At 27.6% G+C, this 103,856-nt stretch carries 103 protein-coding genes, 1 tRNA gene and 1 other annotated feature; of the genes, 51 read left to right on the top strand and 53 right to left on the bottom strand.

What is annotated here, in order from left to right:
* Positions 1 to 148: 148 nt before the first annotated feature.
* A tRNA-Cys gene (locus ABUA17_RS05605) sits at positions 149 to 220 on the bottom strand.
* 123 nt (positions 221 to 343) lie between these two features.
* Positions 344 to 1,045, bottom strand: coding sequence for a DUF6873 family GME fold protein (locus ABUA17_RS05600; protein ID WP_042401293.1), 702 nt, complete (start codon positions 1,043 to 1,045; stop codon positions 344 to 346).
* 143 nt (positions 1,046 to 1,188) lie between these two features.
* Between ABUA17_RS05600 and ytxC the strand changes: the two genes are divergently transcribed.
* From ytxC to pheT, 6 genes are all read left to right on the top strand, one after another.
* Entirely contained in the window at positions 1,189 to 2,079 is an 891-nt protein-coding gene (ytxC, locus tag ABUA17_RS05595) for a putative sporulation protein YtxC (protein ID WP_042401296.1), read from the top strand.
* Between the two features lie 344 nt (positions 2,080 to 2,423).
* Complete coding sequence (locus ABUA17_RS05590) at positions 2,424 to 3,770, top strand: TrkH family potassium uptake protein (protein WP_042401299.1); 1,347 nt, start codon at positions 2,424 to 2,426, stop codon at positions 3,768 to 3,770.
* A gap of 10 nt (positions 3,771 to 3,780) precedes the next feature.
* Positions 3,781 to 4,452 (top strand): potassium channel family protein, encoded by a 672-nt coding sequence (locus tag ABUA17_RS05585; RefSeq protein WP_042401302.1) that lies wholly within the window; start codon positions 3,781 to 3,783, stop codon positions 4,450 to 4,452.
* 11 nt (positions 4,453 to 4,463) lie between these two features.
* Entirely contained in the window at positions 4,464 to 5,246 is a 783-nt protein-coding gene (locus ABUA17_RS05580) for a TrmH family RNA methyltransferase (RefSeq protein ID WP_042401306.1), read from the top strand.
* Positions 5,247 to 5,306: 60 nt separating this feature from the next.
* Positions 5,307 to 5,527: a binding site (T-box leader), on the top strand.
* Between the two features lie 126 nt (positions 5,528 to 5,653).
* Positions 5,654 to 6,673, top strand: a complete 1,020-nt coding sequence (gene pheS / locus ABUA17_RS05575; RefSeq protein WP_042401310.1) for a phenylalanine--tRNA ligase subunit alpha — start codon at positions 5,654 to 5,656, stop codon at positions 6,671 to 6,673.
* A 17-nt stretch (positions 6,674 to 6,690) separates the two neighbouring features.
* Entirely contained in the window at positions 6,691 to 9,069 is a 2,379-nt protein-coding gene (gene pheT / locus ABUA17_RS05570; RefSeq protein ID WP_042401314.1) for a phenylalanine--tRNA ligase subunit beta, read from the top strand.
* 40 nt (positions 9,070 to 9,109) lie between these two features.
* Here pheT and ABUA17_RS05565 read toward each other — a convergent pair whose 3' ends face one another.
* A complete protein-coding gene (locus tag ABUA17_RS05565) occupies positions 9,110 to 9,994 on the bottom strand; it encodes a DUF2156 domain-containing protein (protein ID WP_349817869.1) in 885 nt (294 codons plus the stop codon).
* Between the two features lie 167 nt (positions 9,995 to 10,161).
* On the opposite strand from ABUA17_RS05565, the gene ABUA17_RS05560 reads away from it, so the two are divergent.
* The 24 genes from ABUA17_RS05560 to ABUA17_RS05445 all read left to right on the top strand — a co-directional run bounded on the left by ABUA17_RS05560 (position 10,162) and on the right by ABUA17_RS05445 (position 34,467).
* Entirely contained in the window at positions 10,162 to 10,647 is a 486-nt protein-coding gene (locus ABUA17_RS05560) for a hypothetical protein (RefSeq protein ID WP_042401318.1), read from the top strand.
* Positions 10,648 to 10,814: 167 nt separating this feature from the next.
* Positions 10,815 to 11,372 (top strand): glycerol-3-phosphate responsive antiterminator, encoded by a 558-nt coding sequence (locus ABUA17_RS05555; protein ID WP_042401321.1) that lies wholly within the window; start codon positions 10,815 to 10,817, stop codon positions 11,370 to 11,372.
* A 25-nt stretch (positions 11,373 to 11,397) separates the two neighbouring features.
* A complete protein-coding gene (gene glpK, locus ABUA17_RS05550; RefSeq protein ID WP_042401323.1) occupies positions 11,398 to 12,891 on the top strand; it encodes a glycerol kinase GlpK in 1,494 nt (497 codons plus the stop codon).
* A gap of 208 nt (positions 12,892 to 13,099) precedes the next feature.
* Positions 13,100 to 14,527, top strand: a complete 1,428-nt coding sequence (locus ABUA17_RS05545) for an NAD(P)/FAD-dependent oxidoreductase (RefSeq protein WP_349817868.1) — start codon at positions 13,100 to 13,102, stop codon at positions 14,525 to 14,527.
* 11 nt (positions 14,528 to 14,538) lie between these two features.
* Positions 14,539 to 15,792, top strand: a complete 1,254-nt coding sequence (locus ABUA17_RS05540; protein WP_055290682.1) for an NAD(P)/FAD-dependent oxidoreductase — start codon at positions 14,539 to 14,541, stop codon at positions 15,790 to 15,792.
* 1 nt (position 15,793) lies between these two features.
* Positions 15,794 to 16,153, top strand: coding sequence for a DUF1667 domain-containing protein (locus tag ABUA17_RS05535; RefSeq protein ID WP_042401334.1), 360 nt, complete (start codon positions 15,794 to 15,796; stop codon positions 16,151 to 16,153).
* 135 nt (positions 16,154 to 16,288) lie between these two features.
* The gene (locus tag ABUA17_RS05530; protein ID WP_042401338.1) at positions 16,289 to 16,933 is read left to right on the top strand and encodes a pentapeptide repeat-containing protein; all 645 of its coding nucleotides are present in this window, start codon (positions 16,289 to 16,291) and stop codon (positions 16,931 to 16,933) included.
* A gap of 234 nt (positions 16,934 to 17,167) precedes the next feature.
* Positions 17,168 to 18,214, top strand: coding sequence for a calcium/proton exchanger (cax, locus tag ABUA17_RS05525; RefSeq protein WP_042401340.1), 1,047 nt, complete (start codon positions 17,168 to 17,170; stop codon positions 18,212 to 18,214).
* A gap of 412 nt (positions 18,215 to 18,626) precedes the next feature.
* Positions 18,627 to 19,790 carry a class I SAM-dependent methyltransferase gene (locus ABUA17_RS05520; RefSeq protein ID WP_055277533.1) on the top strand — a complete coding sequence of 388 codons (1,164 nt, stop codon included), beginning with the start codon at positions 18,627 to 18,629 and terminating at the stop codon, positions 19,788 to 19,790.
* Between the two features lie 215 nt (positions 19,791 to 20,005).
* Positions 20,006 to 21,430, top strand: a complete 1,425-nt coding sequence (gene cls / locus ABUA17_RS05515) for a cardiolipin synthase (protein WP_316320707.1) — start codon at positions 20,006 to 20,008, stop codon at positions 21,428 to 21,430.
* 133 nt (positions 21,431 to 21,563) lie between these two features.
* The gene (locus tag ABUA17_RS05510) at positions 21,564 to 22,949 is read left to right on the top strand and encodes a L,D-transpeptidase family protein (RefSeq protein ID WP_042398617.1); all 1,386 of its coding nucleotides are present in this window, start codon (positions 21,564 to 21,566) and stop codon (positions 22,947 to 22,949) included.
* Positions 22,950 to 23,082: 133 nt separating this feature from the next.
* Complete coding sequence (locus ABUA17_RS05505) at positions 23,083 to 23,235, top strand: hypothetical protein (RefSeq protein WP_156327482.1); 153 nt, start codon at positions 23,083 to 23,085, stop codon at positions 23,233 to 23,235.
* Between the two features lie 7 nt (positions 23,236 to 23,242).
* Entirely contained in the window at positions 23,243 to 23,542 is a 300-nt protein-coding gene (locus tag ABUA17_RS05500) for a hypothetical protein (RefSeq protein WP_042398620.1), read from the top strand.
* Between the two features lie 94 nt (positions 23,543 to 23,636).
* A complete protein-coding gene (locus ABUA17_RS05495; RefSeq protein WP_055277673.1) occupies positions 23,637 to 24,473 on the top strand; it encodes a deoxyribonuclease IV in 837 nt (278 codons plus the stop codon).
* A gap of 125 nt (positions 24,474 to 24,598) precedes the next feature.
* A complete protein-coding gene (locus ABUA17_RS05490) occupies positions 24,599 to 25,099 on the top strand; it encodes a hypothetical protein (RefSeq protein WP_042398624.1) in 501 nt (166 codons plus the stop codon).
* Positions 25,100 to 25,194: 95 nt separating this feature from the next.
* Positions 25,195 to 27,486, top strand: coding sequence for a xanthine dehydrogenase molybdenum-binding subunit XdhA (gene xdhA, locus ABUA17_RS05485; protein ID WP_195951308.1), 2,292 nt, complete (start codon positions 25,195 to 25,197; stop codon positions 27,484 to 27,486).
* Between the two features lie 11 nt (positions 27,487 to 27,497).
* Complete coding sequence (gene xdhB / locus ABUA17_RS05480; RefSeq protein ID WP_042398631.1) at positions 27,498 to 28,379, top strand: xanthine dehydrogenase subunit XdhB; 882 nt, start codon at positions 27,498 to 27,500, stop codon at positions 28,377 to 28,379.
* A gap of 7 nt (positions 28,380 to 28,386) precedes the next feature.
* Positions 28,387 to 28,851: a xanthine dehydrogenase subunit XdhC gene (gene xdhC, locus ABUA17_RS05475; protein WP_172676183.1), complete on the top strand. Its 465-nt coding sequence runs from the start codon at positions 28,387 to 28,389 to the stop codon at positions 28,849 to 28,851.
* 22 nt (positions 28,852 to 28,873) lie between these two features.
* Entirely contained in the window at positions 28,874 to 30,154 is a 1,281-nt protein-coding gene (guaD, locus tag ABUA17_RS05470) for a guanine deaminase (protein ID WP_042398636.1), read from the top strand.
* 59 nt (positions 30,155 to 30,213) lie between these two features.
* Complete coding sequence (locus ABUA17_RS05465) at positions 30,214 to 31,065, top strand: FAD binding domain-containing protein (RefSeq protein WP_055277677.1); 852 nt, start codon at positions 30,214 to 30,216, stop codon at positions 31,063 to 31,065.
* Positions 31,052 to 31,531, top strand: a complete 480-nt coding sequence (locus ABUA17_RS05460; RefSeq protein WP_042398647.1) for a (2Fe-2S)-binding protein — start codon at positions 31,052 to 31,054, stop codon at positions 31,529 to 31,531. The genes ABUA17_RS05465 and ABUA17_RS05460 overlap by 14 nt, the downstream gene beginning before the upstream one ends.
* A gap of 19 nt (positions 31,532 to 31,550) precedes the next feature.
* A complete protein-coding gene (locus ABUA17_RS05455) occupies positions 31,551 to 32,795 on the top strand; it encodes a xanthine dehydrogenase family protein molybdopterin-binding subunit (protein ID WP_195951309.1) in 1,245 nt (414 codons plus the stop codon).
* Positions 32,796 to 32,807: 12 nt separating this feature from the next.
* The gene (locus tag ABUA17_RS05450; RefSeq protein WP_055277681.1) at positions 32,808 to 33,737 is read left to right on the top strand and encodes a xanthine dehydrogenase family protein molybdopterin-binding subunit; all 930 of its coding nucleotides are present in this window, start codon (positions 32,808 to 32,810) and stop codon (positions 33,735 to 33,737) included.
* A 28-nt stretch (positions 33,738 to 33,765) separates the two neighbouring features.
* Entirely contained in the window at positions 33,766 to 34,467 is a 702-nt protein-coding gene (locus ABUA17_RS05445) for a DUF6062 family protein (RefSeq protein ID WP_042398654.1), read from the top strand.
* 294 nt (positions 34,468 to 34,761) lie between these two features.
* Here ABUA17_RS05445 and ABUA17_RS05440 read toward each other — a convergent pair whose 3' ends face one another.
* Positions 34,762 to 35,583, bottom strand: a complete 822-nt coding sequence (locus tag ABUA17_RS05440) for a tyrosine-type recombinase/integrase (RefSeq protein ID WP_055277683.1) — start codon at positions 35,581 to 35,583, stop codon at positions 34,762 to 34,764.
* Positions 35,584 to 35,883: 300 nt separating this feature from the next.
* On the opposite strand from ABUA17_RS05440, the gene ABUA17_RS05435 reads away from it, so the two are divergent.
* Positions 35,884 to 36,867 (top strand): coiled-coil domain-containing protein, encoded by a 984-nt coding sequence (locus ABUA17_RS05435; RefSeq protein ID WP_042398658.1) that lies wholly within the window; start codon positions 35,884 to 35,886, stop codon positions 36,865 to 36,867.
* A 56-nt stretch (positions 36,868 to 36,923) separates the two neighbouring features.
* Here the strand turns inward: ABUA17_RS05435 and ABUA17_RS05430 are convergent, their stop codons facing one another.
* Entirely contained in the window at positions 36,924 to 37,349 is a 426-nt protein-coding gene (locus ABUA17_RS05430; RefSeq protein ID WP_042398662.1) for a hypothetical protein, read from the bottom strand.
* Between the two features lie 142 nt (positions 37,350 to 37,491).
* Here ABUA17_RS05430 and ABUA17_RS05425 point away from each other — a divergent pair, with 142 nt between their 5' ends.
* On the top strand, positions 37,492 to 38,118 hold the full coding sequence (locus ABUA17_RS05425) for a hypothetical protein (RefSeq protein WP_042398664.1): 627 nt from the start codon (positions 37,492 to 37,494) through the stop codon (positions 38,116 to 38,118).
* A 19-nt stretch (positions 38,119 to 38,137) separates the two neighbouring features.
* Here the strand turns inward: ABUA17_RS05425 and ABUA17_RS05420 are convergent, their stop codons facing one another.
* A complete protein-coding gene (locus ABUA17_RS05420; RefSeq protein ID WP_042398666.1) occupies positions 38,138 to 38,527 on the bottom strand; it encodes a PadR family transcriptional regulator in 390 nt (129 codons plus the stop codon).
* A gap of 219 nt (positions 38,528 to 38,746) precedes the next feature.
* Here ABUA17_RS05420 and ABUA17_RS05415 point away from each other — a divergent pair, with 219 nt between their 5' ends.
* The 10 genes from ABUA17_RS05415 (at position 38,747) to ABUA17_RS05370 (ending at position 48,937) form a co-directional block, all read left to right on the top strand.
* Positions 38,747 to 38,983 (top strand): ground-like protein, encoded by a 237-nt coding sequence (locus ABUA17_RS05415; RefSeq protein WP_082423847.1) that lies wholly within the window; start codon positions 38,747 to 38,749, stop codon positions 38,981 to 38,983.
* A gap of 120 nt (positions 38,984 to 39,103) precedes the next feature.
* Positions 39,104 to 39,784: a hypothetical protein gene (locus ABUA17_RS05410; protein WP_042398673.1), complete on the top strand. Its 681-nt coding sequence runs from the start codon at positions 39,104 to 39,106 to the stop codon at positions 39,782 to 39,784.
* 25 nt (positions 39,785 to 39,809) lie between these two features.
* Positions 39,810 to 40,595 carry a ClpP family protease gene (locus ABUA17_RS05405; protein WP_078061327.1) on the top strand — a complete coding sequence of 262 codons (786 nt, stop codon included), beginning with the start codon at positions 39,810 to 39,812 and terminating at the stop codon, positions 40,593 to 40,595.
* A gap of 128 nt (positions 40,596 to 40,723) precedes the next feature.
* Entirely contained in the window at positions 40,724 to 43,117 is a 2,394-nt protein-coding gene (locus ABUA17_RS05400; RefSeq protein WP_042398676.1) for an FtsK/SpoIIIE family DNA translocase, read from the top strand.
* A 75-nt stretch (positions 43,118 to 43,192) separates the two neighbouring features.
* On the top strand, positions 43,193 to 44,530 hold the full coding sequence (rimO, locus tag ABUA17_RS05395) for a 30S ribosomal protein S12 methylthiotransferase RimO (RefSeq protein WP_042398678.1): 1,338 nt from the start codon (positions 43,193 to 43,195) through the stop codon (positions 44,528 to 44,530).
* Entirely contained in the window at positions 44,514 to 45,101 is a 588-nt protein-coding gene (gene pgsA / locus ABUA17_RS05390; RefSeq protein WP_042398680.1) for a CDP-diacylglycerol--glycerol-3-phosphate 3-phosphatidyltransferase, read from the top strand. Before rimO ends, pgsA begins: the two co-directional genes overlap by 17 nt.
* Before the next feature lie 171 nt (positions 45,102 to 45,272).
* Positions 45,273 to 46,316 carry a recombinase RecA gene (recA, locus tag ABUA17_RS05385; RefSeq protein ID WP_042398682.1) on the top strand — a complete coding sequence of 348 codons (1,044 nt, stop codon included), beginning with the start codon at positions 45,273 to 45,275 and terminating at the stop codon, positions 46,314 to 46,316.
* 263 nt (positions 46,317 to 46,579) lie between these two features.
* Positions 46,580 to 48,121 carry a ribonuclease Y gene (gene rny, locus ABUA17_RS05380; protein ID WP_042398684.1) on the top strand — a complete coding sequence of 514 codons (1,542 nt, stop codon included), beginning with the start codon at positions 46,580 to 46,582 and terminating at the stop codon, positions 48,119 to 48,121.
* 186 nt (positions 48,122 to 48,307) lie between these two features.
* The gene (locus ABUA17_RS05375; protein WP_042398685.1) at positions 48,308 to 48,568 is read left to right on the top strand and encodes a stage V sporulation protein S; all 261 of its coding nucleotides are present in this window, start codon (positions 48,308 to 48,310) and stop codon (positions 48,566 to 48,568) included.
* Positions 48,569 to 48,676: 108 nt separating this feature from the next.
* Complete coding sequence (locus ABUA17_RS05370; RefSeq protein ID WP_042398687.1) at positions 48,677 to 48,937, top strand: HPr family phosphocarrier protein; 261 nt, start codon at positions 48,677 to 48,679, stop codon at positions 48,935 to 48,937.
* Positions 48,938 to 48,990: 53 nt separating this feature from the next.
* Here ABUA17_RS05370 and ABUA17_RS05365 read toward each other — a convergent pair whose 3' ends face one another.
* A complete protein-coding gene (locus tag ABUA17_RS05365; RefSeq protein WP_042398690.1) occupies positions 48,991 to 49,215 on the bottom strand; it encodes a DUF378 domain-containing protein in 225 nt (74 codons plus the stop codon).
* Positions 49,216 to 49,350: 135 nt separating this feature from the next.
* On the opposite strand from ABUA17_RS05365, the gene purB reads away from it, so the two are divergent.
* The 6 genes from purB (at position 49,351) to ABUA17_RS05335 (ending at position 57,322) form a co-directional block, all read left to right on the top strand.
* Positions 49,351 to 50,781 (top strand): adenylosuccinate lyase, encoded by a 1,431-nt coding sequence (purB, locus tag ABUA17_RS05360; protein ID WP_042398693.1) that lies wholly within the window; start codon positions 49,351 to 49,353, stop codon positions 50,779 to 50,781.
* A 160-nt stretch (positions 50,782 to 50,941) separates the two neighbouring features.
* Complete coding sequence (locus ABUA17_RS05355; protein ID WP_042398696.1) at positions 50,942 to 52,786, top strand: hypothetical protein; 1,845 nt, start codon at positions 50,942 to 50,944, stop codon at positions 52,784 to 52,786.
* A 100-nt stretch (positions 52,787 to 52,886) separates the two neighbouring features.
* Complete coding sequence (locus ABUA17_RS05350) at positions 52,887 to 54,815, top strand: ABC transporter ATP-binding protein (protein WP_195948526.1); 1,929 nt, start codon at positions 52,887 to 52,889, stop codon at positions 54,813 to 54,815.
* A gap of 85 nt (positions 54,816 to 54,900) precedes the next feature.
* The gene (locus ABUA17_RS05345; RefSeq protein WP_042398701.1) at positions 54,901 to 55,509 is read left to right on the top strand and encodes an acetate uptake transporter; all 609 of its coding nucleotides are present in this window, start codon (positions 54,901 to 54,903) and stop codon (positions 55,507 to 55,509) included.
* Between the two features lie 116 nt (positions 55,510 to 55,625).
* Positions 55,626 to 55,814: a hypothetical protein gene (locus ABUA17_RS05340; protein WP_042398705.1), complete on the top strand. Its 189-nt coding sequence runs from the start codon at positions 55,626 to 55,628 to the stop codon at positions 55,812 to 55,814.
* Positions 55,815 to 56,224: 410 nt separating this feature from the next.
* Entirely contained in the window at positions 56,225 to 57,322 is a 1,098-nt protein-coding gene (locus ABUA17_RS05335; RefSeq protein WP_349818102.1) for a tyrosine recombinase XerC, read from the top strand.
* 116 nt (positions 57,323 to 57,438) lie between these two features.
* Here the strand turns inward: ABUA17_RS05335 and ABUA17_RS05330 are convergent, their stop codons facing one another.
* A complete protein-coding gene (locus tag ABUA17_RS05330) occupies positions 57,439 to 57,837 on the bottom strand; it encodes a hypothetical protein (protein WP_042398708.1) in 399 nt (132 codons plus the stop codon).
* A gap of 139 nt (positions 57,838 to 57,976) precedes the next feature.
* Between ABUA17_RS05330 and lexA the strand changes: the two genes are divergently transcribed.
* Together lexA and ABUA17_RS05320 are read left to right on the top strand one after the other, a co-directional pair.
* Positions 57,977 to 58,585 (top strand): transcriptional repressor LexA, encoded by a 609-nt coding sequence (gene lexA / locus ABUA17_RS05325; RefSeq protein ID WP_221697556.1) that lies wholly within the window; start codon positions 57,977 to 57,979, stop codon positions 58,583 to 58,585.
* Positions 58,586 to 58,650: 65 nt separating this feature from the next.
* On the top strand, positions 58,651 to 59,772 hold the full coding sequence (locus ABUA17_RS05320; protein ID WP_042398714.1) for a DUF3267 domain-containing protein: 1,122 nt from the start codon (positions 58,651 to 58,653) through the stop codon (positions 59,770 to 59,772).
* Between the two features lie 38 nt (positions 59,773 to 59,810).
* Here ABUA17_RS05320 and ABUA17_RS05315 read toward each other — a convergent pair whose 3' ends face one another.
* From ABUA17_RS05315 to ABUA17_RS05255, 13 genes are all read right to left on the bottom strand, one after another.
* A complete protein-coding gene (locus ABUA17_RS05315; RefSeq protein ID WP_394805648.1) occupies positions 59,811 to 61,064 on the bottom strand; it encodes a methionine gamma-lyase family protein in 1,254 nt (417 codons plus the stop codon).
* A 141-nt stretch (positions 61,065 to 61,205) separates the two neighbouring features.
* Positions 61,206 to 61,442, bottom strand: a complete 237-nt coding sequence (gene hfq, locus ABUA17_RS05310; protein WP_042398720.1) for an RNA chaperone Hfq — start codon at positions 61,440 to 61,442, stop codon at positions 61,206 to 61,208.
* 24 nt (positions 61,443 to 61,466) lie between these two features.
* The gene (gene miaA / locus ABUA17_RS05305; RefSeq protein ID WP_042398723.1) at positions 61,467 to 62,396 is read right to left on the bottom strand and encodes a tRNA (adenosine(37)-N6)-dimethylallyltransferase MiaA; all 930 of its coding nucleotides are present in this window, start codon (positions 62,394 to 62,396) and stop codon (positions 61,467 to 61,469) included.
* A gap of 13 nt (positions 62,397 to 62,409) precedes the next feature.
* On the bottom strand, positions 62,410 to 64,428 hold the full coding sequence (gene mutL, locus ABUA17_RS05300) for a DNA mismatch repair endonuclease MutL (RefSeq protein ID WP_195951313.1): 2,019 nt from the start codon (positions 64,426 to 64,428) through the stop codon (positions 62,410 to 62,412).
* Positions 64,429 to 64,438: 10 nt separating this feature from the next.
* Entirely contained in the window at positions 64,439 to 67,165 is a 2,727-nt protein-coding gene (mutS, locus tag ABUA17_RS05295) for a DNA mismatch repair protein MutS (RefSeq protein ID WP_055290698.1), read from the bottom strand.
* A 258-nt stretch (positions 67,166 to 67,423) separates the two neighbouring features.
* A complete protein-coding gene (locus tag ABUA17_RS05290; protein WP_349818103.1) occupies positions 67,424 to 69,784 on the bottom strand; it encodes a hypothetical protein in 2,361 nt (786 codons plus the stop codon).
* Complete coding sequence (locus ABUA17_RS05285) at positions 69,777 to 70,049, bottom strand: hypothetical protein (RefSeq protein ID WP_195951315.1); 273 nt, start codon at positions 70,047 to 70,049, stop codon at positions 69,777 to 69,779. Before ABUA17_RS05285 ends, ABUA17_RS05290 begins: the two co-directional genes overlap by 8 nt.
* A gap of 9 nt (positions 70,050 to 70,058) precedes the next feature.
* Entirely contained in the window at positions 70,059 to 70,421 is a 363-nt protein-coding gene (locus ABUA17_RS05280) for a hypothetical protein (protein ID WP_195951316.1), read from the bottom strand.
* A 366-nt stretch (positions 70,422 to 70,787) separates the two neighbouring features.
* Positions 70,788 to 70,997: a hypothetical protein gene (locus ABUA17_RS05275; RefSeq protein WP_055290706.1), complete on the bottom strand. Its 210-nt coding sequence runs from the start codon at positions 70,995 to 70,997 to the stop codon at positions 70,788 to 70,790.
* 10 nt (positions 70,998 to 71,007) lie between these two features.
* Positions 71,008 to 71,217 carry a circadian clock-controlled protein gene (locus ABUA17_RS05270; RefSeq protein WP_349818104.1) on the bottom strand — a complete coding sequence of 70 codons (210 nt, stop codon included), beginning with the start codon at positions 71,215 to 71,217 and terminating at the stop codon, positions 71,008 to 71,010.
* Between the two features lie 6 nt (positions 71,218 to 71,223).
* Positions 71,224 to 72,105: a ParM/StbA family protein gene (locus tag ABUA17_RS05265; protein ID WP_349818105.1), complete on the bottom strand. Its 882-nt coding sequence runs from the start codon at positions 72,103 to 72,105 to the stop codon at positions 71,224 to 71,226.
* Between the two features lie 135 nt (positions 72,106 to 72,240).
* Complete coding sequence (locus ABUA17_RS05260) at positions 72,241 to 72,438, bottom strand: helix-turn-helix transcriptional regulator (RefSeq protein ID WP_055290712.1); 198 nt, start codon at positions 72,436 to 72,438, stop codon at positions 72,241 to 72,243.
* A gap of 190 nt (positions 72,439 to 72,628) precedes the next feature.
* A complete protein-coding gene (locus ABUA17_RS05255; protein ID WP_349818106.1) occupies positions 72,629 to 74,044 on the bottom strand; it encodes a ComEC/Rec2 family competence protein in 1,416 nt (471 codons plus the stop codon).
* 507 nt (positions 74,045 to 74,551) lie between these two features.
* Between ABUA17_RS05255 and ABUA17_RS05250 the strand changes: the two genes are divergently transcribed.
* Positions 74,552 to 74,986: a hypothetical protein gene (locus ABUA17_RS05250; RefSeq protein WP_349818107.1), complete on the top strand. Its 435-nt coding sequence runs from the start codon at positions 74,552 to 74,554 to the stop codon at positions 74,984 to 74,986.
* 502 nt (positions 74,987 to 75,488) lie between these two features.
* Here ABUA17_RS05250 and ABUA17_RS05245 read toward each other — a convergent pair.
* The 32 genes from ABUA17_RS05245 to ABUA17_RS05090 form a co-directional block, all read right to left on the bottom strand.
* A complete protein-coding gene (locus ABUA17_RS05245; RefSeq protein ID WP_195952733.1) occupies positions 75,489 to 76,595 on the bottom strand; it encodes an IS4 family transposase in 1,107 nt (368 codons plus the stop codon).
* Positions 76,596 to 76,780: 185 nt separating this feature from the next.
* On the bottom strand, positions 76,781 to 77,869 hold the full coding sequence (locus ABUA17_RS05240; protein ID WP_195952294.1) for a DUF3800 domain-containing protein: 1,089 nt from the start codon (positions 77,867 to 77,869) through the stop codon (positions 76,781 to 76,783).
* Positions 77,870 to 78,370: 501 nt separating this feature from the next.
* On the bottom strand, positions 78,371 to 79,444 hold the full coding sequence (locus tag ABUA17_RS05235; RefSeq protein WP_207745237.1) for a DUF8426 domain-containing protein: 1,074 nt from the start codon (positions 79,442 to 79,444) through the stop codon (positions 78,371 to 78,373).
* A gap of 479 nt (positions 79,445 to 79,923) precedes the next feature.
* Positions 79,924 to 80,802, bottom strand: a complete 879-nt coding sequence (locus ABUA17_RS05230; protein WP_349819607.1) for an N-acetylmuramoyl-L-alanine amidase — start codon at positions 80,800 to 80,802, stop codon at positions 79,924 to 79,926.
* A gap of 49 nt (positions 80,803 to 80,851) precedes the next feature.
* Positions 80,852 to 81,277, bottom strand: a complete 426-nt coding sequence (locus tag ABUA17_RS05225) for a phage holin family protein (protein WP_154821411.1) — start codon at positions 81,275 to 81,277, stop codon at positions 80,852 to 80,854.
* Positions 81,278 to 81,609: 332 nt separating this feature from the next.
* Complete coding sequence (locus ABUA17_RS05220; RefSeq protein ID WP_349818112.1) at positions 81,610 to 83,721, bottom strand: SGNH/GDSL hydrolase family protein; 2,112 nt, start codon at positions 83,719 to 83,721, stop codon at positions 81,610 to 81,612.
* 2 nt (positions 83,722 to 83,723) lie between these two features.
* Positions 83,724 to 83,948: a hypothetical protein gene (locus ABUA17_RS05215; protein ID WP_195952298.1), complete on the bottom strand. Its 225-nt coding sequence runs from the start codon at positions 83,946 to 83,948 to the stop codon at positions 83,724 to 83,726.
* Positions 83,949 to 83,962: 14 nt separating this feature from the next.
* Positions 83,963 to 85,339 carry a hypothetical protein gene (locus tag ABUA17_RS05210; RefSeq protein ID WP_195951709.1) on the bottom strand — a complete coding sequence of 459 codons (1,377 nt, stop codon included), beginning with the start codon at positions 85,337 to 85,339 and terminating at the stop codon, positions 83,963 to 83,965.
* A gap of 280 nt (positions 85,340 to 85,619) precedes the next feature.
* Positions 85,620 to 86,528 carry an HNH endonuclease gene (locus ABUA17_RS05205; RefSeq protein ID WP_195951708.1) on the bottom strand — a complete coding sequence of 303 codons (909 nt, stop codon included), beginning with the start codon at positions 86,526 to 86,528 and terminating at the stop codon, positions 85,620 to 85,622.
* A 121-nt stretch (positions 86,529 to 86,649) separates the two neighbouring features.
* Positions 86,650 to 87,951: a phage tail spike protein gene (locus tag ABUA17_RS05200; protein WP_195951707.1), complete on the bottom strand. Its 1,302-nt coding sequence runs from the start codon at positions 87,949 to 87,951 to the stop codon at positions 86,650 to 86,652.
* Positions 87,948 to 88,646 carry a phage tail protein gene (locus ABUA17_RS05195; protein ID WP_323731172.1) on the bottom strand — a complete coding sequence of 233 codons (699 nt, stop codon included), beginning with the start codon at positions 88,644 to 88,646 and terminating at the stop codon, positions 87,948 to 87,950. Before ABUA17_RS05195 ends, ABUA17_RS05200 begins: the two co-directional genes overlap by 4 nt.
* A 9-nt stretch (positions 88,647 to 88,655) precedes the next feature.
* On the bottom strand, positions 88,656 to 91,994 hold the full coding sequence (locus ABUA17_RS05190; RefSeq protein ID WP_349818113.1) for a phage tail tape measure protein: 3,339 nt from the start codon (positions 91,992 to 91,994) through the stop codon (positions 88,656 to 88,658).
* A gap of 69 nt (positions 91,995 to 92,063) precedes the next feature.
* Positions 92,064 to 92,483 (bottom strand): hypothetical protein, encoded by a 420-nt coding sequence (locus tag ABUA17_RS05185; RefSeq protein WP_195951704.1) that lies wholly within the window; start codon positions 92,481 to 92,483, stop codon positions 92,064 to 92,066.
* A 60-nt stretch (positions 92,484 to 92,543) separates the two neighbouring features.
* Complete coding sequence (locus tag ABUA17_RS05180) at positions 92,544 to 92,708, bottom strand: hypothetical protein (RefSeq protein WP_349824093.1); 165 nt, start codon at positions 92,706 to 92,708, stop codon at positions 92,544 to 92,546.
* A gap of 70 nt (positions 92,709 to 92,778) precedes the next feature.
* Positions 92,779 to 93,207 carry an esterase gene (locus ABUA17_RS05175; RefSeq protein WP_195951702.1) on the bottom strand — a complete coding sequence of 143 codons (429 nt, stop codon included), beginning with the start codon at positions 93,205 to 93,207 and terminating at the stop codon, positions 92,779 to 92,781.
* 15 nt (positions 93,208 to 93,222) lie between these two features.
* Positions 93,223 to 93,789, bottom strand: coding sequence for a hypothetical protein (locus ABUA17_RS05170; protein ID WP_195951701.1), 567 nt, complete (start codon positions 93,787 to 93,789; stop codon positions 93,223 to 93,225).
* Between the two features lie 13 nt (positions 93,790 to 93,802).
* The gene (locus tag ABUA17_RS05165; protein ID WP_195951700.1) at positions 93,803 to 94,141 is read right to left on the bottom strand and encodes a hypothetical protein; all 339 of its coding nucleotides are present in this window, start codon (positions 94,139 to 94,141) and stop codon (positions 93,803 to 93,805) included.
* The gene (locus tag ABUA17_RS05160) at positions 94,138 to 94,479 is read right to left on the bottom strand and encodes a hypothetical protein (RefSeq protein WP_195951699.1); all 342 of its coding nucleotides are present in this window, start codon (positions 94,477 to 94,479) and stop codon (positions 94,138 to 94,140) included. The genes ABUA17_RS05165 and ABUA17_RS05160 overlap by 4 nt, the downstream gene beginning before the upstream one ends.
* Positions 94,480 to 94,481: 2 nt before the next feature.
* Positions 94,482 to 94,934 carry a hypothetical protein gene (locus ABUA17_RS05155; protein WP_195951698.1) on the bottom strand — a complete coding sequence of 151 codons (453 nt, stop codon included), beginning with the start codon at positions 94,932 to 94,934 and terminating at the stop codon, positions 94,482 to 94,484.
* Between the two features lies 1 nt (position 94,935).
* Positions 94,936 to 95,238: a hypothetical protein gene (locus ABUA17_RS05150; protein ID WP_195951697.1), complete on the bottom strand. Its 303-nt coding sequence runs from the start codon at positions 95,236 to 95,238 to the stop codon at positions 94,936 to 94,938.
* Between the two features lie 41 nt (positions 95,239 to 95,279).
* Entirely contained in the window at positions 95,280 to 96,317 is a 1,038-nt protein-coding gene (locus tag ABUA17_RS05145) for a major capsid protein (protein WP_195951696.1), read from the bottom strand.
* Positions 96,318 to 96,329: 12 nt separating this feature from the next.
* Positions 96,330 to 96,692: a hypothetical protein gene (locus ABUA17_RS05140; protein WP_195951695.1), complete on the bottom strand. Its 363-nt coding sequence runs from the start codon at positions 96,690 to 96,692 to the stop codon at positions 96,330 to 96,332.
* 17 nt (positions 96,693 to 96,709) lie between these two features.
* The gene (locus tag ABUA17_RS05135; RefSeq protein WP_195952304.1) at positions 96,710 to 97,270 is read right to left on the bottom strand and encodes a phage scaffolding protein; all 561 of its coding nucleotides are present in this window, start codon (positions 97,268 to 97,270) and stop codon (positions 96,710 to 96,712) included.
* A gap of 189 nt (positions 97,271 to 97,459) precedes the next feature.
* Positions 97,460 to 97,738: a hypothetical protein gene (locus ABUA17_RS05130; RefSeq protein ID WP_195951693.1), complete on the bottom strand. Its 279-nt coding sequence runs from the start codon at positions 97,736 to 97,738 to the stop codon at positions 97,460 to 97,462.
* Positions 97,739 to 97,741: 3 nt separating this feature from the next.
* Positions 97,742 to 97,996: a crAss001_48 related protein gene (locus ABUA17_RS05125; protein WP_195951692.1), complete on the bottom strand. Its 255-nt coding sequence runs from the start codon at positions 97,994 to 97,996 to the stop codon at positions 97,742 to 97,744.
* Positions 97,997 to 98,034: 38 nt separating this feature from the next.
* Positions 98,035 to 98,160 (bottom strand): hypothetical protein, encoded by a 126-nt coding sequence (locus ABUA17_RS05120; protein ID WP_279325355.1) that lies wholly within the window; start codon positions 98,158 to 98,160, stop codon positions 98,035 to 98,037.
* A 3-nt stretch (positions 98,161 to 98,163) separates the two neighbouring features.
* Entirely contained in the window at positions 98,164 to 98,463 is a 300-nt protein-coding gene (locus tag ABUA17_RS05115; RefSeq protein WP_195951691.1) for a hypothetical protein, read from the bottom strand.
* A gap of 2 nt (positions 98,464 to 98,465) precedes the next feature.
* On the bottom strand, positions 98,466 to 99,425 hold the full coding sequence (locus ABUA17_RS05110) for a hypothetical protein (RefSeq protein WP_195951690.1): 960 nt from the start codon (positions 99,423 to 99,425) through the stop codon (positions 98,466 to 98,468).
* Positions 99,425 to 100,978 (bottom strand): phage portal protein, encoded by a 1,554-nt coding sequence (locus tag ABUA17_RS05105; RefSeq protein ID WP_195951689.1) that lies wholly within the window; start codon positions 100,976 to 100,978, stop codon positions 99,425 to 99,427. The genes ABUA17_RS05110 and ABUA17_RS05105 overlap by 1 nt, the downstream gene beginning before the upstream one ends.
* The gene (locus ABUA17_RS05100; protein WP_195952306.1) at positions 100,978 to 102,333 is read right to left on the bottom strand and encodes a PBSX family phage terminase large subunit; all 1,356 of its coding nucleotides are present in this window, start codon (positions 102,331 to 102,333) and stop codon (positions 100,978 to 100,980) included. The genes ABUA17_RS05105 and ABUA17_RS05100 overlap by 1 nt, the downstream gene beginning before the upstream one ends.
* Positions 102,317 to 103,249 carry a terminase small subunit gene (locus ABUA17_RS05095; RefSeq protein ID WP_349818114.1) on the bottom strand — a complete coding sequence of 311 codons (933 nt, stop codon included), beginning with the start codon at positions 103,247 to 103,249 and terminating at the stop codon, positions 102,317 to 102,319. Before ABUA17_RS05095 ends, ABUA17_RS05100 begins: the two co-directional genes overlap by 17 nt.
* 139 nt (positions 103,250 to 103,388) lie before the next feature.
* Entirely contained in the window at positions 103,389 to 103,616 is a 228-nt protein-coding gene (locus tag ABUA17_RS05090; RefSeq protein ID WP_349818115.1) for a hypothetical protein, read from the bottom strand.
* Between the last annotated feature and the right edge of the window lie 240 nt (positions 103,617 to 103,856).

Below are 103,856 nucleotides of genomic sequence, written 5' to 3'. Positions count from 1 at the left end.
TAATTTATTGTACAAAAAAAGACTCTATATAGATAGATACTCTTTTTTTGAGTGTCTACTATATAGGGTCCATTTTATTTAATACTTGGTTTTATTTTTTTAATTAAAGAGTTATAGCTTATGGTTATTTATGATTATATAGTTAAAAAGGCGCCACCCAGATTTGAACTGGGGAATAAAGGTTTTGCAGACCTCTGCCTTACCACTTGGCTATAGCGCCAAATTACTTATAATTAAATATATGCAAATTTATATAAAATATTCATAAAATAAAATTAATTAGCATTTATAAAATATAAATAATAATCAACAATTTAATGATACAGACGTATTATATAAGAGATTATAAAACTAATAAACTTCCCCTATCGAAAAGTTTACTATTTCTTAGATATAATGGCTTTATATCATATTTATATAGAAACTCTTTAACCATCGTTCCAAAAGCATAGTGTTCTAATGAGCCAAAGAAGGCCATGCAATCATCTGAAATCATACCTCCAACACCACCGATAAATCCATAGTTTAACCCAGGAAGTTCAATATCTCCAAATGGAATCAGCAATACATCAAAGTTTTCTTTAACTAAAGCTTTATGTATTCCAGCATCATTAGTTATGATGGCATCTTCCCTTATAGGCAATATGGAGCATTTAGAATATCCTTGTTTAATATTTATATGCTTTTTGTTCTTACAATAGTTTAAGAGTTCTTTATCGCTGTACTTTAAGTTATGAATTAAATAATTTTCAGTAATATAGGCATTTAGCAATACGTTATTTGGATATTTTTCATGTAACGAAGAAAAGCTATTTATGTATTTAATACCTTTTTCATCTAATAATTTTTTAAAGTCATTATTAATATCTTTATTTATAATTATGGTCTTATTTTTTTTGCTTAAAATATTTAATTGTATATCAACATGACCGTCAATAGCTGAATAAAGATTATTAGCACGAGGAACTTTAATTACATCATAATTCATATTTTTTAGTGAATTAATTTCATCTAATGAGGTTCTATAATCAACAAAACTTATCATTATTTTTCTCCTTGATATAAATGTATTTATTATAAGATATAAAATATTCATAAAAAAATCAATATTTTATAATAAGTGTACACTCAACTTAGTATATAGAAAAAAATTTAATACATACTAATATTAAGAAAGGAGTGAAATCCATGCTTGTGATGAAGATAGTGCATAATGATGAAATAGATTTAGTCCACGAATTACAAGAGTTAAGAGAAATACTAAAAAAGAAAAATATAACTATAGGTCTTGTGGAAAGTGGAGAGGGAAGTTCGCATTTGATAAAAGTTATGTGCAATGAAGAGTGTTATAATGAGAAAATAAAAAGAATGATATATTTATATATAAGTAATATTTTATATAATATAGTAATTGAAAAATATAGAGAAAAAGAACTTTTTAATTTTTTGACAGAAACCTATTTCTTCTTAAAGCAAGAAGAAATATTAGAAGTTGAAGAAATGATTATGAAGGTTTTGAGAAGCGAAGAAAATTTAAAAGATGAAAAAATGATTTTCTGTATTAGCAAAATAAATTCAATAATTGAAAAGATTAAAACTTGTCTTGAAGAAAATGAAGAAATTAACATTAAAGGATTTATTACATTTAGAATGAAAGAATTGAGAGAGGATATAGAAGAAATTATAGACAAAGTAGTTGAGGAGTACATGGTAGAAAAGGAATATAAAGAGTTTGTAAAATTATTAAAATACTTTGTCGATATACAGGAAAGTAAAATAGAAAAAATCAACATTTATATCCACGAAGGTGGAGGATATGAATTAAAAGATGGATATGGTAATGACATTTTTAATGAATTTATGAAAGAATTATCAGAGTGCAAAATTGATACTGAAGCTAAAATAGAAGATATTATTATTAGTGGTTTAATAACTAATGCACCAAAGCAAGTAATTATACATCATAAAGAAAATTGCTTAAATGCAGAATTTATAGAAACAATAGTAAATGTATTCGGTGATAGAGTTTTTTATTGTACAGGATGTACAAATTGTAAAACATCAAAATTAAAAGTATAAAAGTAAAAAGTATAAAATTGAAAATTTAGGGTTGTATTATTTTATAAACAACCCTTTTATCATTTAAAAATAAATTTAATAAAAAAGAAAATATATAGCTTAATAAATTTAATGTTATTTAAATTTATTATTTATTTAACATAAGATAATTTAAGTAATAACTAAATATTTTATAAATACTATAAGCAGATTATTGAGAAAATCTTAAATACTATAAAATTTACCGTGGAATTACTATGAAAAGTTAATTAAAGATGGTAAAATACATGGTGAACTTTTAAATAATAAAAAGAAAAAAATAGAACAAAATAATATTATGATTCTTATCATTAGGAGGTGAAGTAATGAAATGGAATTTTAAAAGTAATATAAAATTAAAAGGAGTGCAAATATTAGCTTTAGGCTTTATAATAGTAATTTTAGTGGGAGCAATTTTACTTACTCTTCCCATTTCTAGTGTTAGCGGAGAAAGTACAGATTTTTTAGATGCATTATTCACTTCAACATCAGCAGTATGTGTTACTGGATTAGTTGTAGTGGATACAGGAAGCTATTGGAGTATGTTTGGACAAACGGTAATTATGATTCTTATAGAGATTGGTGGACTTGGATTCATGTCTTTTACTACTTTAATTGCAATTCTTTTAGGGAAAAAAATTACTTTGAGAGAAAGGCTAATTCTACAAGATGCTATGAATACCTTTAATATTCAAGGACTAGTAAAAATGGTTAGATATGTTTTAGTATTTACTATTTCAGTACAATTCTTTGGTGCATTATTATTATCAACTCAATTTGTACCTCAATTTGGCCCAGGAAAAGGGGTTTTTTATAGTATTTTTCATTCGATTTCAGCTTTTTGTAATGCTGGATTTGATGTTTTGGGAAAAGGAAATAGCTTAATGTCTTTCAATAATAATATAGTAATAATGATGGTTATTTCTATATTAATAATTATAGGTGGATTAGGTTTTACTGTTTGGAGTGAGCTATATACTTGTAAAAGTATAAAACGTGTTTCAATTCATTCAAAAATGGTTATTTTAATGACTACTGTATTAGTTTTAGGTGGAGCAATATTAATGTTTTTATTTGAACATAATAATTCAAACACTATTGCAGATATGTCATTTATTGATAAATTAATGAATTCCTTATTTGCTTCTATTACACCGAGAACAGCTGGATTTAACAGTATTTCTACAGAAGGAATGAGCACAGCTGGACAGTTTTTAACTATAATTTTAATGTTTATTGGTGGTTCGCCTGGTTCTACTGCAGGTGGTGTAAAAACTACTACAATAGGAGTTTTAATTGTAACTGTAATTTCAGTAATAAAAGGAAGAGAAGATTCTGAAGTATTTCAAAGAAGATTTAGTAAAGATTTAGTATATAAAGCATTTACATTATTATTTGTTGCATTTACTTTAGTTATTGTTGTCACTATGCTATTATCATATACAGAAAAAGGTGCAAGCTTTATAGCATTATTTTATGAAACAGTTTCAGCAATGGGAACAGCAGGTTTAACTTTAGGTTTGACACCAGAATTAAGTAGTGTAGGAAGAGTTCTAATAATAATGATGATGTATTTAGGAAGAGTGGGTCCTTTAACAGTTGTATTATCTATAACAAAGAAAAAGGTAAACTCTGGTATTAAATATCCAGAAGGAAAAATTTTAATAGGTTAGGGGAATAAAGATGGCAAATACTAAACAATTTGTAGTTATAGGATTAGGTAGATTTGGAGAATCAGTTGCTAAAACTTTATATTCACTAGGACATGATGTTTTAGCAATTGATATGGATGAAGATTCAGTACAAGAAATATCAGATAGTGTTACACATGCAGTACAAATGGATGCAACTGATGAAAATGCATTAAGAACATTAGGATTAAGAAACTTTGATGTTGCTGTAGTAACTATTGGATCAAATATTCAAGCTAGCGTAATGATTACTTTATTAGTTAAGGAACTGGGTGTAAAATATATAATTGCAAAAGGTCAAAGTGACTTACATGCAAAAGTATTATATAAAATTGGAGCTGATAGAGTAGTATTACCTGAAAAAGATATGGGAGTAAGAGTTGCTCATAACTTAGTATCAGCAAGTATTTTAGATTTTATAGAATTATCTCCAGATTATAGTATTATGGAATTAAGAGTACTAAATGAATGGGATGGTAAAACTTTAAAAGAGTTAAAACTTAGAAGTAGCTATGGAATAAATATTATGGCTATAAAGAAAGGTGAAAATATTGATATTTCACCAAAAGCAGAAGAGGTATTATCATCTGATGATATTATAGTAGCAATAGGATCAGCGGATGATTTAAGCAATTTAGAAGATATGTTAGTAAAGAGAAAATAAGAGGTGTAATGTTGGTAGTTATTGAAAGTAAAGACAATGCATTATTTAAGAATACAAGAAAGTTAAAAGAAAGGAAATATAGAACTAAAGAAAATAAATATATAATAGAGGGATTTAGATTAGTTCAAGAAGCATTTAAAGCTAAATGTAGTATTGAGTATTTAATTGTAAATGAACATGGTAAAGATAAAATAAATGATTATTTACAAGAATATGTGGATAATATTAAGATATATGAATTAAAAAATGAATTATTTACACAATTAGTTTCTACAGAAAATACTCAGGGAATTATAGCAGTAGTAAATATAAATAATTCTATTAAAGATATAAAGGGTGATTTTTATTTATTATGTGATAAGGTTCAAGACCCAGGAAATTTAGGAACTATTATTAGAACAGCGCATGCTGCAGGAGTTAATGCAATAATATTAACAAAAGGGACTGTAGATATATATAACGATAAGACAATAAGATCTACTATGGGTTCGATATTTTATGTACCTATTATTTACGATAATGATTTAAGCTTTTTAAAGAATCTTAAAGATGAAGGTTTTAGTTTAGTGGCAACATCACTAGAAGAATCAAAAAACTTTTTTGATGAAGATTTAAGTGGAAAAGTAATTTTATCAGTTGGAAATGAAGGTAACGGGATAAGTGATGAAATATTTGACTTGGCTGATAAAAAAGTTAAGATTCCAATGCCTGGTGGAGCAGAATCTTTAAATGTAGGAGTTGCAACTTCAATTATTTTATTCGAAAAAGTAAGACAAAAACTTTGTAAAAATTAATTTAAAACTGGGTATTGAAAAAAATCTTGGTTATTTGTATAATAAATTGTAAATAAATATTTAAAGACTGTGAATGAGAAAGTAAATTTGAGAAAGTGTTCAGGGAGAAAAGATCATAGACTGCAAGTCTTTTTACATGGACTCTTATTGAAGTTCCCTCAGGAGTCCTAACTGTGAAGTAATAGTAGTAGTTAGCGGTTGAAGCCGTTATTTAATTAAGATGGATATGAAATTATTTTTCATATCAATTAGGGTGGTAACGCGGATATTCCGTCCCTTTGTGGGGCAGGGTATCCTTTTTTTATGGGAAAATTTATAAAAGTATTTAAGTTTTTATAAATAAATGAAGATATTAAAAATAAATACGCCCATTAAAATTTTATTAAAGTAAGAAGGGAGAACAAACAATGCAAGAAAAATTATTAGCAATTAAAGAAGCTGCTTTTAATGAAATATCTGCTGCTGAAAATAGCGGAGCATTAGAAGAAATAAGAGTTAAATACCTTGGTAAAAAAGGTGAGCTTACTACAATATTAAGAGGTATGGGTTCATTAACACCAGAAGAAAGACCAATAGTTGGTAAATTAGTTAATGAGGCTAAAAGTGAAGTTGAAGCAAAATTAGAAGAGGTTGGAACTGCAATCAAAACTAAAGAAAAAAATGCTAAACTTGCAAGTGAAGTAATTGATATATCTCTTCCAGGGAAGAAGCAAGTTATAGGAAAGAGACATCCTCTTGATTTAACATTAGAAAGAATGAAAGAAATATTTATTTCAATGGGATTCAGTATAGAAGATGGTCCAGAAGTTGAGCTTGATCATTATAATTTTGAAGCTTTAAACATACCAAAGGATCATCCAGCAAGAAGTGAACAAGATACTTTCTATATTAATGATAATATAGTTTTAAGAACTCAAACTTCACCAATTCAAATTAGAACAATGGAAAATCAAGAGCCACCTATAAAGATGATATCTCCAGGGAAGGTATATAGATCAGATGCTGTAGATGCTACACATTCACCAATATTCTACCAAATGGAAGGTTTAGTAATTGATAAGGGAGTTACTTTTGCAGATTTAAAAGGAACTTTAGAGTTATTTGCTAAAAAGATGTTTGGGGATAAGGTTGTAACTAAGTTTAGACCACATCACTTCCCATTTACTGAACCATCAGCTGAAATGGATGCAACTTGTTTCGTTTGTGAAGGAAAAGGATGTAGAGTTTGTAAAGGAAGCGGATGGATTGAAATTTTAGGTTGTGGAATGGTTCACCCTAACGTTTTAAGAAACTGTGGAATTGATCCTGAAGTATATAGTGGATTTGCTTTTGGATTTGGTGTAGATAGAATGGTTATGCTTAAGTATGGAATTGATGATATAAGAGCATTATACGAAAGTGATATGAGATTTTTAAATCAATTTTAATTAGGAGGTAAAGTAATATGAAAGTACCATATAATTGGTTAAAGGACTACGCTGAAGTTAACGTAGATCCACATACATTAGGAGATAAATTAACTCTTTCAGGCTCAGCTTTAGAAGAGGTTATAATACAAGGGGATAACATAAAAAATGTTGTTACAGGTAAAATTACAAAAATAGAAAAGCACCCAGATGCTGATAGATTAAATATTTGTCAAGTTAATATAGGAGCAGATGAGGAAATACAAATAGTTACAGCTGCTACTAATATGAAGGAGCAAGACATAGTACCAGTTGCTCTACATAAGTCAATTTTAGCTGATGGAACTGAAATTAAAAAAGGTAAAATGAGAGGGGTAGTATCTAACGGTATGTTCTGTTCTGAAGAAGAACTTGGAATAGCTGGAGATGAACCGGTTCATGGATTAATGATTTTACCTGCTGATGCTCCATTAGGAATGGATATAAAAGAATACTTAGGGTTAAATAAGGCTATATTAGATTTTGAAATAACTTCTAATAGACCAGATTGCTTAAGTATGATTGGTATGGCAAGAGAAACTGCTGCAACTTTAAGAACATCGTATAAAATGCCAAACTTTAATTATGAAGCTAAATGTTCAGCTAATATTAATGATGAACTAAAAGTAGAAGTTAGAGATGAATTATGTAGAAGATACATGGCTAAAGGTGTAAAAAATGTTAAAGTTGAACCATCACCAGGATGGATGCAAGAAAGACTTTTAGAAGCAGGTGTTAGACCTATAAACAATATAGTTGATATAACTAACTTTGTTATGTTAGAGCTAGGTCAACCAATGCATGCATTTGATGCAAGACAAATAGAAAGTAAAACAATAGTTGTTGAAAGAGCTTTAGACGGAGAAAAGTTTACAACATTAGATGAAATAGAAAGAGAATTAGATTCAAGTATCTTAATGATTAAAGATGGTTCTAAGTCTGTGGCTGTAGCTGGAATAATGGGTGGATTAAATTCAGAAATTCAAGATGATACTACAGAAGTAATATTTGAATCTGCAAACTTTGAAGGAACTAACATAAGAGTTAGCTCTAAAAAGTTAAATTTAAGATCAGAAAGTTCTTCAAGATTTGATAAAGATATAGATCCAAATTTAGCTAAACTTGCAATAGATAGAGCATGTGCATTAATTTGTGAATTAGGCTGTGGTGAAGTTATGGAAGGAACTATTGACGTTTATAATAATGTTAAGGAAGAAGGTTCTATAACTGTAGATTCTAATTGGATAAACAAATTCCTAGGAACAGAAATTTCTAAAGAAGAAATGAAAGAAGCTTTAGATTCTTTAGATTTAAAGACGGAATTAAATGGTGATGATTTAGTAATAACTATTCCAACATTTAGAATAGATATTGCTATAAAAGAAGACATTGCTGAAGAAGTTGCAAGAATTTATGGATATGATAAGATTCCTACAACTATATTTAAAGTTTCAACTGAAAGAGAACCAAAGCATAAAAATGAATTATTAAATGATAAGGTAATTGAAATAATGGTTGGTAGTGGTATCAATCAATCTATTAGTTATTCATTTGTATCTCCTAAGGTATTTGATAAAGTAAATATACCTGCAGATAGTGAATTAAGAAATGTAGTTAAAATCAAGAATCCATTAGGTGAAGATTATAGTGTTATGAGAACAACTACTTTACCTTCAATTATGGAATCTTTAGGAAGAAACTATTCAAGAAACAATGACTATGTAAGATTATTTGAAATTGGAAGAACTTATATTCCAAATGAAGATGAAACTAAATTACCAACTGAAAAGAATATTTTAACTATTGGTATTTATGGTAATTGTGATTATTTAGATCTTAAGGGAATAGTTGAAAATGTAGTTGATGGATTAGGAATAGCTAAGGCTAAATATGTTAGAGAAAGCGAAAACCCAAGCTATCATCCAGGTAAAACAGCTGCACTTATGGCAAGAAATAAAAAAGCAGGTGTATTTGGAGAAGTTCATCCAGATGTAATTGAAAACTATGGAATAGATGTTGATTGTTATGTTGCAGAGCTTGATTTAGATGCTTTATTTGAAGCTTCAAATATGAATAAATCATATAAGGCACTTCCAAAATTCCCAGCAGTTACAAGAGATATAGCTTTATTATGTGATGATTCTATATTAGTTGCTGAAATAGAAGAAACTATAAGAAAAGCTGGTGGAAACTTAGTAGAAAAAGTTCAATTATTCGATATCTATAAGGGAGCACAAATTCCAGAAGGTAAAAAATCAATAGCTTATGCAATTGCATATAGAGATGAAAAGAAAACTTTAGAGGATAAAGATATAGCTAAAGTTCATGATAAAATTCTTAAAGCATTAGAGCATAAATTAGGTGCTGTTTTAAGATAATTATTAAAGTATAAAAAGGAAGCTGAATTTTCAGCTTCCTTTAAATTATTATTAATGATTTTTTTAATAGATATAGAGGATAATATGAAAGTTTTGACTTTCTTAATCCAGGACAACCACAATCTTCTTCCCTATTAATATATTTCGTATTTTTAAAATTCTTATTTATAAATTCTCTGTTTATAAATGCATATATGCCTTTATAATTTATATCACAACGTTCAATGTGGATGATGGCTGTATCATTTAATATTTCACCAATTGAAAATCCAACAAGATTATTATTTACATAAACTGCAATACTTTTTAAATTTAAATAGTTTAGGTTATGAAGTAAATTAGTTATTTCTACTGTTTCACAACGTAATTCTTCACAAAGCTTATATTTGTTTTCATGCCACTTTTCTATTAAAGCTAAACAATCTTGAATGATTTTTTCATCATCTATCGATTTTATAATATAATTATAAGATTTTATAAATGAATTATAGTGATTTTTCTTTTGATGATACTTTTTCCCAGACAAATTTAACAATTCATCAGTTGAATATACATATTCAAAGTTGTCTCTGTTTTGGATTGTTTTGAAAGGAAAACTTGTATATTTTTTTAGGACATTAATAAAATTATCTTCAATATCCCCAAATAGATAAATAGTGTCGGTTGGGCTTAAGCTTTTTAAAGTTAATATTAAGTCTTCTAATTTATTTTTATCATAGCCAATAGGCATCATAAAAAAAGTTCCATCTTCTGTTTCCTTTTTTATTATTAAGCAATCATTTATGATAGAATATTGTGTTTTGCAAAAATCTTTCCATAAATAAAGTGTTACAAAAGAATATTCATAAGATTTATTATCTATTTTGCACAAATATTTCTCAAATAAATCTTTATCTTCTAAATTTATGCTTTTAAAGTTTTTCAATTTACCATCTCCTCTTAATAAGGAAGAAAATAGTATATATATTATTTTATTTTTGTAATTAAAAGATGTGTATGTTAATACTTGATTAACAAAATTTTAGGAATTTAATTTGGCTATAAGAATATAATTCAATGAATAATAAATTTATATAAAGGGTTAGGTAGAAGATGAAGTTACAAAATTTGATTTTAAACTTGTCAAAAGATGATATATTAAAGTTAATATCACTTCAAGATAAAACTATAGTTAAATCATTAGAATTAGGTGATCAAATAAAGATAAGTGGAATTTATAAGTTAATGGGATTAAATGTTGATTTCAATGGAATTATGAGTATTAGCAGTTTTAAAAATAATGTCATATATATTACCATTAATGAATTTAAAATTTCTAATAAAACATCAAGTAATCCATTAGTTAAAGGTTCGATTGCATTACTAACAAAATCTATAAATGATATTGAAGGAATGACTTTAAAAAATAAAGTGCTTACAATTGATATAGAAAAAATAGTACAAGCTTATTGTACAGATACTTATGGAATAAAACTTGATAAATTAGATATAAATACTTTAAATACTAAAAATGGATCATTAGAGTTTGGAATAAATGTTTTAGATTTAAATTTAAAGAATTTGAGCGTACCTAAATAATTAGTAAGATAGGATTATATTTTTTATTAGAATTACTAAATGTTAATGATAATGAGAAATATAATCTTTTTTTATTAACAATAAGGTTTATAATATCTTTATGAATAGTAAAACATATGTTATTATTACCATGTAAACAATTTAATTATAAGGTTAAGGAAAAATTTATGAGAATGAATGAATTATTGAATGAAAATCCTATTATAGCAGCAGTTAAGGATTTTGATTCACTTCAAGAGGCATTAGAATCAAATATAAATATAATATTTATATTATTTGGAGATATATTATCAGTAAGTGAAATAAGTAAAAAAATTAGAGATAAAAATAAAATTGGTATTTTACATATTGATTTAGTTGAAGGACTTTCTAGTAAGGAAGTTTCAATTAAGTTTATAAAAAATAATACTTATTTTAATGGAATAATAAGTACAAAAGCAAATGTAATTAAATCTGCAAAGCTACATGGCTTGATTGCAATTCAAAGGTTTTTTATTTTTGATACAATTTCACTTAATAATAGCAAAAGTCATATTATTTCGGAATGTGATGCTATTGAAATATTACCAGGTGTTATACCAAAGGTAATAAAGAAAATAGAAAATTGTACTAATAAACCTATTGTTGTTGGAGGGCTAATTGATAATAAAGAAGATGTTATATCAGCACTAAGTGCAGGTGCAACAAGTGTATCAAGTAGCAAGAATAGTATTTGGAAAGTTTAATTAAGTAATATAGGAGTGATTAATTATGAAGAAATATATATTGTCATTAGACCAAGGAACTACTAGTTCTAGGGCAATTATATTTGATAGGGAACAAAATATTTATGGAGTTGCACAAAAAGAATTTAATCAAATATATCCAAAAGAAGGATGGGTTGAACATAATCCTATGGAAATATGGTCATCTCAATATTGTGTTCTTCAAGAAGTTTTAGCTAAGACTAATATAGAACCTGAAGAAATAGCGGCTATAGGAATTACAAATCAAAGGGAAACAACTATTGTATGGGATAAAGTAACTGGAGAGCCAATTTATAATGCAATTGTTTGGCAATGTAGGAGAACAGCTGATATATGTGAAGAATTAAAAAAAGAAGGTTTTGATAAATATATTAAAGAAAATACAGGATTATTAATTGATGCCTATTTTTCAGGTACAAAAATAAAATGGATATTAGATAATGTTAAAGATGCAAGAAAGAAAGCTGAATCAGGGAGATTGATTTTTGGTACTGTAGATTCTTGGTTACTTTGGAAGCTTACTAATGGTAAGATTCATGCAACTGATTATACAAATGCATCAAGAACTATGTTATTTAATATTAAGACATTACAGTGGGATAAAAATATTTTAAATAAATTAAATATACCATTATCTATGATGCCAGAAGTTAAAAACTCATCAGAAATTTATGGATACGCCAACTTAGGTGGAAAAGGAAATGTTCAGGTTCCAATAGCTGGGATTGCTGGGGATCAGCAAGCAGCACTTTTTGGGCAAGCAGCATTTAATAAAGGTGATGCAAAAAACACATATGGAACTGGTTGTTTCTTATTAATGAATACAGGTGAGAAATTAATAGAAAGCAAGCATGGATTAATTACAACAATAGCTATAGGATTAAATGGAAAGATACAATATGCATTAGAGGGATCTGTTTTTATGGGTGGTGCAATAATTCAATGGTTAAGAGATGAAATGGAATTAATTACAGATGCAAAGGATTCAGAGTATTTTGCTCAAAAGGTCAAAGATAATGGTGGCGTTTATATTGTTCCAGCTTTTGTAGGGCTAGGTGCACCGTATTGGGATATGTATGCAAGAGGTTCTATTTTTGGATTAACTAGAGGGGCAAATAAAAATCATATTATAAGAGCAGCTTTAGAAGCAATTGCATATCAAGTTAGAGATTTATTAGATGCTATGGAAGAGGACACTGGATATAAAATAAATGTGTTAAAGGTTGATGGAGGTGCTAGTAAAAATAAATTTTTAATGCAATTTCAGTCTGATATATCAAATATTAAGGTTTGTAAGCCGATAATTACAGAAACAACAGCTTTAGGTGCAGCTTATTTAGCTGGACTTGCAGTTGGATATTTTGAAAGTACTGAGGAAATAGCACAAGGATGGTATGCTAGTGAATCGTATAATCCTAAATTAGCTGAAGAAAAAAAAGAAAAATTATATAGTGGATGGAAAAAGTCAGTCAAAAGGTCTATGAATTGGGAAGAGTAATTTGCAAAATATGGTAGTTGTGTTATAATGTATATATATTAAATATGGGTGTATGAGAAATAGAGTCAAGCACAAAAACAGAGGATTAATTTCCTTGTTTTTGGCTTGGCTTTTTTTAGTAGTGTAATAAGAATGAAATATAAAAATGAACTCATATTATAATGTATAAAAATTACTTTTCAAAGTAAAAAAATAAGAGGTGAAGTTTATGTATGATGTTGCAATAATAGGTGCAGGAGTAATTGGTGCATCTATATTTAGAGAATTAACGAAATATAATTTGAATGTCATTGTAATTGAAAAAGAAAATGATGTTTCAATGGGGACATCAAAAGCAAATTCTGCAATTGTTCATGCTGGGTATGATCCCAAAGAAGGAACATTAATGGCTAAGTATAATGTAAAAGGAAATAAAATGTTTGACAAAATTTGCAAAGAATTGCATGTGCCATTTAAGAGAAATGGTTCACTAGTATTAGCTTTTAATAATGATGATTTAATAACAATAAACACCCTCTTCAAAAATGGAGAAAAAAATGGAGTAAAGGGATTAAAAATATTAAATAAAGAAGAAACACTAAAAATGGAACCCAATATTAATAGTGAGGTTAAAGGTGCTTTGTTTGCACCAACTGGTGGAATAATAGGACCATTTGAATATACGATAGCATTAATGGAAAATGCTGTTCAAAATGGTGGTGAAGTTATCTTAAACAGTGAAGTTGTTTCAATAACTAAGAATGGAGTATTTATTATCAAAACTAAAGATAATAAGGAATATAAAAGTAAATATGTTATTAATGCTGCAGGAGTATATGCTGATAAAATTCATAATATGATTTGTAAGGAAAAATTCAAAATTAAACCAAGGAAAGGTGAATATTATGTAATGGATAAGGACGTAGGTAATTTTGTAAATCATACAGTATTTCCTTGTCCATCAAAGTTAGGAAAAGGTATTCTCATAACACCAACTGTTCATGGTAATTTGTTAATTGGACCTAATGCTAGTGATATTAATGATAAGGAATCATTAAAAACTACAAATGAAGGATTAGAAAATATAAGGGAAAGTGCAACACATACATGCTCGAAGTTAGACTTTAGAAAGTGTATAAGAACTTTTGCAGGACTTAGGGCAGTAAGTGATAAAGATGATTTCATTATAGGCGAAGATAAAGAGGTAAGAGGATTTATTGATGTTGCTGGTATAAAATCACCGGGTTTAACTTCAGCACCAGCTATTGCAGAAGATATGATTAACATATTAGCAGATGCAGGATTGAAACTTAATAAAAAAGATAATTTTAATAGAAATAGGGAAATAATAAATTTTATGGAATTATCAGTTGATAAAAAGAAAGAATTAATTCAAAAGGATAGTAGGTATGGAAGAATAATTTGTAGATGCGAAGGTATTACAGAAGGTGAAATTGTAGATGCAATTAACAGATCATTTGGAAGTATTACTTTAGATGGGGTTAAAAGAAGATGTAGACCTGGAATGGGGAGATGTCAGGGTGGTTTTTGTGGACCAAGAGTTCAAGAAATTATAGCTAAAGAGCTAAAGTTAAAAATGGAAGATATATTACTAGAAAAAGATGGTTCAACTATATTATTTGGTAGAACAAAGTAGGGGGATATATAATGTGTTATGATTTGATTGTAATAGGTGGGGGACCTGCAGGATTAGCCTCAGCTTATGAAGCTAAAAAGCAAGGAGTAGAAAAAATATTAATAATAGAAAGAGATAAAGAATTAGGTGGAATTTTAAATCAATGTATTCACAATGGCTTTGGGCTACATACATTTAAAGAAGAATTAACAGGACCTGAATATGCTGAAAGATTTATTGATATGATTAATGCTACAGATATTGAAGTAAAATTAGATACTATGGTTTTAGAAATAGATAATGAAAAAAATGTACATGTTGTAAATACTATTGATGGATATATGATACTTAAGGCTAAATCAATAATATTATCAATGGGATGTAGAGAAAGAACTAGAGGAGCAATTGCAATTCCAGGAGATAGACCATCAGGAGTACTAACAGCAGGGGCTGCTCAAAGGTATATAAACATGGAAGGATATATGCCGGGTAAAGAAGTTTTGATTTTAGGTTCAGGTGATATAGGACTTATAATGGCAAGGAGAATGACATTAGAAGGAGCAAAGGTAAAAGGGGTTATTGAATTAATGCCATATTCTAATGGATTGAATAGAAATATAGTTCAATGTTTAAATGATTATAATATACCATTATATTTGTCACATACTGTAACAGATATCATAGGAAGAGATAGATTGGAAAAAGTTATAATAGCTAAAGTTGATAAAAAAGGAAAAATTATAAAAGGGACTGAAATTGAATTTGATGTAGATACTTTATTATTATCTGTTGGATTAATTCCAGAAAACGAACTTTCTACAAAAGCTGGCATAGATAAAGATATAAGAACAAATGGTTTAATTGTAAGCGAAAGTATGGAAACTTCAATAAGGGGTGTTTTTGCATGTGGTAATGTTCTTCATGTACATGATTTAGTTGATTTTGTTACAGAAGAAGCTAAGAGAGCTGGAAGAAGTGTTGCTAAATATTTAAGAAATGAATTAGATTATTCTAATTATTTGCATGTTAAAAATGGAAAAAGTATAAAATATGTCATTCCTCAAAAGATAAATATTCAAGCAATAGAAGATAATCTTACAATGTTAATGAGAGTAGATAATATTTATCATAATAAAAAGATAGTTGTAAAATGTGATGAAACTGTAATTGCACAATTTAATAGAAAACATTTAGCACCTTCAGAAATGGAAAAAGTAATTATAAGTAAATCAATTATAGAAAAAGTAAAAGGAGATTTAGTAGTTTCTTTAGAGGATGGTGAATAAAATGAATAAAGAATTAATATGTATATGTTGTCCTATGGGATGTCATTTAAGTGTTGATATTGAAAATAAAAAAGTCAATGGAAATACTTGCAAAAGGGGAGAAGTATATGGATTAAATGAGGTTATTAATCCAGTCAGAGTTATTACTTCTACAGTAAAAATTAAAGGAGCAGCTTTTACAGTATTACCAGTAAAAACTAAGAGTGGAATACCAAAGAAATTAAACTTTGAAGTTATGAAGGTAATTAATAGCATTACTGTTAAGGCTCCCATTAAGTGTGGAGATATTATTATAAAAAATATACTAAATACCGGAATTGATTTAGTTGCAACAAGGAGTATGGAAAAAGTAAATAGTTAAATGTAGAATTCACAAATAGAAATAAGAGTTTTTATTTGTGAATTTTTATTAAGTTAGTTAGTAATTATTATATGTTAAATATGTCTAATATAATATATAATAATTATTATGTTGGATAGATGAGGAGAGAATTTTATGCCAAAGTTAATTAAGATACAAAATCCAAAGTTCATAGATGAAGTAGAGGAAATTATAGATTTAAGAGAAGAGTTTATTTATAATGAAAAAATTCAAAATAAGCTTATAGAAAATACTGATATTGAAAGTAAAAATGATGTAGGAATAACTGTAGATAGTTGTATTTTTAATAACATTACTTTTATAGATTGCAGTTTTGAAAGAGTTGATATAATAGATACAGTATTTAAAAATTGTGACTTATCTAATGTTTCATTTGTTGGAGGAAGTATACATAGAACACAGTTCATAAATTGTAAGCTTGTTGGAGCTAGATTTGATGAATGTAATTTAAAAAATGTTTTATTTGAAAATATCTTAGGAAAATACTCTAACTTTTCGTTTAGTAAAATAAATAATGTCAACTTTATAGAAAGTAATATGACAGAAGCTGTATTACAAGATGTTAAATTTGATAAAACAGTATTTGAAAACTGTGATTTAACTAATGGATTTTTTAATAATACATTTTTAGGAAAAATGGACTTAACTACATGTGAGATTTCAGGAATTGATGTAAATATACCTAATGTATATGGAGCAACTGTTACAACAATGCAAGCTTTAGACTTAAGCAGATTATTGGGATTAAATATAAAATAGATTTTAATGTGAATTATATTAAAATACTTTAAAGTAGCTAGTTTAAATTTAAAGCTTTAATTTAATTAAGTTAACTTAGGAAAATTCCTTTTATACGCACTAATTAAAGCTAAGTAAGATACTTCATTATTGAGTTTATGAGATTATTTTTTTAGTATAGTTTATTTTTATAATAATTATTGGAGTAAATGGAGAAAATACAACATATATAGATATGAAGTGGATGTGAAATATATGAAATTTTTAAAATTTATGCTGATATTTATTCCAATTAGCATTATAGGTAAGTTTATGCACTTTTCATCAGCAGTGATGTTTATCTTAGCAGCTCTTTCTATTATTCCTCTAGCTGGATTAATGGGAGAAGGAACAGAGGAAATTTCTTTTTACTCTGGCCCTAAAATAGGAGGATTTTTAAATGCTACCTTTGGTAATGCTACAGAATTAATAATTTCTTTTTTTGCTCTAAAGCAGGGATTATTTGAAGTCGTGAAGTCTTCAATATCTGGATCAATTATAGGAAATATCCTATTAGTATTAGGAGCAAGTATGTTATGTGGAGGAATAAAACATAAAACTCAAAAGTTTAATAAAAATGTAGTTGATGTTACTTCTAGCATGCTTTTGTTTGCAGTTATTGGACTATGTATACCTGCTGTATTTACACATACTTTTTCTAATGATTTATTAAATACAAAGTATGAAGGATTAAGTTTAGCAGTTTCTATTATAATGTTTATATTATATATTTTTAGCTTAATTTTTTCCTTTTTTACTCATAAAGAACTTTATGCAGTTAAATACGAAAATGAAGATGAAAAGGCAAAATGGTCTTTAACAAAAGCAATTGTAATTTTAGTAGTATCAACTATATTTATTGCTATAGAAAGTGAATTTTTAGTAGATGGAGTAGAAGGAATCACAACAAAGCTTGGTTTAAGTGAAACTTTTGTTGGAATAATTTTAATACCAATTATAGGTAATGCAGCTGAGCATACTACAGCAATTTCTATGGCACTAAAAAATAAAATGGATGTGGCAATAGAAATAGCAATAGGTTCAAGTTTGCAAATAATATTATTTGTTGCTCCTATTCTTGTATTTTTAAGTTTATTATTTACACCTATGACTATAATATTTAATCAATTTGAATTAATAGCATTAATTGTAACGGTATTAATAGCTAATAAAGTTGCTGGAGATGGAGAGTCAAATTGGCTAGAAGGAGCTCAATTAGTTGCAGTATACTTAATTATAGCAGCAGGGTTCTTTATATTATAATGTGTATACTGCAATTAAAAATGAAATTATAAAAAAATATTAAACTAAAAATGGAAATGAGCACTTAAATTTCATAGGATTATATATTTAAATGTGAAGAAAATAATATTGTAGTATTTATTAATATTACAAATCATATTTTTATATTGGAGGATAAAACTATGAGTGAAAATCATGATTGCTGTTGTAGTAGTCAACAAGAAAAAGAAAAAAAGGCAAATAACTGTGGATGTAAGCATAGAAAAAGTAATAAGGCTCAAAATATAAAAGAAAATTATTAAAATAAAAAATAGCTAGTATATTTAAAATATATACTGGCTATTTTTCTTTATATAAGTATAAATAGTACTGGTAAAATACTATTATATGAATTAAAATAACTATATATTATACATAATAAGGTGAGATGTAAATGGAAGAATTAAAGAAAACATTAGATGAAGTATTTGAAAAAGAAGTTATAAAAATAGTAATAAGTAATAAAGTGAAAAAGGATGAAAAATATAACAAAGTTAATATAAGTTTAAAAGAGAATAATAAGAATAAATTTTATCAAATAGAGAAATTTACGGATAAACAAGTATTTCATGAAAATATAAAAATTGATGAAATAAATGAAAAAGTATATGAAATAATAGACGGTAAATATAAACAAATGACAGCTTGGTCTAGCAGTGAAACTTTCGATTTAAAGATATCTAAAAAGGGAAAGATATTTTTAGGTAAAAAGAAAAATGATAATTCTAAAATTATTACAAAAGGACATAACAAGGAAAAGAATTATATATTAAAAGAAGGTATGATTATTGAACCACTTATAGATTTAGGGGTATTTACTAAAGAAGGTAAAGTAGTTAATTCTAAGTATGATAAATATAAACAAATTAATAGATTTATTGAAATAATTGATGATGAAATTAAAAAAAATGATTATAAAGAATTAACAATTTTAGATTTTGGATGTGGTAAATCTTATTTAACTTTTGTATTGTATTATTATTTTGTGAAAATTAAAAATATAAATGTTAAGATGATTGGATTAGATTTAAAAGAAGATGTAATTAAAAAATGCAATGAAATAGCTAAGAGATATAATTATGATAACTTACATTTTGAATTAGGAGATATTAACGGATTTAAATATAATAATAAGGTTGATATGGTTATTACTTTACATGCTTGTGATACTGCAACTGATTATGCGTTGTATAATGCAATAAAATGGAATAGTAAAATGATATTTTCAGTTCCATGCTGTCAGCATGAGTTTAATGCACAAATGAAAGCAGAGGAACTTTCAATATTAACTAAATATGGAATAGTTCAAGAAAGAGTTGCCGCATTAATGACAGATAGCGTAAGAGCGAATTTATTAGAGTGCGCCGGGTATAAAACACAGCTTTTAGAATTTATTGATATTGCACATTCTCCTAAAAATATATTAATAAGAGCATCTAAAGCTAATATATCTAAAGAGAAAAAAGAAAAATCATTAGTTGAAGTTCAAAACTTAATGAATACATTTAGTTTTGAACCAACATTATATAATTTATTAAGTAATGATAATTTAATTTAGTTTTTTATGAAAGCAGTAAATGTAGTATAAATTTACTGCTTTTTTCATATTCAAATTACTAAGGTAAGATTGATAAATAGTTTAGGGGGATAGTATGAAAAGTAATAAGAAAAGGGTATTTCATATTATTTATGGGAGAACTTTTATTATAATATTTTTACTTGCGATACAGATTTATATATTAATTAGTGCATTTAATTGGCTAAGCAAAGGATATGCATATATATACAATTTTCAATATTATCACTACTATATTAGTAATTTATATTATGAACAAAAAAGGTAATCCTTATTTTAAACTGGCGTGGATGATACCGATATTAGTTTTTCCTATATTCGGAGCTTTGTTTTATATGTTTGTTGAATTTCAAATAGGTGGTAAATTAATAAATAATAGATTATCGGAGGTTATTGATGAAACACAAAAATTTTTATCACAAGATGAAAATGTTATTAATGAGTTAAAAAGAGAAGATATGCAAGTAGCTAATTTAGCAAGATATATGATTAGTATAGGGAAATATCCTATTTATAATAATACAGTAGTGAAATATTTTCCATTAGGTGAAGATAAATTTAAGGATATGATTATTGAGTTAGAAAAGGCTAAAAAATTTATTTTTATGGAATATTTTATAATTGAAAAAGGGTTTATGTGGAATTCTATATTAGAAATATTAGAGAGAAAGGTTAAAGAAGGTGTAGAGGTAAGGGTAATGTATGATGGTATGTGCTCATTATCCTTATTGCCGTATAATTATCCAAAAAAACTAATCGATAAAGGAATCAAATGCAAGATGTTTTCTCCAGTTAAGCCAGCATTATCTACATCTCAAAATAACAGAGATCATAGAAAAATTCTTGTTATTGATGGGAAGGTTGCTTTTAATGGGGGAATTAATATTGGAGACGAATATATAAATAGATATGAAAGGTTTGGGCATTGGAAAGATGTTGCAGTTAAACTTTCAGGTAATGCAGTAAAAAGTTTCACGTTAATGTTTTTACAAATGTGGGATATTGATGAAAAGAGTCATGATGACTTTTATAAATATATATATGTTGATAATGAAAGTGAAAAAAATAAAGCTGATGGATATATAATGCCTTATGGGGATAGTCCTTTAGATAGTGAAAATGCTGGGGAAAGTGTATATTTAGATATATTAAATACAGCGAAAAAATATGTTCATATAATGGCACCTTATTTAATTATAGATAATGAGATGATGACTGCATTAACATATGCTGCAAAAAGAGGAATTGATATAAAAATTATATTACCTAGTAAACCAGATAAACTATCAGCATTTATGTTGGCTAAAACCTATTATAGTGAATTATTACAGGCTGGGGTAAGGATATATGAATATACTCCTGGATTTGTTCACGCAAAATTATTTTCTAGTGATGATGAAAAAGTTGTTGTAGGAACTATAAACTTAGACTTTAGAAGTTTATATCTTCATTTTGAATGTGCTACTTTTATTTATAAGAATAAAGTAATTAAAAGTATAGAAGAATATTTTATAAAAACTTTAAATAAATGTAAAGAAATAACTATAAAAGAATATAAAGATATTAATGTGATTTTTAAAATTTGTGGAAGAGTTTTAAAACTGATAGCTCCGCTAATGTAAGTATAAAGAAATCATGATACGAGAATACCTCTTCATCATGATTTTTTTTATTTAGTAATATTTGTTTTAAATTACTAAGTAATTACATAATAATAGAATGTACAAGCAATAATATAGGAGAATGTGAGAGCAAATGCAAGATGAAAAGGTTAAGGGGAAAGTTTATTTAGTGTCATTAATTATAGTAATGATTTTAGGTATCTATGTGTTAATGTCAATTTATTTTGATAAACATTATTATTTTGGAACTTATATAAATGGAATTAATGTTTCATGCAAGACTGTTGATGAGGCAAATGATTTATTATTAAAAGAATCTTATAATTATGTTATTAAATTAGAAGAAAGAGATAATATCACGGAATCAATAGAAGGGAGTAATATAAATTTTAAATATGAAGGAAGTAATGAAGCACAGGAGATAAAAGACAGGCAAAATCCAGCACTTTGGTTAATAAATATTTTTTCAAATAATAAATATATAATTAATGAGGTTTATTCTTTTGATAGAGAATTATTATTAGAAGAATTAGAAAAGTTAGGATGTTTTAATAATGAAAATATTATTGAACCATTAGATGCATGTTTCAAATATGAAAATGGAGAATATAAAATTATTAAAGAGGTATATGGTAATAAGGTAAATAAGGAATTGCTTTATGCTTATGTATTAAACTCCATAATATTAGGTGAAAGAAGTATTAATTTAGATGAAATAAATGCATATGAAAATCCTAAGTTTACGTCTACGAGTGAAAAAGTAATCCAAGCTCAAAATGAATTAAATAAATATGTAAATTCAAAAATATACTATATCTTTGATAATGAAATAGAGATTTTAGATGGAAGTATTATTAATACTTGGTTGGATGTAGATTCATCAATGAATATATCTGTTAACGAGGAAGCAGTTAAGGAATATTTAAATGAATTGAGTAAAAAATATGATACATATGGTAAAACACGTAGTTTTAAATCTAGTACTGGAAAAACCATAAATGTAGTAGGTGGTAATTATGGATGGAAGATTAATAAATCAAAAGAAAAAGAGGCTTTAATTGAAAATATAAAAAATGGAGAAGAAATAAAGAAAGAACCTATTTACACACAAACTGCCCTTGGAACAAGGGATGATGATATTGGAAACACTTATGTTGAAATAAATTTAACTACACAAAGTTTATGGTTCTATAAAGATGGCAAGTTAATAGTTCAGGGGGATGTTGTAACTGGTAATGTAAGTAGAGGTAATGGAACACCACAGGGAACTTATATTTTAAATTATAAACAAAAAAATGCAACATTAAAAGGAAGCAATTATAGTTCAGATGTTAAGTACTGGATGCCTTTTAATTGTAATATTGGCATACATGATGCCAGTTGGAGAAGTGATTTTGGTGGAGAAATATATAAAACTTCCGGTAGCCATGGTTGCGTTAATGCTCCTGAATATTTGGCAAAAAAGATTTATGAGAATATTGAAGCTGGTACTCCTATAATTTGCTATAAGGAAGAGTAGTTAGATTTTTATATTATTACTCTTCCTTACCTCTATTTTGATTAATTTAGATATCTATATAATATATTAAGGTAACAAATTTTTGTAATAATATATTATTTACATAATATATTATTACAAAGAGGTGTTTATAATGAATGAAAGAATCGAAACTATTATATTAAGACTTTCTAAGGAAAATGAAAAATTATTAAGGGATAAGGCTATAAAAGATAATATTACTATAGAAGAATATATAAAGAAAATATGTATATATGATCCCTGGTTAGAAAATTATGAGGAGTGAGTAAAAAGTGGATTTTTTTTATGGTAGTATGTTACATAAGTTATTTATTGTATTATATAGCACTTTAATTATATATGGTTTTTATTTGGTTTTAAAAGAAAAAAGTGATATGGAAAAGAGGATAAAAGAAAAAATTAATAAGCAATATAAAACTGAAATTATAGTAGAAGTTGATGAAGAGGAAAAATACATGTTAAAGAATTTAGCTTCTGATTATGGGTATTCTAATATAGAGGAATTTATGGTATCAATTTTAAATAAGGAAATTGATAGAGAAAATTATGATGAAGATGATAATAAATTATAAATGTAATATTATATAATAATTATTATTAGTTGATACTAGAGTAATAATATAGTATATTTATATTAATAATAATTATACTATTGGAGGATTAGAGATGTTAAACATAGGATGCCACTTATCTACAACAAAGGGATTTAAAAATATGGGAAAAGAAGCTTTATCAATAGGAGCTAACACTTTTCAATTCTTTACGCGTAATCCTAGGGGTGGAAAAGCTAAAGATATAGATGAAAAAGATATTAATGGACTTTTAGAAATTATGAAAGAAAATAATTTTGCTAAAATTTTAGCTCATGCACCATATACATTAAATGGTTGTTCTGCTGATGAAAATACTAGAAAATTTGCAACTGAAATGATGGCAGATGATTTAGTAAGAATGGAGTATTTACCACATAATTTATATAACTTCCATCCAGGAAGCCACGTGAAACAAGGAGTGGATACTGGAATAGATTATATAGTTCAAATGCTAAATACAGTACTTAAGCCAGAACAAACAACTACAGTATTATTAGAAACAATGGCTGGTAAAGGTACTGAGATAGGTAGAAGTTTTGAAGAAATTGCTCAAATAATAGAAAGAGTTGAATTAAAGGATCATTTAGGAGTATGTTTAGATACTTGTCATGTTTATGATGCTGGCTATGATATCGTAAATGACTTAGATAATGTTTTAGAAGAGTTTGATAGAATTATTGGTCTTGATAGACTTAAAGCAATACATTTAAATGATAGTAAAAATCCATTTAACAGTCATAAGGATAGGCATGAAAAAATAGGGGAAGGAAGCTTAGGGCTTGAAGGAATAAGTAGAATAATAAATCATCCAAAACTTAAGCATTTACCATTTTTCTTAGAAACACCTAATGAGCTTGATGGATATAAAAATGAAATAGAAGTTTTAAGAAAAGAATATATAGAAGATTAATTTTAATAAGGTATTTCTGAATTTGAAAGTTTAGAAATACCTTATTTTTTATGTTTATAAATAAAGTGTAATTAAAAATAATATATATGTATAAAAGGTCAATAATAATATTGAGGTGATTTTTTATGAATGAAAATAATGTAAAAGAAAGTAAAGCAATAAAAGTACTATTTCAAAAATTATTAAACGAAAATTATGAACAAAAAGAATATAGAGAAGTTTATACAATAGATATATTGCCAAGGACAGTTAATAATTTAAATAAATATACTGATTTTGAGAAAAGTATACTGAATAATAATAGCTATAATATATTAAATAAATTTGTTTTAGCATTAAGTAAATTATATCTATATGATAATAAAATATTTAAGTTATCCCATGATGAGGAAGAAAGTTTATCCTTTGAAGAATATCACAATGATATCAATAGATTTATTGATGATTGTATGTATAATTTATCAATTCCTACTAAAAGAATGGATTTAATATTTAATGAATTAAAAATAGGCCTTGAAATAAGTGATTGGACTATTAAAATAATGGATTTTGGTTGTACTGAATTAAGATTTGTTATGGATATTTTTAAATCAGAAGGATTATTTATAAGAAGACCTTATTTTTAATTTTTGAATATAAGGATTTTTACTAATATTTGATTTATATAATATGAACATATTATATAAATCAAATAATTAAAAAATTTAAGTGAGGTGAAAGAATGTCATATAAGATACTAGGGAAAAGTGTAAATAGAGTTGATGCAATTGCCAAAGTAACAGGAAAAGCAAAATATGCTGAGGATTATTTTGAAAGAGAAATGTTAGTAGGAAAGGTGCTTAGAAGTACTTATGCACATGCTAAGATAAAAAATATATTTATAGATGATGCTTTAAGTTTAGATGGAGTTGAAGCTGTAATAACATATAAGGATTTACCTAACATAAGATTTGCAACTGCAGGTCATCCTTATTCTTTAGATAAAAATCATAGAGATGTTGAAGATAGATTGATGTTAACTAATAAAGCAAGATATGTAGGGGATGCAATTGCAGCTGTAATTGCAAAAGATGAGATAATTGCACAAAAAGCATTAAAGCTTATAAAGGTTGATTATGATATTTTAGATGCTGTATTTAATACAGAAGATGCAATAGCTGAAGGAGCCCCTATTATTCATGAAGATAAACCAAATAATATTATAGCCTCTTCTAAGATAGAAATTGGAGATATAAATGAAGAATTTAAAAATGCTGACTACGTATTTGAAGGTGAATATGAAACTAGTATTGTTCAACATTGCCAATTAGAATGTCAAAATGCATATGCATATGTTGATGAGAATAATAGGATTGTAATAGTAACATCAACTCAAATACCTCATATAGTAAGAAGAATTATAGGACAAGCATTAAATATACCAATAGGAAGAATTAGGGTAATAAAACCTTTCGTTGGTGGAGGATTTGGTAATAAGCAAGATGTTATAATTGAACCACTAACAGCAGCAATGACTTTAGCTGTTAATGGTAGACCTGTAAGACTTTCATTAGATAGGGAAGAAGTTTTTGCATCTACAAGAACAAGACATGCCATGAAGTATAAAATAAGAACTGCTATATCTAAGGACGGAAAATTATTAGCCATTTCTATGAATAATCAGGTAAATAATGGGGCATATGCATCTCATGGGCATTCTATTGCAATGAGTGCAGCAAGTAAATTTAGACCATTATACTCTTTTAAAGCTATTGAAGTGAAACCTACTACAGTATATACCAATTTACCTACAGCAGGAGCAATGAGGGGATATGGTATTCCACAAGTTTGCTTTGCTTTAGAAAGCCATCTAGATGATATTGCAATTAAATTAAATATGGATCCAATAAAGTTTAGAGAAAATAATTTTATAAGTTTAGGATATGAGGATCCATTAAGTGGAATAAAGGTGAGATCATTTGGAGTTAAAGAGTGTATAAAAAAAGGGAAAGACTTAATTAGATGGGATGAAAAAAAGAAAAGGTATAAAAATATTACTGGAAACAAAAGAAGAGGGGTAGGAATGGCATGCTTTAGCTATTTTTCAGGAACGTATCCTGTATCATTAGAAATAGCAGGAGCAAGAATTGTAATGAATCAGGATGGTTCAGTTCAACTGCAAGTTGGTGCAACTGAAATTGGACAAGGAAGTGATACAATTTTTAGTGAGATGGTAGCTGAAGTACTTGGAATAGATATTGAAAAGGTTAATGTTATTTCTATTCAAGATACGGATATTACTCCATTTGATACAGGAGCATATGCATCAAGACAAAGTTTTGTTACAGGGGCAGCTGTAAAAAAGGCTGCAAAAGAAGTTAAAAATAAAGTGCTTGAAATTGCAAGTAGGAAATGTGGATTAAATATAGATGAATTAGACATAAGAGAGGGAATAATAATAGAAAAAAAAATGGGTGATGAAATTTGTTCATTAAGCGATATAGCATTAGAGTCATATTATGATAGAGAATTTGCAAATCCAATTACTACTGATATATCTGAAAATGTAAAAATTAATGCCGTAGCATATGGTGTTACCTTTGCAGAAGTTGAAGTTGATATTGAAACTGGAAAGATAAAGGTACTAGAAATTTATAATGTTCATGATTCAGGAAAAATATTAAATAGGAAAATAGCAGAGGGACAAGTTGAAGGTGGAGTAAGTATGGGGCTTGGTTATGCTTTAAGTGAACAAATGCTATTTAATGAAAAAACAGGACAACCATTAAATAATAATTTATTGGATTATAAACTTCAAACAATTTTAGATACACCTAAAATAGGAGTTGATTTTGTTGAAACTATTGATCCTGCAGGAAGTTTTGGTCAAAAGTCATTAGGAGAAAATCCTACAATTTCACCAGCTCCAGCTATAAGAAATGCAGTTTTAGATGCAACTGGAGTAGCTTTTAATAAAATACCTATGAATCCTCAAAGTGTATTTGAAAAATTTAAAGAAGGTGGATTAATATAGGGGGACAGATTATGTTTGATATTAATGAATTGAAAGAGGCAGAAACATTAGAAGAGGCATTAAAGTTGTTAAATGAAAATAATAACTTCAAAATAATATGTGGTGGTACTGATATATTGATTAAATTGAGACATGGAAAAATGGAAAGTGTAAATTTACTTAGTATACGTAATATTGATTGTTTAAAAGGTATAAAGCTCTTAGAGGATAATACTATTTCAATTGGGGCAGTAACTAATTTTAGTGAGATATTTCGAAATGAAATAATAAATGAAAAAATACCTATATTAAGTGAGGCTGCAGTATCTATGGGTGGACCACAAATAAGAAATATAGCAACTATTGGGGGTAACATATGCAATGGAGCAGTTTCAGCAGATAGCGTACCTGCCCTATTTGCATTAAATGCGTTATTAAAACTTAAAAGTGTTAATGGAGAAAGAATTGTTGAAATTAGAGATTTTTATAATGGTCCAGGTAAGGTGAAAATAGATAAAAATGAAATATTAACAGAAGTACTAATTAAAGAAAAAGAATATATTAATAAGCAAGGTAAATATATTAAATTTACTAATAGAAATGCATTAGATATATCAATGTTAGGTGTAGCTATAGTTTGTGAGGAAAATAAAGGAGAAATAAATGATTTAAGAATTGCTTTAGGAGTTGCAGCACCAATTCCATTGAGGTGTATTAAAGCTGAAGCTTATGGCATAGGTAAAAAATACTCAGAAAGTGTTATTAATAATATTGCAACTATTGCAATGAATGAGTCTAGCCCAAGAAATTCATGGAGAGGATCTAAGGATTATAGATTACATTTAATAAAAACTTTAATTAAGAAAATAATGAAGGAAAATTTTATATATAATGAGGTGAATTTTTGTGAATAATGGTAAAATGAAGAAGATAAGTATAAATGTAAATGGTGAAGACTATAATTTAGAAGTCGATATAAGAGAATCTCTTTTAGATGTATTGAGAAATAAGTTATTTCTAACTGGAGTGAAGAGAGGATGTTCTGTTGGAGAATGTGGTGCTTGTACTGTATTAATAGATAATGTACCTATAGACTCCTGTATTTATTTAGCTGTTTGGGCTGATAAGAAAAATATTGAGACTATAGAAGGTATAGCTAAAAATGGAAGGTTAAGCAATGTTCAACAAGCTTATATTGATGAGGGAGCTATTCAATGTGGTTTTTGTACTCCTGGACTTGTTTTAACAACTACTTCTTTAGTTAGAAGTGGAAAAAATTATACAGATGAAGAAATTAAACGTGAAATTTCAGGTCATTTATGTAGGTGTACAGGGTATCAAAAAATTTTTATGGCAACTAAAAAGTCACTATTACAAAAAAAATGAACAACTGAGAGGAGAATTTATTTTGAAAAACATATATGGGCTGAAGGGTAATTTTGTATATACACAAGACTTTGGAAAATTCAAAATTGAAGAAAATAAAATAATTATAATAGAGAATGGTATCATAAAAGGTATTTACAATGGATTGCCATTTCATTATAAAGATATAAAAGTAATAGATTATAAGGATAAATTAATTATACCTGGATTTGTAGATTTACATTTACATGCACCTCAATTTCCTAATATGGGATTAGGTGTAGATAAAGAATTAATTCCTTGGCTAAATTGCTATACTTTCCCCGAGGAATCAAAGTATAGTGATTTAAAATATGCAGAAAGGGTCTATAGATTACTAATAAAAGAACTATGGAATGTTGGAACTACAAGATGTTGTGTTTTTAGCACTATACATAAAGATAGTACAAAATTATTGTTCGATTTATTTAATGAATCTGGACTTGGTGCATATGTAGGCAAAGTAAATATGGACAGAGAATGTCCAGATGTTCTAATAGAAGATACTATTCAATCATTAAAAGAAACGGAGCTAATAGCTAAAGAGTATATAAATAAATATAGCTTAGTAAAACCAATAATAACGCCAAGATTTGTACCTTCATGTAGTTTTGAAATGCTTAAGGGATTAGGAGAAATTGCTGAAAAATATGATTTACCCGTACAATCTCACTTATGTGAAAATACAAATGAAATTGAATTTGTAAAGACTTTAGAACCAGAATCTAAAAATTATTCTGATGTGTATTATAAAGCAAATCTATTTAGAGAAAATAAAACAATAATGGCTCATTGCATATGGCTTAATGAAAATGAAATAGAGCTATTATCAAAAAGTAAAGTTTTTGTTGCACATTGTCCTACTTCAAATTTAAATTTATCTAGTGGAATTGCACCTATTAGAAAATTAATTGAAAAAGGTATAAATGTAGGACTAGCTTCAGATATATCTGGTGGACATACATTATCAATGCCAGAAGTTATTGTGTCTTCAGCTCAAGTATCTAATTTAAAATGGCTTTATAGTAATAAAACAGATGAAAAACTTTCAACAGCAGAATTATTTTATTTAGCGACAAAGGGTGGAGGAAAATTCTTTGGTAAAGTAGGAAGCTTTGAGGAAGGGTATGAATTTGATGCATTGGTTATTGATGATATGGCATTAAATATTAATAACAATTTATCTTTAGAAGAAAGAGTTCAAAAATTCTTATATAAAGGTAAAGAAAAAAATATAATAGAAAGATATGTACGTGGAAACGTAGTAAAGGAACCAAAAATTTAAAAATTGCTTTTATAAATATTATTTTAAATTTTAAATCACACTAAAGTAGGTGAATAACAATGGAAATTTATAAACCTAAAACTTTAGATGAAGCCAAAATATTATTATTTAATAATGAAAATTCTAAAATATTGGCTGGAGGAACTGATTTAATAATAAGTATAAGAAAAGAATCAGATTTATTAACTAAAATTATAGATATTAGTAAGATTCATGAGTTGTATTTAATAGAAGAAGATGAAAACTTTATTTGCTTAGGCTCTATGATTACATTTGCAGAATTAGAGGAAAACATAAAAGTAAGAAAGTATTTTAATGTTTTATATGAATGTAGTAAACATATGGGTTCACCACAAATTAGAAATGTTGCTACTATAGGTGGTAATGTTATAAATGCAGCACCAGCAGCAGACTCTATTCCATGTTTAATTTCATTAGATAGCGAAATGATTATTGAATCTATAAATGGAACTAGGAAAATTAAAGTGGAAACATATTTTAAAAATTATGAAAAAGAAAAAATAAAATTTGATGAAATATTAACTAAGTTTATAATACCTAAAAAAAATAATTATAGTGGGTATTATAAGTTAGGGAAAAGAAATTCATTAGCAATTGCAAGAATTAATGTTGCTGTAAGCTTGAATATTCAAGATGATATTATTAAAAACATAAGTGTTGCGGTTGGTGCAGCTGGTAGATTTCCTTTTAAAATCACGCAATTAGAAAATTTATTATTAAATAAAAATAAAGCAAATTTATTAGATAATGATGTATTAAATGAACTAGAGAATTCAGTTTATAATAGTATTAAAGGGCGTAGTACTGCTGAGTTTAAAAAGGAAGCAGTTAAAGGTGCATACAAGCATGCTATAAATAATGCATTAGGGATAGAAGGTGTTTTCAATTAAAGTTTCTATTAATGTAAATGGTATAGATTATATAAGAAATATTGATCCATCTCTAAGATTAATTGATTTTATAAGAGATGAATTAAAACTTAAAGGAACAAAAGAAGGGTGTAGCGAAGGTGAATGTGGTGCATGTACAGTAATATTAGATGGAAAAGCAATTAATTCATGTTTAATGTTAGCATCTTCTGCTGATGGTAAGAAGATTATTACTATAGAGGGATTAAGCATGGATGAAATGAATCCAATTCAAGAAGCGTTTATTGAAGTTGGTGCAGTGCAATGTGGTTATTGTACACCAGGAATGATATTAAGTGCAAAAGCATTATTAGATAAAAATCCTAAAGCAACAGAAGAAGAAATTAAAAAGGCTTTAAGTGGGAATTTATGTAGATGTACAGGGTATGTAAAGATAATTAAAGCTGTTCTTTTAGCCGAAGAAAAATTAAATAGAAAGTGTTACTAATGCTTTAGGAGGTTTTAACTTGATTGGAAAAAGTATAATAAGACCTGATGCATATGAAAAAGTATTAGGAAAAGCACTATTTCCAGATGATTTAGAATTACCAGATATGCTTTATGCTGGGGTTAAAAGAAGTACCATAGCATATGGGAAGATAAAGTATATTAATATAGATGAAATTAAAAAACTTAATGGAGTAATTGATGTAATAGATTATTCAAGAATTCCAGGATCAACTAGTCATGGTGTTATATTTAAGGATATACCAATCTTAGTTAAAGACGTAGTTAAAAGAGTTGGAGATTGCATTTTATTAGTAATAGCTAATAATAAGAAAAATTTGAAAGAAGCCTTAGAAAAAGTAAAAATAGAGTATGAAGAATATAAAGGTGTATTTTCTATTGAGGAAGCAATACAAAAAGATGCTCCTGTAATAGGTGAGAAAAATAATATTCTATTTTCTGTAGAAATAAATAAAGGAAATATAGATGAAGGATTTAAAGAAGCTAAATTTATTAGTGTAAATACTTATAAAACTCAAATGACTGAGCATGCTTTTATGCAACCAGAATCTACAATAGCAAACTATAATGCCATAAATAATACTTTGGATTTATATATTGCAACACAATATCCTCATTATGATAGGGAAGAAGTTGCAAGATGTTTAAATATGAAGGAAGAAAATATTAATGTTATTAATATGACTATTGGGGGAGCATTTGGGGCAAGAGAGGATATTAATCCTCAATGTCATGCAGCTATTGCTTCTTATATAACTAAAAGACCAGTTAAAATTAGATATAGTAGAGAAGAATCTACTATATCTCATAGTAAAAGGCATCTGATGAAAATGTACTATAAAACAGCAGTTAAAAGTAATGGAAGGCTATGTGCATTAAAAGCTAGAATTTATGCTGATACTGGAGCTTATGCTTCATGGGGAATTAATGTTATAAGAAAGGCTGCTGTACATGCAACAGGTCCTTATGAAATTCCAAATGTTGATATTAAAGCTTATGCAGTTTATACTAATAATCCTTTTTGTGGAGCAATGAGGGGATTTGGTGCAGCACAAGTGCCAATAGCATATGAATCACAAATGGATATATTGTCAGAAAAACTTAATATAAATCCATTGGTATTTAGAAATATTAATACATTTCAATGTGGAAGTAAAACTGCTACTGGTCAAATTCTTGATAAGAGTGTTGGAATTAAAGAATGTATAAGTAAATTGGCTTCCATAGATAATATTGAATTATAAGAGGGTCGTTATATGAATAAGAAAGGTGTTGGTTACTCAACTATATTTTATGGAACAGGATATGGCAATGGATTTCCTGATGAATCAAGGGCAATTGCCAAAATTGAGGAAAGTGGAATTGTAAAAATTTATGTTGAAGTTTCTGATGTTGGTTCAGGGGGAGAAAGTGTAATGTGGCAAATTGCATCGCAAGCTCTTAATATAAATAAAGATTTAGTAAAAATAATTAATACTAGTACTAATTTAATGATGGATTCAGGAACTGCAGCTGCAAGTCGTCAAACCTATAATACTGGAAATGCCGTTTTAAGTGCATGTAAGAAATTAAGATATAACATTAATAAAGTTATAGATAAAAATCAAAAGATTGAAACAGTTTTAGAGTTAAAATTACTTTTACAAATCATGCTTGAAAAGAATATTGCTATATTAGAGGAGGGGTACTTTAAAGCAAATACCTCTAAAATAAATGAAGATGGTCAAGGTAATCCTTACTGGCCTTATACATTTTGTGCTCAAAGAGTTACTGTAAATGTAGATACTGAAACAGGAAAAATTGATATTTTAGAAATAGTTGCAGTAAATGATGGTGGGAAAATTATTAATCCAACTTTAGCAGAAGGACAAGTTGAAGGAGGATGCTCTATGGGAATTGGATATGCAATTATGGAAGAGGTTAATTTAGATAAAGGAAAAATTAAAAACTCTAATTTTTCAAATTATATTATTCCAACATCAATGGATATGCCAAATATAAAAACATATTTTATTGAAGAGACTGAATCAACAGGTCCTTATGGAGCAAAAGGAATAGGAGAGCCAGTAATGATTCCAACAGCACCGGCTATTTTAAATGCAATTTATGATGCTATTAATATTAGATTTTATGAGCTTCCTGTAACATGTGAAAAAGTATTATTGGAATTGAAGAAGAAAAAATAAATTTTGGAATGTTAAAATGGAGGGTTTTATGGATAAAGGGGAATTAGAGAAACTTAGTATTGAGCATATTAGAATTTACGAAAGTTTTGAGAAAAAAGAAAAGTGTGCATTATGTAGATGCATAGAAGATTTTGAAAATCAAGTTTTAAATGCAATATCTACAGATTTAGTTATGGACTTAGAGTTCTTTCCAAAGTTTGGAGAACAGTATACTTTTTGTGATTATCATATGAGCAAAATGGAAGATATGAGAGATAAATTAGGAATGGCAATAATGCTAAAAAAACTTATTACATTAGAAATAAGAAAAATGGAAAGTGGACAAATTGAGAATAAAGTAAGTAAATTCTTTATAAAGAAAGCTAATGAAAAGAAATGTTTTGTTTGTGAAAAAGTAAATTTAAAGGCTATGAACAGTGACATTGATATTACTTTAGAACTGTGGAAAAATAAAGAAGCATTTAGAGAAAACTTTAGATCACAAGATTTTTTTTGTTTCAAGCATAATAAACTTCTCATTAATTCAGCTAAAGAAAAGTTTAGCAAAAAAGACTATGAAGTATTTAAGCAAGAAATAATTAATGTTCAAATGAAATATTGTAAGGAATTAGAAAGTGACTTAGAGTGGTTTATTAATAAATTTGATTATAGATATGCAAATGAACCTTGGTATAATGCTAAGGATTCTATATATAGAGCAAGGGAAGTATTAAAAAAAGATAGTATATAGTAATGCAAATTCATTTCTGAGATGGAATAATAGGTATGAACATTGAATATAAAAAATTGACAAGTAATGAATTAGATATATTTATTAATATGAGAATTAATCAATTACGTGAAGAAGGTGCAAAAGAAGAGGTTGACTTTAAAAGTTAGGTTTAAATTATAAAAATTTAAAGGCAAATAAATAGGGAGATAGGGAGAATAGATGAGACAGTAGGAGATAGTAGATGGATTTGTGTAAAATACAAATCTACCTACTGTCTTTTTTATTAAATTATAATAGCTTGTTCCCTCTGTTTTATAAAGCATAAGAGAAATCTATCTTGTTACTCATCTCTCTTAATTTCTTCATACTTACTCCAAGATATCGCATAGTTGTTTTTATATCAGAGTGATTTAATACATGTCTAACTAATTCTATATCATGGCCAGATTCTTCGTATAATGTATGAGCAAAAAGTTTTCTGAATGAATGGGTACCTATATTTTTATATCCTAAATAATCAGTTATTATTTTTAATTGTTGTTGCATGTTTCTAACTTTATTAGGATAAATAAAATCATCCTTATCTAAATTATTAGTAACTACATATTCTAATAGTTTATTATACATTACATCATTTAAATCTCTATTTTGCCATTTACCTGTTTTTATTTCTTTTATAGCAAATTTACTTCTGTTAAAATCTGAAACTTTTAAATTAACTATATCTGATGCTCTGAAACCAAGAGTTGCTTGAAGTGCTAATGCAAAAGCTAAAGGTTGGTTTGGCCTAAACTTTTTTTCTCTTCCTGTCTTTTTATCAGTATATGTAAAACCTTCTTTACATAATTTAATAATTTGTTCGTATTCCTCAACTTCTAATGGCCTAGTTGCTTTATAATTCTTTTTTTTACCCTCTTCTTTTGTAATTTCATCGTTTTTATGGTCTTTTTTATTATTTAAAATTGCTCCCTCTGTTTTTGGAGGCATTTTTTTAGAAATTTCATTTGCTCCCTCTGTTTTTATATCAATTTCTTGCATTTTTTCGGTAAACTCATTTTTCTCTTCATATGCTCTCATTTTTTTATAAAATTTATAGAATTTCATCATCTCGAGCATTTCATCATTTAAATCCATTTAAAATTTCCTTTCTCGTACAAATCGATTTTGCTTAAAAATAAAACTGCGCATTTTATATTTTTAAACTGCGCTTTTTATATTTTTATAAAAATATAATACCATGAAAATGGCTTAAAATCAATAGTTTAAGAAAAAACTGCGCACATTCGGGAATGTGCGCAGTTTTTATGGATTAAATTATGTTAAATTTTCGTAGAAAATACACTTTTTATATGTTATAATAATAATACTAAGTTAACCAAAGTTAACCTAGTTAACTTTGGTTAACTAAAGAGGAAAAAGAAAGAGGTTTAAAAAATGGACGAAATTAGAGAAAATAATGAAAAAACTACTGAAAATCAAGAAAAAATTCAAGAGACTCAACCTGTAGTTATAGAGGAAAAAATAGAGACAAAGGGGTTAAAGTTAAAAAAGTCAACAAAAGACAGGCTTAATATGCTTCAAAGTAGTTTTGATGATGCTGAAAGTATGATTACTACATTGTTAAATCAATATGATAGCTTTATAGTAGAAAATGATGAAAAATATAATGATCGAAAAGGTGAAATTGATAGATTTAACTTTTTGATAGATTCATTAAAAGGATGCTTTATTAATTCTTTAGAAATGGCTACTTATCTAGAAGATAAATATGATACAAAGCTTAAAAATGAAATAAAAAAGAAAGACAAAGTTATATCTATACTTCAAGATGAAAATACAAATTTGAAAAAGGTATGTAATGATGTTAGTGAGCAAATTAATAAGAAGGATTATGAATTAAATGATGTAAAAGATAGCTTTTCACGTGTTAATTCTGCACTTTCTACTGTAGAAAAAGAACTAAAGGAAAAATCTGATATAATTCAAAATTTGCAATTACATATTAATTCATTAACAGAGATATCAAGTGATAATAAGGCTATAAAGGATGAAAATGATAAATTAAAAGAAGAAATAAAGGAGTTAAATGATAAGTTAACCAAAGCAAATATTCTTAATGAAAAAATTAATTATTTAGAAAGTGAAAATAATAGATTTAAAAATGAAATTGCTATATTGAATGGAGAAAAAAAAGAGTATAAAGAGTATAGCAATAGTTTAAATCAACGAATTCAAGAAGTTTTATTAAATAAATCAGCAGAAATTACAAAAATAAATGAAGAGAAAAATAATTTAATTAGAGAAATTGAAAATAGAAAAGAATTAGAATTAAAAAATGCTAATGAAACTATTATAAGTTTAAAGGAAGAAATATTCGAATTGAAACTAAATTTAAATAAAGTTAACTTAGAAAAATAAAGTTAACTAAAGAAATGTATTTGATAAGTAGTATTTAAACTATAGGGGATTATCCCCTATAGTTTTTTATTTATTATACTTGATAATCTAAGTTCGCCATTTTCTAGGGTTCTAATATATAGTTTATAAGGACTTTTATGTGAAAAACCATCAATAATAAGTTTTTCCTTTGATAAAATTGGAGTTATAGAAAATAATGTATGTGATGATTTAGCTACAATAGAAAGTGATCCTTCATAATCAGTTAAACATTGGCAAATGTTATTTAAATCAATTGTTATAGAATTAGGTGAATTTATAGTAAATGGACAAATAAATTCATCTCTATTTTTAGTATTTCTAATTACTATATCCAAAAAAGTATAAGAATTATAATCTTTTGTATAAAAATATAAAGTTAATTTGTTATTACAATTCAAACATTTTTCTAAAGTTAACTTCTTAATATATTTTGTAGGTTGTGATGTTGAATTTAATTCCAAATAATAATCCTCCCTAAAATTTATTATTATTTATTTTATGCACGAAAACAAAAATAGACATAAAATTATACAAATATATAATAATATTTTAAAAAATAATGATAATACTATAATTGTAATCAACTATTAGGAGTGAGTTTTGTTGCCGATTGCACTTGTTACAGCATTAATCTCAGCGGGTGGATTAGTTTTAGGTTCTGTAATTGGAGCTATTTGCAGTATTTTTATTAATAAAGTTTCATTACATGAACAAGTTAGAATTCAAAGAGAAAATTTAAATTATCAGGAAAATTGTAATGCAAAGGAAAAGTATATTAACGCCAATATAATAAGATTGGACTTTTGTAATGCAATTTACCAAAGTGTAAGAGTGCTTCAAAATATGGATAATTATGAAGTGTCTTATTCAATACCTATGTACAAGGATTATCACAAAATAATAGCAACTTTATGTGACGAATATTCATTAAAGGAGCTTAGTTATATTTATCAGTTTTATGGAATTTTAGAAATTAATTCAAAGAAAATCGAAGGTTCTAATAGTAAGGATTTAAATGATAGAATAGTAATCCAAAATTCATTCAAAAATATTTTAATAAAGCTTTATGGAGAAAATTATATTAAATTGTTATCGAAGAATATTGATTGTTTGAGTTTTAATGAACTTTATTGTGATTCTCTTATGAAAAAAGGATATAGGGATATATTAAAATCCTTAGATGTGATATGTAATATGGGTTATAAAGGAAAAGATGACTTAAATTCTTAAGTCATCTTTTTAATATATATTATTTTAGCATATTTATCATTAAATCAAGAGTGCTTTTAGTTCTTTCTAAATTATGAATATAATCCGCTATATGGTGTTTATAATAGTAAATACCCTCATCTGTAATGGAATATATTTTTTTGCTTCTCTTATTTAAAAATTCATCACCTGTCCATTTGCTAATTACGTAACCTTTTTCTTCTAAATCATAAAATGTTTCATAAATAGTGCTTGATGATACAGGAAAAGGTAAATTAGAGGTTTGAAATACATCTCTAAATGTTTCAAGTACTTTATTACCGAACATTACTTCACCCTTAGATAATTCCTTTAATATATAAAATGAATATAGCATTTTTGTGTTTACTACATTTCTAGGTGCTACTAATCTATTTCTAGTTGTACTCATTTAATCACTCCTTTTTTCATAAAAGTATTTATAAATTTACTATCTTAAAATCATATTTATAAAAGCTATCTCAATACTTGAGCTGTCTAAGTTTACTTATTTAATGATAACAAAAATTATTAACAGTGTCTATTTAAAAAGAATATTACGAAATGTAGAACCATAAAATGTGAAATTGAATACTATATATTAAAGTACCAATGATAGGAGATGAGAAACATGTCAAAGAAGTGTTGTAGAAGAAACTGCTGTTGTAGAAACAATTGTTGTTGTCAACCATGTTGCAATCAATGTTGCAATCAATGTTGTAACAATAGCGGATACGGATGCGGCTACGGAGGATATGGTGGAGGATTCGGTAACTGTGGCGGTGGCTGTGGTGGCTTTGGAGGCTGCGGTGGCGGCTGGGCATGGTGGATAATTATACTATTATTCTTCTGTGGAGGATGCTGGTAATTCATGGCTAGGTGTACTAAAAAGTGTATTATCTTTTTAGTACACTTTTTTATTTATTATAAATTAATTTTTGTATTATGGGAAAACTACTTTTGAAAGAAACTCTAGAGGTGTTGTTATATGCGAAAGAAATTTTTCTTATTTAACTTAATATTAACTATATTACTAACTATAAATAGTAATTTAGTATATTCAGAACCTATTGAGAGTGAGGAAGGAGAATCGAAAGAAAACAGTGAGGGTGAGCCATATAGAAGGTTAGAAGATGTAAAAAAAGAGTTAAAGGAGGAACGTCACAAAGTTGATCAGCAAAGATTAGACGATATAAGAAAAAAAGAAGAAGAAAAAAAGGCAAATGAAATTGAAAATGGTGAAAATATGCCTGAAAAAACTACAGAAGAGAAAAAACAAAATGATAATAAAAAAGAAAATGAATCAATTCCTAAGTTAATAGTTAGATTAAGAGGGAAACATTCTACTAAATACTTATGTAGTTATAACTTTACTATAACAAATGAAAATACAGAAAGTGAACTTGCTTGTAGTAATTATGATGATTATAAAGTTTTGTTGAAGAAATCTTCATTAAAGGTAAGACCAGGTGAGTTGATAAATTTTGAGTTTAGTGAAAAACCTAAAAAAATTCGTGCGTATATATGGGATGATGAAATAACTGAATTAGAAATGACTAGAGGAAGTATTAGAGTTCCTAATTATGATAAGAAAATTGTAGTTGGAATTGAAGGGACATATAAAAATGGAAAAATACTTTATGCTGTAGTTTTAGATATAAGAGGTTAAATGAAAAAAATAGGAGGATAACTTTATGGATGTTAATTATAATGTTACATACGGAAATGAAAATGAATTGAAATGTACTGGAAATATAAATAGTGAAAATGAGACTGGAAATGAAAGTGAAAAACATGAAGAGGAAAGTTTGAAGAAGGACCAAGCAAAACTATCTGAAATCAGAGAATTAGGAAATACCAATATGACTGGGCCAGATCAAAGTATTCAAATACTTCCTATAATCGGTCAAGTTGAGGGGCATGTTGTATTACCACCACAAACAAAATCAACAAAATACGAACATTTAATTCCACAATTAATTTCCATGGAACAAAATGATAAGGTTAAAGGAGTATTAATTGTTTTAAATACAGTAGGAGGAGACGTAGAGGCTGGATTGGCCATAGCAGAAATGATTTACTCATTATCAAAACCAACAGTTTCTATTGTAATAGGTGGAGGACATTCTATTGGTGTTCCATTAGCAACATCAGCAGACTATTCTTTTATTACACCATCTGCAACTATGATTGTACATCCTGTTAGAATGAATGGATTTGTAATAGGGGTAGCTCAAACTTTCCATTATTTTAAGAAGATGCAAGAAAGAATTAATAGTTTTATTGTAAGAACTTCAAAAATTGATAAAGATGAATTAGAAAGAATGATGTTAAAGTCAGATGAATTATTAAATGATATGGGAACAATGTTGATTGGAGAGCAGGCAGTTGAATGCGGATTAATTGATAAAGTTGGAGGTATAAAAGAAGCATTAGCTAAATTAAATGAATTAATAAAGGAAAAAGAAGAGGAAAAATAAAATATGAAAACAATGAAAAGAAATTCCATATAGGAGTTTCTTTTTTGTTTGAAATGTGTTTAAAATATTTATAAGCTATAATATAATAAAATTTACTAAAATGATGTTTTAAGTACAGAGGTGATTTGATGGGAACGGGCAGTAAAAAGAAGAATACTAGTAAAAAGAAAAAAGATTCATCTATTGAAAAGAAAGGAGATATCAAAGCTATAATATATGTTGCTGTAGGAATTTTATTATGTTTTTCAACATATACAGATTTAGCTGGGATTTTATCTATATTTACACGAAGAGTGATGTATCATTTTATCGGAGTAGTTGTTTATATCATTCCGATATATTTAATATATTTTGGTATAGATACAATAAAATCAAAGGGAACTATTAAATATTCTAGAAGGTTTTTTAGTATTACATTAATGGCTGTAGTAATTTGGTTGTTTTGTAGTACTATTTCTATCAATTTTGCTGTAGGGCAAGGAATTAGTAAAGGATTTATAGATACAATTAGAGAAATGAAGTTTTCAACTAATTATAGTATGCATGGTGGCTTTTTAGGATTTATAATAGCTTATCCTTTATCTATGTTAATAGGATATATAGGAAGTTACATATTATATATTACATTGTTTGCTATAGGAAGTATCTTATTAATGGATATAACATTATATGATATATATGTTAAAGGTAAGGGATTGATAGATGGACTTGTAGGAGGTGGAAGAAGCAACGTTAAAAATCAAAAAAGTAAAGTTAGTAAGAAATCTGAAAGAAAGGTTACTAATGATACTATAGAAGTTATTGTTCCAGAAAATGATAATAACGAGAAAGAAGATTTTATTAAAGGTATAAATAATAAAATACAAATTTTAGACTTTATGAGAAATTCTGAGCTACAAGATGTAAATCCTCTTCAAGACTTTGATTTAGATAAAGATTTCTCTAGTGAAGCTGGGATGCAAGAAGAATATATTGTTGCTAAAGGTAGTGAAACTAAAAAGATAAACAAAAATTTATCTCATGATGATAAAGAAGTTGTAAGTAAGGAAATTGAAGAATCCTTAAATGAATCAGGTGAAGTACAAAAAAAAGAATATGCTTTTCCTACAATGGATTTATTAAATATAAATTCTAAATTAAAACTTAAAAATGAAGATAAAAAAGACTTGATAGATAATGCTAATAAGCTTGAAGAAACACTTTCTAATTTTGGAGTTGAAGCAAAAGTAGTACAAGTTACTAAGGGGCCTTCTGTTACAAGATTTGAATTACAGCCAAGTCCAGGAGTTAAGGTTTCTAAAATAGTTAACCTTCAAGATGATATTGCTTTAGGCTTAGCAGCAAATGGTGTTAGAATGGAAGCGCCAATTCCAGGTAAAGCAGCTATAGGTATAGAGGTTCCTAACAAGAAACAATCTCCGGTATTTTTAAGAGAAGTATTAGATTCTAAGGAATTTACTAATACATCAAAAAATTTAGCTTTTGCATTAGGAAAAGACATTACAGGCAAATGTATAGTTGGTGATTTGAGTAAAATGCCACATATGTTAATTGCAGGTGCTACTGGATCAGGTAAGTCAGTATGTATAAATTCTCTTATAATAAGTTTATTATACAAGTACTCTCCAGAACAGGTTAAGTTACTTATGGTTGACCCTAAGGTTGTTGAATTAAGTGTTTATAATGGAATACCACATTTGTTAATACCTGTTGTTACAGATCCAAAGAAAGCAGCTGGTGCATTAAATTGGGCAGTAAATGAAATGAATAAAAGATATAATTTATTCTCTCAAATGAAAGTTAAAAATATAGAATCTTATAATAAGCTATATGAAAAGGGTGAAATACAAGAAAAGCTACCTTATATAGTAGTAATAGTAGATGAGCTTGCAGACTTAATGATGGCATGTCCTAATGATGTTGAAGATTATATTTGTAGATTGGCACAAATGGCTAGAGCTGCTGGTATGCATTTAATAATTGCTACTCAAAGACCTTCAGTTGATGTTATTACTGGGGTAATTAAAGCAAATATTCCATCAAGAGTATCATTTGCAGTATCTTCAGGAACTGACTCAAGAACTATACTAGATCAAGTTGGAGCAGAAAAACTATTAGGTAGGGGTGATATGTTATATTATCCTATAGGTGAAAATAAACCTTTAAGAGTTCAAGGAGCATTTATTTCAGAAGAGGAAGTTGAAAATGTAGTTGAGTATATTAAAAACTCAGAAGATGATGTTGATTATTCAGAAGATATTATTAATCATATAAATAGTGAATCAAGTAATGAAGCTGCAATGAGTAGTAGTGATACTGATGAATTGCTAGAAGAAGCAATGAAATTGGTTATTGATTATCAACAAGCATCAACATCTTTTATTCAAAGAAAATTAAGAGTAGGATTTAATAGAGCATCTAGGATTATGGATGAACTAGAAGAACATGGTATAATATCAGAAAAAGATGGAAGTAGACCAAGGCAGGTATTGGTTGGTAAAGAAGATAGATATAACGAATAACAATATAAAATACTTGTAAATATGAGATAGTTAAATTAAAATAAGTATTATTATTTATACTTAGGAGGAAAAAAGTTGAGTAAATATAAAGTTGGAATGGTTAGTTTGGGATGCGACAAAAATAGAGTAGACTCAGAATTAATCTTAGGAGCTATAAATAAACATTATGAAATTACAAATAACGCTAAGGAAGCAGATATAATTATAGTAAATACATGCGGATTTATAGAAAGTGCAAAGCAAGAATCTATTGATACTATTTTAGAAATGGCTGAGTACAAAAATAAATATAAATGTAAAATGTTAATTGCTACTGGGTGTTTAACTCAAAGATATGGTGATGAATTATTAGAATTAATTCCTGAGATAGATATATTAATGGGAGTTAATGATTATATGAAATTACACAGATTAATCTTAGATTTTATCAAAGATCATAAGAGAATTTCATCAGCAGCTTATAGTGATGAAGGGGTTAATGAAGGTATTAGATTATTAACAACTAAGCAACATACAGCTTATGTTAGAATAGCAGAAGGATGCAATAACTTTTGTACTTACTGTATAATACCTAAAATAAGAGGAAAATTTAGAAGTAGATTAGAAAAAAATATTTTAGATGAAGTAAATCTTTTAGTTAACAATGGAGTAAAAGAAATAATATTAATAGCACAAGATTTAACTGATTATGGTGTTGATATTTATGGAAAAAGAATGCTTCATGATTTAGTTAGAAAAATTTCATTAATTGATGGAGTAGAATGGATTAGACTTCTATATTGTTATCCTGAAGAAATTACTGATGAATTAATTGAAGAAATTGCAAATAACGATAAGGTTGTGAAGTATTTAGATTTACCTATTCAACATATAAGTAGTAAAGTGTTAAAGCAAATGGGAAGAAGAACTAATAAGGAAACTATAATTGATAAAATAGAAACTTTAAGAAATAAGGTTCCTAATATAGCATTAAGAACATCATTAATAGTAGGATTCCCAGGAGAAACAGAAGAAGAATTTAATGAATTAGCAACATTCTTAAAAGATTATAAGCTTGAAAATGTAGGGGTATTTGCATATTCACAAGAAGAGGATACGCCAGCAGCAATAATGGATGGCCAAATAGAAGAAAATATAAAGAAAGAACGTCAAAACACATTAATGGCTATTCAAAGAGATGTTGTTAAAGAACAAATTAAATTGAAAATAGGAAATATTTATGATACCATAATAGATAGCAACAATGGAGAATATTTCATTGGTAGAAATTACGAAATGGCTCCAGAAATCGATGGGCTTATCTATATTAAGAAGCATGACGGATTAAGTATAGGCGATATAATAAAAGTTAAGGTTACTGATGTTATGGAGTACGATTTAATAGGGGAGATTTTTGATGAACTTAGCAAATAAATTGACAATGATTAGGATATTTCTAGTTCCAGTATTTTTAGTTTTTATAGCAGTAAGGGATATTCCATATGGTTCAATAGTTGCAACAGCGGTATTTATAATCGCATCGATTACTGATCAACTTGATGGTCATATAGCTAGAAGTAGAAATCAAATAACTAATTTTGGGAAATTTATGGATCCATTAGCGGATAAGTTACTAGTTACAGCGGCATTAATTTCATTGGTTGAATTAAATATGATACCAGGCTGGGCTGTAGTAATAATAATTGCAAGGGAATTTGCAGTTTCTGGTCTTAGAACTTTAGCTGCATCAGATGGTATTGTAATTGCTGCAAGCTGGTGGGGAAAAATAAAGACAGTAACTCAAATGGCTGCAATTATTACATTATTAGTAGAAGTTAATATTGTCTCATCACAAGCAGCAATTAATTTTGTAAGTAATAATGCATTTTTAAATGGGTTCTTTACTTATGTTCCTAATATTTTATTAATATTAGCTGTAATAATTACAATAATTTCAGGTGTTGATTATTTTGTTAAAAATAAGGCAGCTATTTCTATGAAATAAGGTTTAATAATGAAATAAATTGGTTATAATTCAAAGAGTTCATTCTATATAAAGAATATATAGAAAGGGCTCTTTTTTCAATAAAAAATTATAATATATGTTGACTACAAATAAATAATACTTTATAATTAAAAACATAAGAACAAACGTTCATGAAAGGGTGATTATTTAATGGCAAATATTGATGAAAATAAATTAAAAGCAATTGAGAATGCGATGAGTCAAATTGAGAAACAATTTGGTAAAGGGTCTATAATGAAATTAGGTGAACATAGCACTTTAAATGTAGACTCAATTTCTACTGGCTGTCTTGATTTGGACATAGCTCTTGGAATTGGAGGAGTACCAAGAGGTAGAATTATTGAAATATATGGACCAGAAAGTTCAGGTAAAACTACAGTTGCATTACATGTTGCAGCTGAAGCTCAAAAGTTAGGTGGGGCTGTTGCTTTCGTAGATGCTGAACATGCATTAGATCCAAGTTATGCTAGAAACCTTGGTGTTGATACAGAAAATCTTATAGTATCTCAACCAGATACAGGAGAACAAGGGCTTGAAATAGCAGAAGCATTAGTTAGATCTGGAGCCATAGATGTACTTGTAGTTGACTCAGTAGCAGCTTTAGTGCCAAGAGCTGAAATTGAAGGTGAAATGGGTGATTCTCATGTTGGTTTACAAGCAAGATTAATGTCTCAAGCTTTAAGAAAATTAACAGGTACTATAAATAAATCTAAATGTGTTGTTATTTTCATTAATCAATTAAGAGAAAAAGTTGGAATTATGTTCGGAAACCCAGAAACAACAACAGGGGGAAGAGCTCTTAAGTTCTATTCAAGTATTAGAATGGATGTTAGAAGAATCGATTCAATTAAGCAAGGTGATGAAATTGTTGGTAACAGAACAAGAGTAAAAATTATGAAGAACAAAGTAGCACCTCCATTTAAACAAGCTGAATTTGACATAATGTATAATGAAGGAATATCAAGAACAGGAAATATTGTTGATGTTGGTGTTAAAGAAAATATTGTTCAAAAGAGCGGAGCTTGGTTCTCTTATGGGGATATAAGATTAGGTCAAGGAAGAGAAAATGCTAAACAATATTTAAAAGATAATCCTGAAATTGCTCTTGAAATAGAAAATAAAATTAGAAGTAAATATGAATTACCGCTAATGGTAGATAAAACTAAAGGGTCAGCTAAAAAAGTTAGCGAATAAATAATAATTAAGGATATGTAGTTTTTATAAATTGCATATCCTTTTTAATATAAATAAATAAATAGGAAATACTATTAATGAAATATCTTTAAGCAATTTAGTGTGTATACATAGCAAGGAACTAATCTTGACATATTTTTGTTTATAAGGTAAAATAATAACAAATACTGGTTTATCATATTCATAGGGACAGTGAGAATAATATGACACCTAGACGTTCTCTATTAAATTATAAATAGAGATTTATACGAGGAGGTGTTAGTTTGGAGATATTAACAATTATATTGGTTGATATTGTTGTATTAGCGGTATTCGGGTTTATCGTATACAAGGCAATACAAAAGGCCACACAAAAGAAGGTTTTATTTTTAGAAAATGAAGCTAAAGATTTAGTTGAAAAGGCTAAAAGAGAAGCTGAAGCTGCTAAGAAAGAATCTATTTTAGAGGCTAAAGAAGAGGTTCACAAACTAAGAAATGATTTAGACAGAGATTCTCGTGAGAGAAGAAATGAAATTCAAAGGCTTGAAAGAAGAATTCTTCAAAGAGAAGAATCTTTAGACAAAAAGAGTGATCTATTAGAAAAGAAAGAAGAAACTATCAATAAAAGATTGCAAGAAATTGATCAAATGGAAGAAAGTGTTCAGCAGTTACATGCTAAAAGAAGAGAAGAATTAGAAAGAATATCTACTTTAACTTCAGAAGAAGCTAAAGAAATTCTTCTTGGAGAAGTTAGAAAGGAAGTTTCTCATGATGCAGCTTTAATGATTAAAGACATTGAGTCAAAGGCTAAAGAAGAAGCTGATAAAAAAGCAAGAGAAATTATAACTACTGCAATTCAAAGATGTGCAGCAGATCATGTATCTGAATCTACAGTTCATGTTGTTGCTTTACCAAATGATGAGATGAAGGGCAGAATTATTGGAAGAGAAGGTAGAAACATAAGGACACTCGAAACATTAACAGGAGTAGATTTAATTATTGATGATACTCCAGAAGCGGTTATTTTATCTAGCTTTGATCCTATAAGAAGAGAAGTAGCTAGAATAGCACTAGAAAAATTAATTGTAGATGGAAGAATACATCCAGCTAGAATTGAAGAAATGGTTGAAAGAGCCAAAAAAGATGTTGAAAATGATATTAAAGAAGAAGGCGAACAAGCGACTTTAGAAACAGGTGTACATGGTTTACACCCTGAAATTATAAGACTTTTAGGAAGATTAAAGTATAGAACTAGCTATGGTCAAAATGTGTTAAAGCATTCAATAGAAGTTGCATACTTAGCAAGCGTAATGGCTTCAGAGTTAGGTCTTGATGTAAATTTAGCTAAAAGAGCAGGTTTATTACATGACATCGGTAAAGCAATAGATCAAGAGCAAGAAGGACCTCATGCATTAATCGGAGGAGATTTTGCTAAAAAGTATCATGAATCAGCATTAGTTGTAAATGCTATTGCTGCTCACCATGGTGATGTTGAAATGATGTCTATGGAAGCTGTTTTAGTTCAAGCAGCTGATGCAATATCAGCAGCAAGACCAGGCGCTAGAAGAGAAACGTTAGAAGCTTATATTAAGAGATTAGAGAAACTTGAAGAAATTGCAAATTCTTATGAGGGCGTAGATAAGTCATATGCCATTCAAGCTGGAAGAGAAATTAGAATCATGGTTAAACCAGAACAATTAGACGATGCTGGTTCAATTGAATTAGCACGTAATTTAGCTAAAAGTGTTGAAGAACAATTAGAGTATCCAGGGCAAATTAAGATCAATGTAATTAGAGAAATAAGAGCAGTGGATTTTGCTAAATAAATAAAAAAATGCATTTTGTATTATTACAAAATGCATTTTTTATATTTTTTTTAAAAATTTTTTAAATTTTTTTTAAAATTAAAAGGAGATTTCAGTCTTTTGTAGAATATATAATCATATAAGTAATTATAAGAATTTATAAACAATCATATGTAAACGATTTTAAATCAGGAGGTAGAAATACAAATGGAAGTATTAAAAGTATCAACAAAATCTAATCCAAATTCAGTGGCAGGTGCTCTAGCAGCAATTATTAAGGAGAAAAATATTGTAGAAATACAAGCTGTAGGTGCAGGTGCAATAAATCAAGCAGTAAAGGCTATAGCAATTGCAAGGGGCTTTGTTGCTCCAAGTGGAAGAGACATAGTATGTATACCTGCCTTTACTGACATAGAAATTGATGGTGAAGAAAGAACAGCTATAAAATTAATTGTACAACCTAGATAAAAAATAAGTTTATATTAAAAGACATTTTAGTATTGAAATTATTTTAAGGACAGTATATAATGTAATCGTTAGATATATAATATATTATACGTAAAGAGGTGTGTTTTAATGGTATCTAAAGAAGTAATAGTAAACAATGGAACTGGTTTACATGCAAGACCAGCGACTTTATTAGTTAAGAAAGCTTCATCTTTCAAATCTGATGTAAGCATTGAATTTAACGGAAAGAAAGCTAACGTTAAAAGCTTAATTGGTGTTTTATCTTTAGGAGTTACTAAAGGAGCTAACATCACAGTTACAGCTAGCGGTGATGATGAAACTTTAGCAGCAGAAGAAATCGCTAAATTAATCGAAACTTTAGAAGACTAAAATAAAAAAAGTGCGTAAGCACTTTTTTTTATTTTATTGTATGTTTTACTAGTTTACTTATCTGTATTAAATGTTATAATATTACATCTAAATATTAAAGATATTAAATCAATAGCACATATTAATATTAAAATATATATCATTCTTAAAATAGTAGGTGAACCACCACATAATACTGATAGAATATTAATATTAAATATTCCTATTATCCCCCATGTTAATGATCCTAGTAAAACTACAATGGCTGAAAACTTATCAAAGGTACTTAATTTACACATAATAATTCCTCCGTAATATGTATTATAATAAATAATATGAAAATTTTTTTTTATTATTACTAACAAAAAAAATAAAAATATGATATAATACGAATTATATTATGTTAAAAGCATAAATTATTCGGAGGTGTTCAAATGACAAACTTATACAATTCGCCATTAAACTCTAGATATGCATCAAAGGAAATGAGTTATATATTTTCTGATGATATGAAATTTACAACTTGGAGAAAGTTATGGGTTGCTTTAGCTGAAGGGGAAAGAGAATTAGGAATAAATATAACAGAAGAGCAAATTAATGAGTTAAAAGCTAATATAGATAATATAAATTACGATGAGGCAAGAAAAAGAGAAAAAGAAGTAAGACATGATGTTATGAGTCATGTATATGCATATGGATTACAATGTCCTCATGCAAAAGGAATCATACACTTAGGTGCTACTAGCTGCTATGTTGGGGATAATACTGATATAATAATAATGAGAGATGCATTATTATTAACTAAGAAAAAGATAGTTACAGTTTTAAATCATTTATCAAATTTTGCAATGAAATATAAGGATATGCCTACATTAGGATTTACACATTTTCAACCTGCTCAATTGACTACAGTTGGCAAGAGAGCTACATTATGGATGCAAGATTTAGTTTTAGATATAGAAAATATAGATTTTCTATTAAGTAAATTGAAACTAAGAGGGGTTAAAGGTACAACTGGAACTCAAGCAAGCTTTATGAATTTATTTGAAGGTGATGAAAGTAAAGTTAAAGCATTAGATACATATGTAGCTGAAAAAATGGGATTTGAAAAGAGTTATGGAGTAACAGGACAAACATATCCTAGAAAAATTGATTCTATAGTTTTAAATACTTTATCAGAAGTAGCACAAAGTGCATATAAGTTTAGTAATGATTTAAGATTATTACAAAGTATGAAAGAAGTAGAAGAACCATTTGAAAAACATCAAATTGGATCTTCAGCTATGGCATATAAGAGAAATCCAATGAGAAGTGAAAGAATGGGTGCTTTAGCAAGAACAGTTGTAGTTAATGCTTTAAATCCTGCAATAACAGCTTCTACGCAATGGTTTGAAAGAACATTAGATGATTCAGCTAATAAGAGAATATCAGTAGCAGAAGCTTTCTTAGCTTTAGATGGTGTTTTAAATCTTTATATTAATATTGCTGAAAATATGGTTGTTTATGATAAAGTAATAGCTAAACATGTTAATGAAGAATTACCATTTATGGCAACAGAAAATATAATGATGGAATCAGTTAAAAAGGGTTGCGATAGACAAGAGTTACATGAAAGAATTAGAGAACATTCAATGGCAGCAGCTCAAAGAGTTAAGGGTGAAGGGTTAAATAATGATTTAATTGAAAGAATCATGGCAGATGATTACTTTAGATTATCAAGAGAAGAAATTTTAGCAATAATCGATCCACAAAAATTTGTAGGTAGAGCTCCAAGTCAAGTTGTTGAATTTATTGCTGAATATGTTTCACCTATTATAGATGAAAATAAGGATGCATTAGAAATAAAAAGTGAAATTACTGTTTAGTTAAAATATTAATCTACTTTAAGTTAATTGAAATTAACTTAAAGTAGATTTTTTATTAAATATAGCTTATTTATAGTGTAATCTAACTAATATTGTAATGTAATTTATTTAGTAATCATATGTTATAGTAAATAATACAATAAGGGGATTACACTAAATAATGAAAGAGATTTATGAATATTTATTGAAAAACTCAACTTTTGATAACTTAATTAAAAACTATATACAAGGGAATAGAATTGCTATAATTAGAAATAATGAAAAAAGTGATTATGTTATAAATTATTTACAAGAATATATATTAAACAATGCTACTGTAGAAGGAGTTGAAAAGAAATATAAAGATTTGAATTCATGTTACAATTTAGATTCAATTAAGTCAAAGAAGCTTATAGTACTTAATAGAGAGATAAATAATAATAAAAGAAATATTATAAATACATTTCTGACATTCATAGAAAAAGATAATTTAGGAAGGTCATTAAATGATTTATATTCAATAACTAAGAAAAGTTTAGATTTTAAAGATGAATCTTTTAGGTTTTTTTCGATTTTAAGTAAATGTAAAGAAGTAATTGGAAATGAAGAAGAAACAGTTGTAGAAGAGATCGATAAAATTATTGCAGGAAATTATATTAATATATATATAAAGTATTTAAAGTTTAAAGGAAATAAAAAGTTTGAAATTATAAAAGATAATATAGATGTAAGTGATATAAAAAAAATAATAACAAAATTAAGTGGCATTTTGAATAATAGTTTTGCATTTATGCCTCCTATCTATAATAATGAATACACGAGTGATTTTGAAAATGAAGAAATTTATTATAAAAATTATACTCCTGAACAGTTGCTAGAAGAAGTCAAAAAAATTAATTACAAACATAATAAAAAATTGTTAGGGGAAATCGTAGATATAAAGTGGTATAAATTCTCTCAAATATTTAATTATAAGAAAATAACTAATAAAAATAAACAAGTTCAGGATGCTTATTATAAAAGAGAAAAAGAGATTTATAATCAATATATGGAGAATATTGATAATTTAAAGTTATTTTCAAGTTCATTCAAATTTTTAACTAAGGTTTTTAAAGAAAAGGTATTAGATGAAATTGATGATAATGTATCGAATGAAGATAATTTATATGAATGTATACTAAATTTAAAAGAAACATTAACTACATATGAAGAATTTTTAAGTTTAGAAAATAAAGTTAAATCTTTAAGTGATATTCAAAGAAATATATTAGATTATTGTTATGATAAGATTGATAATAAGAATGATTTAGAGAAAATAATTAGATTCATACCAAGTTATTATTTATATGAAGAAATTGAAGAGGATGAGCTTAAATATGAGGAAGAAATAATTGAGTATGAATATGTAGATGAAAGAATAAGGAATCTACATTTAGCTTTAAAAGCATATGACGATATTATTCCACAAGTATTAAAGGAATATAGTTATAAAAATACAAATGATTATCTTAAAGAAAACAAAATTGATATTAACAAATTAGATTTTATAGAAGTAATTGATAATAAATATGAAGAAAAAAATTATAAGCTTTTATCTAATTTATATCCATTTTTAATTATTAGTAAAGAGGAGTACGATGCTAACAAAGAAATCATAAATAATAGTTTTCAAGTTATTATAAAAAGTGAAGATTTCTTAATTAGTGATGATATTAAGGAATATAAAAGTGAAATTTCAACTAATGAGAGATTAGATAAGGGGATAACTAACTTGCTTTCTAATTTAGGTTATCACATATATGAAGATGAAAAGGATAAATCACTTTTATATGTATCTGGATGCAAGGGTAAAGATGAAATTAAAACAATATTTATAAATAATAAAGAAGAATTTAATGTTAATATCTTAATAAGATTATTAGATATTATAGATAAAAGAGGAGAATTGATATATATATGGTATAGGAATTGGTGGCTAAATAAAAATGAAGAAGTACAAAGATTACATTTTCTATTAAATAGGTAAGGATATATTAGGCATAAATTTAGTATGCCTAATTTTTTTGCATTAATTTATATAAATGTGATAAAATTAGTGAATAAATTACTAATCAAAGGAGAAGACGATGAATTTAATAACAGTTGAAAATATAAAAAAGACATATAGTGAAAAAGTTTTATTAAATGATGTTTCATTTGGAATTAATGATGGTGATAAAATAGGGCTTATTGGATTAAATGGTAGTGGAAAGTCTACATTATTAAAAATAATAACAGGAAGAGATGAGTTCTTTGATGGAAGTATTACAAAAGGTAAGGGAGTAAGAGTAGAGTACCTTTCACAAAACTCAGAGTTTGATGCTAATGCAACAGTTTTAGAACAAGTATTTAATAGTGATACCCCTGAAATGAAATTGTTGATGGAATATGAAAATTTACTAGATAAAACTAAAAATGAAGAATTTAATGAAGATATTAACAATAGGCTTATAAAAACTCAAGAAAAAATTGATTCCTTAAATTTATGGAATTTAGAAAGTGAAGTTAAAGTTATATTAACTAAGCTTGGAATAAATGATTATACTATGAAAATGGGTACTTTATCTGGTGGACAAAAGAAGAGGGTATTTTTAGCATCAGCATTAATAAAACCATGTGAGTTACTTGTACTAGATGAGCCTACTAACCATTTAGATTCAGGATCTATAGAATGGCTAGAAGAATATTTAAATAATAGAAAAGGTGCATTATTAATGATTACTCATGATAGATATTTCCTAGATAGAGTATCTAATAAAATTTTAGAATTAGATAGAGGAAATATATATACTTACATAGGTAATTATAGTGCATTCCTTGAAAAGAAAGCTGAAAGAATAGAATTAGAAGCAGCTAGTGAAGAGAAAAGGCAAAAGTTAATATTAAAAGAGTTGAAATGGGTAAGAAGAGGGGCTAAAGCTAGAACAACAAAACAAAAGGCAAGGCTTCAAAGATTTGATGATTTAATTAATGAGGAATATATAGCTCCAAAGGCTAATTTAGAAATGTCTTTCATTGGAACTAGATTAGGTAAAAAAATTATAGAATTGAAAAATATAAGCAAAGGATATGGAACTAAAAATCTTATAGATAATTTTAATTATACAGTATTAAAAGAAGATAGAATTGGAATTATTGGAGACAATGGAGTAGGGAAAACAACACTACTTAATATAATTAGAAACTCTATTACTCCAGATGAGGGGAATATAGAAATTGGTGAAACTGTAAAGATATCTACATTTTCTCAAGATGATTCACATATGGATTTATCTATGAAAGCTATTGATTATGTTAAAGAAGGAGGAGAGTGGATTCCTACAGAAGATGGAACTAAAATAAGCGCCTCTCAGCTTGCAGAACGTTTCTTATTTGATGGTACAATGCAATATACAATGATAGAAAAGCTTTCAGGAGGAGAGAGAAGAAGACTTCATTTACTAAGGGTGCTTATGGAAGCTCCAAATGTATTAATTTTAGATGAGCCAACTAATGATCTTGATATAGAAACATTAAAAATACTTGAAGATTTTATTGATGAGTTTATAGGTGTTGTAATTGTTGTTTCCCATGATAGATATTTCTTAGATAGAATTTGTAATAAGATATTTTCATTTGAGGGTAGAGGATTAATTAACATATATAATGGAAACTATAGTGATTATTTAATTAATAAGGAAATTAAATTTTTAAAAGAAAAAGAAGCGGAGCAAAATAATAAAGCTGAAATAAGTAAGAAAAAAACTTACGTGAAAAATAAAGACGAAAGACCAAAGTTTACTTTTAAAGAACAAAAGGAATTTGAAACTATATACACTGATATTGAAGCTATAGAAAATAAAATTGCAGAAATAGAAGAGGAAATGATAAAAAATTCAAGTAGTTATGGTTTATTAAATGAATTAGATCAAGAAAAAACTAAGCTTGAAGAGGAATTATTAGAAAAGTATGAACGTCAAGAATATTTAGAAGATATAGCAAAAAAAATAGAGGAATATAATAGTAAAAAGCAATAAAAGAATATAACTTATTGACAAGAATTTAAGTTTCTGATAATCTTGATAAGGTCGTAATAAAAGTTATATTTTTTAGGAGGAAATTATGGAAAACACGCAAAAGATAAAAATTGTAACTGCTGATCCATCAGCATTAGGATTATTTGGACTAGCAATAATTACTTTAGTAGCTTCATCACAAAAATTAGGAATAACTTCAGGGGTAGCATTAGTATTCCCATGGGCAATATTCCTAGGAGCAACAGCACAATTATTTGCATGTATTAATGATTTTAAACATGATAACACATTTGGAGCAACAGCATTTGGAGCATATGCATTCTTCTGGTATGCAATGGGATTCACTTGGTTAATCCAAAATGGAGTATTTGGTGAAAAGTTAGCTGCAACAGCAGATACTAAACAATTAGGATTTGCATTTTTAGGATATTTAATATTTACAATATTCATGACAATTGGAGCAATGGAAACTCACAAAGTATTATTCACAATATTTGTTTTAATTGATTTCTTATTCTTAGGATTATCATTAAATTCATTTGGAATAATGCCAGAACTTTCACATGGATTAGCTGCTTGGTCAGAATTATTAATAGCTATTATGTCATTCTACGGATGTGGTGCAGCTGTATTAAATAAGCACTTTGGAAAGGTATTTTTACCAGTTGGTAAGCCTTTTGGAATATTTAAATAATACACTTAATATTAAAAGGAAAAGTTTTATAAACTTTTCCTTTTTTCTTTATAAAAATAAATGTATGTTGTATACTTAAAATATAATTAAACAAATGAATAAATAAGGAGTTAATTATGAAGATTAAAGTTACAGTTAAAGGTCAAAAAGATCCGATTATTTATTCTGGTGACAGAATCGATGTTTTGGATTTTGAAATGAATGGAGAAATGTATAAACAAATAAGATATTTCAGAAAAGGATTTTCAAAATCAGAATTATTAAAAGCTGATTTAATAACAAAAATTATTGAAGTTGAAAAATAAACGTATTAGATAATGCGTTTATTTTTTTATTTAAAATTAAATTAATAAAATTTATTTGCTAGAATATAATTTAATTTAAATAAAAGCGAATTATATAAAAATAAAAATTTAACTTATAAAATAAATGTAAATTTATTAAAAGAATATCATAGTTGAAATTTAAAATTTAATAAAAAAGATAGTAACTTTAAAAAAAGTTTATTTATAAGAAAAAATTTAAATAAATAATAAAATTTACATTAAAATATCTAAAAATAGTATAAAATGAAAAAATATATGCTAAAAATACAAAAATAACTCGAAAATTTATTTCGCTAAATAACCATTTAGCGAAATAAATGTCATTGTTAGCACAAAATAGCTATGATATAATGAAATCAGAATTAAATCTAGTTTAAGGAGGATTTTACATGGATGAAAATGATAAAAATACTAAAACTAATAAACAAAATAACTTTGATCTAAACGAAATTGTAAAAAAAGATACTTATAATAATTTAGAACAAAAAAATAGATTTGGTATTGAAGTTCAAAATAATAATAAATTGCCTAAAGTATTAGCTGATTTTTTAAGTTATTTAGAAACTATTAAAGGAAAATCCTATAATACAATTGAAGCTTATAAAATTGATTTAAGTTTATTTTTTAAGTATTTAAAAGTATATAAAGGTTATTACATACCAGATGATATAGAATTTGAAGAAATACCTATAAATGATTTAGATGAAACTTTTTTAAAAAGTATAGATTTAAGTGATTTATATGCCTTTTTATCATTTGTAGAAAAGCAAAGAAATAATGGAACTTATGCAAGAGCTAGAAAAGTTGCCACAATTAAATCGTATTTTAATTATTTGCATGGAAAAGCAAAAATAATCACTTATAATCCAGCAGCTGAGTTAGAGTCACCGAAAATAAATAAACGACATCCAATTTATTTAACACTAGAAGAAAGTGTATCTCTACTCTCCTCTTTAGATGAAAAGAATTGTAATTACTTAAGAGATTATTGTATTTTAACTTTATTCTTAAATTGTGGCATGAGATTATCTGAATTATGCTCTATAAAAATAGATAAGATAAAAGGTGATACATTAACTATTATAGGTAAAGGTAATAAGGAACGTACTGTTTACTTAAATGAAGCATGTATAAGTTCAATTGAAGATTATCTTGCAAAACGTAATGATAATAAGGCTACAGATGAAAATAAAAAATTTTTATTCTTATCATCTAGAGGTACTCCAATAAATAAAAGAACTGTAGAATTGCTTGTTAAAAAACATGTTAAGAATGCAGGATTAACTAATGAAAAATATACTCCTCACAAGCTTCGTCATACATCTGCTACACTTATGTACAAGCATGGTAATGTTGATATTAGAAGCCTTCAAAGTATATTAGGACATGAAAATATATCAACAACCCAAATTTATACTCATGTAGATGAAGAAATTTTAAGAGAAGCTGCTAAATCTAATCCATTAGCAAGTATAAAAAGTAAATAAAGAACATATGTTCATTGCCCGTGAAAATGGCATTTTGTTATTAAATTAATAATTAAATATAAAAAAAATGAAAGAAACTCAAAAAATAAATAAGTTTCTTTCATTTTTAATAATTTCTATTTTTTCATTTTTCTTATTCCAGGATATATTTCTTCTGTTAACTCATCTAACTCAGTATCATTATCAACACCTAGTTCATCGAAGTATACAATATTATCAAACGCATCTACATAATCATCTTCTAAATCCATTTTATCTAGAATATCATTATAGTTCTCTAATGTTATTTCTTCATTTATATTTTCTTCAGAATCCTTCTCTTCTTCCTTTAAGGCTTCTAATGCATTTTTAAGTTCTTCTTCTATAAATGAATTCTCTTCTACAGTCTTAGCTATATCATCAATATTTATGGCTCTTATATCTATCCCATCTTCTTCTAAACATTTACCGCAATTATCACATATTTTTTTTGAAAAAAGATCACAATAATCATCTTCAGTATATTTATAAGTCATTAAATCACCACCTGTTTATTTTAACCTTGTTATTTTACCAGTTTATTAAAAATATTTCAACTAAAATATTTTACAAATAGAAGAACATAGGTTTGATATAGTGCTATTCTTATGATATAATGATAACAAAAGCGAGGTGTTGAAAATGCGAGAAGTAAGTGATAAACAAAGTGAAATTTATGAGTTTTTAAAAACTTTCACTGATAACAAAGGATACCCTCCTTCAGTAAGAGAAATCTGTGAAGCTGTTGGATTAAGATCGACTTCGTCTGTTCATGGTCATCTTAAACGTTTAGAGTCAAAAGGATTAATAAAGAGAGATCCTACTAAACCAAGAGCTCTTGAGATTATAGATCATTCATCAAGAAAGGAAATGGTTAACATTCCCATCATAGGGAAAGTTACAGCTGGTATGCCTATACTAGCTAATGAAAATGTTGAAGGAATATTCCCTGTTCCGCTTGATTATATTAAGCATAATAAAGAATTATTTATGTTAAATGTAAGTGGAGAAAGTATGATTAATGCTGGTATTTTCGATGGTGATTTAGCAATAATTGAAAAATGTCAGACTGCAAGAAATGGTGAAATTATAGTTGCTTTAATTGAAAATGAAGCTACTTTAAAAACATTCTATAAAGAAAATAATTATATAAGATTACAACCTGAAAATGATAAAATGGATCCAATTATAGTTGAAGATTGCGTCATTTTAGGTAAATTAGTTGGTTTGTTTAGGACATATTAATAATTAAGGAATCATACACTATTGTATGATTCTTTTTTATTATATTTTAAAGGTGTGTGGTTCTTATGCAAATTGTTTTAGGGAGATTTATAAAGAAAAAGGAGGATTTTGATAGTGAAAATATTATTTGCCCAATAAAGGATTATGATAGAGATAAATATTTAAATAGAAGAATAATTATTAGGATTTTATTTGTTATTTTATATGGTTATGAATTAGGTTATATGTTGGCATTAAATTCTAATACAATTAATGATATAAAAGTTACTGTAATAAATTTTGTTTTATTCTATGCACTTAACTTTTATTTAATTCAAATACCTCATGAATTTATTCATACACTCTTCTATTCTAAGGCATTTACAAATAAAAAAAATAAATTAGTATTTTTTAATAAAAAAAGAATTGTAACAACAGAGCTTGAAGAAAATACAAATACATGGCTTATGATTTTAAGCTTAATTACCCCATTTTTACTATTTTCCATATTGCCTATAGTATTAATTAATAACATAGGATTTGATATATACTTATATTCATTATCATTTGCAAATGCAATATTATCATCTGAGGATTTATTAAATATTATATTATTATTCTTTTCTAAGAAAAATGATGAAGGCAAAAAAACTTTATATGTGATTCCTAATAATTATGATTACTTATTAAATAATAATACTTCTTCTCTAGAAAATGATGAGTTATTTAATGTGTATACTTCTAAGGATGATATAAAGTTAGAGGATACTTCTCTCCTACCAACTTATATTGAAGCAGAGAACAATGAAAATAAAACTACTGCTATTGATTTTAATGAAGAAAAGTTAGAAGAAAATAAAGAAGATGATTCTATTATAGAAAATGAAGAAGAAAGTAAAGTTTATGAAGATAGCATTAAAGATGCTGGTATTAAAATAATTATTGAAGAGATTGATGATGTAAATGATAATAATAATGTATATGAAGATATAGATAATTTAAAACAAGATGATAGAAATGATTTTAATAGTATTATGGTAAATAAGTTAATTAGTGAGATAGATCAATTAAGCCCTCAAGAAAGTAATAAAGAAGATCAAAATAATGATGCTAAAAATGAGGTATCTGTGACAGAGGATTCTTTTATAAATAATAAAGCTAGTGAATTAATTAGTGTAATTGAACAAAGCATTATTAATGATAAATAATAATATTAAAAAAGCGAAGAAATTCTTCGCTTTTTTAATTATAGTATGCTATTTAAAGAAATTAATATACCAATTTTAGCATGATCAAATGTTAATCCACCTTGAAGGTAAGCTATATAAGGCTCTCTTATAGGTGCATCAGCTGATAATTCAATTGAAGATCCTTGAATGAATGCTCCAGCAGCCATAATTACTTCATCGTTATATCCTGGCATTGCCCATGGTTCACATTCAACATAAGAATCAATAGGTGAACCTTTTTGAATTCCCTTACAGAATTGAATTAATTTTTCTCTATCATTAAATTTTATAGCTTGAATTATATCACTTCTTTTATCATTATATTTAGGTAATACTTCAAATCCTGCTATCTCCATTATTCTAGCACAGAATACAGCCCCTTTAAGAGCTTCCATTACTATATGAGGGGCTAAGAATAGTCCTTGGTAAAATTGTCTCATAACGCCGAATGTAGAGCCACACTCCCCTCCTATACCTGGAGTTGTTAATCTGTATGCAGCTTGTTCAACGTATTTCTTTTTACCAGCTATATATCCACCTGTTGGTGCTATACCACCACCAAGATTTTTAATAAGTGAACCTGCAATTAAATCAGCACCAACATCTGTAGGTTCTATAGTATCAATTAATTCACCATAGCAGTTATCTACAAATACACAAACATCACTTCTTATTTCTTTTATTACTGATATTATTTCACCAATTTCAGATACTAAGAATGATTTTCTCCAACCATATCCTGTACTTCTTTGAATATGTACTAATTTAATTGATGGGTCTTCCTTAAGAACCTTTATAATAGCTTCAGTATCGAATTTACCATCTTTTAAATCAACTTGCTTATAATTTACTCCATATTCTTTTAATGAGCCTATATTTTCTTTACCGCTAATACCTATAATGTTATGTAAAGTATCATATGGTGCTCCTGTGATACAAACCATAGTATCATTAGTTCTTAAGTTACCCATTAAGGCACATCCTATAGCATGAGTACCATTTACGAAATGTGGTCTAACTAAAGCACTTTCAGTATTGAAAATTCTTGCATAAACTTTATCTAAAGTATCTCTACCAATATCATCATAACCATAACCAGATGAATTTGTAAAATGCATATCACTTATTCTTTCTTCTTGAAATGCATTAAGAACCTTAAGTTGGTTATACTCTCTTATTTCATCATAAATTTTAAATTGTTCTTCTACATCATTTAAAGCTTGTTTGTATACTTCAAATACACTTGGCTTAATGTTGTATGCTTCCATCATTAACTTTTCTGTTTCTCTTAACATTAAAGTTCCTCCATTTTATAATATTTCATAACTATTATATATAATATAAAACAAAATATAAAGTTTTTACAAAAATAAATTAAAAATTAAAGAAAAAGGAACTGCAATTTGCAGCTCCTATATGTTTTCATTATCAGAAAAAGGTAATGGTTTTGCTGGTGTAATAGTAGTAATTGAATGTTTATATATAAGCATTTGTTTACCTTCACTATCTAAAATTACAGTGAAACTATCGAATCCTTTAACGATACCCCTTAATTGAAATCCATTTACTAAATAAATAGATACAGCTGTTTTGCTTTTTCTAGCATTATTTAGAAAGATATCTTGAATATTATTGCTTTGTTTATTCAATATAACCACCTCCATGGCTAATAACTAATTAGATTTTATATCATTTGTTATTATATTAATTATCTCTTCATCAGATAATTCATCTTTATTTAAGAAAATAGCTCTTGGATCTTTTCTAAACCATGTTAATTGACGTTTAGCATAATTTCTTGATCCTTGTTTAATCATTTCTGTAGCCTCTTCTAATGATATAGAATTTTCAAGATACATTAAAACTTCTTTATATCCTATACCCTGCATTGCCTGCATAAGAGAATTATACCCATTTTCTTTTAATTTAATACATTCATTTAAAAGACCTTTTTCAAACATAATATCTACACGCTTATTAATTCTTTGATAAAGTTTTTCTCTATCCATATTTAATACATAGTAATGTACGTCATATTTACTTTTGTAGAAGTCCTCTCCTGCATTAAAAGAACTAAAAGGTTTATTAGTTACCTTATAAACTTCAAGAGCTCTTATAACCCTTTTTCTATTGTTTGGATGTATTGATTCATAACTTACTGGGTCTATATCTTTAAGCATATTATGAATATAAATATCACCGTGTTCTTTTGCAAGTTCTTCTAATTCTAATCTATAAGCTTCATCATTAGTTGCATCAGTAAAATTCATATTACATGTTAATGCATTTATATAAAGGCCTGTTCCTCCAGTTAAAATAGGGAGTTTATCCTTTGATAGTAAATCATCAATAATAGGTTGTGCCATATTTTTAAAGTCTACTACGGAAAATGGTTTATCTGGTGTAGTAACATCTATCATATGATGTTTTATTCCATCCATTTCTTCAGTAGTAATTTTAGCTGAACCGATATCCATGTATTTATATATTTGCATAGAATCAGTAGATATTATTTCGCCATTTAACTTCTTAGCTAATTCTATCGATAAAGCCGTTTTTCCTACTGCTGTAGGGCCAGCTAATACAAGTATTTTATTATTCATTTTTTTAACCTTCCTATACTATTCGTCTAAACTTTTTATCTAATTCATATTCAGTAAATTTTATGATAATAGGTCTTCCATGTGGACAATTAAATGGATTATCAATATATCTTAAATCAGAAATTAATTTTTCCATTTCCATTTGTGTAAGGTAATCATTAGCCTTTACAGCTGCTTTACATGCCATTGTTGCAATTTTATTTAGTTTTACCTCTACAGTTTTTCCACTTCCTAAATTCTTTAAATTATCGATTATACTTAATAAAAAGTTTCTTGAATCTAATTTTCCTAAGAAGTATGGTACTTCCTTTAATGAAATTGTATTTCCTCCAAACTCTTCTATAACAAAGCCTGAATTAATGAAAATTTCTTTGTTTTCCTTATAACACTCATAATCATCTAAAGATAAATCTATAAGACAAGGAATAAGAAGTTGTTGAACTACTATTTCACCATTTTCTATATCATTAACATATTTTTCATATAGTATTTTTTCATGTGCTGCATGCTGATCAATTATATAAAGTGTATCTGAGTATTCTGCTAAAATATAAGTTTTATTAAATTGACCTATTATTCTTAAGTCTGGAAACTTTGCCTTTTTTACTTGTGATAAACTACCTTCAATCTCTTTACTTTCGTTAATTACATTATTGTTCATAGTAGGAGATGAATTAGATTTATCAGTGTAATCTAAATTAACACTTTCATTTTTTTCAATGTAATTAGTGTTATTAGGTGAAGTGTAAATTGATACATTATCATTTACTGAATTGTTATTAAGATTTTGAAGTTTGTTTTTATTTATTTCCTTTAATCTATTATATAAATCCTCTTCTTTTGCAACATCATGAATAGTAATATTATTGTATATATCATTAATAGATGGTTCAACTTTGTTGTTTTGTATTAATGATTCACTTGTTTCAAAAGTTGATGTAGCTATAGATTGTGTTAAAGGAAGAGGTGTATCTAAATCTAACTTAATTTCCTCAATTTCTTCTACTGGTTCTTTATCTTCTTTTTCAGCAAAGGAATTAAAAATATCTTCTCTTAAAGCAGAATGAACAGAATCAAATACTCTCTTATATATAACTCTCTCATCTTTAAATTTAATTTCAGCTTTTGTTGGATGTATATTAACGTCAATATCCTCAGGATTTAATTCTATAAATAAAACAAAGAAAGGAAATTTATTCACTGTTGAAAATGATTTAAAAGCATTTTCTACTGCAGCAACAATAGTTTTATTTTTTATATATCTATTGTTTACAAAGATACTTTCATTATTTCTTGAACCTCTAGCAATTATTTCTTTACCTATATATCCATGTACTTTTAAATAATCATCTTCGTAATTAAAAGGTAATACATGCTCAGAGATGTTTTTACCGTATATTGTTCTAATAGCATTTAATAAATTTCCATCTCCATAAGTATGAAGAGTTTTTTTACCATTATTAAATAATTTAAATGAGATATTTGGATTACTTAATGCAACTCTTAAAATAATATCATTAATTAAACTTCCTTCTCTAGAAGTAGATTTTAAGAATTTTCTTCTTGCAGGAACATTATAAAATAAATCTTTTACTTCCATATAAGATCCATTATTCATACCAAAATCATTTAAAGAAACTTTTTCGCCAGCTTCTAAAACTAATTCTTTTCCAAAATCACATTCTGCTGGTTTACTTCTAAATATTAATTTTGAAACAGAAGCAATTGATGGAAGTGCTTCCCCTCTAAAACCTAAAGTATTAATGGAGTAAATATCTTCAACATTTTTTATTTTAGAAGTCGCATGAGGCATAAATGCTTTTTCTATATCAAGGTTATGTACACCTACCCCATCATCTATTACTCTAATTGTTGATATTCCACCATCTTCAATTTCTACAGTAATATTTTTAGAATTAGCATCAATTGAATTTTCAACAAGTTCCTTTACTACAGAGGAAGGGCGCTCTACAACTTCCCCTGCAGCTATCTTATTAGATGTATGTTCATCTAATATATTTATTCTTTTCATAGAGCACCTCCTATTTTAGTTTTTTTGCATCTTGAACAATTTTAAATAAAGTATTCATTGCATCTAATGGTGTCATCGTCATTACTTCTATATCAGCAATTTCATTTAATAAGCTTTCTTTACCAATCATATTAAAATCAATTTGCATCATTTCAGTGTTTTCTTTTACTACTATTGGTTCTTTTTCAGTTTTATTTATAGAAGGTATTTCTGTAACTTTTTTATCTTCTATAACTTCAACATCCTCTTTTTCAACAGCAGCTTCTTCTTTAACTTTAATGTTATTATCGTTACTTTCTTTATAGTTATTAAATAACTTATCAATTTCTATTGATTTTTCATTTTCTAATTTACATAAAATATGCTTAGCTCTATCTATTACCTCTATAGGTAATCCTGCAAGTTTTGCTACTTCAATACCATAAGATTGGTCAGCGCCACCTTCAACAATTTTTCTTAAGAATATAACTTGATCATCACTTTCTTTTACTGCAACAGAATAGTTTTTAACACCTTCTATTATTCCTTCTAATTTAGTTAATTCATGATAATGTGTAGCAAATAAAGTTTTACATTTTAAATCACTATTATTAGATATATATTCTATTACTGACCAAGCAATACTTAATCCATCATAAGTTGAAGTACCTCTTCCTACTTCATCTAATAAGACTAAGCTATTTGGTGTAGCATTTTTTAATATGTTTGATACTTCCCACATTTCAACCATAAATGTAGACTTTCCACCTGCTAAATCATCTGAAGCACCAATTCTTGTAAAGATTTTATCACAAACTGATATATTAGCACTTTTAGCAGGAACAAATGAACCTATTTGAGCCATTAATGTAATTAAAGCTACCTGTCTCATATAAGTAGATTTACCTGCCATATTAGGACCTGTAATTAATAATAGTCTATTATCTGTAGTATTAATTTTAGTATTATTAGATACAAACTCACCATTACCTATTACCTTTTCTACAACTGGATGTCGTCCATCAGTTATATCTAAATCTCCATTAGTATTAATTTCAGGGCGTACATAATCATTGTCTACAGCCACCTTAGCTAATGTAGAAAGGGCATCTAATGATGATATTATATTTGCACTGCATTTTAATCTTGGAATTTGAGCTTCAACTTTATCTCTAAGCTCTACAAATAATTCATATTCAAGAGCCATAAGATGTTCATCAGCACCTAAAATCTTTTCTTCTACTACCTTTAATTCTTCAGTGATATAACGTTCTGCATTTGCTAGTGTTTGTTTTCTTATATATCTTCCTTCAGGAATTAAATTATAGTTTGCTTTAGATATTTCAATATAATATCCAAATACTTTATTATAACCAATTTTAAGTGACTTAATACCTGTAAATTCTCTTTCTTTACTTTCTAATGAAGCTATCCATTGCTTTCCGTTTAATTTAGCCTCTCTTAGCTCATCTACCTTGCTTGAATATCCTTCCCTTATAATATTTCCTTCTTTAACAGAAGTTGAAGGATCATCTAATAAAGCTTTTGAAAGAAGCGTTCTAATGTCATCTAATACATCTAAATTGTTATACCAATCAGATAATAAATCAGCTTTACACACTGATAGTTTTTCTTTTATTTCAGGCAATTTCATTAAAGACATATTTAAAGAAACTAAATCTTTAGCATTTACATTTTTATTAGATATTTTACCTACAATTCTTTCTATATCATAAATGTTTTTTAATGACTCTCTTAATTCTTCTGTGAAATAAATATTATTAAATAATTCATCTACAGAATCTAGACGTTTATTTATTTCTTCCTTATTAATTAAAGGCTCTTCAATCCATTTTCTAAGTGTTCTTCCACCCATAGTAGTAGATGTTTTATCTAATACCCAAATTAAACTGCCTTTTTTTGATTTTTCCTTTAAGTTTTCAGTTAATTCAAGGTTTCTTCTAGAACTACTATCTATAGTCATATAATTTACTATGTCATATGATTCTAAAACATTTATATTAGAAAGGCTCATCTTTTGAGTATCTAATATGTATTTTAATAATATTGAAGAGGCAATTTTACTTCTTAAATCTAACCCAGCTACTTCAACTTCACTAAATTGATTTATAAGCTCCTCATCAGTACAATTAAAATTCATAACATTCTTTTTAGTAATTAATGCATTTGAAATATTATGTATTTCATTTAAAAGTTCTTCATTAAAGTTTACATCAACAAGTACTTCTTTTGGTGATATTTTTGATACCTCATCTAAAAGTGTTGTTTTTAATTCTTTAAAGAATGTTGTTTTAAATTCACCTGTAGATATATCTGAAGAGGCTATTCCATAATATCCATCTGAATTATAAATAGCCATAATATAAGTGTTTTTATATTCCTCTTCACCATTATTTTCTGAGTATGTTCCTGGAGTTATTACTTTAATTACATCTCTTTTTACTATTCCTTTTGCTACAGCAGGATCTTCAACTTGTTCACATATTGCTACTTTAAATCCCTTGCCTACTAATCTTGAAATATAGTTAGCTGCAGCATGAAATGGGATTCCACACATTGGGGCTCTTTCTTCTAAGCCACATTCTCTTCCTGTTAAAACTAATTCTAACTCTCTTGAAGCTGTTTTTGCATCTTCAAAGAACATTTCATAAAAATCACCTAATCTATAAAAAAGGATACAATCCTGATATTTATCCTTTATTTCCATGTATTGCCTCATCATCGGTGTTAATGACATATATAATACCTCCGTTGTATTTAAAATGCATTTTCTAGTATTTATCTCATTTAAAGAATAATTTTAAAATGCAAATATGTATAAAATGTATATATAAAGAATTTTTTATTTGCCGTTTGTTTGACGGTTTTTGACGAATTGATTTTTTAGACAAACGCTTTTGACGAATTTCTAAATATAAATTACTTATTAATTGTAAACTGTAAAATTCAATGTTTCAAGCTAAAATTAAAAGGACTAGGCATTTTGACCTAGTCCTTAAAACTTTGGTAATGATGCTATAAATTTAGCATATTGATTTCCATAATTAACAACATTAATACTTGTGTGAGGTTTTAACTTCATTCCCTCTTCTACAGTAAATGGAAGTATCTCTTCTTTTAATGCTTCTAAGTTTTCTTTTTCAGTTCCAGCAATCAAAACATAACTTGCACCTGAACTTTTTAGCGCTATCAATAATTCCCTCATTTGCTTTAAATAATGACAACTTAATATTAATCCAAGTCGATGTCTTCTAAATTCTGTAATATGATTACTTAAAAACCTAGCTGTTGTAGGTACTTGATGTACTTCATCAAAAATAACATTGCATAATCTAGCATCTTTATTATTTTCTCTCATTTGTACTGCAAGCCATATTCTACTTATAAAAAATGTAGTTAATATATCCCTTGTATTTTGATTAGGAAATTTAGTTTGAGGTATATGAATAAATATACTCTTTCCCTCTTCAATCCATTTAGTAATGTTATCTTCTTTATTTATATCTGCTCCTAACATCGCTTTTGTAAATGGATTTTTCTGAAGAATAACTATTCTATTTAGTATTCCAATTATTAAACTTTCTCTAGTTCCTATTATTTTACCTTCTTTATCTCTTTCATGAAGTTCTTCAAGATCATAAAATATATCATCATCTTTTTCAAAGCAATTTAAATATTTTGCATATCTAATAGCTTCATTTCTCTTATCCCATCTTCTAAGAACTAAAAATACATCGTTGATAGTTGCTCCTTGCCTTATAAAAGTAATCATACTCGCTGCATGTAAATAACGAATCATCGGAGCAGTTAATTCACCAGTTCCTGAATCTGTAACAGAATTAATTAAATACTCTACCTGTTCAGCTATAAGATTAGCATAATTTATTCTATCCCAACTATCCATATCTTCAGTAATCATATTACTAACTTCATTGTAAGCTAGTGCTGGTATATAACTTTTATTTCCTAACTCTAATATAACCTTATCCTTATCAGATATTACTTCCTCTATTTCTTTAGAAGTTTGACAATTCTCTATAAAATCTATAACTATATTACTATATCCAGCTTTATAACAATCTTTAACTGTTCTTTTAACTGCAGTTGTTTTACCTGCATTCTGTGGTCCAATAAATACTTTAGATAGAGCCATTACGTTTTTGTCCTTGCTCCAATAAGCAGTAATCTTTTTACCTTGTTTTTCAGCTATTCCTATTCTGACTAATCCATTTTGAAGTTGTTCTGGTATCTCAACTTCCCTAGTATCAATACTTTGTATTTTATATTCATTTTGTAAATCTTTCTGCGGTAATTGAATAAGTTTAGAAACCTCTTTATCGCTTAAGATACAATGTTTAGAAGGTTTAATATAGTTTTCCATTACATCATTGAACAAATTCTCCTGTTGCTTTCTAGTTAGTAATTTAATTACTAAAGAATTATCATTATTTAATCCCTTGTAACTATTAGCTACAGATAACATATTTAGCTTTGCCCTGCTACTATCTAAACTGCTAGATAAAATAGATATTCTCACTTTAAATACTTCAGAAGTCATTTTATAATTAGTTTCTGGTGTTAGCCCTGAATACTTATTAGCCTTTTTTATATCTTCTAAACTGTCTATTTTTAAGTTTATATTAAGTTTATCTTCTTTTTGATCAGTAGTTATAATTCCTAAAATACTTTCTAATAAAAGTAATCTCATTTCTATATAAAGATTTACTATTGCTTCTGCTCCAGTAAAACCAAGTTTTATAAGTTCTTCTCTTTTATCCGTATCATTATTAACTATTTTACCATTCTCATACTGTTTGTATTCATCTTTGGATATATCCACCCAATTACTTCTCTTTGTAGGTTCTATTGCTATATTAACCCTTATAGTTTCATCATCAATTAACATCTTTAGTATACCCATCATGTTAGTGAGAGGATATAAATCCCCTCTGCTAACTGATAAACTCTTAAAATTATAGTCTTTAAGTATTAATTCACAAACTTCTGTATTTTTAAAATTTATTTCCCCTATATTATCAACTTTAGTAATTTCAGCTTTATTCCAAATAGTATCCATTTTATTTTTAATAAGTTCTTCATATTCCTCTTTTACAGATAAATAAAAATTCGCTTGTCCTTTTTTTAATACAATATCAAAGTAAATTTGATTAGGTAATTCATATCCTTTTTGAAAAGAAAATCTTTGTCTAGGTGTTTTATAAATACTAGAAAATACATTAACTAAAGCTATATTGTTATTATTAGTTAAATTGTAATCAGGTACTATTTTATAAATAGTGAATGGATCTGCTGCAGTTTCATAAAATAATTCTTTTTGACTTCCTTTCTTAAGCACCTAGAATCACCTTCAATAACACATAAATAATAATAGATAATGATGATATTTTTGTACCTAACTTCCTTTCTCCTGCAATTGTTATGAATACTCCTATCATGCAAGCTCCTGCAAATACTGGTGTTAATCCAATTAATCCTGCGCCTAAACCACCAAGTATTTTATCACCTATCCATAAAGTACATTCTTTAAGTTTAGATATTAATCCATTCGCTAAATCCTGACCTAGTCCGCCTTCATACAAAGCTATATATATCTTTTCCATAAAATCCTCCTAAAATATTTTTAGACTTTTAATCAAAGAAAAAATTTGAGGAATAAATTGAATACCTACATATCCACCAATAGCATATTTAATAGTCTTTTTACCTTCGTGTTCATTTCCAGCCATCATACTTAGAAAACCTTTAACCATAAAAGCATAACTAAAAGGCTCTGCTAAATCTTTAAGTACATCTAATAATGGCTGTACACCATTAGCTATAGGTCCGGCCCATGCAACTGTAGTCATTCCATTTGCCATTATTAAAGTAACTGCTGCTTGCATAACTGTTTTATCTACATCTATTTGAATTTCTTTAACCTTAGTTGATTTATTTTCTTTAGCTTTAAAGCAATAAAATCCTACTATTTGCATTACTTTTCCCCCTTGAATTTATCTATTAATATTTTAATTTCCTTATATCCAATTGCACATCCAATAACTACTCCTATAAGTAGTTTTAATGCAAATTCCATAAATTCATCTCCTATTTATTAATTATTTATTATTTTTTATAAAAAGTGTCATCTTTTATATATGCCATTGCATACACTATAGCAAAGCGTTGCGATAGTTACTTAGCCTAAGTACACCCTATGAATAAAACCTCTTAAATTAGTTAATACTACTAATAAATATCTAATTGGAGGTCTTATTCATGGGTTGGTTTTTAACTGGTTTATTTTTATATTTGTGGTCTCAATCTTAAAAGTCTATCTCCTAATCTAGGTAGGCTTTTTTTTATTTACTTTTATTAAAATAATCTACTAGTTTATATAACTCATACTCTTCTTCCATACACATTCTGTGTAAAAGAGTAAATTCATCTATAGTCAATAAACGATTTAATTTACTTATAAGTTGATATTCTCTCTTAAACTCCTCTTCTACATAATCATCTACATAGTAATCAGATGGCCTATTTAATATTTTTTCTAATAATTCTTTCATATTTAATCTCCTAAAAATTTGTTATATCAATATCTAAGTCATTATTATTACTTTTATTTTCCAAATCTACATCTTTCTTTTTACCTAAGATATTTTCAACATACCAAGGGTAAAGAATGTTTTTAATTTCTGCACTTCTATCTTCTAAATTATTAAAGTAATCAAACATCATATTTTCTTTAGTTGTATTTTTAAAACTAACATCAAATTTTCTAGCCATATTTTATTATTCCTCCCACATTTTTAAACCTAATTTATAAAACCCTAGTGCATTAGAATAAATTGGATCACTATCTTCTATTACATTATTAAGTCTATTTTTAAAAGCTTGTCCAAAAACTATACTTCCCCCACCTGTTAATGAAATATAACCTTTAGCTGGATTAAATTGAAGCTGTAACTCTTTATATATACTATTAAAATGCCTTTGAAGAATTGGTATAATGAAAGATTTATCTTTATATTCACCATCTAAGAACAATCCCTCCTTTAGTACCTCCTCTCCTTCTTCTAATTTAAATTCTTGAGTATATAACCTATTAATTTCATCAACTATATCTCTATATACATTCAACATCCCAACAGGTATTGTTTTAACTTCTAAAATCTTTTTGTCTTTAAATAAGGATATATCTGTAGTCCTTCCTCCTATATCAACAATTAACAGTTGTTTATTTCCTATCATTTCTTTTTGTTCATTTACTAGGTTGTAATAAGTTGCAGCACCTTCAGGAGCAATCATAACATCAGTTATTAGAATGTCCTTTTTTACCCCTTTATATATAACTGTTTTAAATCTATTATCTTCAATTGTTCTTTTTAAATTCTCTTTATTTTGCTTATATTGCCCTATTGGTAATCCCAAGATAACTTTAAAGTAATTATCATCCTCTTTAGCTAATGCGCTATACAAAAGAGGAATTGTATTATCTTTTCTTGATTTATTCCAATCAGTTGAAAATTCTCCTTCTTCAATAAAATAATCACTTCCATCTATTATGATTTTCTTTTCTTCATCAAATGTATAAATGTCTGAAATTTTACTAATAAAGCTTGTCTTATTGCTAGTTTTAACTGAATAGTTACCAATATCTATTCCTAATATCATTAAAATTTCCTCCTAAATTCTTATTTCTTAATGCTTTATACTTTAATTTATGCTCTATATTTCAGAAAGTTTCCTATTATTTTTAAATATTTTAATTTTTTTAGGAATAAGTTAATAAAAAAAGGTACTTAGAAATTAATCTAAATACCATATTTGTTCTATTTGCTTATTTAATTTTTTTGCGACTTCAAGCGCTTTCTCTAGTGTTGGTCCTGCAGCTTCCCTCTCCCAAGAATAATAAGTCTTTGTATTTACACTTAAATACTCAGCAAATTCCTTAGGCTCCATCATATATTCTCTCATTCTTATTTCTTTCAGTCTATTTTTAACCATACCTCACCTCAATTCTGTCAATTTATTTTGTTAATTTTTATATCCATATATATATATTTTATTCTATGACGTGATTATTTTTCCTTTTTGTTGGTATAATTTAAATAGATAGATATTCATATCCTTTAATAAAGAAATTATTCAAAATAAAACCAGTTACAAATTGCAACTGGTTTTATTTTACTATATTTTAATAACATTTTTTACAAGGTTCATAATTCTTTTGAGCCTCTTCTAATGTTATTTGTCTTGCATTTGCTGGATTAGTATTACCACAATCATTGGTTCTATGATATTTTTTACCCGTTGCAGTTATCCAAACCATTTCAGTAACATTGTTTTGATTTTGTGCAGCTGCTTCTTGTTCAAGCCTCTCCTGTTCTGCTATCCTTGCTTCCTCTGCAACTCTTGCCTCTTCTGCTAACCTAGCCTCTTCTGCTGCTTTTGCTTCTGCTGCAATTCTTTCTTCTTCAGCTTTCTTTTCTGCTTCTTCTCTAGACTCCTTATCGTTAGATAGGTAAGTACCTTTATCACACTCAGTAGAAACACCTTCTCCTGTTGATTTAAAGATTATATCCCCACATTCATCTGATCTATGAATTTCAATGTTTGCACTTTCTAGCTTAGATAAAACCTCTGAGTGTGGATGTCCATAACTATTTTTCCCAGTTAGAATTACCGCATATTCTGGCTTAACCTTATCTAAAAAACTTTGGGTTGTACTATTTTTAGATCCATGATGTCCTATTTTTAATACATCTACATCTTGCATTTTTGATAAAATTTTATTTTCTGTTTCTGTACCTGCATCTCCAGTTAACAAGAATTTATCTTCTCCATTTACAAATAAAGTTACTAATGAACTTTCATTGCTATCACTACCACCAGCTGTATTAAAAAATTGAATATAGCTGTTACTTGTTAGTTCAAATTTAGATTCTTCTAATGGTACTGATGGATTGATACCTTTATTTGCAGTTGCATTAATTACATCTGTATATGTTTGAGAATCTGAACTTCCATTACCAACAAAGAATGCTCCAATTTCAAAATTATTTATTACAGCATCTAATCCCCCACAATGATCTGCATCTGGATGAGTATTTATCAAATAATCTATCTTTTTTATTTCTAAATTATTTAGATAATTAACTACTAATTCTTCATCATCATTATCGCCAGCATCAATTAAAACTGACTTATCATCTTGTAAAATTAATATTGCATCTGAGTTACCAGTATTAATAAAATGTACAGTTGCTTCAGTAAACTCTTCTTCCTCTATTACTGTAGCTGTAGTTTCATTTTCCTCTACTATATCATTCTTTTTAACTACATTTTTATAAGTAGTTGGAGCTTCATAATTTGCAATATTAACTCCAGCAAATATAAATGTACCAATAAATAATGCTATTAATCCTCCATAGTAATTTTTTCGTTTTAGATTTATGTATCTATTAAAAAAGTAAACACCTACTGGAGCGATTACAAATGATGCTATACATAATAATGGTGAATCTAGTGCTAAACTCGTAAAAATTAATGTAAAGAACATCATAATTGTTCCAATAATAAATCTAAACAAATTAAACTTATTATTTACCATTTTATCATCCCCCTTGAATATTTTTCAAATTCATTATAGCATCTAATAGTAATTATTGTAAACTTTGTTGTATAACCTTACAATAAAGTAATATTTATAAAATAAAAAATGCTAGGTACAAAATTGTTAGTACTTAATATTTTCAATTTATTTAAGGCAAGCATTTTGATTATTTTTAAATATATGTATTTTTTTATTCTATAAGATGATTAATTTCCCATTTTATTGTTCATAATTTAGATATATATTGATCTCCTTTTTAATATGAAATAATTTACTATCAGTTGCAATTTGTAACTGGTTTTATTTTATATGTTTATAATATAATAGTAATATATATATTAGTGTATCTATATATATTTGATAGCAGGTGATGCAAAGTAGTTTCCAATCTATGCTTATCCTAAATATCCCTAAAAAAATATTTATATAAAAAATAATCTTAAATAATTATATATTTAATAAGATCATATAATTTAATAAAATCATAGTATGGAGGTAAAATTAATGAGTTATAAAATTAAATACCCTAAAATTAAATACTTTGATAATGAAACAAGAATTCCAAGCTATATAATTATAAAAACTGATTTTGAAAGAATAAAAATCACCTACTCAGATTTTGAAAAGTATACTAAAGAATGTGAGAAAAGTAGCGAGCTCTACGTAAAAATTTCTGGTGAATTTGATGAAATTGCTATATCTATAGATTATTTAATAGAAGCATTTAAACCAAAAGATAGGATTAATTACAAAATAAAAGATAAACTATTACGTGACCCATTAAAAATATCTATGGGCTCTTTAATTATTATAGGATCAATAATATTTAAGAAAAAAAATATAAAAATAAAAAATTTAGAAAATTCATTAGCAGAGATGACTAAATTAGTCAACGATCCATCAAATGCAGGAAGAGTATTACAAAGGCAAAAAAGGTAATATTTTAATAATAATGAAAATAAGTTAACTACAGAAAAACTAAAAGATTATAAAGCAATATTAATTCAGGAAAATACATTTATAGAATGTACGGAGTTTATAAAGGATAATTCTGATTCTATCTATGAAACTCTAAACTCATTAATTAAGAATAAACAATGTTCTTTTAAGGAGCTAAAAGAGTGTCTTGAAAAATTAAATTCTATCCGTAACATTAGTAGAGATTTAAAAGAAAATAAACAAGTAGAAGCTAGTTTAGAAACTATTTGGGATTAATAAAAATATTATTGTAGGATTTGCGGAAGAAAAAAGAAAAGAGTAGCCTCTCCTTTTTAGTGTTGCATTAAAGAAATAGATTACTATTGCTTTTAAAGTAAAAGTGAGTATTAACGAAATTTTTTCGATAATACTCACTTTTTATTCATATGGAAAAATAATGAATTAAAAAAGTATGCACTTGTCCAAATTTTTGAATATAATTTTTAAAAATTTTCATATTATTTTATCCACTTAAATTAATTATTCCTCTATAATAAATCTCAAGGAGATTTGATCGGATTATTCTTGTTACAATAAGAATACTATATTTAACTTTTGAATGTTGCTTTTTACAAAATAAATAAATTAACATATATGTTATTAATGCCGAAAAAATCTGAATTCTAACAGCATTTTCATTGTAACCTATAAATTTTTTGATCCTAAGATTTTGTTTTATCCATTTAAAGAACAGTTCAATTTCCCAACGTTTCTTATATATATTTATAATATCTTCTTTTGATAAATCAAAAATATTAGTTATAAAAGTAATTACTTCATCATTATCATAAAAACACATAATTTCTCTGTATTTATTAAAGGTTAAATTTCCGCCGGGCGTTGAGCCCATTATTACCTCGGTATCATAAATATCTTTATTTATATTTGAATCTAAAAATTTTTCCTCCATTACTATTGAGTTTTTGACTCCACGAGTAACAAATTTAAATCCACTTTCAGTAAGTTGATCATACCATCTATAATCGTAATATCCCCTATCAAATACATATATACAATCTTTGTCTCTAAACATATTATCAATACATTTTCTATCATTAATATTACCCTTAACTATATTTATACGTTCAGGATATTCACCATTAAACATTGTACTGATTTTCATTACTGATTTTTCATCATCAAATTTAAGTGATGGAGCTAATTTTAATGCTGTTACGATTACGCTTGAATCTATGATTCTAAGCGGAGTGAAATCTTTAATTAGTTTATATTCTCCAAAACGACTTTTAGCTTTAGATATAAGATAATAAAATATATCTTCAAAAATTCGACTATCTCTAGATGCATTCTTTCTACTAAATTGAGAAACACTTGGTATATTAATAATTCTTTTTAATTTATTATTATGGGATATTTGAGTCTGTAACTCTCTTAAGCTCTTACAGTTCATAAAATTAGAATAAAGCAATGCATATAAATGTGATTTGGTATCAAAATGCTGACTTCTAAAATCACCATTATATTTTGAAATAACTCTTTCTAGAAAAGTTCCTTGAATTTCCTCTATTAATTTATTAAAAACTAATTTATTATTATTATTATTGAACATAATAAAAACCTCCATGTAAATAGTTTGTGGCAAGACTATTAAATCACATGGAGGTTTATTTTTTTAGTTGTAAATTATTCCTTTAAACTTGGTGTCGTTCGTGTCAACAAACAAGTTTTACTTAGATGCAACACTAAAAGCCTCTCCTACTCCATATAATATTTTCACTCATATATTTTTTCTTTTTAATAGTTCTTTACTCTAGGCAATAAGGTATCTTTCAGTTTTACTCCACATTGCTCACTAAACTTTGCCTGCTCATATCTTGGACAAACAATATTACAATTGCTCAATAAATAAGTAACCGACTTAATTAACTCTCGCTCCTTTTTACTTAAAAATTGTGACATAATAACTTTATTAAATATTTGCACTGAAACACCTGTAATAAAATCCGAAGTTTGTATAAGAATATTTCTTTTAGACTCTTCAAATTGTATTTTATCTATATTATTCATTTCATTAACTAATTTAATATCTTCAGTCCATTTTTCTAAAGCATTACCAAATTGTTTTTGTTCATCATGATAAATTTTAAGATTATCTATATGCCTTAATCTGATTGTTGCAGTTGATGATATTATGTTTAAATAAGCATCTAAATTAGGTAGAAAAATTGTTTTTGCTCCCTTATTAGTTCTATCAACTATAGGCAATAAATTGTCAAAATTTAATCCGATTTCTTCATATTTAATTATATTCTTCTTGACATTATTAATATTTTCTTTAATTTCCTTGCTATTTATTTCTTTACTTAATTTATCTAAGAAATTAATAAAATTACTTTTAATAGTAACCTCATCTCTATCAGAATAACATAAGTTTATAAATTCTTCTAAAATATTTTCGTCTATATTATAAATTCTATTAGCAGCATTTACTTTCTTATCTCGTATATCTTTATTAATACCCATATAAAAATAATATGGGTATATACAATACTCAACAATATATGTAGCTATTTTAAACTTCTTATTTGAAATATCAATATATACTTTGGCATTATATTTTTGTAAAATATCTATTATAGCGCAAGTGAGTTCTTTTTTAAATTTATAATTTGCTTTACCTTTTAATTCAGTTTCAATGCCTAACCCTTTTTGAAAAGAATTTAGGGTTTCCTTTAAATCATTATATAATTTACTCTCTTTATTTGACTCTATACATATAGAACCAAGTGCAAAATAAGGTTGATTTCCCCAATTCCACTTACCATCTTCTATTTTGATATCTCCAGTATTACCACTTTCATCTAAATAAATATTGTAATCCATAATTCCCCTCCAAAATACAATAATAAACATTATTACATATTTTATCTAATATGTCTATTTTATTTCATATATTATAAATACAATATTATTTTTCTATAAGATAAAAAAAGGCTAGTAAGTAAGATTTTGAATTGCCCCATGTCAAGTAGACAGGGGGCAGTTCACTCAATAAGTATCTATCCTTATATTATTTCTTTACAATAACTATCCATATTATAATATTCTTAGCAAAACTATTGAATAAATTTACAGATTTCATATAATTATATTAAGAGGAGGTGTTGTAGTTGAAAAAAGTTTATGTAATATCATGTTATCTACTTAATTATTTATTGTCTTTATCATTATGTTTAACTGTTTGTAGACTTTTTCTTAATACTTTTTTCAATACATTCTATTTAACACATTATTCAAATGTTAATATGTTATTATTATTTATTAATGCCTTAACTAGCTTTATATTAGTAAAAAAATACTACACCCCTATTACTTATTCATTTTTTAATTAGTATAATCCGAAATATTTATAACATTTTCTACACTTTCTGTATTTACTTCTAAAGTGTTACTACTTAAGGATATACTATTATATAGTTCTAATTTTTGTTTTTCTAATTCTAATTTTTCTTTTTCAATCTCAATTTTTTTAAATTCTCTTTCTTGCTCTTCAGTTTTTAATTGAGAAGTAGTTTTTCTCCAATCATTAATAAAGTTAAGAATTGATTTAAGTACCTCCGGACCGTATTTACCACTACATATAGTTGCTACAATACTTGCTAATGATCCCAATAGCGCTGGGGAAGTTAAAAACTCTACAGCATTATCTATTATAAACTGAAAGTCTCCAGGAGAGTTCAAATCTACCTTACCGGTTATTCTAATGCTATTATCTTCAATTTTTAAAACTTTAGATACTCCATATATAAATTCAGATAATACTAATGTGTCTATATCTTTTTTCGTTTCAATAGGTATTACTAAATTTAATTTATTATTCCATACATATAATATAAAAATACTTCTTAATATAAAATCTGAATAATCATTAATTTTACTTAGACCATGATAAGATGCTAGAACCCTATATAAATTCGGGTTCATTCTTTCACCCTCAATAGTTTTTATAACTTTAATTTCCCTTCTTTTTTTATATGGACATATTACTTGTGTTCCATAATCAATGCCTGAATCAATTCTATTTATTACTTCAATTTCTTTAGAATAATCCATATCTGATTTTTCATAATACTTACCTACTTCTGCAAAAGTTATTTGTTCATTATTAGCACTAGGGATCATTACTATATCCCCATCTTTAATTTCTTCTACAAATCTTCTACACTTATTATATATTTGCCCAGCCTGTTTTGTCTTATATTTTTCTAAAATGTCACTTTTTAACTTTTTTTCATCCTCTTTAGTTTTTGTTCTTTTCAAAACATTTTCATCAATTGTATTCCAACCTAATGCTATAAATGATTTCGAAATATACTCATTATAAAAGAATCCCCTTTTAGTTCTCACAAGCCAGAAATTCTTTTTATTATCAATATTTACTACATTTAATATATTCAACTTAACTCCTCCTATTATGTTTATATTCCATCAAATATATGCTATAATAGAAGTAAGTTTAATAGAATATATTTGATGTTTGAACTCGTGTAGATTACTAGTCGTATTTCGAGTTCTTTTTCTTTTATTTTACAATAAATATGGTAAATCTGTCCACTTTTGTTGTCACTTTACTATTGATTGTTAGCTTAATTAGACTTATACTGTTAAATTATATTTAAAATTAAATATTAGGAGGAAACATGTATGAATACGGTAGAGCTTTTAGCTTTACTTGCTATGTTGGTAATTATACTATTAACATTTGTTATAATTTTAGTTGCTTTAATTATAGCTTGTAAGTAAAAAAGTAAGTTGTATGGTAAGCTAATATACCTTACAACTGAATCTACTAAAATAAAAATTAATAAAATTAGTTGACTCCATAAAATAAAAAAGGCTAGTAAGTAAGATTTCTCCTACCTACTAGCCTTAAATAATTATAAATTTAATAATTTTCTCCAAGTATTTTGACCAACAATTCCATCAGGTGTTAATCCATTATCTTTTTGGAACTTTACAACTGCATTATAAGTAGCTGTTCCAAAATCTCCATCTGCGCCATGTTTCCCTAAATCATAACCTAAACTTATTAATTTTTCTTGTAATAGCTTAGTTATGTTTCCTTTAGAACCTTTCTTTAAAGTTGGGCAACCAGCTAATGTATTTTTACCAGCTATATTATCTACAACTTGATTGGAGTAACCTTGCTTATTACATTCAGCTTGAAGTCTTGCCACCCAATCATCTGTTGGTTGTACTGGTTTAGCTTCAATAGTTTCATTAACTGTTGGTTTCTCGATTTCATTTGATTTATATGTTTGTCCTGTCAATCCTTCCGCTATTGCAATAGCTATTGCCTTAGCTCCAACTTTATTATATAAATCGCAATCATTTTTATTGCTAATAAAGAAACATTCAACTAATAGTGCTTTTGCTTTTGTATTTTTTAGAATGTATAAGTCAGTTCTAACTTTTACTCCTCTATTATAAAACCCTAACTCTGAAATATTCTTAGAAATTGAATGAGCTTCTGGTTTATTATCTGCATATACTAAAGTCTCAACTCCATTTGCAGATTCTTTACTATAACAATTTGCATGAATATCTACATACCAATCATAACTGCTGCTATTAGCAACTTGAACTTCTTCCACATAATCCTTAGCTGATTCTGAATTAAGAACTGTAACAGTATGTCCCATTTCTCTTAATACTATATCTAATTCCTTTACTACTGCTCTATCAACTACTGTTTCATCTAAAACCCCTACTGCTCCTTTATACATTGGATGTCCTGCACTTACAAAAAAATTCATTTAAAATCACCTTTCCTTATATATATTTTTATAAATTAAAAGAACAGGATTACTCCTGCTCTTTACTTAACTCTTTCTTTTCTCCATCTTTAAGTTGCACTAATGCTTCTTTAAGCTTTTCTGGTATAGGTAATCCTAATCCAGCACAATTTTCTAATAAGCTAATACCTTCGTTTGCTATGTAGAAATAGCATATAAGAGTTCTAAATACCCATGTTCCAGTATTTAACAATCTATCTAGTAATACTGCAACAATTAAAACAATAAATATAACTGTCTTTCTAGCAATTCCTTTAAGTCCTATATCGCTAGATACTTCTTTATTTATCCATGCTCTTAACACTCCTGTTGCATAATCGAATGCCATAAATAATACAAGAACAATAAGAGCTGTATCCCATGTACCGAATAACCAAGTTACCCCCGTTCCTATTGTTGCAACAATAATTTTAAAATAGTTTAATAAATTTTCCATACTCTTACCTTCCTTTTCTCCAATCGCTTGGAATTTTAAATATAATAAAAGAGCCTTTCAGCTCCTAACTTTTCCAGGAATATATTTTTTATTTTTTTCACATAATATTACTGTGGATTATTTTCATACATAATAAAGTAGGTTGTTTTCTGCTACTACCAACATTAACAACTTATTTTCTGATAATTTATCTCAATCAGAATAAGGATAGGAATAATAACTCTAAAATAATAAGAAGAAAACTTAACCGTATTTAAAAATAATAATCTTAAAATCAATTCACTATTATGACTATCCTTATTTTTTTACGAACAATAATAATCAATTGTGAATTATTTTAGTGTAATATTGATACATATCCTGTTGACGTCATTTAATTCACCTCTAAAATAAACTCCACCATTTTCGGTTATTTCCACAAAGCCAATCTTAGAACTATTATCACTTTGGTTTCTAACATAGCAAGGGGATATTATAGTCTTTTGTGGTCTAAAGTTTTCAGGCAATACGCAAATTAACTCATCTACTCCCCCTTTTATGTACCCCCTAACAACAATTTCATCATCTAAACTTTTTAAAACATATAATTGTACATATTCTGATGTAGATTCATCTGAAAAATTTTTCCATGAATTTTGAAACTCTGTTATATAATATGGGGATTTTTTGACACTTGTAAACTTAGATAAGAGTATATGAGTGTTATAATCTATAAATTCTAAACCATAATATCCCATTAACTTTGTTGCTGAAGTTTTAAAAGTCACGCTATGCCACCCCTTTTTAGGTATAAGAATAAATTTATCTTCGTTTGTTAATCTATTACTGAATATAGATGTTGTTGACTCTATCATTATTTTATTATTCGGGATAGATCTCTTATCCTTTTCAACCAAATCACTATTTGAATACAATGACTGTTCTACTTCATAATCCAATATTACATCAACTGAACAATTATCATTTATAAATATGCTAGGATATAAAACTAAATCATCTTCATTTGTATAAAAAGGTATTGTTATACTGGAGTTTTCAAAAAAGATACAAGATCCTTTAGTAGTATCTATTTGACTAGGTGTTGGATATTGGTCATTTTCAAAATACCTAGCATTACCAGTTAGATAAATATTATCTTGATTAGGATAAGTACCAATCTTACTTCCACTTGTTACAATATTTTTTTCAAATCTACTTAATAAACTTCCGCAAATTCTACTTGCATGTACTGAATATCCTTTAGTGTTGTAATGAACTTCATCACTAAATATATCACCACTATAATTCAACATTGTTTCATCACCACGAATAAACGGACAATTATATTTTTTTGCCAATCTTTCTAAAGCATTGTCAAAAGTAAAAATATCTACATCATTTGTTTGATTCCTAGGTGGACTTATTATTACAACCGCACTACCTCTAAGGATTTCCCTAGCAATCAATTTCTCATAATGCTCTATAAATTGTTTTACATCTCCTTTATAATTAACCCAACTTGCTCTACTATCGTTTGTTCCATATTGGAAAAAGCTTAAATTTGCACCACTTGGTATAGTCCATCTATTATAAGCACCTTCAACAAAATCTCCACAATAACCTCTTGTAATTACATTTACTTTTCCATTTCCCAAAGCAGTATTTAAATATTTTTGTAATGCTTCTGGGTAAGTAACACCAGCTCTTGTTTTGTCACTTCCATTACTACTACCATTAGGTAATACAGTTGTGTCAGCCACTCTTTTATCTGCACTTACTTGGTCTAATCCGTAGGTTAAACTATCACCTTGACAACAAATAGTTTGTGTAATCCCTTTTTTAATATTTTTAAAGAAATCGGCTAATAATTTAATTTGTTGTTGTTGCAAATATTCTAAAGAAAATATTTGCAAAGGCTTTATGTTATTGCCAACCGTACCGTCACTTATATACATTCCATTCTTAATATTATCCAATTGCGAACCTAACTCTTGTATATTTTCTTCAAGTTCAGGTACCTTTTTTGCTTTTTCTTTATAATTATCATATTCAGAAAGTGAAGCCAATCCATTTAAAAGAGCATTAAATTCATTTGTAGAAACGATAGAATTTTCACTGTTTATACTTTTATCAACCTGTAATTCAAATATACTTGATGTTATTTTTTTATCATTTTCAATTATCATCAACTCTATTTTTACAATTCCTGCTACAGCTAAAACTTGATTTGTAAGTTCGAGAGTGCAATGTCCTGTATTTTTATTATTAATTATTAAATCATTGAAAACTTCAGTACTATCCGGTTTCAACATATAAGCCCTAACACTTCTATTTTCTAAATTAAAGGGCATAGATCCATCTAATAACTGAAAAAGCAAGAATCTACTTTTTGTATCTCCTTGCTTTGCTTTTATTTTTTCATATAGATTTTTATTTATATCTAATTTAATTACTTTAGTTATCATTATTACACCTCGCAATTAACTCTAAAATCTTTAACTGCTTTATCATAAGCTTCTTTATTTTTCAAATATATTTCTTCATTGAAAACTTGAGGTGAAGGATAACTATATAACTCATTATTCTCTTTAATTGCGTATGCAATTAATATTAAAACCTCACCACCATTAATAATATCGGTTTCTGTTATTGTTAATTTCTTTTCTGTTCTAGTATCATTTTTTATATTCATTTTCCATCACCTTCTTATTTATTTATTTTTAAATTAATGCTACAAGCAGTTATATTACTATAATCACTTCCGTGCGTTGTAATACTATTTATTGTGCCATTTTTAATACCATCTACAATAGATTTTGATAGAGTAAAAGTATTAGTTTGTCCCCAGGATAAAGTTCCGACATAAGTCTTATTGTAATATGACGGTGTACCACTTGCACCATTACAACTAGAACCACCTACGTAAATCTTCACTCCGCTACTAGAACCACCTGAATTTGCTCTGGTTAATGTAATTGTAGCTCCATCTAGAACAGTTCCTCCATTTAAAAAGCTTCTTATAGCTGATAAATCAAAGAATAGGTGTCCTGCTTTATCACCATAACTACCATAAACACCACTTTTACATTCTCCTACTTTCCAATTACTCCATAAATATTGATAAGTAGCCATAGATGTTATCGAAAAGTCTTTATAAGTATTTATAGTTGGTGGTATAACTGGAGCATAAACTGTACTCGCAGTTTCAACTATTGTACTAATTTCTTTTATAGTTCCACTAACTTCCTCCAATATACCTTGTTGCCTTATACTGTTACTATCATTTTCCCCTATAGTTACTAAAGTACCTTCAAATGCCCTTACTGCTTTAGTATTACTACCTCTACAACTACCGGATAACCATACTTGACCACCTCTAACACCCAAAGCAGAATAAGCTTTACAAAAATCTATATTATCCATTTTTCCATGTGAATCTTGGACATGAATTCCATATGCAGACGTGTCTGTTAATAACGATGATAATTCAAACTTTGAACAATTTATTACTTCAATTCCATTTGTAGCTTGTATCATAAACCCATCTTTGCTTTGATAACTCGTTCTACCACCGTAAACTGATACCCAATTTGATATATTTCTTAATACTACACCATAATCATTTTCAGTTTTAAGAATAAATTTATTATTAAATCTTATATCAACTTTCCCATTACCACTTAATCCTGTTAAATAAAAAAGATCATTAACTACTCCTTCTGTAACTACATAAATAAATAAATCTTTATTTATTATAGGCATAGACTGCACATACTCTCGTAATTGATTAAAATCTGTGAATGGATAGTCTATTGAACCATTTCGTATAATATTATTTGAATTATGGTCTACATATAAATTAGAATCCCCTATATACACATTTTCAATATTTTTAGCAAATACTTTATCCGCTTTTAATTCAGTCCATGATTCTTTGCTTGCTAATGATGCAATAATTTCATTATTTTCATCTAGAATATAAAATCCTTCATTGTCAATTCTTGTTCTTGTGTTACCTTCACTGTGAGTTACTTCTAAATAATCATCATCTATAGATAATGCTAAATTACCATTAGCACTCATTATAATACCTGTTTTTATAAGAGCAGCATTTAATTCGCCTGTTGTTATACAACTAGCATTGATTTTTCCGTCTATTGTAATTGCTAAAGTGTAAGGGCCATTGTAACCACTTTGACTAAAAGCTACATTTTGTTATATTCCAAGCTCTTTATCCTGGACTTCTCCGCTTTTCAACGGAGTATCGGACTATCTCTTCATCTTCAACTTTACTTGCTAAGATGTTCGGCACTCGTGGGCGAGATTATTGTTTTGCTACTCACTCGCCTAGTCTCTAAACCTTCTAGTTACTTTTATGCACTTCACTAGCTTGGATTGGGATTGCCTTATTTTTTATAAAATCATTATATTGTTCTAAAGTATTATCTCCATAACCATATTTCTTATGAAATTCTGTATGACATTTATTACAAAGAGTTATTCCGTTATTTATATCAGTTCTTTGTTCTTTGTGTGTATTATAAGAATTTAAATGATGTGCAACTAATATTTTACCTTTATCATAACCGCAACATTGACATATAAAGTTATCTCTTCTAAAAACACCCAATACAAAACTTCTATAACCTTCATCATATCTATTATGTTCTCTATCCTCTTCTGTAAGTTCATCTTTCCAATGAGGACTATTTTCACCTCTAATAGAATATAACTTCTTACCATAAACAGGATTGTTAGGTCCTTTTAAAAATTCACTATTAAACTTTCTAAAACATTCTCTATTGCAAAATTGATTTTTATGCTTTTCTAGTTTGTATTTATATACTTTTATTTCTTTTCCACAATGAGAACATTTAGTTGTAATTAAAGCATTTTTCCAGTTATGAGAATTTTCTCCGTTCATATATTCACTCATATATTTATTAGCACATGATTTTGAACAAAAACTATTTTCATTTCTTTCTGCATGACTTCTTTTACGTTCTATTAATTTTCCGCAATAGTTACAAATAACTTCTTTTCTATTTTTATGACCTTCACCCGCACATTGTAAAGAACAATATAAACTATCTTTTTTATGAGTTTTATATTCTTTACCACATATAGAACAAGTCATTTTATACTTTTTATTGTTTTCGGTTATACATTTTTTACACACACCTGTATATCCATCTTTGGAACTTACCTTTTTATAAAATTCATTAATCTCTTTGATTTCATTACATTTAGAACATTGTTTAACGTATGACATAATGCAACCCCCCTTTTGTTAATTCCGTTATATCATACTTTTAATGATTTTTAAATATAAAAAACTTAGGTTTCCCCAAATTCACCGAATTTATTTTTCTAATTATTTCTAATTAGCTGACCTAGTTTGTTAAGCCATTTTTATTCATCCTAATAACATTAATAGCACTTTCTACATTAGGAGAATCCATTATTAATATTTCATTTTTTCTAGCAACTACATATGAACCTTTAATACCTGCTTCAATTAATTCAGTAGCTTCTTTCATACTCTTATCAAGAATATCTTGCCATGTATTGCCTCCAAGTTGTTCTATAACTTTATCAACAGTAGATTGTATTTTACCTATACTAGAGAATACATTTGTTTTAACATCTCCTAAATCAAAATCCTCATAGCAATCTTTAATATTATTGTATTTATTTGCAGTCATTTTAAGTTTTACATTAAACCCGTATTCTTCTAAATTAGCAGTAACAATATCGCCTTGAAATATTCTTTCGTTTAGTTCAATTCCTTTATATTGATCAGTTTTAGTTAAATCAATTATGCTTACTCTTAAGTTGCAAGTAGGTTTATCTATGTTAGAATTATTATATAAATCATCACAAGCTTTTCTAATAGCTTCATATACTTCTTCTAAAGTCTCATATCCTTCTTCATCATAGTTGTTTTCAGAATACTTATACTTTATATCATCGAATTTAAATTCTTTTATACGAGGCTCTGGATAGTTGTTAACCAAAGGAGAATAATAAATACCTTCTGGCAAAGTTAATCCATCATAAGTTATAGGATTTATACCAGTAACTACAGATGATATATCAATACTACCTTCCATATCAGTAAGGTTTTTACCTATTAAGACTTCAACACCTCTATCTTGGCCTACGCTAGTATTCATAGATATATTGAAGTTATCTAATACTAAATAACCACCCCATCTATTAATAAAGCAATTATCATCACTACCAACTAATGAGGTAATACCATTCTTTCTTACCATTCTAGCACTAGCAACCGTATCAATATTGGATGTTAAATTATATTTACTATTAAATACTGTACCACCTTGTATTTGTTTAATTGCAGCTCTACCACTTTTTTCAACTATATTAATATCTTGAATAAAATTATTTTCAAAATCAAAGGCTATATGTTGTCCAGTAGTAGTTATATATTTCTTATTTTTCTTATTCAATTTTAAAATTCTAAATAATTGCAGTCCTTTTTCAGTAGGTAATTGTAAAATCATTCCTTCTTTAATAGATTCAGATTTATCATAATCTTTTTTGAATTTAGATTCACTTACCCACTTTCCATTTTCACCCCAACTTGTATAAGAACTTATAACAATATCATCTAAAACTTCTACTCCATCATGAGAAAAAATAGTTTCATCTGCTTGAAATAATGTAATCATACTATCCACCTATAGTTCGGAGTTATAACTATCTTAGTTATATTTCCATCCCAATTTATATTATTTTCTCCTACTTTTAGAACAGGAAAATTACCTATCTTTTTAGAATTTTGATTTTCTAAATCTTTATAGCTTCTTAGCTTAGTACTATCTATAGTTATATAACCCTCTACGCCTTTTAATATGACTTGTTGTTCATTTATTAGTAAGTTTATATCACCATCACCAAAAACAGTTATAATAGGCTCGGATTCTTTGCTAGCATAATTATAAATAGAAGTATCTTTTTGAGTTATTATTACCTCTTCATTATCAATGCTATATCCAAAAGGTTGACATCTAAAATTAATAGGAAACTCATACCAATCGCCATATTCATTATTTTTAAATATTTCATCTATTGGAATTTCACTTACTATTTGCATATTGTAAAATCTATCGGGGAAATTAGAAAAAATCACTTTCCCGTCTTGTAGAAAAGTGATTAATTCATCTGGGTTTTCACCATTATAATAAACTTTACAGGTTTTTGTTGTAGGTTCATAAGTTTCATCACTTACAGTTAATGTTCCATCTCTACCTAAAACAGTAACTTCTTCAACTCTTTTCTTAGGAATAGTTATAGAAGGTAATTCCTTAACAACTACTCCATGATCTAAACTACATTCATTGTTTATAATAAAAAAATCTTCCATAGTTACCTCCTATATTCTCCTTACTTCTGTATACTCGCTTATTTCTTCAATAATTTCCCTTACATCTGTAACTCCATTAACTTCTACACCACCATAATTGTTGTTAATAACATTATTTAACTCTTTACTATCAATTGCTTTTTTAACTTCATCAAGTTTAACTATCATAGTTCTTAATAAATCACTTGAACTTTCATTAGATAATTGTTTTGATTGCATTCCTTTAAGTATTTCTTGTGTTTGTCTAGCATTATAAACAGTTTCTCCACCTTCCATATTAACTAATTGCCTACCTGTTGCAAGAGTGGCTATCCCACTACGAGATACTATCAACTCTGGACCATACTCCGCTACAGTAGCTAACCCTGTCATAGCATTATCTGTTCCTGTTGCATACATGGTTGATCCATTATAATAAGGCTTACCAGAAGAAGTATATTGAACACCAACTATTACCTGTTTGTATGATTGAATGTTATCAATATTTCTTTGAACTGCTGATGCGGTTCCATTATCAGTTACTATTATATTTGCTTTTTTACCATCAGTACTTTTCACTTCTTCTCTTGTATTCTTTAATTTTCTAATAACTTCATCTGTATTATCTCCAATATTAATAGGATTGCCATTAACATCTAATATAGCCTCTACAACATTTCCATTTGCATCAACTACTTCATCAAGCTTGCCTATTATTTCTCCACTTGCATTAGAAATGTTACCTTGAGCATCAATATAAGCATCTCCCATAATTAAGCAATTCGATAATACTCCTGCCGCAGTTTCACTCCATGCAGCTACTTCATCTCTTAATACTGCTTCATCCTCTTTTGACATAGCTGCAACATTTTGAGTATTTAAGTCATATACCCCTTTTAATTGTCCTGTAGTTGCATCTATACTCACATAAACATCTTTCCAAGTTCCTGTAGCAGTATCATAAACCCTTTTATAACCACTTTCTGTTACTTCAGCAATACCTTCATAATGATTTCTCATTTGTTCATATTCTTGATAATTAGCTAAATCTCTTCTTGCAATTTGTTCACCAGTATACCTGTTAAATATATTTGCTAATTCCTCATTGTTTTGAATTGAATAATCAACGTTTGCATCATATTTTTCTTGATTTACCCTCAACTCTTCTGCTTTAGCTGCTTCTAATCTATTAATAGTATCATCAACCTGTCTCTTTTCTTCTTCAGTTAAAATATCATAGTTTTGTTTAGCAAGATTTATCAAAGTATCATAGTTTGTTTGGGTTGCTAATTGCTGTTCTTGATATTGCTCATATCTTTGTTGTAGTAATTTAGTAGCATTTTCTGCATCCATAGTCGAAACTCTATTTTGGAATTCTTGTGTAGCATATTCAATTTCATATTGATTACTAGCTTGACATTCTAACTCTAACTGTTTAATTTGCTCATAATAATTTCTAATAGCAGCTTCTTCTTCGGGAGTTAAGTTTCTCCCCTCTGCTCTAGCATTATTAATAATATTATTTATTTCGTTTTGTAAATTTTGTGCTTCTTCTTTTTCTTTGCTCCCTCTATTATTCCAATATTCAATTAAGGATTGTTCAGATTCATCAATAACACCGTCCATACTGAAAGCTTCTCTAATTCCATTTCGAACTTCTGAATATTTACTATCAATAGCTTCTATACAACCATCTAAAGCGCTATTAACTCTTTCTGATAAGGTATTAGCTTCTTCTTCAGTTATAACTCCATCAAAATTAATTTCATTTAATGACATATTAAAGTCTTGAATGTCTAATGTCATTTCCTTTACTGAATCTTGAAATTCTTGACTTATATTTTCATTAAAATCTTTATAAACTAAGCCCATTTCTATTAATTCATCTTTGGAATAAGTGGTCATTCCTGTTAAGTCGGCCATCATTCTTTCCATAAAGGACATTTCTTCTCTTGATACTGCAATAGATTGGTTAGCTGCATCTGTTGCTTCATGCCACGCATAGAATCCTGTTCCTACTGCTGCTAATGGCAAAGCTACTGCTCCAAGAGAAGCAACTAATCCACCTCCAGCTAAAGATGTAACAGTACTAACTAAACTTATTGTTTTTCCTATACCTGTTACAAGCTTTCCCCCAACCATCATTAATGGTCCAATAGCTGCAACTGTAGCTCCTATACCTGTTATAGTTTTTTGTGTTGCTGGTGGTAAGTTATTAAAAGCGCTAACCATATCAGTTATCTTATTTACACCTGTAGTCAATGCAGGTATTAAATTTTCTCCTATAGCGATTCCAGCACCTTCTAAAGCAGACTTTAATTGTGTTACTTTTCCTTTAAGATTATTTTGCATTGTGTCTGCCATCTTTTTAGCAACACCATTGCTTTTATCTATTGCACCAGTTAATTTATTAAAATCTGTTTCTGCAGCATTAACTATAGCTAATAATCCAGACATACCTATTTTACCTGCAATAGCTTCTGCATTACTTGCTTTCTGTGCATCAGTCATATCAGCAAATGCTGCTCTTAAATCAACTACAACATCATTAAGATTTCTCATAGAACCATCACTGTTTTCTACTTCAATTCTCCATTTATCAGTACTCTTAGTTGCTAATTCAACTCCACCTTGTAATCCTAAAAGTATTTGCCTTAACGAAGTACCTGCTTGGCTAGCTTTAATACCCGAATTAGCCATTAAACCTAATGCAACTGCAGTATCTTCTACACTATACCCCATCGCTCCAGCAACCGGCGCAACATATTTAAATGACTCTCCAAGCATTGCAACATTTGTATTTGCATTACTACTAGCAGCTGCTAATACATCTGCAAATCTAGCACTTTGGTCTGCACTTAATCCAAATGCAGTCATGGCATCAGTACAAATATCACTTACTAATGCTAAATTTTCTCCTGAAGCTGCTGCAAGGTTCATTATTCCATCAATACCATTAAGCATATCAGTAGTTTTCCAACCGGCCATTGCCATATAACTAAAAGCTTCACTTGCTTCTGTAGCACTAAATTTAGTGTTAGCGCCTAACTCCTTAGCTTTTGCACTTAATTGCTCCATATCACCTGCAGTAGCACCAGAAATAGCTTGTACTTTTGACATTCCCTCTTCAAAGTTAGCTGCTACAGTTAATGATGCTGCTCCTGCTGTTACAAGTGGAACTGTTAATCCAGTTGTTAGTGTTGAACCAACACCAGTAACAATTCCTCCTAAAGCTTGTACTCTAGTACCAGCCTCTTGAGTGTTATCAGTAAATGTAGATAACTGTTGCTTCGCTGTCAATAATCCTGCACTATATTTGCTATAATCAAGTTCTAAATAAGCTACTGCACTTCCTGCATCTACACTCATAATCACCCTCCTTTCTATAAATTTGGGCATAAAAAAAGAACCACCTAAATTTAAGTGATTCTTTCATTTTTACTCTATATCATATTTTTTTCTAAACTCATTTTCCAAACCAATAGATTTATAATAACCTTCATTTGTTTTATCATTCTTAATTCTTGCTTCACAATACTCTATCAAAGGCTTATTAATCTCTATTAATTCATTTTTAATTTCTGATGAAATATTTTTATCATTTTCTATGATTATATTTAAACTTTCTAAAGCATGTATTCCATCATCATAGCTACTTTTATTAATTTCACCAGTTTCATTCTCGCTAAATGATGTTTTCACTATATAATTTCCTATCCCGCTTTTAATAGTTAAGTAATTTAACGCTATCTCATTCTCATTTATTAAATTTACTTCTTCTTGTTTTTCCTGGCTGTTACACCCTAATAATAAAAATATAGATAATATTAAACTTATAATTGTTATTCTTTTTTTCATGTTATCCCCCTATAATACATAATAATTAATCTTATTATATACTACATTGGTATAATTTTACTACTTATATTTTTCTAAATTAGCTTTCATTTCATTAATAAGAGATGAATTATTATTTGCTTTTTCAACTTTCACCTCATCCTTATCGCTCCAGTTAGGTTCTTTTAACCAACTATCTTCTAAATGGACTTTGTCAGCTTTCTTTACCTCTCTCTTAGTTTTCATAGATAAAATATATTCACAAGCTTCATCAAAAATAAAAGCGAGATACGAATCATTTATATTCATTATCTCACTAGGCCTTTGATTGTACCTTTGGCTTATTCTTAGTATTCTTAATATTTTCTTGCTTTGCACGAAAGGATGTAAGTGCTTTAATACCTATTTGAGTATAATTATATATCTCAAGTAATTGAGCATCTGTTAACTCTAATCCTATTTTCTCTAAATCATCATAAGTAGGCTCTACCATAGCAGTTTTAGCCATTATAGTAAGCAACTCTTTTTGTTCTTTCATATTAATTACATCTTTGGTAGTCTTAGCACCATTAAATAATATATAAGCTGCATTTAGTAATGGATTAGGTATGTCTCCATTTGCAACTAAACCTAACATACTAGGTCTTTTTAATTTACATACAAATGGTTCCTCTCCCCATCCTATTAACTCTACTTCTTGTCCTTCTGCTATTTTTTTTAAATCCTCTATACTTGTAACTGCCATACTTTATTCCTCCTATTAAACCGGTAATTCTTCTAAAAACTCTAAATTATAAGGGGCTATACCTTTTTTAACTCTACTTGAGATTGTATAAGCAGGTGCCATAAATTCACCATCTTTAAACGTAAATGATACTGGCTTTCCTTTACACCCTTTAAATGCAAAACATTGATATCCTAATGTTTCACCATCTCCATCTTTTTCCTCTGTATAAATTTTTGTAGTAAACTTAACTCTATTAACTACAGATCCTACAGCTGGTGGATTATATCCTGTTACCTTTAATGATTCTGCTTCACCAGTTGTTACAAGTTTTCCTCCATCTACAATAGCTAATACTTCTGGCACCATAACTACCTGAGTTAAATTTATATCTGAGCCATACTGTATATCCTCAGTTCTATTTGTAGCTAATATAGAATTTTTTACTCTAAGTATAGTTTCGCTCCCTTCACTTACTACTGGTGAATATGTAGCTTCTGATGCAGTATCAAACCTATAAGTTTTTGGTGAATCCTCTTCTGTTACAATCTCAACTCTAACAATATTGACTATAGGTTTTTCTGTTAACTTTTCTATTGCCATTCTTTTCACTCTCCTAATTTAATCTAATATATTTTTCATACATAATTGAAAAAGTTAATGCTTTCTTATCATTATCTGTTACTATTCCTGTTTCATTGCCTGCATATCTAATTGATTTAAATTCTTTTAATAAATCAACTATTTGTTTTCTGAAATCTTTAATTTTTGTAAATCTATTTTCAGGAATAAAAAAAAGGATATCTATATATCCCTTTCCTACTCTACCATTTGAACTATTTACTCCATCATCTTTTAAAACAACATAAGGCTTTTTACACTCTCCTTGGTGCTGTCCTACAAAGTAAACATCTATTTTGTTATCTTGTAGATATTCAAATAATTTAACTATCATCTAATCACCTTAACCCATCCACTTAAAACTTGCCCTGACCACTTTTGAATAGTTGGCCATAAGATTGCATTACGCTTTTCGTGGCATAATTCTAAGTATTTAAAATGAGGTGTATTTCCCCTTAACCTAATTTCCATAGACTTTCCTTTACTAATAACTTCAGTATCCATAGTTTGTCTACTGTTACCGGTTCTATCAGTCCAAGGAGCATTTGCTTTTGCATCATTAATCATTTTCATACCAGCAGTTTCAGCATATATGCGTGTTCCTTGTTGAACTTTTAATTCCATTTCTGCTAAGCCTTTAAATAATCCAGTAGCATCTAATCTAATTCCCATAATCATACCACCTTTAAATCTAAATCCAATGGCAATTCCATTAATGGATATATTTCATCATTATCTATAATAGTATCTTGATTCTTTATAAGATGATGTTTATTTAATTGGATTAAACAATAAACTTCTAAATTCTCACCTGGATCAATAATTTTATAACATTTGTTATCTATGAAAATAAAATCAGTTGTTCTAATGTTCTTAGAAATATCATTAAAATCTACTAAATAATTTTTATCAGCTTGTTCTATATTAATTCCAGCATTATCTATTGTTATACCTAAATTTTTTGTAGTACTTTTAGAATAAAATACACCTTCAAGCTTTCCAACTATGCAATACCCTGCCTTTTCATTATAATTATTTAATACTTCCCTAACTACATACCCTGCGCTTGGCATCTGTTTTATAGCTTGTTTTACTTTTTCTCTGAGATATTCCTTACTTAATGCCATATCAACACCTCTTTAGCCTATTAATATATCCACTACTAGATGTAGTTAAATTATTTTTATTAGCTAATTCAATTGATTTTTTAGAATATCTTTCAGCTAAGTTAATCCAAAATTCAGCCCCAGCACTTTCTATAGTTATAGGACCTACAGTAACCTTATTGTCTCCATCAGCTTTTAAATAGCATAATGTTGAAGCAGTAGTATAAACATCATTATCATTTTCATCTAAGAATAGTTGTAATTCTTCATCACTAAAGAATGGATATTTGTTCTCTAATAAAAGAATTTTTAATTTATTTATCATATTACCCTCCTAACTAATAAGAGGGCCTAAACCCTCTATTATTAATATACTTTTGCAAAGAAGCACTCATCAGCTTTTTCGAAACTTGGCATACCTAATTGAGATACTTTAGTTTCAACATTTACTGGATCTTCTTTAGCCATAGTAGTAATAGCTACTCCAGTATTAACTATTTGTGTATCTAACTTACCACTTCCAAATACTGCATCTGCTTCCTCTGGAGTTGTTCCATAAACAGTCTTTCCTAATGTACCTTTTGGAATTAATGTAACTTTATTATCTTCATAATAAGAAACAGTTTCTCCAGCTTCATTTACAAATGTTCCATTTACAACTGCAACTGTAAGTCCAAATTTTTGTTGTAAATAATTTTTAATGTCATTTTCAGTTACAATATAATTAGTATTCATACCTTTAATATCATTAACTATAGCTGTATTCTGGCATACATATCCAAAGCAAGTATCAGTTAATACTAATACTGTTGGTTTCGCATACCCTTCATTAGTAAATACTTTTTGCCATTTAATAATATCTCCTACTATATCAGCAGTAGCAGCATTCCATTTCTTTGATGTAGTTCCAATAGTTTCTTTATGATTACTTGGAACATTGTAATCTACAATTACATCTCCGGCATCAGAAGATATGCTAATAGTCCCGTTTTGAATTAATTGAGCTCTCATTCTTCTCATTTGAACTTCTGCTCCATCAACTAATACCTTATAATTTTCATAAATAGTTGATAAAATTTGATCTACTATATTTTGATTATTAGCTTGTAATGCTAACATCAGCTTCTGTCTTTCCTTTTCATTTACAAGAATAGACTCTTTCATGAAAGGCATATCTCTCTTTTCAATGTCTACTGCTGCTTTCAATACTCTTGGTCTAACATTAACATCAAAACTAGACATACTTAATGCTACTGGTTTTTGTTTAGCCCCTTTAGCTAATTCTATCTCCATTCCATATTGCTTGTCCGCAGGGAACAACTGCTTATCTAGCGTACTTTCTTGTGGTAAATTTTTAATATATAATGCTATTTCTTTAGCACTTATAAAGTCAAAAATATTCATATTCAATTCCTCCTAAACAAATAATATTTGTGGTAACTTAGCTTTAACATCAGCTGAATAATCAACTCCACCACTTAATTCTTTTGCTACTTTTTCAACTATAGTACCATGAGTTAATACAGGAATAACTATATTGTTACCAGCTTCATTGGATACATTAACTTCATAAAGCACCATTCCTAATACAGGTTCTGTTATTGCTTCTGCTGCCGAACCATTAGCTAATACAGTTCCATCTGCATTAATAACAGTTCCTGCTTTAATAACTCCGCTTGATGCTATTGATTTAGCTACTTTTTTGTTTATAGCTGTGTAATGAGTGTTAGCAAGTATATTTTTTTGCTCACCCATCACTGTTGTTTTTGAATAATTCATTTTATCAACCTCACTTTTTAATATTTAATTTCTACAGTTTGGCTTTTTGCTTCTGCAAGCTTTTCCCCTATAGATTTTTCTTTCTGATTTCCACCTGAACTTTTACCCCCAGTTGAAAAGTCTGGTACTCCTCCTGGTATTTTTTCAAATAAGAAGTCATTCTCTTCTTTAATGACTTTTAGCTGCTCCTCGATACCTTCTAACTTTCCCTCTTTAAGAGTAAGTTTCTCATTATCTAGTAATGCCTTTACTAGCTTTTCATTTTTTACTTTAGCTGCTTTTAAAGCACTTTCTAAAGCAGTATTGAAGTCTTTTTCAGTTGCAGCCTTTTTAAGATTTTCAACTTCCTTAGATAATGTTTCTTTTTCATTTTCTAGATCTTTAAAACCTTCTATCTTAGTAACTGCATCATCTAATTCACCTTCAAGCTTTTCAATCTTTTCCTTATTTTTCTTTAACCTTATATCAGCATTTTCTTCTGAGGTAGTATAAATCTTTTCAGCTTTCATGGTTGTTAAAACTTGTTTAATAGCTTTATCATCTAATCCAGCTTCTTTTAAAATTTCTTTTAAATCCATTTAATAAATTCCTCCTTATCTACGCTTTTTACAAGTGTTGCTCTTGTTAATTTAGAGTTACTAACCATTCTTTAACGCCTACTGAATAGTAATTAAAGGCAATAAAAAAACACCTTAGCATTACTAAAGTGGGGTCTAGTATAACCTTGTTATATAAAACAAAAATAAAAAGCCTTAGTTTACTAAGACTTACTCAACAACTTCATATGTCATTTCAAAAATATCAGGCTTACAAGGATATATTTCTCCCTTTACACCTTTTATAACATAATCTCCACCATTACATTTATGAGTCCCCTCTAAAGTTTCTATAAGACAATATGCTTCATCTATGGAGTATCTTTTATGATCGCAATTACACAATGTAACAGTATTATCACTTACTTTATCTATAAACCAATCTGGCATATTATCCACATAAAATTTAAATGCTTCAATCTCTACTGGTTTCTTTCTGTACTTAGCCATTACTTATTTCTCCCTCAATTCTATATTTTCTATTTCTGCTCTTTCTTCTAAATATTTAGCATACATTTCCATTGATTTTAATTGACCATTTAATAAATCATAACTACAAGATGGCTTAAATGTTAAAGTCCCCGCTTTATATTTCTTAAGCATATTACTTAATCCAGTCATTCTTATTTTTAATTGTAAATACTCTGCTTTAAATCTCTCTTTATAGTCTACACTCACCATCATTTCAATAGTATCTTTTAATTCCATACTTTCACCCACCTTAATTTTAGATATGATAAAAGACTTTAATTACATTGTGATTTAGGTTTATCACACCATTTGCATCTGTAACCAAAGCCTTTTTCATATATAATTTCATGTTTATGATTCTTAGTATTAAATATCTGTTTCAATTTTTCTATAAAACTCATTGATTATCTCCCATATAAAGCCTTATATCTAGCATTTAAAGAGTTATTTCTTTCTAATAGTTCCTTATGTTCTTTCTCGTATTCTTCTACTGTTAACTCTTTTCTAAGGAACTCACCTTTTAGATTCTTAAACCTTTTATTGTTCTTCTTAATTTCTTTGTCAACATAGCTTATTACATACTTTTTATTACACTTAGGACAACAAAAATACGTTCTTTCTACTGTATTAAATAATTTCTCTGTTTTAATATTTTTCTTCTTTATAGCAAATTCCTTTTTACAATCATTACATATAACTTTCATAATTAACCTACCTTTAACCATTCATCTAAATAACTAATATCTTTACCATTAATCCATTCCCCAAGCTCTCTACCTATTTCATCTAAAGACTTAGGTATAACTATTGTTTGGATACATAAGCAATTTGGATGTGGAACTGGAACTTTATCTGGTGGGAAATTACCTTGACCTAAATTATAATAATCACTATTAGCATAATCATCACATTCATCTTCGCCAAACCTATCAACTTGCCTAGTTCCATGTTCTGCTGATAACTCCCAATGCATAGCCTCTGCATAAGGATTATTTTTAGCATTAGATACATTTTGAACATAAAACATATGATTCATAGCTGTTCTTAAAAGTCTTTGTGCATTATAATCAACCTTTCTGTTATAAAGTTTAGTATAAGTTTTCTTGAAGTCAGGATCAGTATTAGACTTAAGAAACTTCTCTAAATCTTTTATAATGTCTAAATAGCTTTTCTGTTCTGCCATTCCTTTAGTTAAAATATATTGAATATCTTTACCATTTTGATTTCCATAGCCCCATATACGGTCAGATAAACTTCTATTATCCTTATAGAATCCACCTTGTATAATTTGTCCTATTAACTTTTCATTTGTCGTATAAGCAAATTCTAGCATTGATTTATCTATGTCTAGAGTATATTTATTATTTATATAACTTAAAAAATCACCTTGAACACTAGCTGCAATCTCTGCACTTGTTCTTATAGAACTATCAGATACTTTAGCAAGTTCATTATTTAGTTCTAAAATCTTATATTTAATATATCTCTCATAATCTTTAGTCCAAGCCCTAGTAAATCCTCTTGATGTACTAGCCTTTTTAAGTAAATCATCGGCTGTACTTTCGTATATCTTAATGATTTTATTTAAAGTTTTAGCAGTTAATTTATTTTTTTCATTAACTGCATCTTTAAGCAAACTATTATATAAAGCATTTGAATTATTCATTATTCTTCATCCTGATCTCTAGTTTTATCATCATCTTCATTTAGAACATTTACTCCAATTTCTGTATTTTTATCTGTATTAACATTAAATTCGCCCATAGATGAACCTTCTAATAATGATTTTTCAGCTAATATATCATTAAATTCTTTTTCTGCATCTTCAGCGCTAGAGAATTCAGTTATATAAGATTTTCTAGTTCTTACATCAGCTAATACTTCATTAATTGCTGTAGCTTTTCTTTCCTCTTCATCTGCTGGAATAGGATAATTATGTTTGAATATTAAACTAAAATCTAAGTCTTTCCACTTAGGATTAAATCCAGGTAACTTAGCTTCTTCTGCTATAGCAATTATATATCTTATAACTTCTTCTAAGACCGGCCCCCAGTCATTCCATTTCTCCTCACAACGTGCAATAAGGTCATTATAAAGATATCTCATAGCTTTAGCACTCGGTATATTATTCATATCATCTAAACTAGGCATATCAAGGATATTATTCATATCCTTTTCTATTCTATCTAAATACATTTCTACACTAGATATATTAGATAACGAAAACTCTTGTCTCTGAATATTACCTTGCTTTCCTTTTTCTAAAGCCTCATCACTAGTTCTCGCTACATGTAATGCTCCAGGAGATACATTGAATTTATTGACATCATCAGGATGTAAATCTACACCGCTTTCTATACCAAATAGCCCAAATTTAATAGCATCAGCTACATCGCTAGTTGTTCTATTATATCTATCTTGACTTGGTTTTAAATCATGTAGATCAGTTTCTCCAAACTCTTCTCCAAGTTCTCCACCATTTTTAATAAGCCATGCTGGTATTTTATTCTCTTCAAACCCAATTTCTTGAGAGTCTTCTTTAATTGGTTTTGATAAATTATCTCCCTTATATGTTTCTATAACATACGTTGCTTTAGCTGGTGTATTTTCTTCAATAACTTTATATGTGAATTTATGAATATAATAAGTTTTCTTATTTTCATCATCTTCATATAAATAATTATTTAAATCCTCTTGAAAGAATCTAGCTTCTGTTAATACTCCATCAATTTCTTTATAAGAAAAATTTTCTACATCTTCATATCTAAGATTAATATTACCTGGAACATCTCTATTACCAACCTTAACTGATGCTCTTAGCATAACCCTTTTCTTAATTGTAGACATTAAAAAAGCCTGTCTAGTTTTCTTCCAGAACAGGTTTTTTCTAAGTATATTATCTATAAATCTTCTTAGTTCTTCTGCTAATTCTTTTTGATTAGTATCAAAAGGTACTATTGTTATATCAGGTTCTTTACTAAACATCCATCTAGCTTGTTTCTTTAAAAGAGGTTTTACTTTATTTCTAATATCTTGAGTTGGCTCATAATCTAAATTATCTTGACTTTCCCAGTTTTGACCTAACTTAGGCTTGTCATGAATGGCTTTTTTCTTATCTTCGCAAGCTCCTTTATAGTAATAATAATCAACTCTTACTTTTTTTCGTTCTTCTTTTTCTTCACTGCTAAGTTGCAATAATGTTTCTCTTACTGTATCCATTAGAAAACTCTTCCTCCTTTCTTATATGAATTGTAATTATTTTTCTTAACACCTTTACCTTTGCTATAAATCTCATTATCATAAGCATTACTCTTACCTTTTAAGACTATAGTATTTACAAAATATCTAACTGCATCCATAGCATGGTCATTTTCCTTAACTGGTTTATCTTCACCTCTATTTGCAGCCTTTTCATCCCATGAATACGAAAAAAACTCTCTAAACGTATTAATACAACAATCATTAAAGAATATTAATAGTTCATTGAGAGCTCTACCAACTTTTCTTATTCCATCTTCAACTTCATTCTTAGCATGTCTTACAGTATATTTCCCCTTATCTCTTATAAGAGCAATAAAAGAGGCTGCTGAAGGGTCAATTATTATTGCCTTAGGAATTATATCTCCTAAGAATTTTTCTAGATCATCATAGTATTGGTTATCGGTTTTTTGTTTTACTTCTTCTCTACCAGAATAGTAATATTCTTTAACTGCATACCATTTCCCATTACATTTGCCCCAAAGTATAAATACAGTAGCATTTTGAGTACCGTAGTCACAACTAACATAGTATTCTGAATAGTTTCTATCTTTGGTCAAAACTTTATGAATAGTTTCATCAAACATATCATATATAATTCCCTCGGCCATAACCCAAAGTCCTAATATATATCTTTTAAAGAATACTCCAGAATACATTTTTCTATATCTTTCCTTAACTCTTTCTGATAATGATAAGTTATCGTCCATAGTAAAATGTAGATATAATATATTCTTTTCTTCTTTCTTATCCATCCAATTTACTTTAAACCAGTGATAAGGTCCATCGGGATTACAGTTAAACCAGTATTTAGAACCATCAACTGAACAACGTCCTGTTGCTTGGTTAACAAAACTTTCAGGCATTAATGCAACTTCATCAAAGAAACATCCTGCTAATGTTATACCTTGAATTAAGTCTTGTGATCTTTCATCTTTACCGCCAAATATATAAAAATAATTAGACGTATTTCCTTTAGTAACTATAATTAAGTTATCTGCTCTTAAATCTTCAACTTTATATCCCCTTGATTTAAGCATAAGCTTTAACCAAAATAATACGTTACGCCTAAATGAACCAATGGTTTTACCACACATTCCAAAGTTCTGATATTTAAATGTCTCCATGGCCCATATAACATATGATAATGACATAGAAACAGTTTTACCACTTCTGATACTTCCATCAGCAATAATTCCATCTTTATCTTTCATAGGTGAGTTAGGCATCCACCATGTTAATACTTTTAATTGCTTAGTAGAAAATGGACTAAATTTAAAGACAGCCTTTTTAATTTTATTAACTATCTTCTTCATCTGCCCACACCTCTTCAACTTTATTTCCTAGTGCTGCTATAAATCCATCATCTTCAACTTCTTCCTCTTCTTCATATGCTCCTGATTTAATCTTAACTAATTCTAATTTTTGTTTTTCTATTTCTAACTTTTCTGATGTTAATTGGTCTAATTGTCCATAATGCTTATCTAACCATTCTAAAGCTTTCATCTTGTCATGAAGTTTGATTTTTACACCGTCTTTACCTTCTGATACTTCACTTACAATAGTTGTATCAACTTCAATGCTTTCATTTAGATTTACAACATTATACTTTCTCACTTTTTGTTCACCAGTTTCAGGATCAATAACTGGTTTAAAACTACCATCATCACTCATATTCCAAACTTTCTCTTCTTCTTGCCCAAATCTTAAGTAATCCCCAATATCCGCAAATGCTATTTTCATGTACATCTCAAACAGTCTTTTATTTAGAAGTTTAGAACTTACTTCCTGCTCATTTAAACATTCTTCTGTAAGTCTATCTATTTCTTTTTTTATCTTAGGCTTTCTTAGACTCTTACTTCCTTCAACCATAGCTGTAGCATAACTACAATCATAAGCTTTCTTATATGCCTTAGTAGCATTAAAGTCCTCAATGTAATAAATACAAAAGAGCCTCTGCCTTTCAGTTAATTCAGTATTTTCTAATACCTCTTTAACCTCTTCTGCAATAAGCTCTTCCTTGCTACTTTTCTTATTAACTTTTTTCTTTTTCGAACGTTCGCTTTTAACTTCCTTCTTATCCGAACGTTCACTATCCCAGTTGTAAGTCTTTTTCCACCTTCTTACTGTTCCATCTGGAATATCTAACTCTTTAGCTATATCAACCAACTTATAACCTTTTTGGTATAATGCATATGCTTTATTTAGTTTTTCATTTGGAGCTCTAGCCATTACATATACACCACCTAACCTTAATAATTATACATTCATAAGGTAATATCCATTATGAGTAGTTTTAACCACCTTACCTAACTTTCTTAATCTCTTAGCTCCATTCTTGGTTATCTTTTTCATATCTATGTACCTCACTTTATCTTATTTGCTTTAAAGCACCTTTTTCTCTTTTATAAACTGCATGTCCCATGCACTCCCTTGCATCATCTGTGCTCGCTACTACCTTTACACTTTTACTGCTACAATGAGAACACACTAAGAATCCATTGAAATCTACTTCTCTATATAATACAAATGTTGTCTTTCTACACTTCTTACACTTTAATATTAAATACTCTTTCTCCATGTTCTCACCAACTTTCATATAAAATAAAAAAGCACCTACCGTCTAAGGGTAAATGCTTTTTACTCAATGTTATAAAGGGTAAACGAGAAATATTTGGAATAATCATACCAGAAATATGGTTTTATTATATACTTAATATATTTAATATTCTATACCTTTTCTCTGCCATATTTGTGCCATATTTTTGAATTGTGCACTAAAAAATACCGCATATTCTTTTTTGAATAATACGGTATTTCTTCATATTTCATATATAAT

This window comes from Clostridium sp. RTP31139st1_H3_RTP31139_211217, from assembly GCF_040227035.1.
Lineage (GTDB): Bacteria > Bacillota > Clostridia > Clostridiales > Clostridiaceae > Clostridium > Clostridium saudiense.
The sequence above is the reverse complement of the archived record's forward strand: the minus strand, read 5'-3'. Positions and strand labels throughout refer to the sequence as shown.

What these genes read in the sequence shown, in the direction of transcription:
- ABUA17_RS05600 (WP_042401293.1), bottom strand. Translation starts at nt 1,045, where the DNA reads ATGATAAGTTTTGTTGATTATAGAACCTCATTAGATGAAATTAATTCA.
- ytxC (WP_042401296.1), top strand. Translation starts at nt 1,189, where the DNA reads ATGCTTGTGATGAAGATAGTGCATAATGATGAAATAGATTTAGTCCAC.
- ABUA17_RS05590 (WP_042401299.1), top strand. Translation starts at nt 2,424, where the DNA reads ATGAAATGGAATTTTAAAAGTAATATAAAATTAAAAGGAGTGCAAATA.
- ABUA17_RS05585 (WP_042401302.1), top strand. Translation starts at nt 3,781, where the DNA reads ATGGCAAATACTAAACAATTTGTAGTTATAGGATTAGGTAGATTTGGA.
- pheS (WP_042401310.1), top strand. Translation starts at nt 5,654, where the DNA reads ATGCAAGAAAAATTATTAGCAATTAAAGAAGCTGCTTTTAATGAAATA.
- pheT (WP_042401314.1), top strand. Translation starts at nt 6,691, where the DNA reads ATGAAAGTACCATATAATTGGTTAAAGGACTACGCTGAAGTTAACGTA.
- ABUA17_RS05560 (WP_042401318.1), top strand. Translation starts at nt 10,162, where the DNA reads ATGAAGTTACAAAATTTGATTTTAAACTTGTCAAAAGATGATATATTA.
- ABUA17_RS05555 (WP_042401321.1), top strand. Translation starts at nt 10,815, where the DNA reads ATGAGAATGAATGAATTATTGAATGAAAATCCTATTATAGCAGCAGTT.
- glpK (WP_042401323.1), top strand. Translation starts at nt 11,398, where the DNA reads ATGAAGAAATATATATTGTCATTAGACCAAGGAACTACTAGTTCTAGG.
- ABUA17_RS05545 (WP_349817868.1), top strand. Translation starts at nt 13,100, where the DNA reads ATGTATGATGTTGCAATAATAGGTGCAGGAGTAATTGGTGCATCTATA.
- ABUA17_RS05540 (WP_055290682.1), top strand. Translation starts at nt 14,539, where the DNA reads ATGTGTTATGATTTGATTGTAATAGGTGGGGGACCTGCAGGATTAGCC.
- ABUA17_RS05535 (WP_042401334.1), top strand. Translation starts at nt 15,794, where the DNA reads ATGAATAAAGAATTAATATGTATATGTTGTCCTATGGGATGTCATTTA.
- ABUA17_RS05530 (WP_042401338.1), top strand. Translation starts at nt 16,289, where the DNA reads ATGCCAAAGTTAATTAAGATACAAAATCCAAAGTTCATAGATGAAGTA.
- cax (WP_042401340.1), top strand. Translation starts at nt 17,168, where the DNA reads ATGAAATTTTTAAAATTTATGCTGATATTTATTCCAATTAGCATTATA.
- ABUA17_RS05520 (WP_055277533.1), top strand. Translation starts at nt 18,627, where the DNA reads ATGGAAGAATTAAAGAAAACATTAGATGAAGTATTTGAAAAAGAAGTT.
- cls (WP_316320707.1), top strand. Translation starts at nt 20,006, where the DNA reads ATGCATATATATACAATTTTCAATATTATCACTACTATATTAGTAATT.
- ABUA17_RS05510 (WP_042398617.1), top strand. Translation starts at nt 21,564, where the DNA reads ATGCAAGATGAAAAGGTTAAGGGGAAAGTTTATTTAGTGTCATTAATT.
- ABUA17_RS05505 (WP_156327482.1), top strand. Translation starts at nt 23,083, where the DNA reads ATGAATGAAAGAATCGAAACTATTATATTAAGACTTTCTAAGGAAAAT.
- ABUA17_RS05495 (WP_055277673.1), top strand. Translation starts at nt 23,637, where the DNA reads ATGTTAAACATAGGATGCCACTTATCTACAACAAAGGGATTTAAAAAT.
- ABUA17_RS05490 (WP_042398624.1), top strand. Translation starts at nt 24,599, where the DNA reads ATGAATGAAAATAATGTAAAAGAAAGTAAAGCAATAAAAGTACTATTT.
- xdhA (WP_195951308.1), top strand. Translation starts at nt 25,195, where the DNA reads ATGTCATATAAGATACTAGGGAAAAGTGTAAATAGAGTTGATGCAATT.
- xdhB (WP_042398631.1), top strand. Translation starts at nt 27,498, where the DNA reads ATGTTTGATATTAATGAATTGAAAGAGGCAGAAACATTAGAAGAGGCA.
- xdhC (WP_172676183.1), top strand. Translation starts at nt 28,387, where the DNA reads ATGAAGAAGATAAGTATAAATGTAAATGGTGAAGACTATAATTTAGAA.
- ABUA17_RS05465 (WP_055277677.1), top strand. Translation starts at nt 30,214, where the DNA reads ATGGAAATTTATAAACCTAAAACTTTAGATGAAGCCAAAATATTATTA.
- ABUA17_RS05450 (WP_055277681.1), top strand. Translation starts at nt 32,808, where the DNA reads ATGAATAAGAAAGGTGTTGGTTACTCAACTATATTTTATGGAACAGGA.
- ABUA17_RS05445 (WP_042398654.1), top strand. Translation starts at nt 33,766, where the DNA reads ATGGATAAAGGGGAATTAGAGAAACTTAGTATTGAGCATATTAGAATT.
- ABUA17_RS05440 (WP_055277683.1), bottom strand. Translation starts at nt 35,583, where the DNA reads ATGGATTTAAATGATGAAATGCTCGAGATGATGAAATTCTATAAATTT.
- ABUA17_RS05435 (WP_042398658.1), top strand. Translation starts at nt 35,884, where the DNA reads ATGGACGAAATTAGAGAAAATAATGAAAAAACTACTGAAAATCAAGAA.
- ABUA17_RS05420 (WP_042398666.1), bottom strand. Translation starts at nt 38,527, where the DNA reads ATGAGTACAACTAGAAATAGATTAGTAGCACCTAGAAATGTAGTAAAC.
- ABUA17_RS05415 (WP_082423847.1), top strand. Translation starts at nt 38,747, where the DNA reads ATGTCAAAGAAGTGTTGTAGAAGAAACTGCTGTTGTAGAAACAATTGT.
- ABUA17_RS05410 (WP_042398673.1), top strand. Translation starts at nt 39,104, where the DNA reads ATGCGAAAGAAATTTTTCTTATTTAACTTAATATTAACTATATTACTA.
- ABUA17_RS05405 (WP_078061327.1), top strand. Translation starts at nt 39,810, where the DNA reads ATGGATGTTAATTATAATGTTACATACGGAAATGAAAATGAATTGAAA.
- ABUA17_RS05400 (WP_042398676.1), top strand. Translation starts at nt 40,724, where the DNA reads ATGGGAACGGGCAGTAAAAAGAAGAATACTAGTAAAAAGAAAAAAGAT.
- pgsA (WP_042398680.1), top strand. Translation starts at nt 44,514, where the DNA reads ATGAACTTAGCAAATAAATTGACAATGATTAGGATATTTCTAGTTCCA.
- recA (WP_042398682.1), top strand. Translation starts at nt 45,273, where the DNA reads ATGGCAAATATTGATGAAAATAAATTAAAAGCAATTGAGAATGCGATG.
- ABUA17_RS05375 (WP_042398685.1), top strand. Translation starts at nt 48,308, where the DNA reads ATGGAAGTATTAAAAGTATCAACAAAATCTAATCCAAATTCAGTGGCA.
- ABUA17_RS05370 (WP_042398687.1), top strand. Translation starts at nt 48,677, where the DNA reads ATGGTATCTAAAGAAGTAATAGTAAACAATGGAACTGGTTTACATGCA.
- ABUA17_RS05365 (WP_042398690.1), bottom strand. Translation starts at nt 49,215, where the DNA reads ATGTGTAAATTAAGTACCTTTGATAAGTTTTCAGCCATTGTAGTTTTA.
- purB (WP_042398693.1), top strand. Translation starts at nt 49,351, where the DNA reads ATGACAAACTTATACAATTCGCCATTAAACTCTAGATATGCATCAAAG.
- ABUA17_RS05355 (WP_042398696.1), top strand. Translation starts at nt 50,942, where the DNA reads ATGAAAGAGATTTATGAATATTTATTGAAAAACTCAACTTTTGATAAC.
- ABUA17_RS05350 (WP_195948526.1), top strand. Translation starts at nt 52,887, where the DNA reads ATGAATTTAATAACAGTTGAAAATATAAAAAAGACATATAGTGAAAAA.
- ABUA17_RS05345 (WP_042398701.1), top strand. Translation starts at nt 54,901, where the DNA reads ATGGAAAACACGCAAAAGATAAAAATTGTAACTGCTGATCCATCAGCA.
- ABUA17_RS05340 (WP_042398705.1), top strand. Translation starts at nt 55,626, where the DNA reads ATGAAGATTAAAGTTACAGTTAAAGGTCAAAAAGATCCGATTATTTAT.
- ABUA17_RS05335 (WP_349818102.1), top strand. Translation starts at nt 56,225, where the DNA reads ATGGATGAAAATGATAAAAATACTAAAACTAATAAACAAAATAACTTT.
- ABUA17_RS05330 (WP_042398708.1), bottom strand. Translation starts at nt 57,837, where the DNA reads ATGACTTATAAATATACTGAAGATGATTATTGTGATCTTTTTTCAAAA.
- ABUA17_RS05320 (WP_042398714.1), top strand. Translation starts at nt 58,651, where the DNA reads ATGCAAATTGTTTTAGGGAGATTTATAAAGAAAAAGGAGGATTTTGAT.
- ABUA17_RS05315 (WP_394805648.1), bottom strand. Translation starts at nt 61,064, where the DNA reads ATGATGGAAGCATACAACATTAAGCCAAGTGTATTTGAAGTATACAAA.
- miaA (WP_042398723.1), bottom strand. Translation starts at nt 62,396, where the DNA reads ATGAATAATAAAATACTTGTATTAGCTGGCCCTACAGCAGTAGGAAAA.
- mutL (WP_195951313.1), bottom strand. Translation starts at nt 64,428, where the DNA reads ATGAAAAGAATAAATATATTAGATGAACATACATCTAATAAGATAGCT.
- mutS (WP_055290698.1), bottom strand. Translation starts at nt 67,165, where the DNA reads ATGTCATTAACACCGATGATGAGGCAATACATGGAAATAAAGGATAAA.
- ABUA17_RS05285 (WP_195951315.1), bottom strand. Translation starts at nt 70,049, where the DNA reads ATGGAAAAGATATATATAGCTTTGTATGAAGGCGGACTAGGTCAGGAT.
- ABUA17_RS05280 (WP_195951316.1), bottom strand. Translation starts at nt 70,421, where the DNA reads ATGCAAATAGTAGGATTTTATTGCTTTAAAGCTAAAGAAAATAAATCA.
- ABUA17_RS05275 (WP_055290706.1), bottom strand. Translation starts at nt 70,997, where the DNA reads ATGAAAGAATTATTAGAAAAAATATTAAATAGGCCATCTGATTACTAT.
- ABUA17_RS05270 (WP_349818104.1), bottom strand. Translation starts at nt 71,217, where the DNA reads ATGGCTAGAAAATTTGATGTTAGTTTTAAAAATACAACTAAAGAAAAT.
- ABUA17_RS05265 (WP_349818105.1), bottom strand. Translation starts at nt 72,105, where the DNA reads ATGATATTAGGAATAGATATTGGTAACTATTCAGTTAAAACTAGCAAT.
- ABUA17_RS05260 (WP_055290712.1), bottom strand. Translation starts at nt 72,438, where the DNA reads ATGGTTAAAAATAGACTGAAAGAAATAAGAATGAGAGAATATATGATG.
- ABUA17_RS05255 (WP_349818106.1), bottom strand. Translation starts at nt 74,044, where the DNA reads ATGGTAAATAATAAGTTTAATTTGTTTAGATTTATTATTGGAACAATT.
- ABUA17_RS05250 (WP_349818107.1), top strand. Translation starts at nt 74,552, where the DNA reads ATGAGTTATAAAATTAAATACCCTAAAATTAAATACTTTGATAATGAA.
- ABUA17_RS05245 (WP_195952733.1), bottom strand. Translation starts at nt 76,595, where the DNA reads ATGTTCAATAATAATAATAATAAATTAGTTTTTAATAAATTAATAGAG.
- ABUA17_RS05240 (WP_195952294.1), bottom strand. Translation starts at nt 77,869, where the DNA reads ATGGATTACAATATTTATTTAGATGAAAGTGGTAATACTGGAGATATC.
- ABUA17_RS05230 (WP_349819607.1), bottom strand. Translation starts at nt 80,802, where the DNA reads ATGAATTTTTTTGTAAGTGCAGGACATCCAATGTATAAAGGAGCAGTA.
- ABUA17_RS05225 (WP_154821411.1), bottom strand. Translation starts at nt 81,277, where the DNA reads ATGGAAAATTTATTAAACTATTTTAAAATTATTGTTGCAACAATAGGA.
- ABUA17_RS05220 (WP_349818112.1), bottom strand. Translation starts at nt 83,721, where the DNA reads ATGATAACTAAAGTAATTAAATTAGATATAAATAAAAATCTATATGAA.
- ABUA17_RS05215 (WP_195952298.1), bottom strand. Translation starts at nt 83,948, where the DNA reads ATGAATATAAAAAATGATACTAGAACAGAAAAGAAATTAACAATAACA.
- ABUA17_RS05210 (WP_195951709.1), bottom strand. Translation starts at nt 85,339, where the DNA reads ATGAGTGCTAATGGTAATTTAGCATTATCTATAGATGATGATTATTTA.
- ABUA17_RS05205 (WP_195951708.1), bottom strand. Translation starts at nt 86,528, where the DNA reads ATGTCATACGTTAAACAATGTTCTAAATGTAATGAAATCAAAGAGATT.
- ABUA17_RS05200 (WP_195951707.1), bottom strand. Translation starts at nt 87,951, where the DNA reads ATGATTACATTATTTCAAGCAGATGAAACTATTTTTTCTCATGATGGA.
- ABUA17_RS05195 (WP_323731172.1), bottom strand. Translation starts at nt 88,646, where the DNA reads ATGGAAGATTTTTTTATTATAAACAATGAATGTAGTTTAGATCATGGA.
- ABUA17_RS05190 (WP_349818113.1), bottom strand. Translation starts at nt 91,994, where the DNA reads ATGAGTGTAGATGCAGGAAGTGCAGTAGCTTATTTAGAACTTGATTAT.
- ABUA17_RS05185 (WP_195951704.1), bottom strand. Translation starts at nt 92,483, where the DNA reads ATGAAAAAAAGAATAACAATTATAAGTTTAATATTATCTATATTTTTA.
- ABUA17_RS05180 (WP_349824093.1), bottom strand. Translation starts at nt 92,708, where the DNA reads ATGAAAACTAAGAGAGAGGTAAAGAAAGCTGACAAAGTCCATTTAGAA.
- ABUA17_RS05175 (WP_195951702.1), bottom strand. Translation starts at nt 93,207, where the DNA reads ATGGCAGTTACAAGTATAGAGGATTTAAAAAAAATAGCAGAAGGACAA.
- ABUA17_RS05170 (WP_195951701.1), bottom strand. Translation starts at nt 93,789, where the DNA reads ATGGCAATAGAAAAGTTAACAGAAAAACCTATAGTCAATATTGTTAGA.
- ABUA17_RS05165 (WP_195951700.1), bottom strand. Translation starts at nt 94,141, where the DNA reads ATGATAGTTAAATTATTTGAATATCTACAAGATAACAAAATAGATGTT.
- ABUA17_RS05160 (WP_195951699.1), bottom strand. Translation starts at nt 94,479, where the DNA reads ATGGGAATTAGATTAGATGCTACTGGATTATTTAAAGGCTTAGCAGAA.
- ABUA17_RS05155 (WP_195951698.1), bottom strand. Translation starts at nt 94,934, where the DNA reads ATGGCATTAAGTAAGGAATATCTCAGAGAAAAAGTAAAACAAGCTATA.
- ABUA17_RS05150 (WP_195951697.1), bottom strand. Translation starts at nt 95,238, where the DNA reads ATGATAAATAAATTAAAAATTCTTTTATTAGAGAACAAATATCCATTC.
- ABUA17_RS05145 (WP_195951696.1), bottom strand. Translation starts at nt 96,317, where the DNA reads ATGAATATTTTTGACTTTATAAGTGCTAAAGAAATAGCATTATATATT.
- ABUA17_RS05140 (WP_195951695.1), bottom strand. Translation starts at nt 96,692, where the DNA reads ATGAATTATTCAAAAACAACAGTGATGGGTGAGCAAAAAAATATACTT.
- ABUA17_RS05135 (WP_195952304.1), bottom strand. Translation starts at nt 97,270, where the DNA reads ATGGATTTAAAAGAAATTTTAAAAGAAGCTGGATTAGATGATAAAGCT.
- ABUA17_RS05130 (WP_195951693.1), bottom strand. Translation starts at nt 97,738, where the DNA reads ATGGCTAAGTACAGAAAGAAACCAGTAGAGATTGAAGCATTTAAATTT.
- ABUA17_RS05125 (WP_195951692.1), bottom strand. Translation starts at nt 97,996, where the DNA reads ATGGAATTAAAAGATACTATTGAAATGATGGTGAGTGTAGACTATAAA.
- ABUA17_RS05120 (WP_279325355.1), bottom strand. Translation starts at nt 98,160, where the DNA reads ATGAGTTTTATAGAAAAATTGAAACAGATATTTAATACTAAGAATCAT.
- ABUA17_RS05115 (WP_195951691.1), bottom strand. Translation starts at nt 98,463, where the DNA reads ATGAAAGTTATATGTAATGATTGTAAAAAGGAATTTGCTATAAAGAAG.
- ABUA17_RS05110 (WP_195951690.1), bottom strand. Translation starts at nt 99,425, where the DNA reads ATGAATAATTCAAATGCTTTATATAATAGTTTGCTTAAAGATGCAGTT.
- ABUA17_RS05105 (WP_195951689.1), bottom strand. Translation starts at nt 100,978, where the DNA reads ATGGATACAGTAAGAGAAACATTATTGCAACTTAGCAGTGAAGAAAAA.
- ABUA17_RS05100 (WP_195952306.1), bottom strand. Translation starts at nt 102,333, where the DNA reads ATGAAGAAGATAGTTAATAAAATTAAAAAGGCTGTCTTTAAATTTAGT.
- ABUA17_RS05095 (WP_349818114.1), bottom strand. Translation starts at nt 103,249, where the DNA reads ATGGCTAGAGCTCCAAATGAAAAACTAAATAAAGCATATGCATTATAC.
- ABUA17_RS05090 (WP_349818115.1), bottom strand. Translation starts at nt 103,616, where the DNA reads ATGAAAGTTGGTGAGAACATGGAGAAAGAGTATTTAATATTAAAGTGT.